General features: G+C 69.1%; 112 protein-coding genes (1 of these 112 running past the window's edge). 57 read left to right on the top strand and 55 right to left on the bottom strand.

Going from position 1 to position 110,744, the window contains the following annotated elements; all coding sequences use genetic code 11:
- From DS843_RS06585 to DS843_RS06610, 6 genes are all read left to right on the top strand, one after another.
- Window positions 1–185 (top strand): transposase (locus DS843_RS06585; RefSeq protein ID WP_149468102.1); only part of this gene is annotated, 185 nt, incomplete at its 5' end.
- Between the two features lie 482 nt (window positions 186–667).
- Window positions 668–1,006, top strand: coding sequence for a hypothetical protein (locus tag DS843_RS06590; RefSeq protein ID WP_149468103.1), 339 nt, complete (start codon window positions 668–670; stop codon window positions 1,004–1,006).
- A gap of 3 nt (window positions 1,007–1,009) precedes the next feature.
- Window positions 1,010–1,384, top strand: a complete 375-nt coding sequence (locus DS843_RS06595; protein WP_149468104.1) for a hypothetical protein — start codon at window positions 1,010–1,012, stop codon at window positions 1,382–1,384.
- Window positions 1,385–1,387: 3 nt separating this feature from the next.
- A complete protein-coding gene (locus DS843_RS06600; protein WP_149468105.1) occupies window positions 1,388–1,894 on the top strand; it encodes a hypothetical protein in 507 nt (168 codons plus the stop codon).
- Window positions 1,891–2,478: a hypothetical protein gene (locus DS843_RS06605; protein ID WP_149468106.1), complete on the top strand. Its 588-nt coding sequence runs from the start codon at window positions 1,891–1,893 to the stop codon at window positions 2,476–2,478. The genes DS843_RS06600 and DS843_RS06605 overlap by 4 nt, the downstream gene beginning before the upstream one ends.
- Before the next feature lie 72 nt (window positions 2,479–2,550).
- Complete coding sequence (locus DS843_RS06610; RefSeq protein WP_149468107.1) at window positions 2,551–2,730, top strand: hypothetical protein; 180 nt, start codon at window positions 2,551–2,553, stop codon at window positions 2,728–2,730.
- A gap of 280 nt (window positions 2,731–3,010) precedes the next feature.
- Here the strand turns inward: DS843_RS06610 and DS843_RS06615 are convergent, their stop codons facing one another.
- The 6 genes from DS843_RS06615 to DS843_RS06640 all read right to left on the bottom strand — a co-directional run bounded on the left by DS843_RS06615 (window position 3,011) and on the right by DS843_RS06640 (window position 7,375).
- Complete coding sequence (locus DS843_RS06615; protein ID WP_149468108.1) at window positions 3,011–3,406, bottom strand: hypothetical protein; 396 nt, start codon at window positions 3,404–3,406, stop codon at window positions 3,011–3,013.
- A gap of 15 nt (window positions 3,407–3,421) precedes the next feature.
- Complete coding sequence (locus DS843_RS06620) at window positions 3,422–3,865, bottom strand: hypothetical protein (protein WP_149468109.1); 444 nt, start codon at window positions 3,863–3,865, stop codon at window positions 3,422–3,424.
- A gap of 163 nt (window positions 3,866–4,028) precedes the next feature.
- Window positions 4,029–5,906, bottom strand: a complete 1,878-nt coding sequence (locus tag DS843_RS06625; protein WP_167525215.1) for a MobA/MobL family protein — start codon at window positions 5,904–5,906, stop codon at window positions 4,029–4,031.
- On the bottom strand, window positions 5,906–6,358 hold the full coding sequence (locus DS843_RS06630; RefSeq protein WP_149468111.1) for a hypothetical protein: 453 nt from the start codon (window positions 6,356–6,358) through the stop codon (window positions 5,906–5,908). The genes DS843_RS06625 and DS843_RS06630 overlap by 1 nt, the downstream gene beginning before the upstream one ends.
- Before the next feature lie 2 nt (window positions 6,359–6,360).
- Window positions 6,361–6,600, bottom strand: a complete 240-nt coding sequence (locus DS843_RS06635; RefSeq protein ID WP_149468112.1) for a hypothetical protein — start codon at window positions 6,598–6,600, stop codon at window positions 6,361–6,363.
- A 538-nt stretch (window positions 6,601–7,138) separates the two neighbouring features.
- Window positions 7,139–7,375, bottom strand: a complete 237-nt coding sequence (locus DS843_RS06640) for a hypothetical protein (protein WP_149468113.1) — start codon at window positions 7,373–7,375, stop codon at window positions 7,139–7,141.
- Window positions 7,376–7,488: 113 nt separating this feature from the next.
- Between DS843_RS06640 and DS843_RS06645 the strand changes: the two genes are divergently transcribed.
- The 8 genes from DS843_RS06645 (at window position 7,489) to DS843_RS06675 (ending at window position 14,782) form a co-directional block, all read left to right on the top strand.
- The gene (locus DS843_RS06645; RefSeq protein ID WP_149468114.1) at window positions 7,489–8,067 is read left to right on the top strand and encodes a hypothetical protein; all 579 of its coding nucleotides are present in this window, start codon (window positions 7,489–7,491) and stop codon (window positions 8,065–8,067) included.
- 11 nt (window positions 8,068–8,078) lie between these two features.
- Complete coding sequence (locus DS843_RS06650; protein ID WP_149468115.1) at window positions 8,079–10,976, top strand: DotA/TraY family protein; 2,898 nt, start codon at window positions 8,079–8,081, stop codon at window positions 10,974–10,976.
- Window positions 10,977–11,311: 335 nt separating this feature from the next.
- A complete protein-coding gene (locus DS843_RS06655; RefSeq protein ID WP_149468116.1) occupies window positions 11,312–11,572 on the top strand; it encodes a hypothetical protein in 261 nt (86 codons plus the stop codon).
- Entirely contained in the window at window positions 11,572–11,739 is a 168-nt protein-coding gene (locus DS843_RS31065) for a hypothetical protein (protein ID WP_167525216.1), read from the top strand. Before DS843_RS06655 ends, DS843_RS31065 begins: the two co-directional genes overlap by 1 nt.
- A gap of 45 nt (window positions 11,740–11,784) precedes the next feature.
- The gene (locus DS843_RS06660) at window positions 11,785–12,726 is read left to right on the top strand and encodes a DNA N-6-adenine-methyltransferase (protein WP_149468117.1); all 942 of its coding nucleotides are present in this window, start codon (window positions 11,785–11,787) and stop codon (window positions 12,724–12,726) included.
- A gap of 32 nt (window positions 12,727–12,758) precedes the next feature.
- Window positions 12,759–13,172, top strand: coding sequence for a hypothetical protein (locus DS843_RS06665; RefSeq protein WP_149468118.1), 414 nt, complete (start codon window positions 12,759–12,761; stop codon window positions 13,170–13,172).
- 174 nt (window positions 13,173–13,346) lie between these two features.
- The gene (locus DS843_RS06670; RefSeq protein WP_149468119.1) at window positions 13,347–13,910 is read left to right on the top strand and encodes a recombinase family protein; all 564 of its coding nucleotides are present in this window, start codon (window positions 13,347–13,349) and stop codon (window positions 13,908–13,910) included.
- The gene (locus DS843_RS06675) at window positions 13,907–14,782 is read left to right on the top strand and encodes a hypothetical protein (protein ID WP_149468120.1); all 876 of its coding nucleotides are present in this window, start codon (window positions 13,907–13,909) and stop codon (window positions 14,780–14,782) included. Before DS843_RS06670 ends, DS843_RS06675 begins: the two co-directional genes overlap by 4 nt.
- Before the next feature lie 128 nt (window positions 14,783–14,910).
- On the opposite strand, the gene DS843_RS06680 is transcribed toward DS843_RS06675, so the two are convergent.
- The 3 genes from DS843_RS06680 to DS843_RS06690 form a co-directional block, all read right to left on the bottom strand.
- Window positions 14,911–16,119, bottom strand: coding sequence for a hypothetical protein (locus tag DS843_RS06680; protein ID WP_149468121.1), 1,209 nt, complete (start codon window positions 16,117–16,119; stop codon window positions 14,911–14,913).
- Between the two features lie 167 nt (window positions 16,120–16,286).
- A complete protein-coding gene (locus DS843_RS06685; protein ID WP_149468122.1) occupies window positions 16,287–16,601 on the bottom strand; it encodes a hypothetical protein in 315 nt (104 codons plus the stop codon).
- Window positions 16,602–16,662: 61 nt separating this feature from the next.
- Window positions 16,663–16,902 (bottom strand): hypothetical protein, encoded by a 240-nt coding sequence (locus DS843_RS06690; protein WP_149468123.1) that lies wholly within the window; start codon window positions 16,900–16,902, stop codon window positions 16,663–16,665.
- Between the two features lie 327 nt (window positions 16,903–17,229).
- On the opposite strand from DS843_RS06690, the gene DS843_RS06695 reads away from it, so the two are divergent.
- Window positions 17,230–17,598 (top strand): c-type cytochrome, encoded by a 369-nt coding sequence (locus tag DS843_RS06695; RefSeq protein WP_286191974.1) that lies wholly within the window; start codon window positions 17,230–17,232, stop codon window positions 17,596–17,598.
- 41 nt (window positions 17,599–17,639) lie between these two features.
- Here the strand turns inward: DS843_RS06695 and DS843_RS06700 are convergent, their stop codons facing one another.
- The 4 genes from DS843_RS06700 to dcd are packed head-to-tail and all read right to left on the bottom strand — an operon-like array spanning window position 17,640 to window position 21,110.
- Window positions 17,640–18,275, bottom strand: a complete 636-nt coding sequence (locus DS843_RS06700; RefSeq protein WP_149468125.1) for a hypothetical protein — start codon at window positions 18,273–18,275, stop codon at window positions 17,640–17,642.
- A 4-nt stretch (window positions 18,276–18,279) separates the two neighbouring features.
- Entirely contained in the window at window positions 18,280–18,981 is a 702-nt protein-coding gene (locus tag DS843_RS06705; protein WP_167525217.1) for an HAD family hydrolase, read from the bottom strand.
- A complete protein-coding gene (locus tag DS843_RS06710) occupies window positions 18,978–20,498 on the bottom strand; it encodes a thymidylate synthase (protein WP_149468127.1) in 1,521 nt (506 codons plus the stop codon). The genes DS843_RS06705 and DS843_RS06710 overlap by 4 nt, the downstream gene beginning before the upstream one ends.
- A 27-nt stretch (window positions 20,499–20,525) precedes the next feature.
- Window positions 20,526–21,110, bottom strand: coding sequence for a dCTP deaminase (gene dcd / locus DS843_RS06715; RefSeq protein ID WP_014197327.1), 585 nt, complete (start codon window positions 21,108–21,110; stop codon window positions 20,526–20,528).
- A gap of 122 nt (window positions 21,111–21,232) precedes the next feature.
- On the opposite strand from dcd, the gene DS843_RS06720 reads away from it, so the two are divergent.
- Entirely contained in the window at window positions 21,233–22,108 is an 876-nt protein-coding gene (locus tag DS843_RS06720; RefSeq protein ID WP_208852191.1) for a hypothetical protein, read from the top strand.
- A gap of 213 nt (window positions 22,109–22,321) precedes the next feature.
- Window positions 22,322–23,071: a sulfite exporter TauE/SafE family protein gene (locus tag DS843_RS06730; protein WP_149468129.1), complete on the top strand. Its 750-nt coding sequence runs from the start codon at window positions 22,322–22,324 to the stop codon at window positions 23,069–23,071.
- Here the strand turns inward: DS843_RS06730 and DS843_RS06735 are convergent.
- A complete protein-coding gene (locus tag DS843_RS06735) occupies window positions 23,052–24,104 on the bottom strand; it encodes an SDR family oxidoreductase (RefSeq protein WP_149468130.1) in 1,053 nt (350 codons plus the stop codon). The genes DS843_RS06730 and DS843_RS06735 overlap by 20 nt on opposite strands.
- Before the next feature lie 188 nt (window positions 24,105–24,292).
- Here DS843_RS06735 and DS843_RS06740 point away from each other — a divergent pair, with 188 nt between their 5' ends.
- From DS843_RS06740 to DS843_RS06750, 3 genes are read left to right on the top strand one after another with little or no spacing between them, the layout of a single operon-like run.
- Window positions 24,293–24,529, top strand: a complete 237-nt coding sequence (locus tag DS843_RS06740) for a sulfurtransferase TusA family protein (protein ID WP_149468131.1) — start codon at window positions 24,293–24,295, stop codon at window positions 24,527–24,529.
- A gap of 50 nt (window positions 24,530–24,579) precedes the next feature.
- A complete protein-coding gene (locus DS843_RS06745; RefSeq protein ID WP_149468132.1) occupies window positions 24,580–25,818 on the top strand; it encodes a DUF2478 domain-containing protein in 1,239 nt (412 codons plus the stop codon).
- A gap of 15 nt (window positions 25,819–25,833) precedes the next feature.
- Complete coding sequence (locus tag DS843_RS06750) at window positions 25,834–26,160, top strand: DUF1244 domain-containing protein (RefSeq protein ID WP_149468133.1); 327 nt, start codon at window positions 25,834–25,836, stop codon at window positions 26,158–26,160.
- A gap of 56 nt (window positions 26,161–26,216) precedes the next feature.
- On the opposite strand, the gene DS843_RS06755 is transcribed toward DS843_RS06750, so the two are convergent.
- Entirely contained in the window at window positions 26,217–27,479 is a 1,263-nt protein-coding gene (locus DS843_RS06755) for a molybdopterin molybdotransferase MoeA (protein ID WP_149468134.1), read from the bottom strand.
- A 395-nt stretch (window positions 27,480–27,874) separates the two neighbouring features.
- On the opposite strand from DS843_RS06755, the gene DS843_RS06760 reads away from it, so the two are divergent.
- The 7 genes from DS843_RS06760 (at window position 27,875) to DS843_RS06790 (ending at window position 33,898) form a co-directional block, all read left to right on the top strand.
- The gene (locus tag DS843_RS06760; protein ID WP_149468135.1) at window positions 27,875–28,549 is read left to right on the top strand and encodes an amino acid ABC transporter permease; all 675 of its coding nucleotides are present in this window, start codon (window positions 27,875–27,877) and stop codon (window positions 28,547–28,549) included.
- A gap of 14 nt (window positions 28,550–28,563) precedes the next feature.
- Window positions 28,564–29,217, top strand: a complete 654-nt coding sequence (locus tag DS843_RS06765) for an amino acid ABC transporter permease (protein WP_149468136.1) — start codon at window positions 28,564–28,566, stop codon at window positions 29,215–29,217.
- A gap of 47 nt (window positions 29,218–29,264) precedes the next feature.
- Entirely contained in the window at window positions 29,265–30,065 is an 801-nt protein-coding gene (locus DS843_RS06770) for a transporter substrate-binding domain-containing protein (RefSeq protein WP_149468137.1), read from the top strand.
- Window positions 30,066–30,295: 230 nt separating this feature from the next.
- Window positions 30,296–31,084, top strand: a complete 789-nt coding sequence (locus DS843_RS06775) for an amino acid ABC transporter ATP-binding protein (RefSeq protein ID WP_286191975.1) — start codon at window positions 30,296–30,298, stop codon at window positions 31,082–31,084.
- Between the two features lie 13 nt (window positions 31,085–31,097).
- Window positions 31,098–32,036, top strand: coding sequence for a 2-hydroxyacid dehydrogenase (locus DS843_RS06780; protein ID WP_149468371.1), 939 nt, complete (start codon window positions 31,098–31,100; stop codon window positions 32,034–32,036).
- 35 nt (window positions 32,037–32,071) lie between these two features.
- Complete coding sequence (locus tag DS843_RS06785; RefSeq protein ID WP_149468138.1) at window positions 32,072–33,124, top strand: LacI family DNA-binding transcriptional regulator; 1,053 nt, start codon at window positions 32,072–32,074, stop codon at window positions 33,122–33,124.
- A 21-nt stretch (window positions 33,125–33,145) separates the two neighbouring features.
- A complete protein-coding gene (locus tag DS843_RS06790; RefSeq protein ID WP_149468139.1) occupies window positions 33,146–33,898 on the top strand; it encodes a 2-keto-4-pentenoate hydratase in 753 nt (250 codons plus the stop codon).
- 152 nt (window positions 33,899–34,050) lie between these two features.
- Here DS843_RS06790 and edd read toward each other — a convergent pair whose 3' ends face one another.
- Together edd and DS843_RS06800 are read right to left on the bottom strand one after the other, a co-directional pair.
- Complete coding sequence (gene edd, locus DS843_RS06795) at window positions 34,051–35,847, bottom strand: phosphogluconate dehydratase (RefSeq protein ID WP_149468140.1); 1,797 nt, start codon at window positions 35,845–35,847, stop codon at window positions 34,051–34,053.
- 45 nt (window positions 35,848–35,892) lie between these two features.
- Window positions 35,893–36,444: a gluconokinase gene (locus DS843_RS06800; protein ID WP_149468141.1), complete on the bottom strand. Its 552-nt coding sequence runs from the start codon at window positions 36,442–36,444 to the stop codon at window positions 35,893–35,895.
- Window positions 36,445–36,560: 116 nt separating this feature from the next.
- Here DS843_RS06800 and gntR point away from each other — a divergent pair, with 116 nt between their 5' ends.
- Together gntR and gndA are read left to right on the top strand one after the other, a co-directional pair.
- Window positions 36,561–37,634 (top strand): HTH-type transcriptional regulator GntR, encoded by a 1,074-nt coding sequence (gene gntR / locus DS843_RS06805; protein WP_286191976.1) that lies wholly within the window; start codon window positions 36,561–36,563, stop codon window positions 37,632–37,634.
- Between the two features lie 64 nt (window positions 37,635–37,698).
- Window positions 37,699–39,117 (top strand): NADP-dependent phosphogluconate dehydrogenase, encoded by a 1,419-nt coding sequence (gndA, locus tag DS843_RS06810; RefSeq protein WP_149468142.1) that lies wholly within the window; start codon window positions 37,699–37,701, stop codon window positions 39,115–39,117.
- Between the two features lie 113 nt (window positions 39,118–39,230).
- On the opposite strand, the gene DS843_RS06815 is transcribed toward gndA, so the two are convergent.
- The 3 genes from DS843_RS06815 to DS843_RS06825 all read right to left on the bottom strand — a co-directional run bounded on the left by DS843_RS06815 (window position 39,231) and on the right by DS843_RS06825 (window position 41,504).
- Window positions 39,231–40,001: an oxepin-CoA hydrolase, alternative type gene (locus DS843_RS06815; protein WP_286191977.1), complete on the bottom strand. Its 771-nt coding sequence runs from the start codon at window positions 39,999–40,001 to the stop codon at window positions 39,231–39,233.
- Window positions 40,002–40,030: 29 nt separating this feature from the next.
- Window positions 40,031–40,462, bottom strand: a complete 432-nt coding sequence (locus tag DS843_RS06820; protein WP_149468144.1) for a PaaI family thioesterase — start codon at window positions 40,460–40,462, stop codon at window positions 40,031–40,033.
- 61 nt (window positions 40,463–40,523) lie between these two features.
- The gene (locus DS843_RS06825; RefSeq protein ID WP_149468145.1) at window positions 40,524–41,504 is read right to left on the bottom strand and encodes a S1C family serine protease; all 981 of its coding nucleotides are present in this window, start codon (window positions 41,502–41,504) and stop codon (window positions 40,524–40,526) included.
- Between the two features lie 176 nt (window positions 41,505–41,680).
- On the opposite strand from DS843_RS06825, the gene lysM reads away from it, so the two are divergent.
- Both lysM and DS843_RS06835 read left to right on the top strand, forming a co-directional pair.
- Window positions 41,681–42,169: a peptidoglycan-binding protein LysM gene (gene lysM, locus DS843_RS06830; protein ID WP_286191978.1), complete on the top strand. Its 489-nt coding sequence runs from the start codon at window positions 41,681–41,683 to the stop codon at window positions 42,167–42,169.
- Between the two features lie 160 nt (window positions 42,170–42,329).
- Complete coding sequence (locus DS843_RS06835; protein WP_149468146.1) at window positions 42,330–43,217, top strand: regulator of G-protein signaling domain-containing protein; 888 nt, start codon at window positions 42,330–42,332, stop codon at window positions 43,215–43,217.
- A 19-nt stretch (window positions 43,218–43,236) separates the two neighbouring features.
- On the opposite strand, the gene DS843_RS06840 is transcribed toward DS843_RS06835, so the two are convergent.
- The 6 genes from DS843_RS06840 to DS843_RS06865 form a co-directional block, all read right to left on the bottom strand.
- Window positions 43,237–43,986, bottom strand: a complete 750-nt coding sequence (locus DS843_RS06840; protein WP_149468147.1) for an ABC transporter permease — start codon at window positions 43,984–43,986, stop codon at window positions 43,237–43,239.
- A 10-nt stretch (window positions 43,987–43,996) separates the two neighbouring features.
- Window positions 43,997–44,935, bottom strand: a complete 939-nt coding sequence (locus DS843_RS06845; protein WP_149468148.1) for an ABC transporter ATP-binding protein — start codon at window positions 44,933–44,935, stop codon at window positions 43,997–43,999.
- Window positions 44,932–46,077 carry an ABC transporter permease gene (locus DS843_RS06850; protein ID WP_149468149.1) on the bottom strand — a complete coding sequence of 382 codons (1,146 nt, stop codon included), beginning with the start codon at window positions 46,075–46,077 and terminating at the stop codon, window positions 44,932–44,934. Before DS843_RS06850 ends, DS843_RS06845 begins: the two co-directional genes overlap by 4 nt.
- 20 nt (window positions 46,078–46,097) lie before the next feature.
- Entirely contained in the window at window positions 46,098–47,018 is a 921-nt protein-coding gene (gene osmF / locus DS843_RS06855; RefSeq protein ID WP_149468150.1) for a glycine betaine ABC transporter substrate-binding protein OsmF, read from the bottom strand.
- A 115-nt stretch (window positions 47,019–47,133) separates the two neighbouring features.
- Window positions 47,134–48,273, bottom strand: a complete 1,140-nt coding sequence (gene hemH / locus DS843_RS06860) for a ferrochelatase (RefSeq protein WP_149468151.1) — start codon at window positions 48,271–48,273, stop codon at window positions 47,134–47,136.
- A gap of 68 nt (window positions 48,274–48,341) precedes the next feature.
- Window positions 48,342–49,070, bottom strand: a complete 729-nt coding sequence (locus tag DS843_RS06865) for a GntR family transcriptional regulator (RefSeq protein WP_286191979.1) — start codon at window positions 49,068–49,070, stop codon at window positions 48,342–48,344.
- A 267-nt stretch (window positions 49,071–49,337) separates the two neighbouring features.
- On the opposite strand from DS843_RS06865, the gene DS843_RS06870 reads away from it, so the two are divergent.
- The 8 genes from DS843_RS06870 (at window position 49,338) to DS843_RS06905 (ending at window position 57,695) form a co-directional block, all read left to right on the top strand.
- Window positions 49,338–50,354, top strand: a complete 1,017-nt coding sequence (locus tag DS843_RS06870; RefSeq protein WP_149468152.1) for an ABC transporter ATP-binding protein — start codon at window positions 49,338–49,340, stop codon at window positions 50,352–50,354.
- 47 nt (window positions 50,355–50,401) lie between these two features.
- A complete protein-coding gene (locus DS843_RS06875; RefSeq protein WP_149468153.1) occupies window positions 50,402–51,718 on the top strand; it encodes an ABC transporter substrate-binding protein in 1,317 nt (438 codons plus the stop codon).
- 170 nt (window positions 51,719–51,888) lie between these two features.
- Window positions 51,889–52,815, top strand: coding sequence for an ABC transporter permease (locus DS843_RS06880; protein ID WP_208852192.1), 927 nt, complete (start codon window positions 51,889–51,891; stop codon window positions 52,813–52,815).
- A gap of 3 nt (window positions 52,816–52,818) precedes the next feature.
- Window positions 52,819–53,652, top strand: a complete 834-nt coding sequence (locus DS843_RS06885; protein WP_149468154.1) for an ABC transporter permease — start codon at window positions 52,819–52,821, stop codon at window positions 53,650–53,652.
- A gap of 17 nt (window positions 53,653–53,669) precedes the next feature.
- A complete protein-coding gene (locus DS843_RS06890; RefSeq protein ID WP_149468155.1) occupies window positions 53,670–54,416 on the top strand; it encodes an aspartate/glutamate racemase family protein in 747 nt (248 codons plus the stop codon).
- A 14-nt stretch (window positions 54,417–54,430) separates the two neighbouring features.
- Window positions 54,431–55,273: a GNAT family N-acetyltransferase gene (locus tag DS843_RS06895; protein ID WP_149468156.1), complete on the top strand. Its 843-nt coding sequence runs from the start codon at window positions 54,431–54,433 to the stop codon at window positions 55,271–55,273.
- Window positions 55,274–55,360: 87 nt separating this feature from the next.
- Window positions 55,361–57,334 carry a tetratricopeptide repeat protein gene (locus DS843_RS06900; RefSeq protein WP_149468157.1) on the top strand — a complete coding sequence of 658 codons (1,974 nt, stop codon included), beginning with the start codon at window positions 55,361–55,363 and terminating at the stop codon, window positions 57,332–57,334.
- 109 nt (window positions 57,335–57,443) lie between these two features.
- Window positions 57,444–57,695: a hypothetical protein gene (locus DS843_RS06905; protein ID WP_149468158.1), complete on the top strand. Its 252-nt coding sequence runs from the start codon at window positions 57,444–57,446 to the stop codon at window positions 57,693–57,695.
- Here DS843_RS06905 and DS843_RS06910 read toward each other — a convergent pair.
- The 11 genes from DS843_RS06910 to DS843_RS06955 all read right to left on the bottom strand — a co-directional run bounded on the left by DS843_RS06910 (window position 57,665) and on the right by DS843_RS06955 (window position 70,527).
- Window positions 57,665–58,675, bottom strand: coding sequence for a response regulator (locus DS843_RS06910; RefSeq protein ID WP_149468159.1), 1,011 nt, complete (start codon window positions 58,673–58,675; stop codon window positions 57,665–57,667). The genes DS843_RS06905 and DS843_RS06910 overlap by 31 nt on opposite strands.
- 231 nt (window positions 58,676–58,906) lie before the next feature.
- Entirely contained in the window at window positions 58,907–59,650 is a 744-nt protein-coding gene (locus DS843_RS06915) for a response regulator transcription factor (protein ID WP_149468160.1), read from the bottom strand.
- Between the two features lie 61 nt (window positions 59,651–59,711).
- A complete protein-coding gene (locus tag DS843_RS06920; protein ID WP_149468161.1) occupies window positions 59,712–62,570 on the bottom strand; it encodes a response regulator in 2,859 nt (952 codons plus the stop codon).
- A gap of 146 nt (window positions 62,571–62,716) precedes the next feature.
- Window positions 62,717–62,872, bottom strand: coding sequence for a hypothetical protein (locus DS843_RS31070; RefSeq protein ID WP_167525218.1), 156 nt, complete (start codon window positions 62,870–62,872; stop codon window positions 62,717–62,719).
- Window positions 62,873–62,951: 79 nt separating this feature from the next.
- Entirely contained in the window at window positions 62,952–63,713 is a 762-nt protein-coding gene (locus DS843_RS06925) for a hypothetical protein (RefSeq protein WP_149468162.1), read from the bottom strand.
- A 147-nt stretch (window positions 63,714–63,860) separates the two neighbouring features.
- Window positions 63,861–64,598: a hypothetical protein gene (locus DS843_RS06930; RefSeq protein ID WP_149468163.1), complete on the bottom strand. Its 738-nt coding sequence runs from the start codon at window positions 64,596–64,598 to the stop codon at window positions 63,861–63,863.
- 21 nt (window positions 64,599–64,619) lie between these two features.
- Complete coding sequence (locus tag DS843_RS06935; RefSeq protein WP_149468164.1) at window positions 64,620–65,873, bottom strand: ATP-grasp domain-containing protein; 1,254 nt, start codon at window positions 65,871–65,873, stop codon at window positions 64,620–64,622.
- Window positions 65,870–66,655, bottom strand: coding sequence for a GNAT family N-acetyltransferase (locus tag DS843_RS06940; protein ID WP_149468165.1), 786 nt, complete (start codon window positions 66,653–66,655; stop codon window positions 65,870–65,872). Before DS843_RS06940 ends, DS843_RS06935 begins: the two co-directional genes overlap by 4 nt.
- 1 nt (window position 66,656) lies before the next feature.
- Window positions 66,657–67,694, bottom strand: a complete 1,038-nt coding sequence (locus DS843_RS06945; protein WP_149468166.1) for an ABC transporter substrate binding protein — start codon at window positions 67,692–67,694, stop codon at window positions 66,657–66,659.
- Window positions 67,691–69,697 (bottom strand): MFS transporter, encoded by a 2,007-nt coding sequence (locus DS843_RS06950; RefSeq protein ID WP_149468167.1) that lies wholly within the window; start codon window positions 69,695–69,697, stop codon window positions 67,691–67,693. Before DS843_RS06950 ends, DS843_RS06945 begins: the two co-directional genes overlap by 4 nt.
- The gene (locus DS843_RS06955; RefSeq protein ID WP_149468168.1) at window positions 69,694–70,527 is read right to left on the bottom strand and encodes a hypothetical protein; all 834 of its coding nucleotides are present in this window, start codon (window positions 70,525–70,527) and stop codon (window positions 69,694–69,696) included. Before DS843_RS06955 ends, DS843_RS06950 begins: the two co-directional genes overlap by 4 nt.
- A gap of 374 nt (window positions 70,528–70,901) precedes the next feature.
- On the opposite strand from DS843_RS06955, the gene DS843_RS06960 reads away from it, so the two are divergent.
- Window positions 70,902–71,873 (top strand): response regulator, encoded by a 972-nt coding sequence (locus DS843_RS06960; protein ID WP_149468169.1) that lies wholly within the window; start codon window positions 70,902–70,904, stop codon window positions 71,871–71,873.
- Window positions 71,874–71,990: 117 nt separating this feature from the next.
- A complete protein-coding gene (locus DS843_RS06965) occupies window positions 71,991–73,049 on the top strand; it encodes a helix-turn-helix domain-containing protein (protein WP_149468170.1) in 1,059 nt (352 codons plus the stop codon).
- A gap of 72 nt (window positions 73,050–73,121) precedes the next feature.
- Here the strand turns inward: DS843_RS06965 and DS843_RS06970 are convergent, their stop codons facing one another.
- Both DS843_RS06970 and DS843_RS06975 read right to left on the bottom strand, forming a co-directional pair.
- On the bottom strand, window positions 73,122–73,577 hold the full coding sequence (locus DS843_RS06970; protein ID WP_149468171.1) for a DUF29 domain-containing protein: 456 nt from the start codon (window positions 73,575–73,577) through the stop codon (window positions 73,122–73,124).
- A 91-nt stretch (window positions 73,578–73,668) separates the two neighbouring features.
- Entirely contained in the window at window positions 73,669–73,914 is a 246-nt protein-coding gene (locus tag DS843_RS06975; RefSeq protein ID WP_149468172.1) for a helix-turn-helix domain-containing protein, read from the bottom strand.
- Between the two features lie 168 nt (window positions 73,915–74,082).
- Between DS843_RS06975 and dprA the strand changes: the two genes are divergently transcribed.
- Window positions 74,083–75,204, top strand: a complete 1,122-nt coding sequence (dprA, locus tag DS843_RS06980) for a DNA-processing protein DprA (RefSeq protein WP_149468173.1) — start codon at window positions 74,083–74,085, stop codon at window positions 75,202–75,204.
- A 53-nt stretch (window positions 75,205–75,257) separates the two neighbouring features.
- On the top strand, window positions 75,258–78,083 hold the full coding sequence (gene topA, locus DS843_RS06985; protein ID WP_149468174.1) for a type I DNA topoisomerase: 2,826 nt from the start codon (window positions 75,258–75,260) through the stop codon (window positions 78,081–78,083).
- Between the two features lie 42 nt (window positions 78,084–78,125).
- Here topA and DS843_RS06990 read toward each other — a convergent pair whose 3' ends face one another.
- Window positions 78,126–78,797: a TIGR02117 family protein gene (locus DS843_RS06990; protein WP_149468175.1), complete on the bottom strand. Its 672-nt coding sequence runs from the start codon at window positions 78,795–78,797 to the stop codon at window positions 78,126–78,128.
- A 125-nt stretch (window positions 78,798–78,922) separates the two neighbouring features.
- On the opposite strand from DS843_RS06990, the gene rnr reads away from it, so the two are divergent.
- From rnr to rpmG, 3 genes are all read left to right on the top strand, one after another.
- Window positions 78,923–81,208, top strand: a complete 2,286-nt coding sequence (gene rnr / locus DS843_RS06995; protein WP_149468176.1) for a ribonuclease R — start codon at window positions 78,923–78,925, stop codon at window positions 81,206–81,208.
- Window positions 81,209–81,435: 227 nt separating this feature from the next.
- Window positions 81,436–82,959 (top strand): S41 family peptidase, encoded by a 1,524-nt coding sequence (locus DS843_RS07000; protein ID WP_149468177.1) that lies wholly within the window; start codon window positions 81,436–81,438, stop codon window positions 82,957–82,959.
- 102 nt (window positions 82,960–83,061) lie between these two features.
- Window positions 83,062–83,229, top strand: coding sequence for a 50S ribosomal protein L33 (gene rpmG / locus DS843_RS07005; RefSeq protein ID WP_012974790.1), 168 nt, complete (start codon window positions 83,062–83,064; stop codon window positions 83,227–83,229).
- Window positions 83,230–83,338: 109 nt separating this feature from the next.
- On the opposite strand, the gene DS843_RS07010 is transcribed toward rpmG, so the two are convergent.
- The 5 genes from DS843_RS07010 to DS843_RS07030 all read right to left on the bottom strand — a co-directional run bounded on the left by DS843_RS07010 (window position 83,339) and on the right by DS843_RS07030 (window position 88,264).
- Window positions 83,339–84,736, bottom strand: a complete 1,398-nt coding sequence (locus DS843_RS07010) for a PleD family two-component system response regulator (RefSeq protein WP_149468178.1) — start codon at window positions 84,734–84,736, stop codon at window positions 83,339–83,341.
- Between the two features lie 30 nt (window positions 84,737–84,766).
- The gene (locus DS843_RS07015; RefSeq protein ID WP_149468179.1) at window positions 84,767–85,144 is read right to left on the bottom strand and encodes a response regulator; all 378 of its coding nucleotides are present in this window, start codon (window positions 85,142–85,144) and stop codon (window positions 84,767–84,769) included.
- A 186-nt stretch (window positions 85,145–85,330) separates the two neighbouring features.
- Window positions 85,331–86,230 carry a sensor histidine kinase gene (locus DS843_RS07020; RefSeq protein WP_286191980.1) on the bottom strand — a complete coding sequence of 300 codons (900 nt, stop codon included), beginning with the start codon at window positions 86,228–86,230 and terminating at the stop codon, window positions 85,331–85,333.
- A 50-nt stretch (window positions 86,231–86,280) separates the two neighbouring features.
- Entirely contained in the window at window positions 86,281–87,072 is a 792-nt protein-coding gene (locus DS843_RS07025) for a GGDEF domain-containing protein (RefSeq protein WP_149468180.1), read from the bottom strand.
- Window positions 87,073–87,277: 205 nt separating this feature from the next.
- Complete coding sequence (locus DS843_RS07030; protein WP_149468181.1) at window positions 87,278–88,264, bottom strand: 2-hydroxyacid dehydrogenase; 987 nt, start codon at window positions 88,262–88,264, stop codon at window positions 87,278–87,280.
- Window positions 88,265–88,369: 105 nt separating this feature from the next.
- On the opposite strand from DS843_RS07030, the gene DS843_RS07035 reads away from it, so the two are divergent.
- Window positions 88,370–89,248 (top strand): cell envelope integrity EipB family protein, encoded by an 879-nt coding sequence (locus DS843_RS07035; RefSeq protein ID WP_286191981.1) that lies wholly within the window; start codon window positions 88,370–88,372, stop codon window positions 89,246–89,248.
- Between the two features lie 147 nt (window positions 89,249–89,395).
- On the top strand, window positions 89,396–89,623 hold the full coding sequence (locus DS843_RS07040; protein ID WP_149468183.1) for a hypothetical protein: 228 nt from the start codon (window positions 89,396–89,398) through the stop codon (window positions 89,621–89,623).
- 110 nt (window positions 89,624–89,733) lie between these two features.
- On the opposite strand, the gene aspS is transcribed toward DS843_RS07040, so the two are convergent.
- Window positions 89,734–91,563 (bottom strand): aspartate--tRNA ligase, encoded by a 1,830-nt coding sequence (gene aspS / locus DS843_RS07045; RefSeq protein ID WP_149468184.1) that lies wholly within the window; start codon window positions 91,561–91,563, stop codon window positions 89,734–89,736.
- 166 nt (window positions 91,564–91,729) lie between these two features.
- Here aspS and rnd point away from each other — a divergent pair, with 166 nt between their 5' ends.
- Entirely contained in the window at window positions 91,730–92,896 is a 1,167-nt protein-coding gene (gene rnd / locus DS843_RS07050) for a ribonuclease D (protein ID WP_149468185.1), read from the top strand.
- Window positions 92,897–93,161: 265 nt separating this feature from the next.
- Window positions 93,162–94,451, top strand: coding sequence for a hypothetical protein (locus DS843_RS07055; RefSeq protein WP_167525219.1), 1,290 nt, complete (start codon window positions 93,162–93,164; stop codon window positions 94,449–94,451).
- A gap of 159 nt (window positions 94,452–94,610) precedes the next feature.
- Here DS843_RS07055 and DS843_RS07060 read toward each other — a convergent pair whose 3' ends face one another.
- Window positions 94,611–96,146, bottom strand: a complete 1,536-nt coding sequence (locus DS843_RS07060) for a Ppx/GppA family phosphatase (RefSeq protein ID WP_149468186.1) — start codon at window positions 96,144–96,146, stop codon at window positions 94,611–94,613.
- Window positions 96,147–96,165: 19 nt separating this feature from the next.
- Entirely contained in the window at window positions 96,166–98,394 is a 2,229-nt protein-coding gene (locus DS843_RS07065) for an RNA degradosome polyphosphate kinase (RefSeq protein ID WP_475849059.1), read from the bottom strand.
- Window positions 98,395–98,532: 138 nt separating this feature from the next.
- Here DS843_RS07065 and DS843_RS07070 point away from each other — a divergent pair, with 138 nt between their 5' ends.
- Window positions 98,533–99,051, top strand: a complete 519-nt coding sequence (locus tag DS843_RS07070; RefSeq protein ID WP_149468188.1) for a SixA phosphatase family protein — start codon at window positions 98,533–98,535, stop codon at window positions 99,049–99,051.
- Between the two features lie 69 nt (window positions 99,052–99,120).
- A complete protein-coding gene (locus DS843_RS07075) occupies window positions 99,121–100,731 on the top strand; it encodes a CYTH and CHAD domain-containing protein (protein ID WP_149468189.1) in 1,611 nt (536 codons plus the stop codon).
- Window positions 100,732–100,811: 80 nt separating this feature from the next.
- Here the strand turns inward: DS843_RS07075 and DS843_RS07080 are convergent, their stop codons facing one another.
- The 5 genes from DS843_RS07080 to DS843_RS07100 all read right to left on the bottom strand — a co-directional run bounded on the left by DS843_RS07080 (window position 100,812) and on the right by DS843_RS07100 (window position 105,432).
- Window positions 100,812–101,591 carry an SDR family oxidoreductase gene (locus tag DS843_RS07080; RefSeq protein ID WP_149468190.1) on the bottom strand — a complete coding sequence of 260 codons (780 nt, stop codon included), beginning with the start codon at window positions 101,589–101,591 and terminating at the stop codon, window positions 100,812–100,814.
- Complete coding sequence (locus tag DS843_RS07085) at window positions 101,530–102,294, bottom strand: HdaA/DnaA family protein (RefSeq protein ID WP_286191982.1); 765 nt, start codon at window positions 102,292–102,294, stop codon at window positions 101,530–101,532. Before DS843_RS07085 ends, DS843_RS07080 begins: the two co-directional genes overlap by 62 nt.
- 10 nt (window positions 102,295–102,304) lie before the next feature.
- The gene (locus DS843_RS07090; protein ID WP_149468191.1) at window positions 102,305–103,369 is read right to left on the bottom strand and encodes an AI-2E family transporter; all 1,065 of its coding nucleotides are present in this window, start codon (window positions 103,367–103,369) and stop codon (window positions 102,305–102,307) included.
- The gene (locus DS843_RS07095; RefSeq protein ID WP_149468192.1) at window positions 103,366–103,926 is read right to left on the bottom strand and encodes a CDP-alcohol phosphatidyltransferase family protein; all 561 of its coding nucleotides are present in this window, start codon (window positions 103,924–103,926) and stop codon (window positions 103,366–103,368) included. The genes DS843_RS07090 and DS843_RS07095 overlap by 4 nt, the downstream gene beginning before the upstream one ends.
- A gap of 72 nt (window positions 103,927–103,998) precedes the next feature.
- On the bottom strand, window positions 103,999–105,432 hold the full coding sequence (locus tag DS843_RS07100; RefSeq protein WP_149468193.1) for a DUF2066 domain-containing protein: 1,434 nt from the start codon (window positions 105,430–105,432) through the stop codon (window positions 103,999–104,001).
- A gap of 108 nt (window positions 105,433–105,540) precedes the next feature.
- Here DS843_RS07100 and purM point away from each other — a divergent pair, with 108 nt between their 5' ends.
- From purM to DS843_RS07115, 3 genes are all read left to right on the top strand, one after another.
- Window positions 105,541–106,623: a phosphoribosylformylglycinamidine cyclo-ligase gene (purM, locus tag DS843_RS07105; protein ID WP_149468194.1), complete on the top strand. Its 1,083-nt coding sequence runs from the start codon at window positions 105,541–105,543 to the stop codon at window positions 106,621–106,623.
- Window positions 106,611–107,291 (top strand): phosphoribosylglycinamide formyltransferase, encoded by a 681-nt coding sequence (gene purN, locus DS843_RS07110; protein WP_149468195.1) that lies wholly within the window; start codon window positions 106,611–106,613, stop codon window positions 107,289–107,291. Before purM ends, purN begins: the two co-directional genes overlap by 13 nt.
- A gap of 83 nt (window positions 107,292–107,374) precedes the next feature.
- Window positions 107,375–107,524, top strand: coding sequence for an aa3-type cytochrome c oxidase subunit IV (locus DS843_RS07115; RefSeq protein ID WP_149468196.1), 150 nt, complete (start codon window positions 107,375–107,377; stop codon window positions 107,522–107,524).
- Window positions 107,525–107,561: 37 nt separating this feature from the next.
- Here the strand turns inward: DS843_RS07115 and DS843_RS07120 are convergent, their stop codons facing one another.
- Together DS843_RS07120 and ndk are read right to left on the bottom strand one after the other, a co-directional pair.
- Window positions 107,562–108,041: a hypothetical protein gene (locus DS843_RS07120; RefSeq protein ID WP_149468197.1), complete on the bottom strand. Its 480-nt coding sequence runs from the start codon at window positions 108,039–108,041 to the stop codon at window positions 107,562–107,564.
- Between the two features lie 172 nt (window positions 108,042–108,213).
- Window positions 108,214–108,636: a nucleoside-diphosphate kinase gene (gene ndk / locus DS843_RS07125; RefSeq protein ID WP_014197473.1), complete on the bottom strand. Its 423-nt coding sequence runs from the start codon at window positions 108,634–108,636 to the stop codon at window positions 108,214–108,216.
- 201 nt (window positions 108,637–108,837) lie between these two features.
- Here ndk and abc-f point away from each other — a divergent pair, with 201 nt between their 5' ends.
- Together abc-f and DS843_RS07135 are read left to right on the top strand one after the other, a co-directional pair.
- The gene (gene abc-f / locus DS843_RS07130; RefSeq protein ID WP_149468198.1) at window positions 108,838–110,733 is read left to right on the top strand and encodes a ribosomal protection-like ABC-F family protein; all 1,896 of its coding nucleotides are present in this window, start codon (window positions 108,838–108,840) and stop codon (window positions 110,731–110,733) included.
- On the top strand, window positions 110,730–110,744 hold the 5' end (the start) of the coding sequence (locus DS843_RS07135; protein WP_149468199.1) for an exopolysaccharide biosynthesis protein. The gene runs 663 nt beyond the window's last position; 15 of the gene's 678 nt are visible here — the first part of the coding sequence; it begins with the start codon at window positions 110,730–110,732; the stop codon falls past the right edge of the window. The genes abc-f and DS843_RS07135 overlap by 4 nt, the downstream gene beginning before the upstream one ends.

The following is a 110,744-nucleotide window of genomic DNA, read 5'->3' on the forward strand; positions in this document are numbered from 1 at the left end:
AGCGCTCCGATCAGGCCAAGGGCTTTGTCGTGCTCCCGAAACGGTGGCTGGTCGAGAGAACCCTGTCATGGCTCACCCGCTGCCGCCGCTTGGTGCGCCATTACGAACTATACCTCCGCACCTCCGTCGCCTTCATCCGCCTCGCCATGATCCGTCTCATGCTCCGCCGCCTCGCTCGGAAATAATCTTTCTGGACAGACTCTTATCACGACGCTGCGCTCCAAATACGATGTTCACCCGCTCACGGTCGCCGCACTTGCCGGGCATGATGATGACTTTCCAGAACTTCAGCGCGTGAAACAAACAGACGACTACACGGATTACGACATCACGGATCTGGCGCGCGCGGTTGCCCGGCTGGACTATCCGGCGCTCGGGCTAGACGTGACACATCTCAAGCCGTGAAGGCGGCGACCGCAACCATGCGTCCTGTTTGTCAACAGAATCTACACCTTGGCGAGAAATTGGGCTTGCGCGGGATTCGGCGGGCGGCTATAAGGTTGGGTAAGGAGTCACTGTGCGGTTCGCCAGTGCATCGTCCCCTGGCCGAATAGACGTGGTCAGGGGGGTCGAGAAACCGATCTGGTGCACCGTCCGAAACACCACGCGAAACAAGGTCTTTGGTGACGGGACCTAGCGCAACAGTTTGCGCTAGGAGACTGTTCACATGGACCGGCGCGATTCCGCACCCGAAATGGGTGCGCCCTCCACCTTGAGCGAGGCCGACCTTGCGTGCCTGCTCAATCTCTCCCTGAAGAGCATCCGTAACCGCCGCGTGCTGGGCGATACCCCCGCGTACATCCGCGTCTCGCGGTCGCGCGTGGTCTACCTGTCTGCCGATGTCGAGGCGTATCTGCTCGCCCGGCGCATTGCTGGCGGCGATTCGCAGGTCGCACCCCGCGCTCCCGCCGCTACGCCCGTTGCTACAACGCTTGCTGCTGCGCCGCGCGGTCGCGGTCATCCCAAGGGGGCCGTCACCCGCAACCACCGTCGCGGGGAGGGCTGAGGCATGGCGATCATCCTGCATTCCGAGCGCCTACCCGACGGCTGCGAGTTGCTGCTGGTCCAGACGGCGGCGCGCGGCGGCGGCGCCTGGGCGCAGCCCGTGCGCTTGGCCGTCGTCCGGACTGACGGCGGCGAGTACACGCACGCCCGTTGCCGCGCCGTCCAGGCCACGTTGGCCGTCATGCGCCCAGACGGGCGCCACCGTGGTCCGCGTAGCGGCTATCACCGCGCCGTCACCTACCTGCGCGGCGTCCTGGACCATGCTGCGCACACCTACAAGCACGGTGACGACACGCCGCCGAATGCGGTGGAGGTGACCGCCGACGACCTGGAAGCCGCCCGCGTGGCTGCGGCCGAAATGAAGAAAAAGAAGGGCTAACCGATGAACAGCATCATCAACGTCCCGACCGACACCGTGGTCGCGGGGCTGCGTCAGCGCCGCGACGAATTGGCCGAGCAACTGGCCCGGCTGGACCGGACTCGGCAAACGGTTGAATCCGATTTGGAGTCGCTCGAACAGGCGATTCAGGTTGTCGGCGGACAGCGCACCCGCACGACGATGCCCCTGCCGGTGGCGGGGGCGGCGACGCCGGTTGCCCCTGCCCCGGCGCGCGGTGACGCCGTCGGCCGCCGTGGCGACCTGCCTGCGGCCGTCCGCCGGGCGCTGCTTGAGTACGGCGGCGCTCTGACGACGGCGGAGATCGCCGAGGAGATCCGCGGCCACATTCCGCCCGAGCTGACGACCGAAAAAAAGGTGTCCCTGTGCCTGGGGACGATGGCGGTGCGGGGCATGGTGAGCGGCACGGCCGTGGTGGGGTCGCGCTGCAAGCAGTGGTCCCTGACGGACAGAGGCCATGAGATCGCCACCAACGAAGGGGGCGCCGCATGACGACCTCCTCCCGATCCTGGCCGAACGCGAACATCCTGCATTCCGAACGCCTGCCCGACGGCCATTGCCTGCTCCTGGTCGAAACCTCGTCCAGCGTACAGTTGGTCGAAGCCGTGTCCAGCAGCGGCCCCTACCTGCGGACGCTGGAGGTTCTGTATGTGGACATGCGTGACCGCGGTCCAGATAGCGGCTACCGCCGTGCCGTCACCCGCCTGCGCGGCGCCCTGGAGCACGCCGTGCGCACCTACAAGCCGGGCGACGACACGCCGCCGGAGCCGCCGCGTCCGAGCCTGCCGCCCCGGCCGGTACCGCTGGTCTGGCAGCGCACCGGCTGGCTGGTCGAGCGGTTGATGCACGTCATCATGACGGCCTGTGCCGCCGGGATGCTGGGCCTCATCGTGCTCCGGCTGGTCGCTGGTCGCTGGCTGGAGTCCGTCGTCGGCGACTCCGCCTGGACGGCGACGATGATCGGCGTCGCGGCCGGGACGGCGGTGGTGCTCGTCGCCACCGTGCTGCGCCCCGAGGGCTGGCGTCGGCTGTGGCTGGCCCTGCGGGCGTGGCTCGGCTCCTGGCCGCGCCGGTAGCCCTCCAACACCCTGTTCAAGCCCGCCGGGGACGTTCCGGCGGGCGCCCCTCATCTTCTCTGCGAGGTAAAAATGAACACCGACAGCAAGCACAAGCACTCGGCGTACAGGGCGCGCATGGCCCGGATCGCCAAGCGACAGCAGGCTGATGCCCGTCGTGCCGCCCATATGATTGCGCAGATCCTCATCGCACGGCGTCTGCGCCATGAAGAGCGGGACGGCGACGTCCCGGCCGATAACGGCGGGGCATAACACTCCCCCTGTTCAAGCCCGCCGGAGACCGTTCCGGCGGGCTTTTTTGCTCGCGGGTGGCATCGCCACCCCCCCCCGCCTCGGGGCGGGGCCGCAGAGCGGCGCGAAGGGGGGTGGGGCCGGTGCTGGCGCTCGTTGTCCCCGTCTTCCACCCGGCCCCCGGCTGGGCGCAGCGTAGCGGAGCATGTCCACAGGCCAGCCATGCGCCCTCCACAGCGCTCACTGGCTGGCCTGTGGACATGTGGTAGACGGGGGCAACGTCGGGTAGCCCGACGCTGGTTCAGTTGGTGCCGACGGTCAGCAGCGGCTTCACCGCCTCCGGCGGGTTGCCGAAATAGCGGGTGTTCTCGCCGTCCTCGGTCAAGGACGCCCAGACGCGGCCGTCGTGGTCAAAGGCCAAGCGGCCGTGCACGGTCGAGCAGTTGCCCGGCTGGCAGCCGAAGCCGAAGACGACGCCGTTTCGCTCCTCCATCGGCGCGCTGACGCCGTTCTTCGCCCACTTCGACCAGACCGCGAAGGCCTCGGCGGGCATGAGCTTGCGGACGGCGTCCAGAACGGTGGGGTCCTTGGCGACCATGTAGACCTCGCGGTCGAGGGCACGGGCAGCATGGTCGGCAGCCTGGACGGACAGCGCGGTGGCGGCGATCAGGGTGACGGCGGCGATGACGCTCCGCATGGCAGCCCCTTGTGGTCAATCGTTCCGGCGTTCGGCCGGGTTCGCCACGCCGAGTTCCCGGCCCGTGGCATCGTGAGCGGCTTCGTAGATCAGGCGAGCCTTGGTCTTGATGTTACCGGAGGATCGGAACCGTTCACCGCTGTCGTGAAGCAACGGGCTGTCCGGATGCTGCTCCATGTAGGCGTCACGCTGAGCGACCAGACCGGCGATGTGCATGGTCTTATCGTCCAGTGCGCGCTGAGTTTCGGCCAACTGTTTCTGAAGCGTCCGGACATCGCTCGTCCACTGCTGGTCCATACTGGCCTTCTCGGCCATCAGCCGACGGATGGAGTCGTTCCGGCTCTCAACCTCGCCCTTCAGCTTCCGCGCGGCATCCTGCCATGCGGCGATCACGTCCTCGGCCTTGTCCAGCGCCTTGCCAGCGCCGTAGGCGATCATGATGGCGTCATCACCGAGCATTGAAGCCTCCCTTTGTTAAGCGAAATGGTGTTCTGAATGACCACTGTAAGGAGGCCATCATTACGCGAAAAGCCCATTTCGGGATTTCCAGCGTTCATTTCGCCTTTTTGGTTTCAGCAGGCCTCCGGCAGGGGGTGTAACACCTGTTACCCCACTGATAACGTTATCTCTTGTTATCTGCTGGCCGACGGCCCGGCGACCGCACCCAAGGCGGCACGTAAGCCGGAGCGGGCGCCGCTGGCACCGGCTCCGGCGCCTGGGGAGACGACGACTTGGTGACCTCACCATGTCGGCGTGCCGTCGTCCCGGCGGTCGGTGATGTCGGCGGCTGTTGGCTTGGTGATGTCGGCGCCCGACGGCCCGACAGCATGGTGATGTCGTCGGGCCGTCGGGCCGTCTTGTCGGCGCCTGGGGAGGCCGAACGGGAGGCTGCGAGGTAGCGCTCGGCCGTTTGGAGGGCGACGCGGGATGGCGGGTGCGGCTCGCCGATCACCGTGACGCCGCGCGCTGCCAGCGCGGCGGCGAGACGGTCGCGGAACACCGGATCGGCACCCGTCAACTCCACCTCCGTCCAGCCGTGGCGCACTGCTTGGTCGGCCATGGCGGCGAGCGCGGCGTCGCTGGGTCGCCCGCGCAGGGTCAGCCGGTCGCCGTGGTCGATGACGGCCGCGCCATCGGCCAGCCGGATCACAATCCCGTCGCGCCGGTCCTGCTCGACGGCGACGACGGGGCCACCGACGGCGGGGAGCCACGCCTCGTTATAGCGCTTGCGACGACGGCGTCGGGGAGCACGATGGCGAGGTGCCAGCCCCGGCGGCATAGTGGCTGCCAGCGCCCGCCGGGCGGCGTCCAGGCGGTCGTCACCGGGACGGCCGGGACCGGCAAGGGCGGAACGCTCGCAGGCACGCTGGGCGGCGTCACGCTGGGCGCGGCCGTCGGCTTGCCGGAGGGCGGCACGGGCTTGCGCGAGGGCGTCTTCGCCAGGGCGGCGGGGGCCGCGGGCGAGAGCTACGCCCGCGGCGAGGCGGCGAGTGCGTCGAGCTTCGCGTGCAGGCTCGCCGTGCTGGTCAACAGGTCGGCGAGCGCCCGAAGAATCTGGTTGATCCGGTCCTCTTCGCCGTCCCCGCCGGTCTCCGCGAGCAATTCGAGGATCGCCGTCGTGTCGCGGTGGACGGCTTCCGTCTTCGCGTGGGTCGCTGTGAGAATTTGGGCGGGGCTGGAGGGCTGCTGTGGCTGCGACATGTGCGTGCTCCTGTTCGAGGATTCGGATTTCTCGCTCTGCCTGCGCCAGTTCGGCGCGGGCTTCCCGTAGCTGGCGGCGCGGGCGGCGGGCGGCGAGCACGTCGCCGTAGACGACAGCCTCGTCCGGCCGCTTCTTCCATGTCTCGAAGGCGCGGCGGCCGACATCGCGCTCGGGCGGCGTCGGATCGCCACGGTCGCGATAGCTGCGGTGGTCCACGCGCACGTCAACGCTGTACTCGCCGAGCCACCGATTCATGCGGTCGGCCACCTGGGCTCTCATGTAGCGGCCCCGGTCCTTGGTCCAGGGCTCGTTCGCCAGCTTCTTCTTGCTGCTGAATCCGTCGGCGCCAAGCGCGCGACGGGACAGAATGACATGGGCGTGCGGCTGGCCGCGTGGATCGCCGTCTGACGCTGGCGGGCAGTGAAGGTCCAACTGCGCCACGGCACCCTCGTCCACCCATGGCTGGACGATGGCGCGCACGAGTTCGAGGCGCTGCTCGGGCGGGACCTCTCGGGGCAGCATGATCTCAACGAGCCGGGCCGGTTGACCGTCTCGCCGTTTCTCAGCCGCCAACGCCGCTGACCACAACGCCGCGCGGTCGCCGACGAGCGTGGGCGGTGCGTCGGGTGGCGCCATAATGCAGCCGCCCGCGTACTCCGGCGCCTTACGTGTGAAATCGAACTCACCGTCGGGACCGGTCAACCTGCATGCCCCGTTATACGCGGCGACCTTGTGCAATGAGTCGCCTCGTGACGGTTGAACAGCGCCGAAATCGACGTGGAACGTGGCCTCGCGCATCAGGGAATCTCGTCGGTGGCCCACCCGGCGTCGCGCAGCGCGGTGCGGCATGACCCGACGTACCGGCGGTATGCTTCGCCTTCCCTCGACGTAGCGGCGCGGCGTCCAGCCTCGCACTCGCCGCGCTGATCGGGCGTGGCGTCGTCGGGCACCGGGTCACCGAAAAATCCCCTCCAGAAAAGGGAGGCAAACGGGGTGGCGGCGTCGTAGTCCTGCGCCCACAAGCTGCCCTCCAGCCCGCGCGGCAGCGACGGCACAGGCGGGTCGTAGACGAAGCCGACGAACCGGCCGGGCGGGCACCGGGGCTCACGCACCCGGCCCCGCTCGTCGCGAGTGCCGCGCGGGCCGACGATGCGCTTGCCGTGCTCATCGATCACGACGTATGCGGCGAGGATCTGCCGTTCCACCCAGCGCGGGTACCGTGCCCACTGTGCCCACGGGTCGTGTGGCATGGTCACAACTTCCGGGGTGACGGCAAGGCCGCGACGAAGTCGGACAGGTCGGGCGCGTGGATCGCGGAGGCGTCGCGCGCTTCACGTTCGCGGTCGGCACGGCGGGTCGGCTCCGTCGCCGCGCGGTCGTACAGCGGGTGCCAACCGCCCGGCGTGGCGACGCGCGCGACCGGCACCGCGTCGGCGCGCGGGCGTCGCCGCTCCTGCCGCCATTGGGTCGAGGACCGCAGATCACCGGGCACATGCGCCCAATCCCCGTACGATGGCCCGGCGAAACCGGGCGCCCGAACGACAGCAGCAGCGCGTCCGGAGGCGGTCGCCGGAGGCGGCACCGGCACCGTCGCAGACTCGGGGTACAGCGGCGCGCCGCACGGGTAGCCGTCCACGTAGGCCACGGCGTGGGCGTCCGGCCGGACGCGGCGCCCGAGGGTGCGCCAGCGGGTCTGGCTGTGCAGGCCGGGCGGTACGTCAGCGGCGCGCCGGTACCGGCGAGCGGTGGTGGCGAGCGTACCAGTGGCAGGCGTGGCAGGCATGGCGGAGCCTCCTGAAGCGGGGGTAAGGGGCGGCAGGCCCCACGAGCATGTTCACAGTTTTGCGAAGCAAAATCTGTGAACATATAGGCGAGACTGTCCAGATTTCTGAACAACTCCGCCGACAACAAGTGTAGAACTGCCGGTAGCCGTGTGCAAGGCAGACGCCTTGTTTTCGGAGACACCTGCCGCATACCTTGGATTAGGTCTGCAACAAGGTGCCACCATGACTTCAAAGATGTTGACAACTTCAGAAATAGAAGTTCGCCTGTCCGCCGCTCGCGAACGTGAACGCCGGGCGCGCGCGACGGCGGCACGGCTTCACCGTCAGCTTGTCGTCACGGACAGGCGGTTGGCCGCTCAGCAGAAAATCACGCTGGGGGCCGCTCTGCTGCGCTGCGTCGAGGCCGAGCCGCGTCACACGGACGCGCTGCGTCGGCTGCTCGCGCCCCACGTCACCCGCGAGTGCGACCGCAAGTGCCTGCATGGCACACCCTTCGCCGTGGACGAGCCGTCTCGCGTGGCGGGAGGCGATGGCGAGGCCGGGGGTGCTGCATGACACCGATGCACGCGGGAGAACCTGGGAGGGGGGCGCCTGAGATGACGGCCCCACCCTTCCCGTACCCGTGGCGGGGCGCGCCGCCGGGGGCGCATGTTGCGGCCATCATACGCTGGCTGCAACACCCCGCCGTGCGCGCGGAGTCCCTGCGGCGCGCGGTCAACTCCGGTCACGCCAACGATTGGCGTGACCTGTCGTCGGACGGGACTCCGTCGCGGTCGTGGCGCGGCGAGTGGGACGACAGCCCACGGCAGGCGCGGCGCTTGCGCGCGTATGTCGGCTGGCGGCTGGACCCGCGTCCGGAGCCCATGCCCCCAGCCGGGTTGGATGAGGTGGACGAGCGGCTGCTCGCAGCGATCAACGCCATGTCCGGGGCAGCAATGGCGGACACGCTCGACGCGCTGTGTCGCGCCGATCTGCGCGGCACGCTGGCCCGGCTGCGCGAGCGCGGCGACGCCGTTCTCGCCGAGCGGCCGGGCCTGGGCGAGCCGGTCGCTGGACGGCCGGTCGCAGTGCGGCTGCGCTGCGATCCACCGGATGAGCCGCCACCCGTCGCCGACGACGTAACGCTCGCCCTCGGTGACGACGAATCGCCGCCCGCCCCACTGCCCGCCGCCTGAAGGCAGACATCATGTCCCTGTTCGCCCGCTCCACCCGCGCCATGGGCGCCACGCTCATCGCCACTGACGCCGTCAGCCGCGCCGTCGGATCGTCCCTCCACCTGCACGGCTGGGCGCTGGGCCGCTTGTGGCGCGCCGCGCGTGGCGAGATGCCGCCGGGGCCGCTGCCGCGCTGGATAGAGCGGCTGGCGACGCTGCCGGTGATCGGGAGGCTGTTCAAGCGCCGTCCGGTGACGCTGGCGTGGTTGTGGCGCGTCTGGGCGGTCTACGTCATCGCGGCGACGTTGGCGGCCTGCACGGCGGTCCTGGCGGTCCCGGCAAACGCCTGGGGCGCTGCGCTCAGCGGGGCGGGCGTCACCGTCGCCGCTGCCGCGTTAGCTGCGCGGACTGGGATCGCGCACTGGCAGATGCGGACGGGGCGGCCGGGGTGCTGGACGGAGTGGTGGCGTGACGGTGCGCTCGTGCCGCCGTCGTCCGGCGGCGAGGAGGGGCGCGGGCTGGCGTCGTTGCTGGTGCTGCTCGCGGCCGGGATGGCGCTGTTGCCGTCGGTCGCCGTGGCGGCCGTGGTGGTCGCGGGCGTGACGCCGGACCCCGCGTTGCGCGCTGTCGAACTGCTGTACCCGACGGTGACTGCGACGCCGCTCACGCGGCTGGTCTCAGTGTTGGCCGGGCTGGCAGTCTCGCTGTCGGGCGCCGTGGCGGCCTACCAGTCGATTGCCGCGGTCAACCACGCGGCGGAGACGGGACAGAGCGCGCTGTCCGGCGCGACTGAGTACTACGGGTCGGGGGCGTTGGTCCGTGCGGTGATCGCGCTGGGCCTGCTGTTCCCTGCTATGCCCTCGGGACTGACGGGCGGACACGTCGCGTATGCGCAGGTCGCACGGTGGTCCAGCGACACGGCATCGTCGCTGTGGTCGGGATTCGTGGCCGACGTGCTGGGCGTCCGCGAGGACGGCGCCGATGCCCGCCCGCCGACGGGCAGCCTGGGGATTCCGTCGCCCGTCGGCGGGCTGGCCCTGGCGGAACAAATCCTCACGAGTGAGACGTGTCACGCCTACCTGCGACTCTCGAATCAAGTGCGCCGCGAACTCGGGCTGCCAGGGCCGGGCCTGCCGACCGTAGCCCTGCCTCCAGCGCGCCCCGAGGTTGGCGGCGGCTCGGGCCAGCGCCCATTTTTTCTGTGGCATTACGGAAAGTGTGGTCACCTGATATTGCCGGGACCCGGAGGCGTCCCGGCGGCGACGGCGACCTTTAGACGGGACCGCGCGGAGGCCGTTTCCGCGCTGGTGGAGGCGATCAGGACAACCGATCTGGCTGACCGGATCGCTGGGGGCAGTATGGCGGGGTCCGGCACGACATGGCCGAAGGGCAAGTTGCTGGATCTGCTGGCAGGACCGGCGGCGGAGTACGATGCCGCTGCGCAAGCGGCGGCCGGACGGTACCTCGGCGCCCGAGACGCCGAGAGCCGCAAGGAAGTGGTTGAGGCGGCGCGTACGCAGGGGTGGACCTCGGCAGGCTCGCTGTGGCGCACTCTCGCGGCGGCGAGCGGCGAAGCCGTGACACTCGCGAGCGAGGCGCCTGTTCGCCGCGACCCGGACCCCGCCTTTTTTGAGGAGCTGACGCGGCACAGCAGCCGGGGTGAGGGCTGGCTGTATATCTCTGACAAACTGCACAAGCAGTGGATCGAGGAGTCCCGCATCCCAACGTTGACGCCCGCCGCGCTGGCGGCGCCGGGCGACGAGTCCGCGTCGGTCCTGGCTCAGCTGTTGAACCCGCTGACACGGCCGTTGCTGGAGAAGCTGACGACGTGGGCGCAGACCAGCGACGCCGACCCGTTGAAAGAGTCGATGAGTCTGGGGCACTGGATGGTCGGCTCCACCGACGCCGCATGGATCACAGGTGGCGTGGTAGCGATTGCTGCGGGCAACGGCGCCAGCAGCCTTGCCGGGCTACATGAAGCGTTCCGCTGGTTCGCCGACAAGGCACAACCATACCTGTGGTGGGCCTACGGTATCGGCGTAATCCACGCCTACGTCCTTCCAATGATACCTTACATTTCTGTAGTATTCGCGGGCGTTAACTGGCTCATTTCGCTTGCCGAGATGCTGCTCGCGCTGCCCCTGCTGGCCCTGCTGGCGGCCCGTCTCGACGGCCGCGAACTCCTGCATGCGGCACTCAAACCCGGCCTAATTCTGGTCGCAAACACAATCGTCCTGCCGATCTACACGGTCGCCGCGCTGGCCTCGACGTACTACCTGCTGCCCATCGGGTTGCAGATGGTCAACGGCACCTTCTCGGCGGCTTTCATTGGCAGCCAGGGCGGGTTTACGATGGGCCTGGGCGGCATTCTGGCCGGGCTGACGCTGATGCTTTGGCTACAGTGGCAGGTTACTGTCCGGTTGCTTGGCATCGTTCCCGAAATCCCGAATAGGTTGCTGAGGTATTGGGGCAGCAGGGATGAGATCGCCGACGGCAAGGCCAGCGGCGCCGTGGTCGGTGCGGCGCTGGGCGCGGGCGGCGGGGGTGGCCGATCCAGCGGTGGCGGTGGTGGCGGTGGCGGTGGTGGCGGTGGTGGCCGAGGCAGACGGTCGCCGTCGAAGGTCCCCGGCGGTGGCGGTGGGCTGGGCATCCGGCCTGCTGGCGGCGGCAGCGTGTCGGGCATCAACACGGGCAACGCAGCGCGAGCGGGCGAGACAGCGGGCGACGACGGCGCTACCGGCTGGCACCGGCAGTCCGGCGGCTATGCCGCGCTGTCGGCTGGCGACAGCGCGGCGGCGGACGACGCATACGCGCGCTGGGCCGAGCGGCGGGCGGAAGAGGGAAAGGACGAGTGGTCGGTGGAAAAATACACCGACTACGTACAGGACAAGGCGGCGCGGCGCCGTGAGCGCGGCGGCGACGCTATCTAGCGCTCTCCCTGCCCGGCCTGCTGACGGACGCGAAAATCGGCGTGCCGCCCCGCGCGTAGCGCGGGGACAGGCACCCGGCGCGCAGGCCCGACGGGCCGAGCAGCGCGGCGGGTGAGCCGCGCCGATACCCCATCAAGCGCCAACAAAATACAAAATCCTTGCTCTCAAGGATTTCGCAAGGAAAACTTCCTGTTAGTTTTCCTTGTCAACATAAATACTGCCGATATTCCAAGGAAACTACAAAGTTTAGCAGAAAATGCGTTGACAGATACTTGCGGTGCTGTTAGCAATTTCGGGGTATTAACAACCGAAATCGAGGTATAAAAATGGGTGTCATGATGACTGTGACGCGGGTGCTTGAGATTGGCCCGGTCGGCATTGTGGACGGGACACACAGCGAGGTCGGCCTCGCGGTGGTGGAGTACGTCGTCGCCGGGCGCGCCTGCGGCCTGTCCGACGACGAGATCGAGGACGATCTCCTCGGTCGCTACGACTGGTACGACGACGCGCAGATCATCGGCGACACCGTCACGCTGTCGGCGTTCGACGACGGCGAGGGCTGGACGGGCTGGGGCGCCCACGGGGAGGCCGCCTGATGGGGATCGTCCTCTTTGCAATCAACCTTGCCGTCATCCCCCTGGCCGCCTGGAAGATGATCGCCAACGGCCCGGACCGGCCGCGCGCAATTGCCTGGGCGGCCGTGCTGCTTGCGTCGCTAATCGTTATGGCGCTGGTCAGCTTCCCGCTGGTCATGGCCCGCTGACCGGGGCTCCACCGGAAAGAAATCTTGCCTGCTGGGCTCTCGCTGATGTCAAAGAATCTTTCCCTTGGTGCCGCCCTTCGCGCGCGGCGTCAGGCGCTCGGGCTGACCCTGGCCGCCGTCGGCGCGCGTGCTGGGGTGTCGCGGCCGACTGTGGCAGGTCTTGAACGCGATCAGGGTCAGCGCCGCAGCCTGGATGCGGTCGCTGCGGCGCTGGGGCTGCGGCTCGTCGTCGGCTCGGGCGGGCTGGCGACGGTACGGCAGCGGCGAGGCTGGTCCGTGCCGACGGTGGCGACGAGGACAGGGCTTAGTGCGCCGACCGTCCGGCTGATCGAGGCGGGGGGTGGCGGGCGTGTCGAGAGCCTACTCGCACTGGCGGCGGCCGTCGGCGCTCGGCTTCGGCTGGTCGAAGCCGAGGCGGCGTTCTACGCCCCCGGCGGCGCGGGCGTGTCGAGTGCGCGGGACGGGACGGGCAAAGACGAGTGGTGGACGCCGCCCGACCTGCTGACGACGATCCAGGCGGCGTTGGGCGTCGGCGAACGCTGGGACCTGGACCCGTGCAGCCCCGGCGCTGCCGTGTCGCACGTCCCGGCGGTGCGGCACGTTATGGCCGCTGAGGACTCGTTGTCGCTGCCGATGTGGGGCACGGCCGGGGACACGGCGTTTGTCAATCCGCCGTTCTCAGCGGTCGGCGCGTTCGCCGCGCGCTGCGCCGACGAAGCTGGGCGCGGGCTGCGGCTCGTCCTGCTTGTCCCCGCCCGGCCGGGGGCGCGGTGGTGGAGAGAGTGCGTGGTCGGCGACGGTGCCACCGACGTGGTGTTCCTGGGAAGGCGGCTGGCGTTCGGCGGGCCGTCCGGCCCGCGCGGTCCGGCGCCGTTCGACGTGGCGCTCGTCTGCTGGGGCTGGTCGGAGGGGGCGGCTGACCGGCTGGCGGCGGCGCTGCCCGGCGCCTGGGCGATGCCCGCGCGGCGGGTGGCGCTGGCGGCATAGCCAATACCGTCAAACATAAGGGGTGCAACAAAATGGGCATTACGAACGACGGGACGCTTGACTGGCTCGACCGGCTCTTGGCCGACCTTCACAGCCCCGGCAACCGCCCCCAGACTGAGGCGGTGACGTGGCGCACGAGCGATACGTCGGTACTGATCTCTGCGAGTCTGTGGGAGGCGGCGGCGTGGGGAGTGGCCGTTGCCGCCGCGTGGCCGATCATCGTCCGGTCTGACCGCCCCACGGTCATCGTGACCAGCGGCGAGACGGAGGCGATGCCCCGCGAAATCGTCGTCAAGGCCACGGCGGCGCCGTGGCTCGGGCGCACACCCACCTTGCACGTCATGACCTGCGCGGAGGCGGGTTCCGACGCGGTGGATGAATGGGCTGCCGAAATGCCGCTCGCGGCGGTATTGGCGATGGCCCGCTACGACGAGCCTGAAGCGTAGTCGAGCGCGTGGCGGTGGACGGGGGAAGACCAGCGGGACGCCGTCCCGCTGGGGCCTGCTCCTGTGGGACAGTCTGGTGCCTTGCAAGATTCCGTCTCAATGATGTTGGCAGCAGGCTTTTGAGACACTCGTCTCTCAGCCTTAATGATGTATGTGAGACAAAGGGGCTGACAGATGCTTGTTGGGTACGGGCGCACCTCCACCCTCGACCAAGAGGCCGGTTTCCTGGCGCAGCTACGCGACCTTGAGGTGGCCGGATGTGAGAGGGTGTTCCGCGAACAGGTATCGTCGGTCGATGTCGCTGCGCGCGCCCAGCTTGCGGCAGCGCTGGACTTCGTTCGGGATGGCGACACGCTCGTGGTGACGAAGCTGGATCGCCTTGCCCGGTCTGTGGCCCATCTGCTGGAGATCGTCGCCGTCCTGGAGCGCAAGGGCGTCGCCCTGCGCATCCTCGGTCTAGGCATCGACACCGGCACGCCAACCGGGAAGTTGATGCTGACGGTCATGGGCGGGATCGCCGAGTTCGAGAGGGCTATCATGCTCGAACGCCAGCGCGAAGGCATTGCCAAGGCGAAGGCGGACGGGAAATATCGCGGTCGGGCGCCAACGGCGCGGGCGAAGGCCGGGGAGATCCACCGACTACACGGTGAGGGCGTTGGCCCGGCCGAAATCGCTCGGCGGCTCGGCATCGCTCGGGCGTCTGTGTACCGTGTACTCACTGCGGAGAAGGTTGCGTGAACGCCGAAAAGAAAGCGGCGCCGACCATGAGGGTCCGCCTGATGTCTCCTCTCGGGCGGTACCCAGCAGTCACCGTCGCATCCGGGACCGCAAAGCTGTTGGTGGACGACGGTCTCATTTTCACGGCGATGCCCGTTCACCCGTGGGAACACCATGGCTTCGAAGCATACTCCGAGGTCGAGTATCTGGCGTTCGAGGAGATCCGCTTCCTTGCCGCGCTGGCCCTGTCAATGCATCCGGATCATGGCATGGTCTATGCCTACCCTATGCGGCCATCCCTGGAGCTGCCTGTGGCCGAAGCGTGGGGCGGCGCACAGATCGCGGGGGCAGCACAAGGATGCTTGGATGCCGTGGTATCGGCGGAACGAACATGGCCTCGTGGCCGGGTAATGCCGCCGAAGGCTGGTGGGCCACCGTACGAGGTCCATGAGCATCCACTGGACCTCGATCTTCTCGATAGGCTCATGGGCTCCATCAGTCTGCGCGACCACCTGCTGCTCAGTGGGCTGAACTCCTTCATCAAAGCCGACATGCTCTGGCAGGGCGATGTCGGTGAAGCTGCCATTCAATCGCTCTTCGTCGCCATGGAGGTCTCGTTCCAACTGGTCCTGCGTGTGCTGAAGGCGCACGGAAACCCGAACCCGACGGCCGACGACGCAGGCGCCTTCATCGACGAGACGTTCAACCCCGGCATCGACACCGGCCGGTACTTCGAGGAGTTCTACCGCACCCGCATTATGTCGATGCACCCTCACAGCCGCTTGGGGACCTTCGCACTCGCTCCTCTTCAGGCAGACGACTACTACTTCCTACGCCATGCGCTGAACGAAGTGTTCGTCTTCCTGATTACCGGGAGCAAGTCAGTGCCTTGACCGCGCTCGCGCCATGGCTTTCATCCGCGCCGTCGCGAAGGCGAGGCCGGGTCACGGTCTTCTCGTTCCCCGCCGTCAAGCGATGTTTTACAGAGATTTTGATGTTGTTCTTGTGACCGTCGGCGAGGTCACCAAGGGATTTCCTCTAGCTCAGGGGCCGTGATCCACGGTCGTCGTGGTGGTGGATCGGGCGGCGGAGGCGGTTGGACGACGGTGGGGGAGCGGGGGATTCCGGGATAGGCCGTACCCTCCGTAGAAGCCTCAGGAGCGTCGCGGTAGACGGTGCGGATCTCGGCGGCGGTCACGCCAGGACGGCCGCGAACGTGCCACGCCTCCCGAAACACACCGTCGCCAAAATCATGGATAACGCGGCGCAGGACCGAGAAGCCGACGTTCGCAAATAGGTGTTCCCGTAGCCGCTGAATGCGGACAGCCGGACGGCGCGGCACAATCTCGGCGACGCCGTACTCAGGGTGCCGCCGGACGGTCATTCCATCGGCGTCCAGCTTGCCGAGCCAGCGGCGGTACTCGCCGACGGCGCGGACCAGCGCCACGCCCCGCGTTTGGCGCCACAACTCGACAAGTTCCTCTGGCGTCCACTCGTCGTCCAGTTCCTCGGCCAGCCCGGCGGCGGCGTACTGCACCAGGGCGGCCGGATGGCGGTTGAGGCGGTCCTCGTCCTCGGCCGTCCACCACAGCCAGCCGGTTTCCGGACGGCCGGTGCCGCCGACCCAATACGACTCCAGCGCGGCCCACTCCTCGGGCGTGCCGCCCCGGCCGACAAGGTGGTAGTGGAGGTAGACGCGGCCGTCGTCACCGTCCCGCTGGATGTGGGCGGCGATCAGGTCAATGGCGATGCTTGGCGCGTACCGTGCGATGCCGTAGCGCAGCCGCTCGTTCACGCGACGGCTCGTGTCGGCGTGGACGCGGCGCAGGGTGTCCAGCGGGACGCTGCACACTGGGGCGGCGACGCGAACCTGCCGCACTGTGTCGATGCCATGTTCGCCCGCGAACACGGTGTAGCGCAAACCATGCCTTGTCTTGGCGGCGAACGCCTGGGACGGGAACATCTGGTGACGCCGAAGCGCGCGACCGAGAGATTCCGTCCACTCGCCGTCGTCGCTGACGTACTGGTCGTCGCTGCCCGGTGGGGCGGCGTGGACGTTGGCGTCGGTGAGGCCGCCCTCGATCAGCAGTGCAGCAAGACGCTGATCGTCGTCGCGCCTCTGGCGTGCATCGCCATGGGTGTCGTGCTCGTTATGGCTGCCAAATTTGTTGACAAGCTGGCCCGTATCAACCCGGCGGCTGCTTTGATGCAGTTGCCGCCGGGCGGGCATTGCGGGCCTATCCCGTCGTTACGGGAAGGCCCTTGAATACGGCGCGTGGGTGCGTCATGATTCCAAGGACTTGATGATGAGAACCGCCCCATCTCTGGCCTTGCCGGGCCTCCGGGGCGGTTTTTCATTTTGCCCTCGACTCGGGGCTCGGCGTCAAGCCCCCGGTGTTACCGGAAGATCCTGTCGTCCAACACCTTCATGCACCCGCGCGCAAGGCTGCCGAAGAACCAAGCGCTGATGAACAGCATCAGCATCACAACGGTGCATGCAACACCGGTGACGCCGAAATCCGCCCAGCTATGGACACGGTTGAAGGCCTCCATATAGGCCGGACCAACGTCACTCAACACGTAGGAATACCAAGCAGCCTCGGCAGAGGACGCAACCATCACAACGAAGAGAACCACCGTTGACCACTGGCTCAAGCTGCTGTAGCGCCTCTGGTTCTTGAACGATGCCCACATCTGTCTAAAGCGGCTCATGCTGTCTTCCCTGGTTGGGATTGAATGCGCGGCGTCAAGAAGAGCATGGTGTCGCCACCGGTCACTCGGCAGTCGTGGCCTCGTCCTCGTGGTTCTTGATCACGTCGGCCATCACCTCCAGCTGCTCGGCCAGTCCGTACTTGTCCGGGAACTTGGCGAGGATCGCCCACGAAAACTCCCGAACGGCCGTCTTCATGACGGCTTCGCGAAAGTAGGGGTCGGCTGCGAGTTCCGACACGGTATCAACGCAAGCCGATACGGCGTCGGCGATCCGATCCTCGAAAGCCCTCTCGTCAGCCATGGAATTCCCCTGGGTTGTTTAACCCGCATAGGGTACAGCGCAGGCCGGTGCTGAACAACGCGCCTTTCAGCCGCACAATGTTGACAAGGTTCCGCGCAGCGTGTACCAGTATTGTGGCATTCAGAGTGGCGGTTCGGCCGTCTCGAAAGCTGATTTCCGTTTGGATTCAAGCTGCTGGCGCGCATTTCAGGCTTATGCTCCTGGCGCCCCAGCCACCCTATTTTACCCCATTCAAATCAATTAGGTTAACCGCGCTGTGTACCGGCAATGTGTACCAGGCGGAGTTCCGTGGCTTTCTCATGCCATGGCGCTGACGGCCGAACAGCTATGTACAACAACTTTGTTGTCAAAGTTGCCCAGGGCAAGGCGGTCTACGCGGAGCGGTGCGCCTCGCGCCACGGCGCGCGGCTGGAGGGACAGCCGGACCGGCAAACCCGCAAGCGGAATGGCCGCCTGCCCGCGCCGCCGCGCGACGCCTCTGGGCACACATGGCACCGCCCCGACACCGACCTCTTTAAAATCACCAAGCAGGGCGTCGCCGCGTTCGCCCCGCCCGGCTACGAGAGCGACATGCCCGCCTTCGGCGGCGTGCTGAGCGATGCCGAGAGCTGGGCGGTCCTGGCCTACATCAAGAGTTCCTGGCCCGGAAAGATCCGTCGCCGCCACGCCGCCTTGAGCGAAAGCGCCAGAAAGTAGGGAGCGGACGCGAGCCTTGGCGTCATGGCTCGCATCGCACGTCAGGCCGTCAGCGACGACGGGTTGGTTTCCTTTCGCTGCTTCTGAACGCCGGGGAAGACCTCGTTGAAATCGCGGAACAGGGCCTTGTAGTTCTCCGGCACCCGGTAAGCCTTCTTTTGGAAGCCATCCGGCAGTTCATCCAGTTCGGTCATGCCGTTCCAGCCCTCCGCCATGGGAAAGGCGTAGTAGGGATAGTCCCGCGGAACGCCCCTGGCGCGGATCACGTTGATCGTGCGCCCGCGCTTGCGGGCGGCGGCGATACGGTGCATGCCGTCGTTGATGATCCACACGGTGCGCCCGTCCGGCTCCACCGACTCCTCGACGATCGGCGGGGTCAGCGGGATCGGCCCCTCCTCCTCGCCGTCGCGCTCGATCCAGAACAGGACCGCGCCGGTCAGCGCGAAGACGTCGATGCCATGAGGACGGAACAACTGTTCGAGCGTCAGCACAGTGTTGAGCTCGTTCTTCAGCAGATAACGCTGGGTCGGCGCCAGCGTTTCCGGGTCCACCGACGGCACCAGTTCCAGCGTGGCGTTTTCGTAGACATAGGGGCGATCAAAGCCCTTCAGCCGCGTCTTCTTGAAACGGGCAAGGGTTTCTTCGGTGGACAGCGTCTCCCAACGCAACAGTCGCATGAGGTCACCGTATGGGCAGAGAGGCAGAAGGGGCAGCCACGTCGTCCACGGACAACGCGGCGATGGAGGGCACGATCAGGTCCGGGCGGGGCAGTTCCCCGCGCTCGACGCCTTGCAGATACGCCCGTTCCTTGTCGGGCCGATGCATCAGCCACACCGTCCGCATGCCGAGCGCGAGCGCCGGGCCGATGTCGTTGTCGTAGGAATCGCCGATCATCGTGCAGGCTTCCGGCGGACAGCCGGCGGCGGCCAGAGCGTGCCGGTAGATCGCCAGATCCGGCTTGGCAACGCCCACACGGTAAGACATCACGGTAAGGTCGCTGGCGGCGAGGGGCCCGAACAGGCGCCTGAAGCTTTCGGCGTACGGGTGCCAGATGTTGGAGACGAATCCGTAGCGCCGCCCGCTCCCGCTGAGCGAGGACAGCAGCGCGGCGGCACCCTCGATCACCGAAGGCCCGGTCACCTGGGTGTCCCAGACGTCCGCCGCCGCCTTCTCCGCCTCGGAGCGTCCGGCCTGATAGTCGCTGACCAGGATGGCGGCGAGATCCGCCGGGGTTTCGATCACCGTGGTGAGCAGACACCGGTCGAGCCGCTTGCGCTGGGCCTCGTCGAGACCCAGGGCGGCGGCGATGAACCGCGCGGGGGCTTTCGGCGGGCCTTCGATGAGGCTGGCGCCGATGTCGAAGAAGGTCACTGGGGCCGTCACGATGCGGAGCCCGCCTTTGTCTTGGCCTTCAGGAGCGCCTCGTGGATCGCGAGTTGGCGACCGACATAGAGGGCGTGCGAGAGTTCCGAAATCGCGCAGTCGCGCGCGATCTGGCTCTCGATGTCCTGCGCCGTCCGTCCGCGGTAGCGGGCCAGGGTTTCCCCGCCCGATTTAAGGTCGGCCACGATCTCCGCAGTCTCGTCGTCGATGGTGAAGGTGAAGTAGCCGTTGGGGTCCTCGCGCAACTCGCGCTTGCCGCTGGCGCGGTCCAGTTCGAGGTCGTCCTTCTTGGCGTCCTTGATCTGCTGCGCCAGATCGAACCGCTCGGTCGAGCCGGGATCGATCGAGATCGAATGGCTGATCACGGTGATGGCGCCCAGGGAAATGTTCCCCGCGAGCTCCGCCACCAGCCGCTGGACCGCCATCAGGCCGTAGAGGTTCTTCAGCCACGCGCTCATGGTGTTGTGGGCGCGGAAGGTGGCGGACAGGGTAAGCCGGTCCTGGAAGACGCGGAAGAACAGGGTGACCAGGCAGGGCGTGCTCTGGGCTTCCGGCGCGACCATGTCGAAGGACGGGTCCCACAGCGTGATGTAGGCTCCCCGGCTGGTCGGGTCGGCGCGCAGCTTTTCCGCCGCGACCGTCAGCGTGTCGATGATGCCGCCGGCCCCATCCCGCCAATAGCCGCGCAGCCGGTTGCCGTAGCTGTAGGCCAGCGTTTCCGGCAACTCCCCGTTCAGCAGGTTCTGCTGATAGGCGGCGAACTCCGCCAGCGAGAAGCCGTAGGGGCGCAGATGCCCGTCGGCGTCGGGAACCGGATCGGTCACCACGACCTTGAGGTTCTGCAACTCCAGCCGCTTCTTCGTGCCCGACGCGACGCTGGGGATGCCGAACCGCATGATGCGGAAGACGATTTCCTCCCAGGCGTCGAGCGGCCCGCGGCGGACCACCACATGGGCGCGCGGCTCGGACGGGAAGTAATTCGGCTTGAAGCTGGGCAGCGGCGCCTCGACGCGGTCGCGCAGCGGCGGCTGCACCGGCGGCAGGCCCGTGAAGAAGGCGGTGATGCCATCCTTGGTCTCGGCCAGCGACGGCTTGCCGAAGCGGGCGACGCTGCACTGGCCGGCCAGCAGGGCGGGGTCGAATTGCGTGTCGAGGTAGCGTTCGGTGCCGACGATGCGATAGCGCTGCTGCCCCATCCGCTCCGCCGGCTCGACTCCCTTGGTCAGCAGGCTTTCGATCTCCGCCGCCGAACCGCTCATGTCCTGGCCGAAGACCAGCAGGTGCCGGATCTGCGGATTCCACAGCAGATTGCGGATCATCTGCGGCAGGCCGTCGCCGTACAGATTCGCCACGACCGCCACGCGGGACGACTCCGGCTCCAGATCGACCCCGAGTCGGCGCAGGAAATCCATGGCCGTGTCGGTGGGCGTCCACAGCGTGGCAATCCCGACATCGCCGAGCGGATTGACGATCTTCAACCGCTCCGGAAAATAAAGCGCCTCGAAGGCGAGGGGCATAGCCTCTTCCCTTATCCTCGTCCCTTGTCAGGGCTGCTCGAGATTGATCCGGCTCGGGAGCGGGTCGAGCTGGTCGCGGTACTTGGCGTCGGGGCGCGCGGCGTAGGGCTTGGAGGTCGGCGACATCAGCGTCTCGAAGCTGAGGGCGCAGATCCGCATGCCCGGGCGCAGCGCCAGCGGCAGCCGTCCGCAATTGAAGAATTCCAACGTGATGCGGCCGTTCCAGCCGGGGTCGATGGTGTGCGCGGTCGCGTGCACCATCAGGCCCAGGCGCGCGAGGCTGCTGCGCCCGTCCAGCCGGCCCGCGATGTCGTTCGGCAGGCCGATGCGCTGAACCGTGATGCCCAGCACCAGCTCGCCCGGATGCAGGAAGAACGGCTCCCCCACGGGAACCTCCACCCGGTCCATCAGCTTGTCGGGAACCTGGCTGGGATGGCCCTCGGGAGGGGCGAGGTCGACGAAGGCCGCCTTCCCCGGCGGGAAGACCTGGAAGGCGTTGCCGAGTTGGAGATCGACCGACATGGCGCCGATCTGGCTCTCCGCCGGCAGCGGGTCGATCTCGATGCGTCCTTCGGCCAGGTAGCGGCGAATATCGACGTCTGACAGCTTCATTCCTTCCGAGCCTCCTGGCGGAGCCGCAAGCCCTGCGGTTCCGGTCACGTATGCGCCCTCTATACTCGACAACGCGAACGCCAGTCCATTAGATGTCGCCGGCTTTGCAGAAGGGGATGGGAATGGCAGGTTCGTCGAACGATTCCGCGCTGGTGGACGATGTCTTCGAAACACGGCGCCTGTCGGTCATCCTGGGCGATGTCCCGGCCATTGGCAACCGGCCCGATGCGGAAACCCTGTTCCGGACCCGCGTGGCCGAGCATGGGGAACGGGTCCGCCGCCTGCGGGAGACGGAATCGCCGCTGTTCGTCGAGAACAACGACCTCACCGCCTACGCCGCCGCCGACGGGCCGTTGCCGGAACTGATCCTGGTCGGCGACAACCCGGGGCGCCGGGAGTTCGAGCATTCCGTGTATCTGTGCGTCAAGGGACGCGCCGGCGCCATGGCGCACAGCTTCTTCGATGGGGTTTTCGGCCCGCAGTCCTTCCGCAACAAGGTGATGGTGCTGAACAAAAGCTCCTTCCACACGCCGCGCACGGTGGGCTTGACGGAGGCGATGCGCGGCGGGGCCGGAGTTGGCGACGCCATCCGGCGCGACCAGGAGGAGAACGCGCGGCTGATCGCCGACTCGGTGGCCCTGCTGGGCGTCCCGGTCGTCACCATCGGCATGGAAAGCGGCGGAACGACGTTCCAGAGCTTCCGCAAGGCGCTCGAAGCCCGGTACCGCGCCTTCGGGAACCCCCCGGCGATGTTTCAGGGGAAGCGACTCGCCGGCCCCTTCCGCAAGGTGCCGCACTTCTCGCTCTCCAAGATCTTCTGCCGCAACGCCGACCCGGCCTGGAACGCCGCCCTGGAAGGATTTCTGGCCCGGCACGCCTCCGTTCCCGGCTTGGCGACCGACAACGGCAACGTGTCGTCGAAGGTGCTGCTGGGGCTGGCGGACAGGCGCCTGCTCGCCGATTATTTGGACACGGTGATCCTTGGGGACGGGGAGTAACGGCCCTATTCCGCGACGGGTGGGGAGCCTTCTTGGTGGGTGGTCGCTTTGGGCCCCCACCCTGACCCTCCCCCACTTCGCGGGGGAGGGGATTGAAGGGCGCGCAGCGGAGTTCCCTCCCTCGCCGAAGGTGGGGGAGGGTTAGGGAGGGGCCCGGTGCGAGGGCTCACTCCCTGTCGGAAACTGCCCGCGAGGCTTTGGGGGAAGGTGCCGGTGTTCAACGAGACGGTCGGCCTGACGGTCCTGATCCTGACCGTCGCCACGCTGTACGCGGCGGTCGGGCAGGCGGGCGCTTCGGGCTATCTCGCCGTCATGGGCATCGTCGGGCTGGACCCGGCGACGATGAAGCCGACGGCGCTCGCCCTCAACCTCCTGGTCGCCGGCATCGGCACCGCCCGCTTCGCGCGCGCGGGGCTGTTCGACTGGAAGGTCTTCTACCCGTTCGGCGTCCTGGGAATGCCCTTTTCGTTCTTGGGCGGCACGATGCACCTGCCGCCCCATCTCTATTACCCGCTGGTCGGGGCCATCCTCCTCCTGGCGTCGCTGGAGCTGGCGCGCTCCACCTGGGCGGCGCGAGGAGTCCCCGAGCGGACGGTCCCGGCCCGCCCCCCTTTCCTTCCGGCGCTCGCCGCCGGGGCCGCGGTCGGCTTCCTGTCCGGGATGACCGGCACGGGCGGCGGAATCTTCCTGGCCCCGCTGATCCTGCTCATGGGGTGGGTCGAGACCCGCCGCGCCGCCGCCGTCTCCGCCGCCTACAACCTGCTGAATTCGGCGGCGGCACTGGCCGGGACCTGGACCACCGCCGCGGTCCTGCCGCCGGCCCTGCCCTGGTGGCTGGCCGCCGCCGGGGCCGGCGGAGCGGTCGGGGCCTGGCTGGGCAGCCGCCACCTGCCGACCGCGGCGCTGCGCTATCTGCTCTCCGCGATCCTCGCTTTGTCCGGCATCAAGATGCTGACCGCCTGACCCCCGGCGCCCCCTGCCACGCCCGCCGCTCCCACACATGGGCGGGAAGACGGCTCATCAGGCCGATGGGCAGAAGGAACAGGGCGAGGTTGGTCCAGCAGAAGGCCCGCCGCTCCCCCGTCCGGCCTTGTGGGGAGCGGGAGGCGGCGCGCTCCATCCAGCCGCCGCTGGCCTCCCGATAGTCCGGCATGGCCTCCAGGACGGCGCCGGAGGTGTCGCGGGCCGGGCGGTTGTCGAACATGTCCCGGTCCATGCGGTGGGCCAGCATGCGGTCCGCGAGGCCGGGGGCCACCGCATGCGGCAGGGCGGCGGAGCGTCCCGCGGCGCCGACGAACAGCTCGGGCCGGGGATTCTCGGCGAGCCGCAGGATGGCCTCGGCCACCTCCTCCGGCGGACGCAGCGGAGTCATCGCCTTGACGGCGCGGCCCGTGTAGTTCGCGCCGTGCTGCCACAGCGGCGTGTCGATGGGGCCGGGCAGGACGGTGCAGACCTGGATGCCGGGGTCCTCCACCAGCTCCTGCCGCAGGGTTTCGGAGAAGCCGCGCACCGCGAACTTGCTGGCGGCGTAGGCGGCGGCGTAGCGCTGCCCGACGATGGAGGCCAGCGAAGCGACGTTGATGACCGTGCCCTCCCCCCGCTCCAGGAAATGGGGAAGCACGGCGCGGCAGCCGTTGGCGGTGCCGAAGAAGTTGGTGCGCATCACCTCCTCGAACACGTCCTGCGGAGTCTCCTCGAAAGCCCCGAAGGCGATCACGCCCGCGTTGTTCACCCAGACGTCGATTCCGCCGAACACCTCGATGGCGCGTTCGGCCAGCCGGTTCATCTGATCCTGGTCGCGCACGTCGGTGGGGACCACCATCGCCCGCCCGCCGGCCTCCACGCAGTCCTCCGCGACCTCGTGCAGGGCGGCGTGGCGCCGGGCCGCCAGGACCACCGCGGCCCCGTGGCGCGCGAATTCCAGGGCGGTCGCCCGGCCGATCCCGCTGGACGCCCCGGTGATGACCACCACCTTGTCGAAATGCCGACCGGCCATAAGCGTTGCTCCCGCATCGTTTGTTCGAGTCCGTTTCCTGGCTAACATCCCAGCCCGGCAAAGGTGCCCCGGCCCTCCGGAACGGCCAGCCATCCGGAACGCCCAGCCATCCGGAACGGTGGAGGCGGAGGCGCGAACCCGCTACAGTCGCGGCGTCCGGTGACGATGCAGAAGAAGAGGTTTAGTCCGTGGCGGCCAAGGAACTCGACGTGAAGGGGCTGCATTGCCCGCTGCCCATCCTGCGGACGCGCGCCCTGCTGGACAAGATGGCCGAGGGGGAGGAGGTGATCGTCTACGCCACCGACCCGGCGTCGGTCATCGATTTCAAGCATTTCTGCAACACGACCGACAACGTGCTGCTGGCGCACGAGACGCGCGGGGAGGTGTTCGTGTACCACATCCGCCGCGGCAGCTCCGCCGCCTGACCGCCCCGCCGCCCGACCTTCATCTCCCATTCCTGAAGGAGCCCGCCCCCATGCCGATCCTGCGCCCCGCGGTTCCGCCTCCGCTGCGCCCCGGCGCGGTGGTCCATGGCCCCGGCTCCGCCGCCGTGGACGCGATGCTCGACCGTTTCGTGACGGAGCTGCAACGGCGCGGCTTCCGCGTCGGCGGCGTGGTCCAGCGCAACACCGGCGCGCCCGGCGACTGCGCCGAAGTCATGGAACTGGTGGACGTCGCCACCGGCAAGGCCTACGACATCTCCCAGCATCTGGGCCGCCAATCGCAATCCTGCCGCGTCGATCCCCAGGGGGTGGCGGAGGCCAGCCAGGCTCTGCGCCGCGCCATCGCGGAGCGCGCCGACCTGCTGGTCGTCAACAAGTTCGCGGGGCTGGAGGCGCACGGCGAAGGGCTGGCGGACGAGCTTCTGGCCGGCATCGCCGAGGGGATTCCGGTGCTGACCAGCGTCGGCAGCCGCTTCCTCAACGAATGGCAGGCCTTCACCGGCGGCTTCACCTCCCTGATCTCTCCGGACGAGGAGGCGCTGTGGCGCTGGTGGGGGGCGCACCGGCTCTACGACGACCTGCTGCACGGGGTTGAGGACGCGCCGGTCCGCGCCGTCACCATCGGTGCCAAATGGATCATGGTGGAGACGGAGGGCGCCGGAGGTCCCGGCATCGGCCTCGCCGCCCGCCCGCAGTCGGCGCCGCCGCCCGATCCGGCGCGCTGGGCCGGGATGGGCCTCGCCGAACTGGCCGCGCAGGCCGCCCGGTCCTGGGACGCGCAGGAGGCCACGGTCGGCATGGCCGCCCTGAACGCCCACTACAACCGCCCGGGCCTGACCGGGTCGGCGGCCAACGGTCTGGACCTGTTCGCCGGGATGGAGGGGCGCGTGGTGGTCTTCGGCGCCTTCCCGCAGATTGCCCGGCGCCTGCCCAACGCCCATGTGGTCGAAATGAACCCCAGCGGCGGCGAATATCCGGAAGCCGCCGGGGAGTGGTTGCTGCCGGGCGCGGAGGGCGCCGCCATCACCTCCTCCACCCTGACCAACCGCACCCTGCCCCGCCTGCTGTCGGCGGCGCAGGGGGTGCGCGTCGCCCTGGTCGGTCCCGGCACGCCCCTGACCCCGCGGCTGTTCCGCTACGGCATCGCCGCGCTGGCCGGCTTCGTGGTGGAGGACCGTGACGCTCTGGCCCAGGCGATCCTGGCCGGCGGCTCCTCCCGGAGCTTCCACCGCCATGGCCGCTTCGTCACGCTGCACAACGAACAAAACTGAAGGAGAGGGATTGGAATGGACGAGAAGACCCGCACAGAGCTGGAAGCCGCCGCCTTCCGCGGGCTGGTCGCGCATCTTCAGAAGCGCACCGACGTGCAGAACATCGACCTGATGAATCTGGCCGGCTTCTGCCGCAACTGCCTGTCCAAATGGTACGCCGCCGCCGCCAAGGAGCGCGGCGTGCCGCTGACCGACGAGGAGGCCCGCATCGCCGTCTACGGCATGCCCTATTCGGAGTGGAAGGCGAAGCACCAGAAGGAGGCCACCCCCGAACAGCAGCAGAAGTTCGAGGACACCAAGCCCCTGCACGCCGAAATCAGCGGCCACATGCCGAAGAAGTAACGGGTCGGAATCCCCTCTCCCGCCCCGGGAGAGGGTATCTCAGGACGCCCTGGCGTTCAGGCGAACAGGCCGGTGAAGGGCAGGAATTCCACCATGTCCCCTTCGCGGATCGTCGTGGCGTCCGCGGGCATGTCGACCAGCCCGTCCGCCTCGACCATGGAGGTCAGCACGCCGGAGCTGTCGCTGGGGAACTTGTGGGCGACCGGACGGCCGTCGGGTCCGGTCGCCAGACGGGCGCGCAGGAATTCGCGCCGTCCCGGCTTCTTCCGGAACTCGAACCCGGCGACGACGAGGCAGCGCGGGGTCGGCGCGCTCTCCGCCCCCGACAGGCGAAGCACCAGCGGGCGGCCCACCAGCATGAAGGTCACCATGGCCGACACCGGGTTGCCCGGCAGGCCGAGGAACGGCGTCGTCCCGATGCGCCCGAGCGCCAGCGGCTTGCCCGGCTTCAACGCCAGCTTCCACAGATCGACGGACCCAAGCTCGCCGACCACCGCCTTCACATGGTCCTCCTCCCCCACCGAGGCGCCGCCGGAGGTGACGACCAGATCGGCGGTCGCGGCGGCGTCGGCCAGCGCGGCGCGGGTGACGTCCGGCTTGTCCGGCAGGATGCCCAGGTCGCGCACCTCCGCCCCCAGCGCGTCGAGCTGGGCGGCCAGCGTGTAGCGGTTGGCGTCGTAGATGGTGCCGTCCGGCTTGTCCGTCCCCGGCTCGCGCAGCTCGTCGCCGGTGGAGAACAGGACGACGCGCAGCCGCTTGCGCACCGACAGGCTGGACCGGCCCACCGCGGCGGCCAGCCCGATCTCCTGGGCGCGCAGCCGCAGGCCGGGGGTGAGAACCACGGACCCCGCCGTCATGTCCTCACCCGCGTCGCGGATGTTGGCGCCGCGCTCCAGGGTCGCGGGCACCAGCACCGTTCCTCCCTTGGACCCGTCCTCGGCCCGGCAATCCTCCTGCATGGCGACGGTGTCCACCCCCACCGGAATCGGCGCGCCGGTGAAGATGCGCACCGCCTCGCCCGGCCCGACCGTTCCGGGGAAGACGGTGCCGGCCGGCACGCGGCCGACCACGCTCAGCCGCAGATGGTCGCCCGCCGGATCGTTCCCCGCCATACGGAAGCCCCAGCCGTCCATCGCCGAGACCGCCACCGGTGGGACGTTCACCGTCGCGGTCACCGGTTCCGCCAGGATGCGTCCCAGAGCGGCGCGCAGCGGCACCTCTTCCGGCTCCGTCACCGCACCGTAGGTTCGCTGCACGCGGGCCAGCGCCTCGTCCAGCGGAAGGGGGGCAGTGGGGGCGGGGCCGGCGAAGCAGTCCATGCGAAGTTCCTTCTCCCTTGCAGGCGTCCGCCCTCGGCGTGCCATATCGCGCCGCATAGTCCGGAGCACGGGCGGTGCGCACCTTGATCATCGTCAAGACGCGGCCCGGCGCAAGCGCCCGTTCGGGAACCCACCATCCCGACGGGTCGCCCTCCGGCCCCGCCCGTCTCTTAACTATGGGCTATACGAATTATTTCTCGCAGCGCTGCGTTTTCGGCCTTGCGCATTTGGATCGATCCAAATAGGCTCACCGTCACGTTCGGCGCCGAGGGCGTTGCCGCAGGCCGCCGGACGACGAGAGGCCGACAACGAGAATCCCGCACAGGGACCGTCCACCGGCAGAGCGCGGCCCCTGATCCGGCTGCGCCCCGGCTTGGCTGCGGAGGGAAAAGCCCGTGAACTACACGTTCGACTTCAACGCCGTCATCGGGTCCTGGGACTATCTGCTCCAGGGCGCGTGGCTGACCGTGCAATTGTCGATCGGCGCCATGATTCTCGGCCTGATCGTCGCGATTCTCTGCGCGCTCGGCAAGACGTCCGGGCCGAAGCCGATCCGCTGGATCATCAACGCCTACATCGAGGTGGTGCGCAACACGCCCTTCCTGGTGCAGATCTTCCTGATCTTCTTCGGGCTGCCGACCATGGGCATCCGCCTGTCGCCGGACCTCGCGGCGCTGATCGCCATGGTCGTCAATGTCGGGGCCTACGCGACGGAGATCATCCGCGCCGGCATCGAATCGATCCAAAAAGGCCAGATCGAAGCCGGGCTGGCGCTGGGGCTGAAGCCGTTGCAGGTCTTCCGCTACGTCGTCATCAAGCCGGCGCTGCGCACCGTCTACCCGGCGCTGACCAGCCAGTTCATCTTGCTGATGCTCAGCTCCAGCGTGGTGTCGGCGATCTCGGCGGACGAGCTGACCTCGGTGGCCAACAACATCCAGTCGCAGACCTTCCGCAGCTTCGAGATCTACATCGTGGTGACCGGCATCTATCTGGCGCTGGCGATGATGTTCTCCGCTCTGTTCGCCGGCATCTACAAGCTGGCCTTCGCCTACGACACCGACCGGCGCTGAGGGAGGGCCGAGCCATGATCCGCGCCTTCAGTTACAACGAGTTCCTGTTCCTCCTCAGCGCCGTGCAATGGACGCTGGCGCTGTCGGCCATCGCCTTCGTCGGCGGAGCGACGGTCGGCCTGTTCATCGCGCTGGCCCGCACCTCGGAGATCAAGGCGGTGCGGCTGGCCGCCACCGGCTACATCCAGCTTTTCCAGGGCACGCCGCTGCTGATGCAGTTGTTCCTGGTCTTCTTCGGCGCCACGGTGCTGGGCTTCGACCTGAACCCCTGGGCCGCCGCGGCGCTGGGCCTGACGCTGAACGCCAGCGCCTTCCTGGGCGAAATCTGGCGCGGCTGCATCCAGTCGGTGCCGCGCGGCCAGTGGGAGGCGGCCTCCGCGCTCGGCCTGCGCTACCCGGGGCTGATGCGCTACGTGATCCTGCCGCAGGCGGTGAAGGTCGCGGTGCCGCCGACCGTCGGTTTCCTCGTGCAGCTCATCAAGAGCACGTCGCTGGCCGCCATCATCGGCTTCACCGAACTGACCCGCGCCGGGCAGATCGTCAACAACGCCACCTTCCAGCCCTTCCTGGTGTTCGGGATCGTGGCAGCGCTCTACTTCGCCATGTGCTGGCCGCTGTCGCTTCTCAGCGCCCGGCTGGAGCGGCGCTACGCCGTCGCCACCCGCTAAGCCCAAAACTGACCTTCGTCTTCATAAGAACCGTGAGGAAACCCCCAATGAGCCTGTCGATCACCCGCCGCCTCGCCGTCGCCGGCGCCATGATGGCCGCTGCCGTCGCCCTGGCCGTTCCCGCCGCCGCCCAGACCGTCGACGAGATCAAGTCGAAGGGCAAGCTGACCATCGGCATGCTGGTGGACTTCCCGCCCTTCGGCATCACCACCGTCGACGGCAAGCCCGACGGCTACGACGCCGACGTCGCCAAGCTGCTGGGCAAGCACATGGGCGTCCCGGTGGAGATCGTTCCGGTCACCGGCCCGAACCGCATCCCCTATCTGCTGACCAACAAGGTGGACCTGCTGGTCGCCTCGCTGGGCATCACCCCGGCCCGCGCCGAGCAGGTGCAGTTCTCCGAGCCCTACGCCGCCATCGAGATCGGTCTGGTCGCCCCCGCCGACACCAAGATCAAGGACGCGGCGGAGCTGTCCGGCAAGCGCGTCGGCGTCGCCCGCGCCAGCACCCAGGACAACGCCCTGACCGCCGTCGCCCCGAAGGACGCGCGCATCATGCGCTTCGACGACGACGCCAGCGCCGTGCAGGCCATGCTGTCCGGTCAGGTCGACGCGCTGGGCCTCAGCAACGTGGTCACCAAGGAGATCAAGAAGCTGGCGCCGCAGGCGAACTACGAGATGAAGTTCGTCCTGAACCGTCAGGTCCAGGGCATCGCCATGCGCAAGGGCCAGGACGCCCTGCTGAAGTGGGTCAACGAGTTCATCGAGACCGCGAAGGCGAATGGCGAGCTGAACGAGGTCCACAAGAAGTGGCTGGGCACCGACCTGCCCCCGCTGACCAAGTCGTAATCGCTCAATCCCCTCTCCCGCCCCGGGAGAGGGTGCCCGCGAAGCGGGCGGGTGAGGGTACCGGCGAGGATCAGCGCACCATTCTCGGCGGCACCCTCACCCTTCCCACGCTCCGCGTGGGTCCCTTCCCTCTCCCGGGGCTCTCAGCGGCTATAGCCGCCTGACGCCGTCAGCGCCCGCATAGCGGGCGCGAGAGGCGGGAGAGGGCCAAATCAGCAGGAGTTTCCCCCATGGCGCTGGCTTACGAATCCACGGACGCCCCCATGCCGCGGCCCGTCAGCGGCGAGGTCGTCATCCGCATGGAAGGCGTCCAGAAATGGTACGACAGCTTCCACGTGCTGAAGGACATCGAGCTGGAGGTCCGCAAGGGGGAACGCATCGTCATCTGCGGCCCCTCCGGCTCCGGCAAATCCACGCTGATCCGCTGCATCAACCAGCTTGAGAAGCACCAGAAGGGCACGATCACCGTCAACGGGATCACCCTCGATTCCCACCACCGCCACCTGGATCAGGTGCGGCGCGAGGTCGGGATGGTCTTCCAGCAGTTCAACCTGTTCCCGCACCTGACCGTGCTTCAGAACTGCATGCTGGCCCCCATGAAGGTGCGCGGCACCTCCAAGGACGAGGCGCGGGCCATCGCCACGAAGTATCTGGAGCGCGTGCGCATCCCGGAGCAGGCGGACAAGTATCCCGGTCAGTTGTCCGGCGGCCAGCAGCAGCGCGTCGCCATCGCCCGTTCGCTGTGCATGAACCCGAAGGTGATGCTGTTCGACGAGCCGACCTCCGCGCTGGACCCCGAGATGGTCAAGGAGGTGCTGGACACCATGATCGGCCTCGCCGAGGACGGCATGACCATGCTCTGCGTGACCCACGAGATGGGCTTCGCCAAGTCGGTCGCCGACCGCGTGATCTTCATGGACCGCGGCGAGATCGTCGAGCAGGCCACCCCCGCCGAGTTCTTCACCAATCCCAAGTCCGAGCGGACCCGCAATTTCCTCGGCCAAATTCTCTCGCATTAAGGACAGCATGTCGATGAAGCCGGAGATCCTCCTCGTCGAACCCATGATGCCGTACATCGAGGCGGCGCTGGACGCGGGTTACACCGTCCACCGCCTCGCCGCCGCGCCCGACCGCGACCGGCTGGTGGCGGAGGTGGGGCCGCGCGTCCGCGCCGTCGTCACCGGCGGCGGCACGGGCGTCGGCAACGCGGTCATGGATGCCTGTCCCAACCTGGGGATCGTCGCGATCAACGGGGTCGGCACCGACGCGGTGGACCTGAAGCACGCGGCAAGCCGCGGCGTGCGCGTCACCAACACACCCGACGTGCTGACCGACGACGTGGCCGATCTCGCCATCGGGCTGATGATCGCCGGGTCGCGCCGGATGATGGTCGGCGACCGCTTCGTGCGCGCCGGGCGCTGGCCGGGCGGCAGCCTGCCGCTGGCCCGCAAGGTGACCGGCAAGCGGCTGGGCATCCTGGGTCTGGGCCGCATCGGGCAGGCCATCGCCCAGCGCGCCGCCGGGTTCGGCATGGACATCGCCTACACCAACCGCAAGCCGCGCGGCGACGTGCCCTACCGCTTCGTCGCGTCTCCGGTCGATCTGGCGCGGGAGAGCGATATCCTGATCGTCGCCGCCTCCGCCGGGGCGGACGCCCGCAACATGGTCAACCGCGCGGTGATCGAGGCGCTGGGTCCGGACGGGCTGCTGGTCAACGTCGCCCGCGGCGCCGTGGTGGACGAGCCGGAACTGGTCGCCGCCCTGGCCGACGGGCGGCTGGGCGGGGCCGCGCTGGACGTCTTCGCCAACGAACCGCACGCGCCCGAGGCCCTGTTCGGCCTGGACAGCGTCGTCCTCCAGCCGCATCAGGCGAGCGCCACGGTGGAGACGCGCAAGGCCATGGGCGATCTGGTCCTGGCGAATCTGTCCGCCTTCTTCGCGGGGCAACCCTTGCCGACCGCGGTGGTGTAGAAGACCGCGGAGTCACCACCCACGCGAAAGCCCCCATGACCATTCTCGACGAGCGCGGCGGCCCGGCCCGAATCACCCTGACGGAGGTCGCGAACCACGCGGGCGTGTCGCGGTCCACCGTTTCGCTCGTCCTGCGCGGCAGTCCGCTGGTCGCCACCGAGACGCGGGAGCGCGTGCAGGCCGCCATCGAGGCGCTCGGCTATGTCTACAACCGAGGCGCGGCGACCCTGCGCGCCACCCGCACCGACACGGTCGGCCTGCTGGTCTGCGAGATCAGCAACTCCTTCTACGGCGAGCTGACCGCCGGGGTGGACGACGTGCTGGGCGAGGAGGGGGTGGTCGCCTTCCTCGCCAACACCGCGGAGTCGCCCGAACGGCAGGACCGCTTCCTCCAGCGCATGCGGGAGCACAATGTGGACGGGGTGATCGTCTGCCCCACCGCCGGCACGCCCCCCGACCTGCTGGAACGGCTGCGCCGGTGGCAGCTTCCCTGCGTGCAGGCGCTGCGCTTCGTCTCCGCGCGGGACGGCGACTATGCCGGGGTGGATTACGAGTTCGGCATGGAGATGGTGACCGAGCATCTGATCCGCCTCGGCCACCGCCGCATCGCCTTCGTCGGCGGCAACCTGTCCCACTCCGCCGCCACGGGGCGCCGCGCCGGCTTCGGCACCGCCATGCGGCGGCACGGCCTGTCACCCGACCTGATCGTCCGCTGTCCCGTCACCCGCCGCGCCGGGCTGGACGCGGTGGGGCCGCTGCTGGACCTGCCCGACCCGCCGACCGCGATGCTTTGTTACAACGACATGGTCGCGTTCGGCGCGATGCTGGGGCTGGAGGCGCGTGGCCTGAAGGCCGGGCGGGACATCGCCGTGACCGGCTTCGACGACGTGACCGAAGCGGCGATGAGCCGTCCGGCCCTGACCACCGTCGCCACCTCCGCCCGCCAGATCGGGCAGGAGGCCGCCCGCCTGCTGCTGCGCCGCATCGCCGATCCGCAGGGCGCGCCGGAGCGCGTGATCCTGCCCGCCCGGCTGGTCATCCGTGAATCCTGCGGCGCCATGAGATCTTCGCCCGCCAGGCACCAATAACCCGAAGAAGGCCCGATCCCGATGAACGATTCCGTATTCGGCGATTCCGTCGACGCTCTGCTCCAGGCGCGCGAAAGCCGCAACTGGCTGTCCGCCCTGCCCAGCCGCCCCACCAGCGAGGCCGAGGCCTACGCCATCCAGGACGAGGTGGCCCGCCGCCTCGGCCCGGTCGTCGCCTGGAAGGTCGGCGCCCGCACCCCGGAGTCGGAGCCGTTCCGCGCCCCCATCCACGCCGACACGCTGTTCTTCGACACCACGGCGCTTCCCGCCGCGATGTTCCAGGTCATCGGCATGGAGGCGGAGATCGCCTACAGATTCGCCAAGGACCTGCCGCCCCGCGCCGAACCCTACACGCGGGAGGAGGTGCTCGACGCCGTGGAGTCCGTCCACCCCGCCTTCGAGATCGTGGACACGCGCTTCGCCGGTTTCGGCTCGCAGGACTGGTTCAGCCACATGGCCGACCAGTTCAACCACGGCGCCCTGGTCGTCGGCCCGGCCATCGCCGATTGGCGCTCGCTGGAACCGCTGAAGGAGCGCGTGACCCTGGTCGTGGACGGCGAACAGAAGATCGAGACCGTCGCCGGCAATTCCGCGGGCGAGCCGGTCCGGCTTCTGGTGTGGATGGCGAACAGCGGCGCGGTCAGCCTGGGCGGCCTGAAGGCCGGCGACGTGGTGACCACGGGTTCCCACATCGGCACCGTCATGGTCCCGGCGGGCAGCACGTCGGTCGCCGTCTACGGGACGATGGGGACGTATGAGCTGACGGTGGGGTGATCGGACTCCCCTCGCCCCCCTGCCCCTGGGGAGAGGGTTTAGGGTGAGGGGGCGCCCGCAGGGCGTCCAAGCTCTGCAATGAGTCAAAGTTGTCGGCCTACGGCCGCCCCCTCATCCTGACCCTCTCCCCGGAGGGGAGAAGGAATGGTTTCTCACCCGAACACCGACGCCCCCGCCTCCGCGCTGCCGACCGCCCGGCGGAACACCCCGAACAGCTCCCGCCCGCAGCCGGCACCCGCATCCACGGGCGCCTCCGCCGAGACACGCGACTCCCAATCCGGGGCGTCCAGCACTTCCAGCACCCCGCGCTCCGTGTCCAGCCGCAGCACGTCGCCATCCCGGACGCGCCCCAGCGGCCCGCCCGCGGCGGCTTCCGGCGTGACGTGGATCGCCGCCGGCACCTTGCCCGACGCCCCCGACATCCGCCCATCCGTCACCAGGGCGACCCGGTATCCCAGATCCTGAAGCACCCCCAGCGGCGGCGTCAGCTTGTGGAGTTCCGGCATGCCGTTGGCCTTAGGCCCCTGGAAGCGGACCACCACGATCACGTCGCGGTGCAGCTCGCCCCGGCGGAACGCCGCCTGCACCGACTCCTGATCGGTGAAGACGCGGGCCGGCGCCTCGATCACGCGGTGATCCGGCTTCACGGCGGAGACCTTCACCACGGCGCGCCCCAGCGGCCCGGTCAGCACGCGCAGCCCGCCCTCCGCCGCCATGGGCGCCGAGACGGGAGCCAGCACCGCCGGGTCGGCGCTCTCGCGGACCGGCGCGCCGCGGACCAGTCCACCACCCTCCAGACGCAGCGGACGGCGGTAGGCGCCGATGCCCTCCCCCTCCCACACGGTGGCGGCGTCGGCATGCAGGAGCCCGGCGTCGGCCAGCTCTCCTATCAGGAAGGCCATGCCGCCCGCCGCCTCGAACTGGTTCACGTCGGCGCTGCCGTTCGGGTAGACGCGGGCGAGCAGCGGCACCACCGCCGACAGATCGGCGAAATCCTCCCAGGTCAGGGCGATCCCCGCCGCCGCCGCGATGGCCGGCAGATGCAGCGTGTGGTTGGTGGAGCCGCCCGTGGCGAGAAGCCCGACCACCGCGTTGACGACGGCGCGCTCGTCCACGATCTCCCCGATGGGCGTGCGAAGGCCCACCACCCGCCGCGCCGCCGCGTCGGTCAGCGCGTCGCGCAGCGGCGTGCCGGGGTTGGCGAAGCTCGCCCCCGGCAGGTGCAGCCCCATCATCTCCACCAGCATCTGGTTCGAATTGGCGGTTCCGTAGAAGGTGCAGGTGCCCGGCGAATGGTAGGACGCGGCCTCCGCCTCCAGAAGCGCGTGCTTGTCGAGCTTGCCTTCCGCGTGAAGCTGGCGGATTCGCCCCTTCTCCTTGTTGGGCAGGCCGGAGGGCATCGGCCCGGCGGGCACGAAGACGGTCGGCTGATGGCCGAAGGACAAGGCGCCGATCAGCAGCCCCGGAACGATCTTGTCGCAGACGCCCAGGCACAGCACCCCGTCGAAGGTGCCGTGCGACAGCGCCACCGCCGTCCCCATGGCGATCACCTCGCGGGAGAAGAGCGACAGCTCCATGCCCGGCTCACCCTGGGTGATGCCGTCGCACATGGCCGGAACGCCGCCCGCCACCTGGGCCACGCCCCCCGCCGCGCGCACCGCCGCCTTGAGGCGCTCCGGGTAGGCGCCGTAGGGCTGATGGGCGGACAGCATGTCGTTGTAGGAGGTGACGATGCCGATGGCCGGCGTGGCGCCGCCGCGCAGCGCCGCCTTGTCCTCCGCGGCGGTGCAGCCGGCGAAGCCGTGCGCCCGGTTGGCGCAGCCCAGCGACAGGCGCCGCGGCCCTTGAGCGGCGGCGGCCCGCAACCGCTCCAGATAGGCGGCGCGGGAGGTGGCGCTGCGCTCCCGGATGCGGCGGGTGACGGCGTCGAGGACGGGGTGGAGGCTCATGGCGCGGTCCTTGCCGAAATGGGAGTATGGCCGGGCATAAAGAAGTCAGGCGGCGGGGGCGACCAGGGCGGCGACGCGGGCGGCGATCTCCGCCGGGGTGGCGTCGATGTCGCAGACGATGCCCAACTCCCCGGACTCCAGCGGTTCCAGCGCCGCGAACTGGCTGTCGAGCAGGTTGGCCGGCATGAAATGACCGGTGCGCAGAGCCATCCGGGCGTGGATCGTCTCCCGGCTGCCGTGCAGATGGACGAACAGGACGCGCGTCCCCCCGGCGCCCAGCCGCTCGCGGTAGCGGCGCTTCAACGCGGAGCAGGACACGACGACCGGCGCCCTCGCCTCCCGCGCCAGCGCGATGTGGGCGGCGATGGTGTCCAGCCAGCCCCAGCGGTCCGAGTCTTCGAGCGGGATGCCGGCGGACATCTTCGCGATGTTCTCCGGCGGGTGGAAGGCGTCACCCTCCAGGAACTGCCAGCCAAGCCGCCGGGCCAACTCCTCCCCCACCGAGGTCTTGCCGCAGCCCGCCACGCCCATCACCAAGACGGCGTCCACCGGACCGGTGGTGTTAGCGGTAACATCTGGAGACGGAAGAGCGTTCATGCCGGTCGGTCCTCGAAACGAAATGAGCGGGGAGATAGGCATATGTTACCGCTAACAGACGAAGCTTGTAAAGCCCGTTCCGGCGCGGGATAATGGCGCACGGAGTTCAGGAGCCCATGACCGCCACCACCCGCAAACCCCGATCCTCGCGCAGCGGACGCGCGACCATGGCCGATGTGGCCGCCGCCGCCGGGGTCAGCGCCATGACCGTGTCCCGCGCCCTGCGCCGGCCCGATTCGGTCAGCGCGGAGGTGCGCGCCCGCGTCGAGGAGGCCAGCCGCCGCCTTGGCTTCGTACCCAGCCGCGTGGCGTCGGCCCTGGCCTCGGCGCGTACCATGACGGTGGCGGTGCTGATCCCATCGCTGACCAACGCCGTCTTCATCGACCTGCTGGCCGGCGTGCAGGAGACGCTGAGCCCGCAAGGCTACCAGCCGATGATCGGCCTCACCGGCTATGGCCCGGAGGAGGAGGAGCGCGTGCTGCGCATGCAGCTTTCCCACGATCCGGACGGGGTGATCCTGACCGGGCTGGACCACACGCCGGGCACCTGGGACCTGCTGCGCGGCCTGACCGTGCCGGTCGTCCACACCATGGACTTGTCCGTGGAGGGGGATTTGGCCGCGGAAGGCCAGGACGGCGGTTGCGGCGTGCAGGCGGTCGGCTTCTCCCAGTTCGACGCCGGCTACGCCATCGGCGCGCATCTGGCGGAGCGGGGGCGGCGGCGCATCGGGCTGATCGCCGGGCAGCTCGACCCGCGCACGCGCCAGCGCTGCGACGGCTGGCGGCAGGCGTTGCGCGACGCCGGGCGGCACGACCCGGCTCTGGAGCTGATGGTTCCGGACGCCACCTCCGTCGCGCTGGGTGCCGAATTGCTGGAGCGCGCGCTGGCCGCGCATCCGGACACCGACGCGCTGTTCCTGTGCAACGACGATCTGGCGCAGGGCGCCCTGTTCCAATGCGCGCGGCTGGGCATCCCGGTGCCGGACCGGCTGGCCGTCGCCGGATTCAACGATCTGGCCGGGTCGGCCTGGACCCTCCCGCCGCTGACCACCGTCGCCACCCCCCGCCGCGCCATCGGCGTGGAGGCCGCCCGCCTGCTGATCGCGGGCATGGAGGACCGGGGACCGGGCCGGGAAAATCCGCGCCGCGTGGATCTGGGCTTTCGCCTGATGATCCGCGAGACCACTTGAGAAACCGCAACAGACCTCCGCGCCGCGGGGCGTCATCGAAAAGAAAGTACGGGAGTTCGTCGTAATGGTGCAGGGCAACTCGACCGGGACCGGAGCCAACATCGCGGTCCTCGGCCTGGGCGTGATGGGGCGCAACCTCGCCGCCAATCTGGCCGACCACGGGGCCGTGGTGGCGGGCTACGACCTGGACGAGGCGCGCCGCGCCGCCTTCGCCGCCCAGGTCGCGGGCGCCATCCCCTGCGCGTCGTTGGAAGACCTGCTGGGCGCGCTGAAGGCGCCGCGGGTGATCCTGATGATGGTGCCCGCCGGCCCTCCGGTGGACGATCTGACGGCGGCCCTTCTGCCCCGCCTGTCGCCGGGCGACGTTCTGATCGACGGCGGCAATTCCCATTTCCGCGACACCAACCGCCGTGCCGCGCTCGCCGCCGCGGCGGGCGTGCGCTTCGTCGGGCTGGGCGTGTCGGGTGGCGAGGAAGGGGCACGCCGCGGCCCGGCCCTGATGGCCGGCGGCGACGCGGAGGCGCTGGCTCCCGTCGCGCCGCTTCTGGCCGCCATCGCCGCCCGCGCGCCGGACGGGGAGTCCTGCTTCGCCCGCGTCGGGCCGGAGGGGGCGGGTCATTTCGTGAAGATGATCCACAACGGCATCGAATACGCCGACATGCAGCTGATCGCCGAGGCGTATCATCTTCTGCGCGAGATCGGCGGCTGCTCCTACGAGCGGCTGGGGGAAATCTTCGCGGAGTGGAACGGCGGGGAGCTGGCCTCCTACCTGATGGAGATCACCACCGACATCCTGCGCACCAGGGACGGCGAGACCGGCGCCCCGATTTTGGAGGTGATCCGCGACGCCGCCGGCCAGAAGGGCACCGGCCACTGGGCGGCCACCACCGCGCTGGAACTGGGCATGCCCGCCCCGACCATCGCGGAGGCCGTGCACGCCCGCTGCCTCTCCGCCCTGAAGGAGGAGCGTGTGCGCGCCGCGGAGGCGCTGGCCATTCCCCACGCCCCGGCGACGGAGGATCTGGTCGCGTCGGTGGGCGACGCCCTGCTCAGCGGGCGGATCGCGGTCTATGCGCAGGGCTTCGCGGTGATCGCGGCGGGCAGCCGGCAGTTCGGCTGGGAAGTCGATCTGGCTGCGGTGGCGCGCATCTGGCGCGGCGGCTGCATCATCCGCGCCCGCCTGCTGGACCGCATCCTGACCGCGCTGAACCGCGCGCCGGAACTGCCGAACCTGATGCTGGACCCCGACATCGCCGCCCTGATGACCCGCGGCGACGCCGGCTTCCGCCGCGTGGTGGCCGCCGCCACGCTGGCCGCGGTGCCGGTTCCGGCCATGGCCTCGGCCCTGTCCTACTGGGACGGCTACCGCAGCGGGCGGCTGTGGGCGAACATGATCCAGGCCCAGCGCGATTACTTCGGCGCCCATGGGTATGAGCGCACGGACCGTCCGGGCATGGTGCATACGGAGTGGAAGGGGGCCTAAGCTCGTCATACTGGGCCCCCTCCCCGACCCTCCCCCACTTCGCGGGGGAGGGCTAAAGTCCCCTCCCTCGCCGAAGGTGGGGGAGGGTTAGGGAGGGGGCCCGGCGCGACCATTCACCCCTTCGGAAACACCGGCGCCCGCTTCTCGAAGAAGGCCGTCACGCCCTCCCCGGCCTCGTCGTGGAACAGCGACTCCACGAAGGCGTCGCGCTCCCGGTCGAGCTGCGCCGACAGCCCGCCATAGGCCGCCTCCAGCAGACCCTTCGCACGGCCCAGCGCGGCGGTCGGACCGTCGGCCAGCCGCTCGGCCCAGGCGGTCGCCTCGGCCAGCGCGCCCCCGGGGGCGGTCACGCGATTGACCATGCCGAGCTGCGCCAGACGCGGCGCCCCGATCCGCCCGCCCTCGAACAATATCTCCGCGGCGAGCTGCGGCGGAAGCGCGCGGGCCAGCGACGCCGTGCCGCCGCCGTCCGACGTCAGCGCGACCTTGATGTAGGCCAGCGTGAAAACCGCGTCCTCCGCCGCGACGATCAGGTCGCAGGCCAGCGCCAGCGGGAAGCCCGCTCCGCCCGCTGGGCCTTCCACCGCGGCGATCACCGGCTTCGGGCAGGCGCGCAGGCTGCGGATCATGGCGTGGAAGCTCTCCACCCCCGCCCGCACGCCCTCGCGGTCGCCGTTGCGGGCCTCCTTCAGCCATTTCAGGTTCCCGCCGGAGCAGAAAGCGCCCTCGGCGCCGGTCAGCACCACGGCCCCGACGCCCGCGTCCTCCGCCGCCGCGTCGAAGGCGGCGCGCGCCGCCTCCATCAGCGCCGGGCCGATGGAGTTGCGGGTGGCCGGGTCGTTGATGGTCAGGCGCAGCACACGGCCGTCTCGCGCGATATCCAAGCCAGTCTTCTTATCGTTCGTGTCGTTGGTCATCGGGGTGTTCCCTCCGGATTTTCACTTCCGGCGAGATATTTGAACATTCCTTCGGCGGACGCCAGCAGTGCTCCGTCCTCCTTGCGCCGCACCTCGCCCCGGCAACCGACGATCTTGCGCCCGCCACCCAGCAGCGTGCCGCGCGCCACCACCGCTCCTTCCGCCACCGCGCCCAGGAAGCTGGAGGTCAGCGACAGCGTGACCACCCGCCGGGAATGGCCGGGCACCGTGCAATGGGTCGCCGCCAATCCCATGGCGGTGTCCAGCAGGGTCATCAGCGCACCGCCGTGCAGAACGCCGCTTCGGTTGCGGTGCTGCGGGCCGATGGTCAACTCGACCTCCGCCGTTCCTTCCTCCCACCGCACCGGCGCGTAGCCAAGCAGGTTCTGGAAGCCGGAAGCCGGCTCGCCCTTCATAAGATCGTCCATGAACGCGCTCTCCAACCCTTCTTCTTGGTTCAAGAGCGCCAGTCTCGCACAAAATCGCGGGTCAGTGCCGCCGCGCCGCCTTCAAAAAGCGCTCGCGGTCGCTGGAGCCGACACGCATGTCGAACACGTCGCCCTCCCGCTCCATGGTGAGGGGCACGTCCACCCCCGCCGGGCCGAGGCTCCACAGCGCACGGTAGAAGTCGGCCAGCGAGCCCACCGGCTGCCCGGCCACGGCGCGCACCACGTCGCCGGCCCGCAGTTCCGCCCGTTGCGCCGGCCCGTCCCCGGCCAGTCCGACCAGCACCACCCGCTCCCGCTCGTCCTGCGTGGCATAGAGGCCGAGCCAGGGCCGCGGCGGGCCGCTGACCCGCCCACGGGTCATCAGGTCGTCCAGGATCGGCTTCAGCAGGTCGATGGGAACGTTCATGTTCAGCGGCAGCACGCGCTCCTCCGGCGCCCGGTACTGGAGCTGGAGCGAGCCGATCCCCAGCAACTCGCCCCCCGCGCCCAGAATCGCCGTGCCGCCCCAGTTCGGATGCGCCGGCAGGGTGAACAGCGCGTCGTCGATCATGTATTCCCAGTAGCCGGCGAACTCCTGCCGGGCGACCACCCGCGCGGTCAGAGACCGTTCGCGCCCGCCGGCCCCGGCCACCACCACGGGATCGCCCAACTGCACATGGCGGGAGGAACCGAGCATCAGCGCCGGCACGCCCAGCGGCGACAGCGCCTGGACCAGCCCGAATCCGCTGGTGTGATCGTAGGCCACCACATGGGCCTGCACCGCCCGCCCGTCGTTGGTGGTCAGCCAGACCTCCTCGGCCTCCGCGATCAGATAGCCGATGGTCAGGACCAGCCCGTCCCCGCGGATGACGGCGCCCTGCCCGGCCCGCTCCGTCCCCAGCACGCCGGCGGTGTAGGCGTCCTCCGGGACGCTGGCGCGAAGCCCCACCACGGCGGACAAGGCGCGGTCCAGGTCATAAGCCAGATCATCCGGGTCGGGTTGGAATTGCGGCGGAATCCGCCAGTCTTCGGACGGTGGCATCGGCGGCTCCTCTGCACGGGGGACGGGCGGTCCCTTCCCCATCGGCTTTATTCTCCATGGCCTTATTTGGGAAGCCGAACGCCGCTGCTAAGCCCGGCGTTCCGTCCCCCCTCCTCCGCGCGCGAAACCCATGGGCCGCGGCGGTGTTGTCCGGGATCGAGTCACCGAGGGAGGATATGATGGGCCTGTTCGATTTCTTCCGCCGCGATCATGGCGAAAAGGTGGGCAACGCCGACACCCCCACCGCCGATGAGCTGAAGGCCCACCTTTCGCAGGTCGGCCTGCCGGCGAACGGTCTGGACATCCAGGTCGCCGACGACACCGTGACCGTCCGCGGCAGCACCGCCTCGCAGGAGGAGAAGGAGAAGATCGCGGTGGCGCTGGGCAACGTGAAGGGCGTGTCGCGCGTGGACGACCAGACCGCGGTCATCGCCAAGGACCAGGGACCGGGCGGGCCGGACCAGCCGACCGTGCCGCCCACGGAGCAGCCGGCCGGCCAAACGCGGTTCCACACGGTGGAGAAGGGCGACACCCTGTCCGCCATCGCCAAGAAGGTCTACGGCGACCCGAACCGCTACGCGGCCATTTTCGAGGCGAACAAGCCGATGTTGAAGGACCCGAACAAGATCTACCCCGGTCAGGTCCTGCGCATCCCGCAGCAGTGACGGGGCGTCTTCCCGCGGCGGGGATGAACGCCCGCCGCGGGTTCGGTCCGCAGAGGTGCAGATCGCACCGGATTCCCCCATAAGTCCGACCGATCTCGAATTGCTCCGCCCAGGCCGGACCGGCAGGCTTGCCTCCACAACCGGCAGGGAGGCGCAGGCCATGAAGATTATGCAGTATCCGACCGAACTGATTCCGCGGTTCGCTTCGAACAATCTGGGCACGCACAAGACGCTGCCGTCCTGCGTCGAACTGCTGGCGGGGCTGGGCGATGCGGAGAAGGCGTTCAACTCGATCACTTGGAACAAGCTGATGCTCCAGGCCCTCGCCAAGCCGGCGCCGTTGGACGACGACACCATCAGCGTCTACGAAAGCGAGGTCGACAACGCCATCGACCGCGTGTTCCGCAAGATGAAGATGGTCAACACGCTGGCCGCCGCGGCCGCCAAGGATCTGGGCACCCTGGCGAAGAAGGACCCCAAGGACGCGGAGGCGAAGAAGGCCCTGGCTTTCGCCAAGTCGGTGCCCGGCATCACCGCGAAATCCGTCAAGGCCCTTGAGGAAGGCATCGCCAAGGACCGCAAGGACATCAAGGCGCGGCTGGAGAAGGACGAGGCGGCCTATGAGAAGCAGCGCAAGGCGGCCGAAAAGGCGCAGGCGCAAACCAACGGCGGCCAGTTCGTGAACCCCTTCGTCAACAAGAAGATGGATGAAGTCCTGAAAAGCAGCAAGCTGACGCTTCTGCTGCACGCCTTCGCCAAGACGGAGCACACCGACGAGAACATCGAGTTCCTGTCGATCACGCGCAAGGGCGTCGACCAGCGGGGCGCGCTGAAGCTCTACAACCTGTACATCGACGTGAATGGGGCGAAAAGCCTGAACATCTCGAACCAGCAGCGCACCGATTTCGCCAACGGGATCGGCAACGGTGCTTATGTTGGCGTTCTGAAGAGCATCCGGTCCCATATCCTGCTCGTCGCCAACGACGAAACCCTGGTGCGGGCACGAAAGCTCGATGAACCCGCCCTGCGCAAGCTCGGCTACAAGTGACGCCGTAGGGCGCCTGCCCTCAGGCGGCGCCCCTCCAGCGGGTGAGCAGCGCCGCCAGCCGGTCGAACCCGGCGTCCAGCACCACCGCCAGGGCCGCGACGATGACCGCGCCCTGCACGACGTAGGCGGGGTTGGACCCGTTCAGCCCGATGATGATCGGCAGGCCCAGAGTCTTCGCCCCGACCGTGGAGGCGATGGCGGCGGTTCCAAGATTGACGACCGCCGCCGTCCGCACCCCGGCCAGGATCACCGGGGCGGCCAACGGCAGTTCCACCCGCAGCAGGATGTCTCCCGCCCCCATGCCCATGCCGCGCGCCGCCTCGCGCACCGGCTCGGGCACCGATTCCAGCCCCGCCACCGTGTTCTCCACGATGGGGAGCAGCCCGTAGAGCGTCAGCGCGATCAGCGCCGGGGCGGGGCCGAAGCCCAGCACGGGGACGGAGACGGCCAGGACGGCCACCGGCGGAAAGGTCTGGCCCATGGCCGCCACGGCGTCCAGGACGCCGCGGAACTCCGCCCCGAAGGGCCGCGTCACCGCGATGCCCGCCGCCCCGCCCAGGACGACGGCGGCCAGGGTCGAGGCGCCGACCAGCGCCAGATGGTCCAGGGTCAGCGCCAGAAAGCTGTCGGCCTCGTACAGGGGCCGGTCGAGCGTTGGAAAGACCACGGCGAACAGCGGCTTCAGCGCCGGCATGCCGAGCACCAGCGCCGCCAGGATCAGCAGGCCCAGGACCAGCCGGTCCGCCATCACGCTCCGGATGCCGTTCATGAGACGACGGTCATGGCCGGTCCGGCGGACGCACGAGGTCCGCGAGGTGGAGGACGCCCGCCGGGCGCCCCTGTCCGTCCGTCACCGGCAGCCGGTCGGTGCCCCGCGCCACCATCTCCGCCAGCGCGTGACGGAGGGGGGCTTCCGCCCGCAGGGGCTCGCCGGGGGCCGTTTCGCCGGTCCGCAGACGCTCCGCCACGGTTTCCACGGCCAGCCGCTTCAGCCCCCAATCCTCGCGCCCCACCAGATCGCGCACCGTGCCGCCGGCGGGGCGGGTCAGGATGTCCAGCGGCGTGCCGGTCTGCACCAGACGCCCGCGGTCGAGCACGGCGATCTGGCTGGCGAGAGTCAGCGCCTCGTCCATGTCGTGGGTGACGAAGACGATGGTGGTGCCGGTCGCCTTGTGGATCGCCGCCATCTCTGCCTGCAGGGCCCCGCGGGTGATCGGGTCGAGCGCGCTGAACGGCTCGTCCATCAGCAGGATGTGCGGCTCCGCCGCCAGCGCGCGGGCCACGCCGACGCGCTGCTGCTGCCCGCCCGAGAGCTGGTGCGGGTAGGCGCCCCGGTAGCGCTCCGGGTCGAGGTTGAGGAGGGTCAGAAGCTCCGTCACCCGGTCGCGCACCCGCGCCTTGGGCCAGCCGAGCAGGTCCGGCACGGTGGCGATGTTGCGCTCCACCGTCCAATGCGGGAACAGCCCGACGTTCTGGATGACGTAGCCCATGCGGCGGCGCAGCGCTTCGGGCTTCAGGCGGGCAATGTCCTCCCCCTCCACCCGGATGGTGCCCTCGTCTGGCGCGATCAGCCGGTTCATCATCTTCAGAACCGTGGACTTGCCGGAGCCGGACGGCCCGATCAGCACGCGGAACTCCCCTGCCGCCACGGTGAAGGACAGGCCATCCACTGCGGTCCAGGCACCGAACCGCTTGGTCACCCCTTCGAACGCGATCACGCCACCGGTCTCCCCACCCTCGACAAGGCCAGGGCGGAGGCCAGCTTCAGCACGGCGTCGGCGGCGACCGCCAGCAGGATCACCGGCACCGCCCCCAGCAGCACGAGGTCCAGCGCGTTGGCGAACAGCCCCTGGAACATGATGGCCCCCAGCCCGCCCGCTCCGATCAGCGCCGCCACCGCCGCCAGCCCGACCGCCTGAACCAGCGTGATCCGCAGCCCGGACAGCAGGACCGGCAGGGCCAGCGGCACCTCCACCCGCCAGAAGACCTGGCGCGGAGTCATGCCCATGCCCCGTGCGGCCTCCCGCACCGGCTCCGGCACGCCGGCCAGCCCCGCCGCGCAGTTGCGCGCGATGGGCAGCAGCGAATAGAGCGTCAGGGCGATCACCGCCGGCACCGGCCCCACCCCGCCGACCCCCAGGGCCGACAACGGCGCCAGAAGCAGCCCGAACAGGGCGATGGACGGGATCGTCTGCACGACGTTCAGCACCGGGAAGACCAGCCGCCCCACGGCGGGCGAGCGCTGCGCCGACACCCCCAGCGGCACACCGATCAGCAGCGTCGGCACCAGGGCCGCCGCGACCAGGGCGGCGTGGCGCAGCACGGCGGCGGCGAAGACGTCCCGCTGGTTGGCGTATTCCTTCATGATCGAAAGCTGGTCGAGATGCCCGGTGGCCAGTTGCCCGCCGATCAGCGCCGCCGCCAGCGCGCCCACGGCGATCCGCCCGACCGGCCCCAGCCCCAGCCGCCGCACCCCGTCGAGCACGGCCAGCAGAGCCGCCGCCTCCATCACCCAGAATCCCGCCCCGAAGGAGGTCCGCGCCGCCGGGGCCGCCGTCGCGGCGAGCAGCGCCGCGTGCTGCCCCGCCAGCCAGACCAGCCCCGCCGCGGACAGAACGCCCGCCCCGGCATAGAGGGCGTTCACCACCCGCCCGACGCGCAGGAACGGCACCGCCAGCAGCGCGGCAAACGGCAGCAGCGCCACCCCGTTCCATCCGCCGCCAGCCACCGCGCTCAGCGGGATGCCCTTCCCCGACAGCAGCCGGTTCGGCGCGAAGCCGAGGAACGGCAGGGCCAGCGCCGCCGCCACGATGACGGCGCCGAGCAGCAGGGCCACGCGGTTGTGAGGACGCCGGGTCATCCCGCCGGTTCAGGACGCCATCAATTCAGGAAGCCCTTCGACTTCAGATAAGCGGTGGCGACCGTCCGCAGGTCCTGCCCTTCCACGGAAATCTTCGCGTTCAGCCCGCGCAGGGTTTCGGTGTCCAGCGACTTGAAGACCGGGTCCAGAAGCTCCTGAATCCGGGGAAGGGCGTCCAGCACGCCGTCGCGGATGGTCGGGGCCGGAGCGTAGACCATCTGCGCGCCCTTGGTGTCCTTCATCACCACGAGGTCCAGGGCCGCGATGGCGCCGTCCGTCCCGTAGACCATGGCGGTGTTGACGCCGGACGTGCCTTCCGCCGCCGCCCGGATGGTCGCCGCCGTGTCGCCGCCGGCCAGCACCAGGATCTGGTCGGGCTTCAGCGTGAATCCGTAGGCCTTCTGGAAGGAGGGCAGCGCCGCCGGGCTTTCCACGAACTCCGCCGAGGCGGCGAGCTTCGCCGTGCCTCCGGCACCGACCCAGCGCGCGAAATCCTCCATGGTGGCGAGGCTGTTGGGCGCCGCCACGTCCCGGCGGAGCGCGATGGCCCAGGTGTTGCTGGCGGGCGCCGGGGCCAGCCAGACGATGTTGTGCTTGTCCCGGTCGAGCTGCTTCACCGTCTCGTAGCCGGCGGCGGCGTTCTTCCAGGCCGGATCATTTTCGAGGTTGAAGAAGAAGGCGCCGTTGCCGGTGTATTCCGGATAGATGTCGATCTCCCCGGCCAGCAGCGCGCTGCGCACGATGCGGGTGGGGCCGAGCTGGATCTTGTTCTCCACCGGGATGCCGTTGGCCTCCAGCACCTGAAGGATCATGGTGCCGAGCAGACCACTCTCGGCGTCCAGCTTCGACCCGACGCGCACCTTGTCCGCCGCCGCAGCGCTCCCCGCCGTCAGCAGCGCGCCCAGCGCAAGGGCGGCCACCGCCCGAATCACACGCCGCATCGCCCGCATCCTCCCGACCGTCGTCCGTTCTGTCCGTCCGCTAGGATGGGGAAGCCGGCCCGCCGCGGCAACCCGCCCTTTCCGCCTGTGCGGTCCTCCATTTTGGAGAATGGGGTCACGCCGTGACGTGGTCCTCCGCGTCACGGGCCGCCCGCGCCCCGGCACCCTCGACCCAGCCGCCCAGTTCGCGCTCCACGATGTCGGCCAGGAAGGCGATGTGGTCCGGATGGTCGTTCAGGCAGGGGATGTAGGTGAAACGCTCGCCACCCGCGGCCATGAAGGCGTCCTTCACCTGGAACTGGATTTCCTCCAGCGTCTCCACGCAGTCGGCGGAGAAGCCCGGAGCGATCACCGCGATCTTCGTCTTCCCGGAACGGGCCAGTTCCTCCACCGTCTTGTCGGTGTAGGGCTTCAGCCACTCCGCCTTGCCGAAGCGCGACTGGAAACTGTATTGCACGCGCCCCGGCTCCCAGCCCAGACGCTCCGCCAGCAGGCGCGCGGTCTTCACGCAGAAGCAGTGGTACGGATCGCCGCGGTCCAGATAGGCCTTCGGCAATCCGTGGAAGCTCGCCAGCAGCACGTCCGGCGTGTGGTCCAGCGCCGCGATGTGCCGCACCACCGAGCGGGCCAGCGCCTCGATGTAGCCCGGCTCGTCATGATAGGCGGGGACGGTGCGGACCGCCGGCTGCCAGCGCATCGCCATCAGCTTGCGGAAGGCCTGATCGTTGGCCGTCGCCGTGGTGGTCGCCGAATATTGCGGATAGAGCGGGAACAGCAGGATGCGGTCGCAGCCCTGGTCCTTCAGCCTCTGGATCGCCGGTCCGACCGCCGGCTGGCCGTAGCGCATGGCCCAATCCACCAGCACGGCGCCGCCGTGGCGCGCCTCCAGGGCCGCCGCCACGCCTTCCGCCTGGGCGCGGGTGACGGTCTTCAGCGGGCTTTCGTTCCGCTCCTCGTTCCAGATGCTTTTGTAGGCATGGCCGCTCTTGCCCGGGCGCACGGTCAGGATGATGCCGTTCAGCACCGGCCACCAGACCGCCTTCGGCACCTCGATCACGCGGGGGTCCGACAGGAACTCCTTCAGATAGCGGCGCATCGACCAGTAGTCGGTCGCCTCCGGCGTTCCGAGATTCATCAGAAGCACACCGACGCGGCGGGCGGGAACCGGCGGATGGTCGGCGGGCTTGGGAATGGGCAGCATGATGTCGGTCACCTCGATGTCGCGGCGGGCAGCATAATAGCGGGCCGAACCCATCGGAAGCAGCCCTTTGTCCCTATGCCGGCGATAGGGCCGGGCTATCCTCCGACCGTTCGAACAGCGTCTTACGTCCGATCCGCGAAAACGGATTTCAGATCGACCGCGCCATCCGGTCGCAGGTCCAGGTCGAGCTGACGTTCCACCGAGTCGAGATGGTCCATCATCAGGCGCACCGCCTCGCCCGGCGGGCCGGCCTCCAGCGCCTCCACGAACCGCCGGTGCTCGGTGGCGGAGCAGGAATGGGACGACCGCCGTTCGAAGGCCGCGATGGCGAGGCCGGAGCGGTCGATCAGGTCGGCCAGGATGCCGGCCAGCGTGGCGTTCCCGGCGAAGTCGGCCAGCAGAAGGTGGAATTGCCCGGACAGGCGGATCAGCGCCATGCGGTCGCCGGCCCGGTCGGCCTCCTCCTCCTGCGCCAGATGGGCGCGCAGCTTTGCCGACGTCTCCTCCGGCAGGGGGCGGGGCGCGCGCTCCAGCGCCTCCACCACGGCGCGTTCGATCACCCGGCGGGCCTCGAACACCTCGCGCGCCTCCCGCGCGGTGGGCTTGGCGACGAAGGCGCCGCGGTTGGGAATCAGGGTCACCACCCGCCGCTGCGACAGCACAAGCAGCACCTTGCGCACCCGTTCCCGGCTGACGCCGAACACCTCCGCCAGGCTCTCCTCGGCCAGTTTGGTGCCGGGCGGCAGACGGCGGTCGGCGATGGCCTCGCCGATGCTGCGGACGATGCGGGCTTCCGCCCCCTCTCCCCGTCCCCGGACGGCGCGGCGGGGCGCGCTCAGGATGGTTTTCATGATGGCACGGGCGCTGTTCAGATCGTCGCCGCGGATTGTGCACAAAACGGACCAGCGGAGAAACGCAGCCGTCGCACCCTGCCCATGCAACGGGCACAGCCCTCCCATGCACAATTTCGCGCCACAGCGCCGAAATCCTGACCATTCGCCGAATCTCCGCGCCGAAAAACGCCCGGATTCCGCCATTCCTACGCTGGCATGGAACTTGCGGATGTCTCCGTCAGCCGCAACCGGCCCCACGGATTGTGCACAAAATCGGAGACGATCATGACTGCCGGATCGATTGCCGCCGGATCGACCGTCGAACTGGTGAAGCTGCGGAAGTCCTACGGCTCCACCGTCGCCGTGGACGGGATCGACCTGCGCATCGCCGCCGGCGCCTATTGCTGCCTGCTCGGCCCCAGCGGCTGCGGCAAGACCTCCACGCTGCGCATGATCGCCGGGCACGAGGACATCTCCGACGGTGACCTGCTGATCGGCGACCGGATCGTGAACGGGGAGCCGCCGGCCCGCCGCGGCACCGCCATGATGTTCCAGAGCTACGCGCTGTTCCCCCACCTGGACTGCACCGACAACGTCGCCTTCAGCCTGAAGATGAAGGGCGTCGCCAAGGAAGAGCGCCGCCGCCGCGCGCGGGAGATGCTGGACCTCGTCCACATGTCCCAGTACGCGGACCGGCTGCCCGCCCAGCTTTCCGGCGGCCAGCAGCAGCGCGTGGCGCTGGCCCGCGCGCTCATCACCCGGCCCGGGGTGCTCCTGTTGGACGAGCCGCTGTCGGCGCTCGACCCCTTCCTGCGCATCCGCATGCGGGAGGAGCTGAAGCGCCTGCACACGGAGCTTGGCATCACCTTCGTCCATGTCACCCACAGCCAGACCGAGGCGATGGCTCTGGCCGACCTCGTGGTGGTGATGAACCAGGGTCGGATCGAGCAGGCCGGCCCCCCGCGGGAGGTGTTCAACCAGCCGCGCACCGCCTTCGTCGCCCGCTTCATCGGCGGCCACAACGTGGTGGACGACGGCGCGGGCCGCCGGGCCGTGCGCGCCGACCGCATCCTGCTGGGCCAGCCGGCCAATTCCGATCACGGCGCCGACCATCAGGTGCAAGGCACGGTCCGCGCGCTGGAGTATCACGGCGCGTCCGTCCACCTGACGCTCGACGTGCCGGGCGCCGACGATTTCGCCGTGGTGCTGGACGAATCCCGCTTCTACGACGCCCCGCTTTCCATCGGCGACCGCGTGACCGCGGGCTGGAAGGCGCGCGACGTCCACCCCCTGGTTTCCTGATCCCTTCCCCCTTCAAGAACCGACCGACCACACTGGAGGCACAGAGCATGACCGAGACGCGCACCGGCTCGCCCCTTTCCGCCGGGACCACTAAGGGCGTCAGCCGCCGCACGCTGCTGAAGGGCACCGCCGCCGCCGCGGGTGTGGCCGTCGGGTCGGGGGCGATCACCGGCTTCCCCACCATCTGGGCGCAGAACATCAAGAACGTCACGCTGCGCCAGTTCGGCACCGGCGTGTCGAACCTGAACGCCGTCGCCGACAAGGTGAAGGAGGATCTGGGCTTCACGCTTCAGATGACCGCGCTCGATTCGGACGCGGTGGCCCAGCGCGCGGTGACCCAGCCGAAGTCCTACGACATCGCCGACATCGAATACTGGATCTGCAAGAAGGTCTTCCCGGCGGGCGTGATGCAGCCGATGGACGTCGCGAAGATCAAGAACTTCGACAAGATCGTCCCGATCTTCGTGAACGGCAAGCTGACCCCGGACAGCGCCGTCGCCCAGGGCACGGCGCCGCACACCGTCGGCTTCGTGGAAGGCAAGGACAGCACGAAGTTCGCCACGTCCGCCACGCAGTGGATGACGCTGATCCCGACCATCTACAACGCCGACACGCTGGGCATCCGCCCCGATCTGGTGGGCCGCCCGATCACGAGCTGGACGGACCTTCTGGACCCGGCCTTCAAGGGCAAGGCGTCGATCCTGAACATCCCCTCCATCGGCATCATGGACGCCGCCATGGTCTGCGAGGCCATGGGCGAGGTGAAGTACGGCGACAAGGGCAACATGACCAAGGAGGAGATCGACAAGACCCTCAAGATCATGACCGACGCCAAGAAGGCCGGCCAGTTCCGCGCCTTCTGGAAGACCTTCGACGAGAGCGTGAACCTGATGTCGTCGGGCGAGGTCATCATCCAGTCCATGTGGTCGCCCGCCGTGGCCGCCGTGCGCGCCAAGGGCATCCCCTGCGTCTACCAGCCGCTGAAGGAAGGCTACCGCGCCTGGGGCGGCGGCCTGGGCATCGCCAAGCATCTGAGCGGGCTGGAGCTGGACGCGGCCTATGAGTACATCAACTGGTACCTGTCGGGCTGGGTCGGCGCCTATCTGAACCGCCAGGGCTATTACTCCGCCGTGCTCGACACCGCGAAGGAGCACATGTCGGCGGACGAGTGGGCCTTCTGGATGGAGGGCCAGCCGGCCAAGACCGACATCCTCAGCCCCGAAGGCAAGGTGATGGAGAAGGCCGGCGCGGTGCGCGACGGCGGCTCGTTCAAGGACCGCATGGGCCGTGTGGCCTGCTGGAACGCGGTGATGGACGAGGACCGCTACATGGTCCGCAAGTGGAACGAGTTCGTCGCGGCGTAACTTCGGCCCGCTTGCCCCCACCCTTCCCATGCTGCGCATGGGCCCCTTCCCTCCCCCGCTGGGCGGGGGAGGGAGCATCGAGTTCCCTCCCCCGCCCAGCGGGGGAGGGTCAGGGTGGGGGCAAGACTCTCACACACCAGCACTCCCCCACGGCAACGGACCCCTGCGCCATGACCGTCACCGCCGCCCCTCCCGAAGCAGCGTCCAGCGCGTCCGCGGCACCGCGGGGCGGCGGGGTGCGCCGTTCCGTGCTGCGCCGGGCCGTTCCCTACCTCCAGGCGGGTCCGCTGGCGCTGACGCTGCTGGTCTTCCTGCTGATCCCCATCCTGACCATCGTCGCGGTCAGCTTCTGGGACTACGACAGCATCCGCATCTACCCGGACTTCGTGCTGACCAATTACGAGGAGCTTCTGACCTCACCGGTCACCTGGAAGACCTATCTGAACACGGTGAAGTTCGCGGCGCTGACCTGGATCATCACGCTGCTGATCGGCTTTACGGTCGCCTATTTCCTGGCCTTCCACGTCCAATCCACGACCTGGCAGATGGTGCTGTTCCTGGTCTGCACGATCCCCTTCTGGACCTCCAACATCATCCGCATGATCTCGTGGATTCCCTTCCTGGGGCGCAACGGGCTGCTGAATTCCGGCCTGATCTCCGCCGGGCTGATCGACCAGCCGCTGGAGTTCCTGCTGTTCTCCGACTTCGCGGTGGTGCTGGCCTTCGTCCACCTCTACGCGCTGTTCATGGTGGTGCCGATCTTCAATTCGATGATGCGCATCGACCGCGCCCTGGTCGAGGCGGCGCGCGACGGCGGCGCCAGCGCGGCGCAGGTGGTGTGGAACGTCATCCTGCCGCTGGCCAAGCCGGGCATCGCCATCGGGTCCATCTTCGTCGTCACGCTGGTGATGGGCGACTTCATCACCGTCCGGCTGATGAGCGGCGGGCAGAGCGCCTCCATCGGGCTGATGATCGCCAACGAAATCTCGCTGCTGCAATACCCCGCCGCCGCCGCGAACGCCGTCGTCCTGCTGGCCGTCGTCCTCATCATGGTCGTGGCGATGCTGCGCATCGTCGACATCCGCAAGGAGCTGTGAGCCATGCGCCAAAGCCGCCGCGGCCTGTCCTTCCACCTGCTCGCCGCCTTCTTCGGGCTGTTCGTCCTGTTCCTCTACGGGCCGATCGCCACCATCACCATCCTGTCCTTCCAGGGGCCGGAGGGCGGGTTGACCTTCCCGATGAACGGCGTCTCCCTCCACTGGTTCAGGAACCTGTTCGAGCAGCAGGCGGTGGGCGATTTCGGCGGCTCCTTCCGCCGCTCCATCGCGCTGGGGCTGACGGTGATGGTGCTGACGGTGCTGTTCTCTCTGCTCGCCGGTTTCGCCTTCCGCCGCCGCTTCCTGGGCAGCGGGGCGCTGTTCTATCTGGCGGTGGCGAGCCTGATCGTGCCGTCGATCCTGGTCAGCCTGGGCATCGGCCTGCTGTTCAACATCCTGGGGATCGAACCGACATGGTACGGCTCGGCGCTGGGGGCGCATCTGACCTGGACGCTGCCCTTCGGCCTGCTGATCGTCTTCGCCATCTTCAACCGCTTCAACCCGGCCTACGAGGAGGCGGCGCGCGACCTGGGCGCCACGCCTTGGCAGACGGTGCGGCATGTGGTGCTTCCCATCCTGCTGCCCAGCCTGATCGGCGTCGGGCTGTTCGGCTTCACCCTGTCCTATGACGAGTTCGCGCGCACGCTGATGACGGCGGGGTCGTTCAACACCCTGCCGCTGGAGATCTACGGCATGACCACCAACGTCACGACGCCGGTGCTCTACGCGCTGGGGACGCTGACGACGCTGTTCTCCTTCACGGTGATCGCCCTGTTCCTGGCCGGGGCGATGATCCTGCGCCGCCGCCGTCTGCGGCGCACCGGCGCCGCCGCTTGAGACGCAAAGGACCATCCATGCGCATCCTGGTCGTCAACCCCAACACCACCGCCTCCATGACCGGGAAAGCCGGTGCCGCCGCCCGCGCCGTCGCGGCGCCGGGGACGGAGATCGTCGCCGCCAACCCCGCCATGGGTCCCGCCAGCATCGAGGGCTATTACGACGAGGCTCTCGCCGTACCCGGCCTGCTGGAGGTGATCGCCGCCCATGAGCGCGCCACACCCGGCATCGACGGCATCGTGATCGCCTGCTTCGACGACGTCGGGCTGGACGCCGCGCGCTGCCTGTCCGCCGTCCCGGTGGTCGGCATCTGCGAGGCGGCAATGAAGACCGCCACCCTGCTCGGCGGGCGGTTCAGCGTGGTCACCACCATGCCGCGCTCCGTCCCGGCGCTGGAGCATCTGGCGGAGCGCTACGGCGTAGCCGGGCGCTGCCGGGTGCGCGCCGCGGGCGTGCCGGTGCTGGCGCTGGAGGACCCGGCGTCGGGCGCCGTGGAGCGGGTGCGCGAGACCATCCGCCGCGCCATCGCGGAGGATGGGGCGGAAAGCATCGTTCTGGGCTGCGCCGGCATGGCCGATCTGGCGCGCGCTCTGACCGCCGAGATGGGCGTGCCGGTGGTGGACGGCGTCACCGCCGCGGTGAAGCTGGTGGAGGGGCTGGCCGTCCTGGGCTTGCGCACCGGCAAGGCGGGCGGTTACGCTTTCCCCCTGCCCAAACCCTACGCCGGGGACATGGCGCGCTTCGCCCCCGCCCCGCAGCCCTGAACCGGAGGGACGCCATGGAAGGCTACCGCGTGCGCGTGATGAGCCGGGCCGAGCTGGATCTGGCCGTGGATTGGGCGCGGGCGGAGGGCTGGAACCCCGGCCTGCACGACGCCGGGGCCTTCCACGCGGTGGACCCGGAAGGCTTCCTGATTGGGGAGTTGGGCGGCGAACCGGCGGCCTGCATCTCCGTCGTGCGCTATCCCCGGAATTTCGGCTTCCTCGGCTTCTACATCGTGCGGCCCGATCTGCGCGGGCGCGGCCTCGGCTGGGACCTGTGGCGGGCCGGGCTGACGCATCTGGAAGGCTGCACCGTCGGGCTGGACGGGGTGGTGGCGCAGCAGGAGAATTACCGGAAGTCCGGCTTCGCGCTGGCGTACCGCAACATCCGCTACGGCGGCGCGCCGCCCGCCGGAACCTCCTCCGCCGCGGCGCTGGCGGACGCGCGGACGGTGCCCTTCGACCGGCTTCTGGAGTGGGACCGCGCCCTATTCCCGGCACCGCGCGCCGGTTTCCTGTCCAACTGGATCGCCCTGCCCGGCGCCACCGCGCTCGCCGCCCTGAACGACGGAGAGTTGCGGGGGTTCGGCGTGATCCGCCCCTGCCACAGCGGCAGCAAGATCGGCCCGCTCTACGCCGCCGACCGCGGCACGGCGCGCGATCTGGCGCTGGCGCTCGCCGCAACGGCGGGCGGCGGCCCGATCTTCCTCGATGCGCCGGAGGTCAACCGGGAGGCCGTCCTGCTGGCGGAGGAGCTGGGCCTGACCCCGCAATTCGAAACCGCCCGCATGTATCTCGGCCCTGCCCCGGTCATCGACACGGCCCGCCTGTACGGCGTGACCACCTTCGAGTTGGGCTGAGCCGCCGCCTTCCGTCATGGACTTGGCTTGTCCGGGCGGTCTACTCTCCCCGCAGTTGCACCGCCCGCTCCCCGCGATGGACGCCCCATGACGGACCGCCGTACCCCCCGGCCCTCGATCACCGAAGCCCTTACCCTTCACACCGATGGCCGCAGCGACGAGGCGGAGAAGGCGTACCGCCTGATCCTGAAGCGGGAGCCGCGGAACTCCGACGCCTGGCATCTGCTGGGCGTGCTGCATTCCGAACGCGGCGACCACGAAACCGGCGTCTCCATGATCCGCAAGGCCCTGTCCATCAGGGAAGCGCCGGAATATCACCTGAACCTCGGCGCGTCCCTGCTGTCCATGGGCCGGATGGAGGAGGCCATGGCCGCCTTCATGGCCGCCCTGCGCCTCAGCCCGGTCAAGGCCGACATCCATTTCCAGATGGGCAACCTGTTCCACGCCCAGCGCCGGCCCAACGAAAGCGTCGCCGCCTACCGCAAGGCCATCGCGTTGCGGCCCGGCTTCGTCGAGGCCCTCAACAACCTCGGCAGTCTGCTCATGGAGGTCGGAGAGACCGAAGCCGCCCTGGCCGCCTTCGCCGAGGCCATCCAGGCCGCTCCGGCCAACGCCGAGTCCCATTGCAATCTCGGCTATGCCCTGGACACGCTGGGCCGGCTGGGCGAGGCGGCGGCGGCCTACAACGTCGCCCTGACCTTCCGTCCGGATTACGCCCTCGCCTGGTCCAACCTCGGCAACACCCTGAAGGGACAGGGGCGACTGGAACAGGCCATCGCCGCCTACCGTTCGGCGCTGACCCACCACCCGGATTTCTCCCTGGCGCAAAGCAACCTCCTCATGGCGCAGCATTACACGCCGGAGTGTACGAACGCCGACTTCCTGGCCACCGCCCGCGAATGCGCCGGCCGGAACGGCGGCGGGGCGCCCGTGGCCGCTCCGGCGGTCCATGACGGGGGCGGCGCCCGTCCCCTGCGGATCGGTTACGTCTCCGCCGATTTCAAAGGCCATCCCGTCGGCTATTTCCTGGAAAACGTCCTGAAGTCGCACGACCGGTCGGCGGTCACCGCCATCGGCTACGCCAACAACGGCCGGATGGACCATGTGACGGAGCGCCTGCGCGCCGCGGCCGACGATTGGCGCCCGATCGTCGGGTTGAGCGACGGGGCGGCGGCCGAGTTGATCCGGCAGGACGAAGTCGACATCCTGGTCGATCTGTCCGGCCACACCGGCAGCAACCGCCTGCCGTTGTTCGCCCGGCGGCCCGCCCCCGTCCAAGTGAGCTGGCTCGGTTATTTCGGGACGACCGGCCTGCCGGCCATGGACTGGATCATCGCCGACCGCCACGTCGTCCCGCCGGGGGAGGAGCGTTTCTTCACCGAGAAGGTCTGGCGCCTCCCCGGAAGCTATCTGTGCTTCACCCCGCCGGTGGAGGAGGTCGCGGTCGGGCCGCTTCCCATGCTCGGCGGCGGTCCGGTCACGCTGGGCGCCTTCCACAACCGGGCGAAGATCACCCCGAACACCGTGGCCCTGTGGTCGCGGCTTCTCACCGCACTGCCGCAGGCCCGTCTGTTGGTGAAGTCCAGGGAGTTCGACGATTTCGGCGTGCGGCAGGCCCTGCGCGACCAGTTCGCCACGCACGGAATCGAGTCCAACCGGCTGCGCATGGAAGGGCGCTCGCCACGGGCGGCCTATTTCGACAGCTACAACCGCATCGACGTCGCGCTTTCTCCCACGCCCTTCGGCGGCGGCACGACGACGGCGGAGAGCCTGTGGATGGGCGTGCCGGTGGTGACCCTCCGCGGCGACCGCTGGGCCGGGCGCATCGGCAACAGCTTCCTGGAGACGCTCGGCCTCGCCGACCGGCTCGTGGCGGACGGTCCCGAGGACTACATCGCCAAGACAGCCGCCCTCATCGGCGATCCGTCCGCCCTGGCCGACCTGCGCGCGGGCCTTCGGGAGGCCATGCTCCGCTCGCCCCTCTGCGACGCCCCGGCCTTCGCCCGGTCGCTGGAGGAGGCCTACCGCTCCATGTGGGACGCCCGGAAGAAGGAGCCGTAAGGGATAGCCCGGGTGCGCCGAAGGAAGTCCTTCCGATACGCCCTGGGACACCGGCGCCCGTCATGCGTTGATGGATCGACGACGCACCGGAAGCGAGGCCGAGACGCCGATGATGAAAGATCCCAAACAGATCGCGCGGGTGGCCCTGCAATCGGCCCGCGTGAATGTCGAGGTCTATGAGGCCTGCGGCCTGATCGACGCGCCGTCGGCCAGCGGCCTGCGCTACAAGATCGCCGTGCAGGCGGGCGACGTGAACGGCGACGACTGCCGCTTTCCCTCCTGCGCCTGTTCCTGGCCGGACTGCTCCCGTCAGGCGGAGGCGGAGGACCGTCAGCCCAGCGGGCCGACATTCTCCACGTAACGCTCCATGGCGGCCACACCCTCTTCGGTCAGCTCGATGAAGACGCGGCGCCCGTCCTTGTCGTCGGCGATGCGGCGCACCAGCCCGCGGTCGTGCAGGTCGGCGATGCGGCGCAGCGCCGTGGTCTGGGCCACGCCCGACGCGATGCACAGCGACGACACGGAAATCCGCCGCCCCTGGAGATGGTTGATCATCAGGTCCAGAAGCATGTCCCAGCAGGGGTCCTCGAACAGGCCCTTGGGAAAGAACTTCTCGCGGGCGGCGCGCTTGCGCCGGATCGCCGTCAGGATGCCCAGGCTGTCCGGCTCGCCGCCCTCCGCCGCCGGTTCGGAAAGGCAGGGAGCCGCCGCGGGAGCTGCCATCGGGGCCGCCGCGGCGCGCGGGGCCGGGACGAAGGGCATCACGCGGCCCGCCGAGGACTCCCCGCGCAGGGCGCGCACCGACTCGATGAGCGCCAAGCCGTGACGGTAGGCCTGTTCCAGCGCGTCGTCCCGGCTGTCGACCGAAACCGGCGGGAGGTCGGCAGCACCGGCACCCCCCCGCCCGCCGCGCAGGTGGGACAGCGCGCGTTCGATCTGGGCCTCGTCCTCCGGATCGGTCACCACGTCGGCGGCCTCCAGCCGCAGGGCGCGCACCACGTCGTCCGCCTCCGGGTTGCGGGCGAACAGGATGCAGGCGAGGCCGCGATGGGTGCGGTGCAGCCGCTCCATCAGCGCCAGCCCGTCGAACCAGGGGGAGTTGCCGTCCACGAACACCGCGCCGATGCTGCGGTCCGCGTCGAGAAGGCCGAGCGCGGAGATCACGTCGCGGGTGTCCTGCACCCGGTGGCCGAGCCGCAAGGCGCAGTCGCGGATGCCCGCGATGGCCCCGCCGTCGTTGCCGATGATCAGAATGGAAGGGACCGCCGCCGAGTAGCCGGCCGCCGTTTGACCGGCCAGCGTGAGACGCTCCGCCGAATGCGGAACCAGGGACCGTTGCATGTCGCTCTCACCCGTATCAGATGGCGCGCCGGTTGACCGGCGGCGGTGTCGGGTCCGCCGCGGAGTCCCGGTGCGGCGGAGCGTTCCGCCTTCCCCGGGCACCCACGGCGAACCGTCAATCATTTGCTGGGCGACTTATAGCATTACCCCATTCGAACGCGTATCAACGGCGGTTGATACTTTTGGAACGGCACCGCATGCCGTTTGTTATTGCGCGTTAAACATTATCGATCAGGACTCGTCCGGCTCCAGCGCATAGCCGACCCCGCGAACCGTGACGATGGGAGAGGACGCGCCGTCGTCCAGCCGCATCTTGCGGCGCAACCGGGTGATCAGCGTGTCCACCGTGTGCTCGCTGATCGAGCGCGGGTCGCGGTTGCTGATGACATCCAGCAGGTATTCGCGGCTGACCGGGTTGGGCCGCATCGCCGCCAGCGCCGCCAGGATGTTGAACTCCCCCGTCGTCAGGGCGAGGTAGGAGCCGTCCGGACGGAACAGCGCGCGCCGCACCAGATCCAGCCGCCAGCCCTTGAAGGTCAGCGGCGCGTCCGGCGCCGCCGCGCCATCCCCGGTTGAGGACGAGGCAGCGGGCGCCCCGGCGCGGCGCAACAGGTTGCGGATGCGGATCAGCAGTTCCAGCAGATCGACCGGCTTGGTCACGTAGTCGCCGCCATGGGACAGGCCGGCGATGCGGTCGGTCGGGCTGTCGCGTCCGGTCACGAAGATCAGCGGAACGGTCTCCCCCAGCCGCAACCGTTCGGCCAGGGCCAGCCCGTCGCAATCCGGCAGGTTGATGTCCAGCAGCACCAGATCGGGCCGGTCCTGCGCGATGCGGGCCGTCAGTTCCGCCCCGTTCGCGGCGCGCAGCACCCGCAGCCCCTGAAGCTCCAGGTAGGTGGCGATCAGATCCTGCGTTTCCGGAGAATCCTCGACCACCAGCACGGTCCGTCCGGCCAGTTCCGATCCGACGCTCATGACCTTCTGCCCGCCGCCGATACTCCCGTATCCGATATCCCCGCCGCACCCTCGGTCGTCGTCATGTCAGCCCCGCCTCCCCCTTTTCGATGGCGTCCAGGGCGGCGTGGAGCCGGTCCCGAAGCGCCGCCGCACCCCCTTGCATGGAGGCGGTGGACCCGCCCCCGTTCTCGATGGCCGAAGCCGCCGTCTCCAGCGCCCGCGCCGCGGCGCTCACCTCCGGAAAGCCATAGGTGGCGCCGCTCCCCTTCATGCGGTGCGCCGCGTCCGCGATGCGCCGCGGCGACGCCTCCGCCTCGTCCAGCACCGCCAGCACCTCGCGGCAGGCCCGGGCGAAGCTCTCAATCAGCCGCGCGCGGTCGGCGCCGGACAGCGCCACCGGAGCCGGAGCCGGCTGCACGGTGAAAGGCTGAACCACGGGCGGCTGGGCCGGCCCGCAGGAGCCGGACGGCGCGTGGCGGGCCAGCGCGTCCTGAAGCGCGTCGGGGTCCACCGGCTTCGCCACCACCTCGTCCACCCCGGCGTCCAGATAGGCCGCCCGGTCCTCCGGAGAGCTGTTGGCGGTCACCGCGATCACCGGCACGAGAGCCTGATCCGCGTCCGGAAGCGCGCGGATGCGCCGCGTCACCTCGACTCCGTCGATGCCCGGCAGCCGCATGTCGAGCAGAACCACGTCCACGCTCCGCGCGGCCAGAACGGCCAGAGCCTCCTCCCCGCTGTCCACATAGACGGCGCGGTGGCCGCCGGGCGCCAGATACTCGCGCAGGACGGCCTGGTTTTCCGGCGCGTCCTCCACCACCAGGATGTCCAGGCTTCCCGGCACAGGCAGGGGAGCGGCCCGGCCCGGCGACGGGCCGGCCACCGGCAGCGGACGCGTCGGAAGAGAGACGGCGAAGACGGAGCCGCCGCCCGCCCGCCCCTCCAGGCGGATCGCGCCGTCCATCAGCCCGACGAGGCCCTTGACGATGGCAAGCCCCAGTCCGGCGCCGTCGCGGCGGCCGCCTTCCAGACGGTGCCCCTCCAGCCGATGGAAGGGTTCGAAGATGATGGACTGCGCCGCACGCGGCACCCCGGGGCCGCTGTCCGCCACGGTCAGGCACAGCGTCACCGCCCCGCTCCCCATGCCCGCCGGGGCCGGCTCCGCCGACAGCGCCACCTCCACCCCGCCGCGCTCGGTGAACTTCACGGCGTTGCTCAGCAGGTTCAGGACGATCTGGCGCAGGCGCAGCGGATCGATCCAAAAGCGCTCCGCCCCCAGCCCGCTGACCGTCAGGGACAGGTCGAGCCCCTTCTCCCCGGCGTCCGGGCGCATCAGCGCCACGGCGTCCTCCACCAGCGCGACCACGTCGGTGGGCTGGGGGTGGAGTTCCATCCGGCCCGCCTCCAGCCGCGACAGGTCGAGGATGGTGTCGAGCATGGAAACGAGATGCCGCCCCGCCCCGTCCGCCACCCGCAACCGCTCGTCCAATTGGTCGGTCGGCCCTTCGCGGCGGATCACCCGCACCATGCCCAGGACGGCGTTCAGCGGGGTCCGCACCTCGTGGCTGAGGTTGGCGAGAAAGCGCTCCAGCGTCGCGGACTTGTCCGACAGGGCGCGGGTACGCTCGGCGATCTGGCGCTCCAGTCCCTCGTTCAGGGCTGCCAGTTCCTGCGACAGCCGGCGTTCGTTGAGGAAGGCTGTCTCCACCCGGCGGCCCAGCTCCAGCGCGTGGCCGAACAGGAACAGCAGCGCGCCGTAGGGGACGAGGTCGATGCTCTCGAAGAAATGCGCGTACATCAGGGCGTCGTGCACCACCGACCCCAGGAAGGCCAGCGCCCCCGCCCCCAGCAGAAGCGCTCCGGCATGGCGGCGCAGGGCGGCCACGGCGAGGCGCCACCCGAAATACAGGGCCGACAGCACCAGCAGCAGGCTCGCCACGTCGCGCAGCCGGGTGAATTGCGCCGGTTCGGTCACCAGCACCAGGAACATGCCGGGCACCGCCACCGCCATCATGGCGCGCCCCACCCCCCGGTGCAGGCAGCCGGGAAACAACTCGCGCAGCAAGTGGAAGTAGATCGGGTAGAACATGTAGATCGGCAGGTATTCCAGCCGATAGGCCCAGACCTCCGACACGCCGGGGAAGAAGACGCGCAGCAGTTCGCTGGTGCAGACCAGCCGCATGGCGCAGGCCGCCAGCAGCATCACGAGGAACAGCGGGGCCGCCGACAGGCGCCGGCGGAGGAAGGCGGCGATGAACAGCGCCATCAGGGTCAGCGACATCAGCGCCCCGGCGTTGGTCATCAACTGCCGCTGCCACAGCCGCGCCAGGCTTCCGTTGGCGTCGAGAAAGATCGTGCGCCCGATCCCGCCTTCGAAATGGAAATGGTTGGACACCTCCACGGCCAGTTCGACCACCCGCTGCCCGCCGTGCAGCGTGACGAAGCGGGAGACGGCCCCGGGCCGTTCCTGCGCGGCGGTCGGCGCCGGGACGCCCGCGGCGGCCACCGGGCGGCCGTCCACCCACACCCGCATGGCCGAGTTGACCGGCGGCATCTTCAGCGTCAGCGGCGGCATGCCGGGCGGCAGCAGAATCTGCAGGCGGAAGGTGGCCGCCCCCATCCCGCCCATGGCCTGCCCGTCCGGACGCACCGCCCCGTTCCAGATCGCCGGCAGGGAGAAGGGCACCCAGAGCCGTCCGTCCGGCTCCGGCAGCGGGTTCAGGCTTTCCTCTCCGGCGAGGCGGTCCCAGGTCACCAGCCATTCGCCGTCCATCGACACCGGCCCGTCGAGGTCGGGATACCAGCCGCGCAGGTCGAGCACGCCGCGCTCCGCCTGCGGCAGGACCGTGGCCAGGGCCGGCGCCGCGCACAGAAGGAAAAGGAACAGAAACACGCCCAGGTTGCGGACAAGACGCAGCGGAGCGGCGCTTACGGACGGCATGACGGCACGCGACAAAAGCACCGGGGCACAATTCCTTCGACAGGCGCATGGCGCGGGCCGCGACCGAACCCACAGATCGAAAGGTGCCGGACCAACCCCATCATAAGGAGTATCGCAAAAGCTCTGGTGTGTGAATACCGATGCATTCAGGCATTTAAAGCCGAAATCCCATGATGCCGGAACGGGCCTATCGGCGAAGTATAGTCGGCTTTATCCGAATCAACGACCCGGAAAATCGCATCAGACGCCGCAAGCCACAAATCCCATGCCAATACGGATTTTAACTTTTCGAACAGGATCATGGCCTGTATTTGCCGATGCCCGCCGGGGACGGTATTCCCGGCGGGCATCCGTGAAAGGAAGCAACCCGTTCCTATGGGATCAGGCCATGGCCTTCATCTGCTTGTCCATGCGGGCGAGCACGGCCATCACCTCCTTGCAGCGGCTCTTCACATCCTCGTCGGTTTCCGGAAGACCGTCCTGGGAGGAGATGTTGCGCCAGTCCTTCAGGAAGGCTTTCAGTTCGGGCATCTTCGGCAACTGGGTGCCGACACCACGGATGTCCTCCGACCACAAATCTTTGTAATCGTTCACCGTCTTAGCCGTCTTCAGCTTCTTCGCCAGGGACAGCATGTACTTTTCGAGGATTTCCCGGCCCTTGGCGCGCACCTTGTCGGCCTTCTCGACGGCGTCCTTCATGCCCTCGTAGTCATCGACGATCTTTTCGCCGAGGGAGGACTGGTTGAAGGCGACGAAGAGCTGGTCGGCGGCCTTGGCGACCTTCTCGGCGTGGGCGGTGGAATCCTTCGGGATCAGCTTGTTCGACTTGAACTTCTTCGCCGTCGCCTCGGCCAGATCGCGGAGCTTCTGGAGCTGGGTGCGCAGCGGCTCGACCGAGCGCTTGTACTCCGCCCGCGCTTCGTCCAGCAACTTGTCCAGATCGTCGAGCGTGGCGTTGCTGGGGGCGTTCAACGACACGCTCAGCTTTTTCCAGTCGATGGCGCCGTGCGCCTTGTCCACCGCTTTCATCGCATCGCCGACGCCGGTCTTGCCGGCGATCTTGGCGATGGCGCCCTTTTTCTTGTCCCAGTCCTTCTGGGTCAGGATGTCCGGAATGTCGATGCGCTTCAGGGGACCACCCATATCTCAGCTCCTCCGCTTAACCAAGTCTTCACCCTATCGTCCGGCATGGTAGGAGGCGGGGGGAGCGCCCGGTATCGGCGATTGCTCCTCTCCCGCCCCTACCGGGGGTGATTGGGTCCAAAACGGCGGCTTCGCCCGGCGCTTCCGTCAGCGCCCCTTCACCAACTGCACCACGCCCTTGCAGACGGTGGCAAACTCCTTGATGAGGTCGGTGATCTGGCGGGCGGTGCAGTCGGGCGGCACGCGCATGGGCGGCCCGTCGCCGGCCTGTCCGGCCCAGGGGGCGAGCTTCCGGCGGTAGAAGTCCGGGTCGGCGCGCAACCCGTCCAGCGCCTTCGCCGCGGCAAGCTGGGCGGAGAGGTCGCGGGCCAGCGCCGGGAACAGGTCGTTGTAGGTGTCCGGCGTGGGTTTGGCGCGCACCTTGGCGACACCGGCGGCGGCGCGGGCGAGCGCGCCATTGATGTTCGCCTCCCAGCGCTTCTGCGCCTTCTCCGCCGACGCGGCGTCCTTCTCCGCTTGCGCGGCCTGGGTCTTGAAGCGGTCGGCGTCCGCTGCCATGGCCGCTTCCAGGGCGGACAGCTCCTTGACGAACGTCTCCCCGGGGCGCCCGCCCTCGTCGCCCAGCGCCTTCACCAGAGCGGCCAGATAGCCTTTCCGGACCTTCGCGAAGTCCTTCGCCGCGGTGGCGAGATCCTTCGCCGCGTCCTCCCCGGCGGCGCAGCGGCGGTGGGCGAGGTCGCCGGCCTTCAACGCCCGCAGCACGGTGGAGTCGCCGTTCAGAGCGGCGGCGACGGGCTTCGCGTCCTTCGGCTTCGCCTTGGCGATCGCGGCCTCGAACCGCTTGCGGGCGGCAGCCCAACGCTGCTCATAGGGGACATGGGCCATGGCCGCCCGACCGCGCCGCCGCTACGCCACGACGGGCTGGAGACGATCCTCCAGGGAGCGGATGGCGGCCCAGTCGCGCTCGAACACCGCGCGGTCCGGGTGCGCCAGATAGACCTTCGCCAACACCTGCGTCAGGTCGAGCGTCGGCACCACATCGTCCCCCACCTTCGGCACCAGGGCGCAGCCGCGCACGCTCTCCATCCCTTCCAGAACGGACAGGTCCGGCAGGGCCTCCACGCGGCCCGACACCAGGACCGGCAGATACAGAACCATCGCGTCGGCCAGGAAGCGGTAATGCCCGTCCAGCAGCGGCCCGACCGCCGCCGCCCCGTCGAAGGCGTCCACCAGCAGGTCCACCTGATCGTGCCCGGTGCCCGCGGCGATGGCGGTCGTGGAGCCGGCGGGACCCATGGCGCGCGCCGCGATCTCCACCAGCGCCGGGCCGCGGGCGGTCATCCGCACCTCGGCATGGCCGGCGCCGTCGGTGATCTCCAGCGCGTCGAGCACCCGGCGGATGTAGGCCATCAACGCCTGCGCCACCGGCTCCTCCGGCGGCAGAAGCCGGTAGTAGTCATAGACGAAGGGCGACCCGTTCAGCGCCCGCTTGGCGGACAGCAGCACGTCGCAGACATAGTGGCGCCCGCCCCGGCTGACCGTGTTGACCACATACTCCAACCCGTCGAGATAGGTCTGCACCAGAACCCGCTCGTTGGCCGAACCGCAGAAGTCGCGGCTTCCGAGAATGGCGTCCACGGCGGCGCGCAGTTCCGCCGGGCGGTCGCAGAAATAGACGTGATCGGTGGAGGCGCTGGCCATCGGCTTCGCCACCACGGGCCAGCCGGCCTGCGCTGCCCACTCCACCGCCTCCGCGGCGCCGGTCGCCATGGTCTGGCGGGCGGTCAGCAGACCGGCGGCGGCCAGCCGCTCGATCATCATGAACTTGTTGCGCCGCGCGGCGGTCAGCTTCGGGCTGTTGCCCGGCGTGCCAAGAGCGTCGGCCAGCGCGTCGGCCAGTTCCACGGCGGACTCGTTGCCCGGCAGCACGAAGGCCGGCGCCAGCGGGCGCAGCCGCTCCGCCAGGGCGGCGAGGTCGCCGTCATGGAGGATGTGGGCCGCGAAGTCGCCCGGCTGGTAGCTGCGCAGCAGCGAGGGGGCGAGGTCCGGGCGGCTCTGCACCGCGACCACCTCATAGCCCCGCGCTCGCAGACGCGGCGCCAGAAGGATGCCCGTGGAATAGGGGTCGACGACCACCGCTGTCTTCGGAAGGGCGCTCACGGCGTGGCCTCCAGCGCGGCAGGCTGCGGCACGGCCCGCGCCGATTCCGCCGGACGGGCGTAGGTGACCAGCGGAACGGCGCCGTCCAGCTCGACCGAGCAGCCGATCCAGCCGGCCTCGATCACCGCCCTCTGCTCCTCCAGCTCCGGCACGGCGAAGACGCGCTCGCTGCCGGGCACCCAGGCGGGCGGCGCGGCGCCCAGGTCGCGGTGCAGCAGGTAGCGCAGCCGCCCGCTGGCGTGCATGACCAGCACCCGGCGCACCAGGAAGCCGCCGGCCAGCAGGTTCGACAGGCTGCGCGGGTTGGACAGGGCGACGCGCGAGAACAGATGCGGGCGCCCGGCCCCCAGCGCGTGGAGCGTCCGCAACGTCACCAGAAGACGTTGCAGCCCGTTGCCGCGGAAATCCGGGTGGACCATGCAGCTCGCCATGTGGGCGGTGGCCTCGATGGCCGGGCGGGGATGCGGAAGATCGTCCACGAAGGCCGGCATGCCGGGCAGGGGCAGGCCCAGGATGGCGCAGCCGATCAGCCGCCCCTCCGCCTCCAGCCCCAGCGTCACGCCGCGCTCGCCCAGATGCAGCCCGGCGAAGTCCGGGTTTTCGGGGAAATAGGCGTCGATATCCGGCAACTGGCCGAAGATATAGGCGCGGAAGGCCTCCAGCGCCGGCAGGTCGTCCGGGCCGAGGAAGCGGACGCGGTAGGGAACGCAGACCGGCTGTCCGCGCCGGACGCGCAGGGTGCCCGTGTGAACCGTCTGTTCGGGGGACAAGAGGACCGTCATGTCAGGCGTCCTGCACGATTTCGGCGATGTTCAGCAGGCGCATCGGCGGGTAGAGGTCCAGCCGCTTGGCCGCCCCGATGCGCAGCAGCAGGGAAAAGCGGTTCAGGGTTTCCACCGGAATGCCGTCGGCGGGTTTGGCCCCGGTCAGGATTTCCACGGCCTTCAGCCCGGCGAAGCGCCCGACATTGACCGCCGGGCTGACCAGACCCATCAGCAGGTTGGCCCGGCGGATCGGAAGCTCGGTGGAGCAGAAGGTGGCCAGCCGATGGGCCAGCGCCTGTTCCGCGACGACCGCGTTGTTGCCGGAGGCGACCAGCGTGTCCGGCCCGATGTAGACCAGCTCCGCCCCGGCGCGCGCGGCGTCGGCGATCAGGTCGGGAATGGCGGCGGCCACCGGCGCGCCGGAGGCGTCGCGCGGCAGGGCCGCGTCATGCACCTCCACCCCCTGCCTGGCGGCCTCCTCCTTCAGATCGCGCACGGCGACGACCATGTTGTCCTCCGCCGGGTTGTAGACCGCCGCGATTTTCTTCCAGCGCCGGTAGGACAGCATGGTCTTCATCTGCACCGCGACCGGCGCGATGTGCCGCGTGCCGGTCACCGGGCGCCCCGTGCGGTCCAGACCGCGCACGACGCGCGAGGCCACCGGATCGGTGACGGAGGTGAAGACCACCGGCACGTCGGTCAGGAAGCGCGAGGGGTCCGGATCGTCGTGGCGCCCGACCGTCGCCAGGGTCAGCGGCGTGAAGACCGTCACCACCAGATCGGGCTTGGACGCCCGGATCTCCGGCAGCAGCGCCGGCATGGCGGAGGCTTGCGGCACCTCCCGCACCTCCACCGCGGCGGGCAGGCCGCTCGACGCGATGAAGTCGCGCAGGCCCAGCACGTCGCCCACATCCTTGCGCGGGGTCAGCACGACGATGCGCGCCGGCTTGGCCGCGGTAAAGGTGTTGGCTGTCTGCGCGAAGGCCGGGAAGCCGCCGGCCGCCAGCGTTCCGGCGGTGAGCGCTCCGGTCAGGACGGTGCGGCGGGACAGGCTCATGCGGGGGTCCTCTGCGGGAAGTCGGCGGGCGGCAGATCGGCGGGCGGCAGATCGGATGGCGGGCGCGGGCGGAAGACGGCGCTCAGCAGCAGTTGCACGGCGACGCAGGCCGCCAGCACCGCGCCGATTCCCTTCAGCGCCCCGGCATAGCCGTAGTGGGTCAGGAACAGGCCGGCCAGGAAGGGGGCGACGACGGAGCCCAGCCGCTCGATCAGGCGGAACATGCCGATCACCGTGGTCTCGCCCAGCGCCGCCCGCTCCTTCACGCAGACGTCGGCGAGCATGGCGAGCTGCGGCGCGCCGAGCATGGCGTGCGCCACCCCCAGCAGGGCCACCCCGGCCAGCGCCGTGCCGAGGGAGCCGGGCATCGACAGCACGTAAGCCGCCCCGGCGGCGATCAGCCCGCCCGCCACCAGGAAGCCGATGCGCTGGCCCGACCGGTCCGACAGTTTCGCCGCCATCGGCGACACCACGATCATCAGCAGCCAGTAGAGCAGCAGCACGCGCCCGATCCAGGACTGGCTGACCCCCTGATCGTCCAACGCCAGCGGCAGCAGGAAGAACAGCAGCGCCGTAAGCCCCAGCTTCGCCGGAACCGCGCTGAAGACGGCCAGCCCGACGAAGCGCGGGTTGCGCAGGCACAGCGCGGCGTCCGACAGGCGCAGGCCCCGGCTGGACTTTCCCTGCCCCGAGCGCACCCGCGGCAGCACCTGCCACGCCATGAAGGCGGCGAGCAGGGCCAGCCCGGCGGAGATCAGGAAGGTCGTGCGGAACCCCACCTGCCCGGCGATCACGCCGCCGATGGCAGGGCCGCAGACGCCCGCGCTGAGGATGCCGCCGGCGTACATGGCGATGGCCTGGGCGCGCTGCTTCGGGTCCGTGGCGTCGATGACGAAGCCCTGGGCGGAGATGAAGACGCTGGCGTAGCCGATGGCGGTCAGGCAGCGCGCGACGATGAGCTGGACCAGATCGGTGGCGAGGCCGGAGCCGACCAACCCGGCGAAGGACAGCAGCGCGCCGCCCAGGAACACCGCCCGCCGCCCGCGCCGTTCCGACACGCTGCCGGCGATGGGCTGGCTGACCGCCCACAGCAGCATGAACAGGGCGATGGGCGCGCCGATGACCATCTCCATGGACAGGCCGGGCACCGGTTCGAACAGTTGCTTGATGTAGACGGACAGGAAGGTCCGGGTCAGCTCCTCCGCCAGGGAGAAGACGAAGATGGCGAAGCGCAGCTCCACCACCCGCTGCATCATGCCGATCTTGGTCATGGCCTGCTCGGAGGCGGTCATGTCGGCCTTGTGCTGCACGCTGTCCAGCGCCCAGTCGACGGCGCGCGACAGTTCCCCCACCTCGTCGCGGTTGCGCAGGGCGACGCGCACGCCGAGATGGCCGTCGGCGGCCTGCTTCATCACCGCCGTCACCCGGCGCAGCGGCGCCGCGACGGAGGTGCCGACGACCAGCAGCAGGATCTCGATGTTCAGCAGGATGGCGACGATCAGCACGGAGCCGAGGTCGAACACCACCTCGTTCATGGCGGAGCGCACGTAGCCGGAATCGACGCCGACATGCAGCCGCGCCTCCGCGTTCCCTTCCAGGGCCAGGGCGGTGTCGAGGAAGCGCCCGTGTTCCCCCTCCGGCGGGGCGTCCGCGGCGGTCAGCCGGGGGCCGGACCGCGCCTCCTCCGTTCCGGCGAAGGCGTGGAGGCGCCCGCCGATCTCCAGCCCCAGATACTTGACGTCGGGGTTTGCGGCCAGCGCGTCGGACAGCAGCTCGTCCACCCCGACCAGCTTGTCCAGCTCGAAGCCGAGCGCCACCGCGCGGTCGATCTGGGCCACCACGTAGGAGCCGACGACCTCCGCCTTCCGGGCCAGCTCCGGTTCGATCAGCGGGCGGAACAGCGCGTTGACGTGGTTGGTCTGGACGGCGAGGCTGACCAGCATCAGGACGGACACGACGCCCGTCAGCATCCAGTTCAGGCGGCGGATGAAGGACAGCTTCATGACGTGGCTCCCGCCGGGCGCGTGGCCTCCACCGCGCGGCTCTCCGTGCGGCTCGCGGGTTGGGGTCGGTCCTCCTCCGCTCCGTGCTGCTGCTGTTCCAGGATGCGGTCGGCGAAGTCCTTCAGGCCGGGGGCGAAGGCCGCCAGCTCCGGCGTCAGGGTCGGCGGCTCCCCCATGCCCAGCATGTTGATGCCGGCGGTCATCTCGCGCAGACGCCGCTGGATCGGGCGCAGCAGCAGCCAGACCGCGACCATCGTGACCAAGAGCCCCGTCACCAGATTGATCCCGCCGGACAGCAGAAGGTCCGGGATGGTGCCGCGGATGCCCGCCTGCACCTCCCCCAGCGAATAGGTCAGGGCGACGCCCCCGGCCACGCCGCCGAAGGCGTTGCGGATGCCCAGCAGCAGCGCCTGGCTGTCGCCGTCGGCGACGGCGGCCACCCGGTCGGACTTGCCGTCGCGGGCGAAGGCCGCCGCCCAGCCGGCGGGGATCGTCCCCACCGGACCACTTTGCCCTGCGCCCCGGCCCGCCGCGGCCAGCACCTCGCCCGTGTCGGTGAACAGGACCAGACCGGTGATCCGGTCGTCCCGCGCCATCGAGCGCTGGATCAGAGCGTCCAGGTTCCGCAGGGCCGTGATGGACACGCCGAGGCTGACGGCGCCCTCCACCTCCCCCGCAAGCCCGCGCAGGGCGACGGTGAAGCGGGACGCCACGGTGTCCTCCACCATGCGTTCCATCTTCAGGTAGGACAGGGCCGCGGTGGAGATCAGCGCGAAGCAGAGCGCCACTTGCAGCAGCAGAATGATCTTGGTCGTCAGGGTCAGGCGCATGGCGTCCGGGGCCGGCAGGGGTTGCGGCCAACCTTACGCGCATCACCCGCACCGCCGTTTCCGAGACGGGTCCAGTCTGGAGAAGACCCTGGAGACATGGCTCCGCTCCGGCCCGACCACCCCGGGAAGGCACAATTCTCCAAAAGCCATCAACCCTGGGGCGCAATCAGCAGGTAATTCCGTATCAAGCAAAGAACATGCGAAACCAAATCCGTAACGATCTATGCCATTCCGCCTAATCCTTCCAAATTTTGCGGGATTTTAATTGGATTTTGGATCGCTCTATTTTGGACCATGATTGCATCCATGATGGTTTGCTTTGCGTGGTAATCCTAAAGCACAGCAATCCATGCACCCAACGGGGAAGGGCTTCGATGCGGATCGAGTTGGAGCGACCCTTGGCGTGGCCGGTGCGTCCGGTCCCGACCAGCACCGGCCTTCACGTCTCGGCGACATCCATTCTGATCGCCTGCGCGGACCGGGCGCTGGGCATCGGCATGCACGACGCCTTCGAACGGAACGGCCATCGCATCCATGTGACCCACGATCCCATCGCGGCGCTCGACACGCTGGAGGCGGACGGCAGCATCGGCATCGTGGCGGTGGAGTTGGCCCTGCCCCATTTCGACGGGCTGGCGCTGGTGGAGCGGATGCGCAGGAGCGTGCGGCGGCATCTTCAGGTCATCGTCGTCGCCTCCGGCGCCACGGCGGCGGACGTGGTCCGTGCCATGCATCTGCGGGCGGCCGACTTCGTCAGCGACCCGCAGGACGGCAGCCAACTCCACGGCGCGCTGGCCCGCGCCCTCTCCGCGCATCAGGCCGCCGCGCTTCAGGCGGCGCCCGTCCCGCCCGCCCCTTCGGGCAACGGCGAGCTGCACGGCGCGCTGGAAGACGCCTACCGCCACGGCCTCGCCTTGATCGAAGCGGTGAAGGCGCTGCGGGAGACCCAGCCGCCGGTCGCCGCTCCCGCACCCGCCGCCCCTGCGCCCGCGTCCGCCGCGGCGGGAGAGAACCGGCGGCTGGCGGTGCTGAAGGCGCTTCAGCAGTCCCGCGTGGCCCGCGACAAGTTCTTCCCCAAGGGGCTGTTCGAGGACCCCTGCTGGGACATGCTGCTGGACCTGATGGCGAACCATCTGCGCGGGCGGCGGATTTCCGTGTCGTCGCTGTGCATGGCCTCGGGCGTGGCGCAGACCACCGCGCTGCGCCGCATCTCCGAGTTGCATGACCGCGGGTTGGTGCGGCGGATCGCGGACGAGAAGGACGGGCGCCGCGTCTTCATCGAGTTGACCGAACAGGGGATCGCCGCGCTGTACGGCTATGTCGAGCACATCCAGGACCTGACCTGACCGGCGCGGTTGCGCCGCAGACTGCTTCAACCGGGACCTGTCGGCAATCGACAACGCCCCTGAACGCGGCGACCATGGCCGGAAGGAACGCCCTGCGCGCAGGACGGCGGAGACCCGATGGCCGACCAGAAATTAAAGGATGTGATCGTCGTCGCGACCCCCACGGAGGGGAGCGGCCCCGCATCCTCCATGCCCACGCGCCCGGCGATGCCCAGCGAGGAGCCGGACCGCCAACGCATGGCCGAACGGCTGCGCGCCCAGGGCTGGAGCTACCGCCGCATCGCGGAAGAGCTTCAGGTGTCCTACATCCTGGTGTCACGCTGGCTGGGCGGCGACGGGGCCACGCTTTCCACCCCGCGCCAGCCCCCCGCCGCCACTCCCGCACCGCCCGCGTCCGCCGGCACCCGGACGGGCAAGGCAGCGAAAGCCGCGAAGGCCGCCGCCGCCATGACCGCCGCTGCGGAGGACGACGTCCTCGCGCTTCAGTTCCGGGCCTTCGAGCAGTATGTCCGCGAGGTGATCGACGCGATGGAGGTGCGGCACGAATCGCTGCTCCAGCGTCAGGAGGACCTGATCAAAGCGCTCGACACGGAGCGCGCCGCCGCCCGCGCCCGGGAAGAGGAGTTGCTCGCCACCCTGGACCAGGAACGGCAGCGCTGGACCGAGGCCGAAGACCGTTTCCGCGAAGAACTGGAACGCTTCAAGGGCGAGATGCGCCGCGGCCAGACCGCAGCCGCCGCCGTTGCCGTCGCCGCCACGGCCCTGGATGCCGATGACGAGGCTGAGGAAGAGGAGTCCACGGATTTCTCCGCCTTCAGCTTCGACGACGATGATGATGACGAGGAGAGTGAGCCCAAGGACGGCGACGACGCGGACGACGCCGATCCCTTCAGCTTCGACAGCGACGACAGCGATCCCTTCAGCTTCGGCGACGACGACACGGAGGAAAAGACCGAAGAGACCACGGAAGCCCCGGAGACCGAACCGGACGAGGACCCGTTTTCCTTCGATATGGATGAAGACGACGACGAACCGAAGGCCGAAACCGAAGTCGCCGAATCTGCCAAAGCCGACGCTGACGACGATCCCTTCTCCTTCGATGACGAGCCGGAGCCGGATCCCGAACCGGAGGCGCCGCCTCAGAAGAAGGGGCTCTTCAGCTTCTGGCGCAAATAGAAAGGCGGGAGCGCAGGACCGGCGCACGATGCCTCACGAGGTTCACGCGCGCGGCGAAACGCATGTCTGCGTTCAGCACTTGGCTTCCGGCCAGAAACACTCGTCCATCATGTGCTCGAAACTCCAAGGACACTTCTCCGGGAAGGTGTCCTCCGCCAGCCCGGTTTCCCGTTCGGCTTCAACCACTGCCAACCGGTATGCCCCGGCAAGCGCTTCTGGAATTTTCGATTTCAGGCTCGGGTTGTCCTCCAGGTGACTGGCCAGACGGATGCGCTGCTCCCTGACGCTGAGGCGCCAACTGTTGCTGCGCAGACCCGGCTGAAACCGCCACTTCAGCAGATGCAGGAGAAGCACGGCCAAACGGTTGATCAGCTCGCGCTTCTCGCTGCGGCCCATGCTCTCGATCTCCTCGGCGATGTGCTCGATATCGGCAGCGTCCAGTCGTCCGGCGCGCAGCAGAGCGGCCTGCTCGTTGGCCCACGCATAGAAGTCCCGGTCGTAGAGGCCGGCTCCTGCATCGCTCTTCATCCCGTCACCTCCGCTCACAGACGATGATTCTAGATGATGACGATGGCGAACGCAGCAAGTGAGCCATGCGCCCGAACCGATCCTTCCAACGTCACCCCGGAACCTTTGTCAGCAACCGGCCCACGATGTGGCGCGGATCGACGCCGAGAACCTCGCACAGGTCGATGAACTCGATCACGTCCAGACGGCGCTCACCCGATTCGTATTTGCTGATCGTTGACTGCGGCAGCCCAAGTGCCTCGGCAACCTGAACTTGCTTCAGGCCCTTCTCCTGACGGGCCTCGCGCAGGAGTTCGCGCAAGCGCCGTTGGCGTTCGTTGTAGATCGAGGGCCGCATAACGATGCGTATGCCCCCGTTTGCAAAATATCCCATTTTAGGATATTCGGTTTCAGGATACCCATCGCAGCACCATCCTGAATACCGGAGTATATAGTTCTGCGAAAACTCCTCTACATACGCTTGCGTGTTGAAAACGGCGCGGTTTCGGTTGTAAAACCGGGTCGCATGATTCAACCGCGCCGCCCCTTGTCCGCCGCCGAACGGTTCGACTGGCTCCGCCTGATCCGGACGGAGAATGTCGGGCCGATCACCTTTCACCGCCTGCTGGAGCAGTTCGGCAGCGCCCGTTCCGCGCTGGAGGCGTTGCCCGATCTCGCCAAGCGCGGCGGACGGACCAAACCGTTGCGCATCGCCGCGAAGGCCGATATCGAGCGCGAACTGATCGCCAACGAGCGCCTCGGTGCCCGCCTGCTCTGCTCCTGCGAGCCGGACTATCCGGAACCGATGGCCGCGCTGGACGACGCGCCGCCTGTGGTGTCGGTGCTCGGCCACCCGCATCTGCTGAAACGCCGTGCGGTCGCGCTGGTCGGGGCGCGCAACGCCTCGATGAACGGCAAGAAGTTCGCCGAACGGCTGGCGCGGGAGTTGGGAGAGGCCGGGCTGCTGGTCGTCTCCGGGCTGGCGCGGGGAATCGACACGGCGGCCCACGCCGGGGCGCTCGGCACCGGCACGGCGGCGGTGGTGGCGGGCGGCGCCGACGTCGTCTACCCGCCGGAGAACGAGAGGCTCTACCGCGACATAGTGCAGCAAGGCGTGGTCGTGGCGGAAAGCGCCGTCGGCACCACGCCCCAGGCCCGGCATTTCCCGCGCCGCAACCGGCTGATCTCCGGCCTGTCGCTGGGGGTTCTGGTGGTGGAGGCGGCGCTGCGCTCCGGCTCGCTCATCACCGCCCGCATGGCTTTGGAACAGGGTCGGGAGGTCATGGCCGTTCCCGGTTCTCCGCTCGATCCGCGCTGCCAGGGCACCAACAACCTTCTGCGCCAGGGAGCGGCCCTGGTGGAAGGGGTGGACGACGTTTTGCGGGCTCTGGAAAGCCTGTCCCCACCCGCCGTGCGGGAGCGCCAGGGCGACCTGTTCGCGCCGGCACGCCCCGCCCCGCCGTCCGAGTCGGACCTGGAGGCGGCGCGTACCGTCATCCTGGAAAACCTGGGCCATACGCCGGTTGCCATTGACGAACTCGTCCGCGGGTGCCAATTGTCCGCTCCGGTGGTGTTGACCGTCGTGCTGGAACTTGAGCTTGCGGGCCGGGTCCAGCGCCAGCCTGGGAATCAGGTGAACCTGATCTGATCCCGATCCGCACCGCCGGTGTTTGGGATAGGCACATTCAGGGGCGCGGACTCTTGCCGGGCAGCAACGTCGTCATCGTCGAATCGCCGGCCAAGGCGAAGACCATCAACAAGTACCTTGGCTCGGACTACACCGTGGTGGCCAGCTTCGGCCATGTGCGCGACCTTCCGGCGCGCGACGGATCGGTGCGTCCGGACGAGGACTTCGCCATGGACTGGGAGCTGGGCGACCGCTCCAAGCGCCACATCGACGAGATCGCCAAGGCGGTCAAAGGGGCCGAGCGCGTCTATCTCGCAACCGACCCGGATCGCGAAGGGGAAGCCATCGCCTGGCACCTGTCGGAGCTGCTGCGCGAAAAGCGGCTGATCGACGATTCCAAGGTCCAGCGCATCACCTTCAACGAAATCACCAAGACCGCCGTCCAGGCCGCGCTGGAAGCCCCGCGCGACGTGTCGCGGGAGCTGGTGGACGCCTATCTGGCGCGCCGCGCGCTGGATTATCTGGTGGGCTTCACCCTGTCGCCGGTGCTGTGGCGCAAGCTGCCGGGCTCCCGCTCCGCGGGCCGCGTGCAGTCGGTGGCTCTGCGCCTGATCTGCGAGCGCGAGTCGGAGATCGAGGTCTTCAAGCCGCAGGAATACTGGACCATCGAGGTGGGCTTCGCCACGCCCGGCGGCGCCTCCTTCACGGCCCAGCTCACCCAGCTCGACGGCAAGCGGCTCGACAAGTTCGCCCTGCCCGCCCGCGAGGCGGCGGAGGCCGCGGTGGCGCGCATCAGCCCGCAAGCCTTCTCGGTCGCGACGGTGGAGCGCAAGCAGAGCCGCCGCAACCCCTCCCCGCCCTTCACCACCTCGACGTTGCAGCAGGAGGCCTCGCGCAAGCTGGGCTTCGGCGCCACCCGCACCATGCGGACCGCGCAGCGGCTGTACGAGGGCGTGGACATCGGCGGCGAGACGGTCGGCCTCATCACCTACATGCGAACGGACGGCGTCAGCCTGTCGCAGGAGGCCATCGAGGGCGCCCGCAACCTGATCGGCTCCCATTGGGGCGAGCGCTACGTCCCGGCCCAGCCGCGCGTCTACAAGACCGCCGCGAAGAACGCCCAGGAAGCGCACGAGGCCATCCGCCCGACCGACCTGTTCCGCCGCCCGGAGGAGGTCGCCTCCTACCTGGAAAACGACGAACTGCGGCTGTACGAGCTGATCTGGAAGCGCACGCTGGCCAGCCAGATGGAAAGCGCCGTGCTGGATCAGGTGGCCGTGGACATCGCCTCGCCGTCGAAAGACGTGGTGCTGCGGGCCACCGGCTCGGTCGTCGTCTTCGACGGCTTCCTGAAGGTCTATCAGGAGGACCGCGACGACGGCGCCGCGGACGACGACCAGGAGCGCCGCCTGCCCCCCATGGAGCAGGGCGACGCCCTCGCCCGCGGCGACATCTCCCCGGAACAGCATTTCACCCAGCCGCCGCCCCGCTACACCGAAGCGAGCCTGGTGAAGAAGCTGGAGGAGCTGGGCATCGGGCGCCCGTCCACCTACGCCTCCATCCTCCAGGTGCTTCAGGACCGCAATTACGTGCGGCTGGACAAGCGGCGCTTCATTCCGGAAGACCGCGGGCGTCTGGTCACCGCCTTCCTGAAGAACTTCTTCAACCGCTATGTCGAGTACAACTTCACCGCCGACCTGGAGAACAAGCTCGACGAGATTTCCGACGGGCGGATCGACTGGAAGACCGTTCTGCGCGACTTCTGGCGCGCCTTCCACGTCGCGGTCGACGGCACCAAGGACCTGACCATCACCCAGGTTCTGACCACCCTGGACGAGGAACTTGGGCCGCACTTCTTCCCGACCAACGCCAACGGCGACACGCCGGGCCACGACCCGCGCGTCTGCCCGGTGTGCAGCCAGGGCCGGCTGGGGCTTAAGCTCGGCAAGATGGGCGCCTTCATCGGCTGCTCGCGCTACCCGGACTGCCGCTACACCCGCCCGCTCGCCGTCGCCAACGACGAGAACGGGGAGGCTCAGGAAGGCCCGCGCGAGCTGGGCAACGATCCGGAAACCAGCTTGCCGGTGACCGTGCGGCGCGGCCCCTACGGCGCCTACATCCAGCTCGGCCCGCCCCCGGTGGCCGCCGCCCCGGCCGAGGTCGTGGCCGAGGAGGCTCCCGCCGAGGGCAAGAAGACCAAGGGCAAGAAGAAGGTCAAGGTCGAGGAGCCGAAGCCCAAGCGCGTCTCCCTGCCCAAGGGCATGGCCGCGGCGGATGTGGATCTCGACACGGCGCTGAAGCTGCTGGCCCTGCCGCGCAGCATCGGCAACCACCCGGAGACGGGCGAGGACATCAGCGCCGGCATCGGGCGCTTCGGCCCCTATCTGAAGCACGGCAGCGTCTACAAGTCGCTGACGCCGGATGACGACGTGCTGACCATCGGCATCAACCGCGCGGTGGACCTGCTGGCCGGCGCCGCCAAGAAGGCGTCCGCTCCCGCCAAGACGTTGGGCGACCACCCGAAGACCGGCAAGCCGGTCACCACCGGCTCGGGCCGCTTCGGTCCCTACGTCAAGCACGGCTCCGTCTACGCCTCCATCCCCAAGGGCACGGAAGCGGACAGTGTGACGCTGGAGCAGGCGCTGGAGCTTCTGGAGGCCAAGGCCGCCAAGGATGCCGCCAAGAAGGGCAAGGCCCCGAAGGACGCCGAACCCGCCGCGGCGGACGGCGCAGAGGCCCCCGCCAAGGCCGAGAAGGCGACCAAGGCCAAGGCGACGGCCACGAAGAAGGAGCCGGCGAAGAAGGAAGCGGTGAAGAAGGCCGCTCCGAAGAAGGCTGCCGCCAAGAAGGCCGAAGCGGGGGACGAGGAAAAGCCCGCCGCCGCACGCAAGCGGGCGTGATTTTCCCCTCTCCCGGGGCGGGAGAGGGGACATCTCCAGCCTCTACCGGACCCAGCGCATGACGTTGCCTTCGAACGGCGTCCAGGCGCCGACGGTCACTCCGGCGGCGCGCAGGGCCTTGCCGGTCCATTCGTTGCAGGTCTCAATTGGGCTGTAATGGCCGACCGCCTCGTAGAAGAGGTCGGTCGTGCCATAGCCGCTGCCCGGCAGGGGAATCACGCTCCCCTGCCCGTCCCGGCGGAAGCTGCCGCGCACGAAGGCCGCCAGAGCGCGGTACTGCCCCTCCCCCAGCACCAGCGCGCCGCAATCCGGGCTGCCCGCCGGGCGGTGCATCGCGTAGACGTGCATCACCGATGGGCCGCCGCCGAACAGGGCGGACAGGGCCGTGGACAGGCGCAGGTCCGACCACCGGCGGGTTTCCAGATAGAAGGCCCGGTCGCCCCAGCCGAAGGAGAAATGGCTCGCCCAGGGATCGGCGCCCGGAAAATCGCTTCGCCGCAGATCCGCGGTCCAGTCCGCAAATCCATTGACGGCGGGAAGCACCAGATCGGTGTGGACACCGTTGGTGCAGACGAAGACTTCCACGCCATCCCGCGCCGCGGGCCGCCCTTCCACCGGAAGACGCGCCAGCGCCGCAGCGGCGAGCAGATAGGCCCCCGCCCCAACCACCGGACCGGCCAACGCCAGCAACACCCCGCCCCGGACGATCCCCATGGATGCGCTCCCGCCACGCTTGGCACGGTTCTGGCGTGTCTTTGTGGCGGAGCCGTGGCGTCGAGGTTGGATTCGCCGCGCCCAGGGCTTACTTAAGCGATCCACCTTCCACGGCACGGATTCCCTTGACCGACACGCCCCGCCGCCCCGGCAGTTTTCCCGATAAGGACACGGTCCTCTCCTTCATCCGCTCCAGCACCACGCCGGTCGGCAAGCGCGAGATTGCGCGCGCCTTCAAGCTGTCCGGCAGCGACGACCGCGAACGCCTGAAGGATCTGCTGAAGGAACTGGAGGCCGACGGCGCCGTGGAGCGCGGGCGGAACAAGCGCGTCGCCCCGCCGCAATCGCTCCCGGAAGTCGCCGTGTTGGAGGTGACCGGCGTCGATCCGGACGGCGAGGTCTCCGCCCGCCCGGTCACCTGGACCGGCGAGGGCAACCCGCCGCGCATCTTCCTGATGCCGGAGAGGAGGGGCCATCCCACGCTGGGGGCGGGCGACCGGGTGCTGGCGAAGCTCGCCCGCATCAACGACCGCCTCTACGAGGCCCGCACCATCCGCCGCCTGGACGGCACGGTCGGGCGCGTGCTCGGCGTCTATTACCCGGCGGCGGACGGCGGGCGCATCGTCCCCACGGACAAACGCAACAAGACCGAACTGCTGGTCCTGCCGGCCAACCGCAACGACGCCGAGCCGGGCGAACTGGTGCTGGCCGACCTGCTGCCCGCGGCCCGGCTGGGGATGCCGCAGGCCCGCGTGGCGGAGCGGCTGGGCCACACCGCGGAGCCGCGCGCGGTCAGCCTGATCGCCATCCACACCCACGGCCTTCCCACCGACTTCCCGCCCGCCGCCATCCGCGAGGCGACGCACGCCGCGGTGCCGTCCCTGACCGGGCGGACCGACCTGCGCGACCTGCCGCTGGTGACCATCGACGGGGCCGACGCCCGCGATTTCGACGACGCGGTGTGGGCGGAACCGGACCCCGACCCGGCGAACCAGGGCGGATGGCACCTGCTGGTCGCCATCGCAGACGTGGCCTATTACGTGCGCCCGAACTCCGCGCTGGATCGCGCCGCCTATGAGCGCGGCAACTCCGTCTATTTCCCCGACCGCGTCGTCCCGATGCTGCCGGAGGCGCTGTCCAACGACCTCTGCTCGCTCCGCCCTCACGAGGACCGCGCCTGCTTCGCGGTGCATCTGTGGATCGACCGTCACGGTGTGTTGCAGCGGCACCGCTTCGTGCGCGGCCTGATGCGCTCCGCCGCGCGGTTGACCTACGAGCAGGTGCAGGCCGCCCGCGACGGCGCGCCGGACGAGGCGACCGCGCCGCTCCTGGAAACGGTCATCGCCCCGCTCTACGGCGCCTATGCGTGCCTGTGGGCGGCCCGACAGAGGCGCGGCACGCTGGAACTGGACCTGCCGGAACGGCGCGTGCGGCTGGACGAGCGCGGGCGGGTGGCGGAGATCGCCGCGCGCGAGCGGTTCGACAGCCACCGGCTGATCGAGGAGTTCATGATCTGCGCCAACGTCGCGGCGGCGGACAGTCTGGAGCGGGCGAACATGCCCGGCCTGTTCCGCGTGCACGACCAGCCGTCGCTCGACAAGCAGGAGACGCTGCGGGAGTTCCTGACCGGCATCGGCTACGCGCTTCCGCGGGTGCCCCGGCTGACCCCGGCCCATTTCACCGCGGTCCTCGACCGCGCCGCCGGCACGCGGGAATCGCAACTGGTCAGCGAAGTCATCCTGCGCAGCCAGTCGCAGGCCGAATACAGCCCGGAGAACATCGGTCATTTCGGCCTGTCGCTGGACCGCTACGCGCATTTCACCTCGCCGATCCGCCGCTACGCCGACCTGATCGTGCACCGCGCGCTGATCCGCGCGCACGGGCTGGGGCCGGGGGGGCTGGACGACGCGGCCATGGCCGGGCTGACCGACATCGGCGAGCACATCTCGATGACGGAGCGGCGCGCCGCCACGGCGGAACGCGATGCCATCGACCGCTTCACCGCCGCCTTCCTGGCGGACCGGGTGGGCGCCCTCTTCGCCGGACGGATTTCCGGGGTCACCCGCTTCGGCCTGTTCATCCGGCTGGACGAAAGCGGGGCGGACGGGCTGATTCCCGCCAGCACCCTGCCCGACGACCAGTACGAGCATGACGAGCGCGCCCACGCGCTGGTCGGCCAACGCACGGGGCGCATCTACCGGCTGGGCGCCACCGTCAAGGTGGTGCTGACGGAGGCCGATCCGCTGACCGGAAGCACCCTGTTCGCGCTGCCCCGCAGCGAAGCGGATTTGGCCGGGCGCTTGGTTGGCGACGCCAATCATCCGTTGCAATCCGGCCACGCCCGCAGCGCCCCGCAGGGCACGCGCTCACCGGGGCGCACAACCCAAAAGCAACGGAAGCGTGGCCGCTGAGTCACAGTGGTGGACATTCCGCAACAAAGAGTCACGCCCCCGTCTTTTGTCCCGCCAGCCCTCTTTTCTGAAGTGCTATTCCTTATCCGTTCGAATCCGGCGGGTGACCGTCCGGGTCCGCCTGTGGGAAAGGAGGCCGCGTACGGCGCGCCATGGGCATACGGAAACGAGGATTTTCGCCGGGATTTTTGCCGGGAGGGCGCCTGTCGATCCCGCTTGCGGCCGCCGTGCTCGCCGTTGGCCTTGGAAGCCTCGGCGGGACGCTGCCCCGTCCGGCCGCCGCCGCAGTCCAGCCCGCCTTCATAAGCGAGCAGGTCTTCGCCGTCGCGTACGGCAAGATCGCCGAAGTGTATCTGCAACAGGTTGATTTCGGCCGCCTCGGGCTGGACGGGCTGAAGGGCCTCGCCATCATCGACCCGACCGCGCGCGCCGAACGGCAGGGCAACACCGTACGCCTGTACGTCTCCGGCGGCCTGATCGGGGAATACGCCGCCCCCTCCCCCTCCGACTCCGCCGGATGGGCCGCCCTGACCACGAAGGCGGTGGAACGCGCGCGCCTCTATTCCCCCATCCTCTACCAAGCCGCGCCGGAGCGGGTTTATCAGGTGATCCTGGACTCCGTGATGACGGATCTGGACGGCTACTCCCGTTACACCGGCACCCAGCGCGCCACCAGTGAACGGGCCCAGCGCGAGGGCTATGGAGGGATCGGCCTGTCGCTGGAAACGGTGAACGGGCGCACCCTGATCCGCGACGTGCTGCCGCGCAGCCCGGCGGACCGCGCCGGCATCCGCAACGGCGACCAGCTTCTGGCCATCGACGGCGATCTGACCGCCCGCCTCAACGAGTCGGATATGCGCGACCGGCTGCGCGGACCGACCGGCACCATGGTGCTGCTGACCGTGGCGCGCGACAGCAACCCGCCGCGCCGCGCGCCCATCCGGCGGGAACGGGTGGTCCCCAACACCGTGAACAGCAGCGTGTCGGATCAGACCGGCGTGCTGAAGGTGGACCGCTTCAACGCCGCCACCGCATCGAACCTGCGGGACGCCGTTCTGTCCACGCGCCAGAGCGTGGGCAAGGGCCTGCGCGGCTTCGTGCTGGACCTGCGCGGCAACCCGGGCGGCCTTCTCGACCAGGCGGTCGCCGTGGCCGACCTGTTCATCGCCCAGGGCAAGATCATCACGACCGAAGGCCGCCACCCCGACAGCCGCCAGCGCTTCGAGGCCGGTCCCGACGACATCGCCGACGGGCTGCCGCTGGTGGTGCTGGTGGACGGGCGCTCCGCCTCTTCCGCCGAGGTGGTGGCCGCCGCGCTCCAGGACTCGGGCCGCGCCGTGGTGGTGGGCGCCTCCTCCTACGGGAAGGGCAGCGTCCAGACGGTCACCCGCCTTCCCAACGACGGCGAGCTGTTCCTGACCTGGAGCCGGATCTACACGCCCGCCGGCTACACCCTGCACCGCCAGGGCGTGCAGCCGACGGTCTGCACCAGCCGCACAGGGCAGGACGACCCCGTCGCCCTTCTGTCAGACCTGCGTGATGGCCGGGCGCGCCCGATGACCCAGTTCGCCGGCTGGCGCGCCCGCGCCGCCGACGATGAGGACGCCCTGGCCCGCCTGCGCGAGGCCTGCCCCTGGAAGGAACACGAGCCGGAATTGGATCTGAAGGTGGCGTTGCGCCTTCTTTCGGAGCCGATGCTGTACCAGCGCGCCGTCGCCCTGTCCTCCACCAACACGGTGGCGGAGCGCTGATTTACTACCCCTTGACATCGCGGCAGTAGTGGGTATCTTCCCCCGCTACGACGCCGCCCCGCCGGGCTGGCGGGTCACGGATTTTTAGTCGGGATTGAGATCATGGCGAAGCAGAACACCGTCCTCATCAAGCTGGTGAGCACGGCTGACACCGGCTTCTTCTACGTGAAGAAGAAGAACCCGAAGAAGACCACCGAGAAGCTGTCGTTCCGCAAGTACGACCCGGTGGCGCGCAAGCACGTCGAGTTCAAGGAAGCCAAGATCAAGTAAGGTTTCCCCGGACCGCCGGAATCAAAAAGGCCGCCTCTTGGCGGCCTTTTGCGTGTCTGGGTACGTTTTGCGTGTCTGGCTTTACGTCCGGGTTCGGCGCGCCGCCCGATCAGGGCGCCAGCAGGGCGTTGGCGCGGGGATCGGCGACGGTGCAGTTGCGCCCGGCCCGCTTGGCCTCGTACAGCGCCTCGTCGGCGCGGCGGATCAGCCCTTCGGCGGTGTCGCCCAGCCGGCCGCCCACCGCCACGCCGATGGACACCGTGACCGGAATCTCGCCCACGTCGGCGGTCACCTTGAACAGCGTGTCGGCGATGCGGGTGCGCAGCCGCTCCGCGACCGTCAGGGCCGCCTCGGCGTCGGTGTCGGGCAGGATCACCACGAACTCCTCGCCGCCCAGCCGCGCCACCAGATCGAAGGTGCGCAGGTTGCGGCTGGCGCGGTGGGACACCTCCTTCAGAACCTCGTCGCCCACGGTGTGGCCGTAGCTGTCGTTCACGACCTTGAAATGGTCGATGTCGAACAGCAGGACCGCCACCGGCTTGTGGCCATCGATCGCCCGCTCCAGCAGGCGCGGCAGATGGGCGTTGATGTAACGGCGGTTGAAGACCCCCGTCAGACTGTCGGTCAGGGCCATGGACAGGCTGTGTTCGTAGTTCGCGCGCAGCCGTTCCTGATAGCGCTTGCGCCGGATCTGGGTGCGGGCACGGGCCAGCAGTTCGTTCCGGTCGATGGGCTTGATGACGTAGTCGTTGGCGCCCAGCTCCAGTCCCTTGGCGACGCGGTTCAGGTCGCCCTCCTCCACCACAAGCAGGATCGGCACCTGCCGGGTGCGCTCGTGCGAGCGGAGCTGGGAACAGAGCCGCAGGCCGTCCTCGTTCATCAGCGTCAGGCTGATGACCACGAGGTCCAGATCGTCGCCCAGCGCGCGCTCCAGCGCCGTGGCGCAGGTGCCGGCGGACATCACATGACCATGGTCGCGCTGCAGCGTCTCCGCGATCTTCTCAAGGTCGAGAAGCGAATCCTCCAGCACCAGCACGCGGGCGCTCTCGAAGGATTCGCTGCGCAGCGTGCCGGTCGGCTCGATCACCCCGAACTGGCCGGACGTGGTTTCGCGCAATCGCCATTCGTCCATCATCATCTTCAGGCGGACGAGCGAGCGCACCCGCGCGAACAGAGCGACGTCGTTGACCGGCTTGGTCAGGAAATCGTCGGCCCCGGCCTCCAGCCCGCGCACGCGGTCGGCCCCGTCCGACAGGGCGGTGACCATCACCACGGGGATGTGCATGGTGGCGGGGTCGGAGCGGATCTTCTCGCACACCTCGAACCCGTCCATGCCCGGCATCATGACGTCGAGCAGAACGATGTCCGGCGACTCCCGCCGAACCATCTCCAGCGCCTCGGGGCCGTTGCTGGCGGTGATGACGTCGAAATATTCGCGCGTCAGCTTCGCCGCGAGCAGCTTCACGTTGGGAAGGACGTCATCGACGACAAGGACGCGAGCGGACATGGAACGTGCGACCGATCCCGTGGTGGTTGGTTAGCGAAGGAACTTCTGAACGGCTTCCAGGAACTTCGTCACCGAAATCGGTTTGGCGATGTAGTCCTCGCAGCCGCCCTCCCGGATCTTCTCCTCGTCGCCCTTCATCGCGAAGGCGGTCACCGCGATGACCGGAATCGACTTCAGCTCCGGGTCCTCCTTGATCCAGCGCGTGACCTCCAGCCCCGACACCTCCGGCAACTGGATGTCCATCAGAATCAGGTCGGGCCGATGATCCCGCGCCAGGGCCAGGGCGTCCATCCCGTTGCGGGTCTGAAGCGTCTCGTAGCCGTGCGCTTCCAGCAGATCGTGGAAGAGCTTCATGTTCAGCTCGTTGTCCTCGACGATCAGCACACGCTTCACGGTTCGGTCTTCCATCGGCGCCTTCGTAAGGCTGTTCGGTTCCGCGAGCATCGCGCCGCCTGCGCTCCTGCCGGTAGCGACCACGCTCGGAGTGACCGGTATATCGTGTTCACTGTCCCGCCGCGACGGTTAAATTGTCGTTAGCAATGCGGTCCGAAGCCGGTGCCGCCGCGCGAAGCCGCGAGGATTCCACAGGTTCCGTCATGCGGTCACCCGTTCCGGCGGGAAGTGCAGGTCGATCCGCGTGCCCTGCCCAGGCGCGCCGGACAAGGCCAGCCGCCCGCCATGCGCCTCCACCAGCGACCGCACGATGGGCAGGCCCAGGCCGGTCCCGGCGCCGCTGCGGATGCGGTCCCCCGGCACCTGACGGAAGGGTTCCAGAACGGTGTGGCGGTGCTCCTCCGGAATGCCGATGCCGGTGTCGATCACCGCGATGCACAGCCCGCTCCCGGCCGCCGTCTCCGTGCGCGAGACCTCGACCGTGACGCGCCCGCCCGCCGGGGTGAATTTGACGGCGTTGGACAGCAGGTTCAGCAGGATCTGCCGAAGCGACCGCCGGTCGGCGCGCAGGCGCGGCAGCGGGCGGGGAAAGACCGCGTCGAAGGCCAGCCCGGCGGATGCCAGGGCCAATTCCTGAAGGGCGTAGACCTCGCCCACCACGACGGCGACATCCACATCCTCGTCGCTCAGGTCGATGTGCCCGGCCTCGATCTTCGACAGGTCCAGCACGTCGTTGACGAGTTCCAGGAGATGCGCGCCCGCGGTGCGGATGTTGCCGATGCAGTCGCGCTGCCGGTCGGTCAGCGGGCCGGTGCCCGGATGCAGCAGGAAATCCGAATAGCCGATGATGGCGTTCAGCGGGGTGCGAAGCTCGTGGCTCATCCGGGTCAGGAAGTCGGACTTGGCCCGGTTCACCTCCGCCTGGCGCGCGGCCCAGGCGGCGCGGTGCTCCCGTTCCGCCGGGGATTCGGCGGCGTCCGGCAGCGGGCTGAGCGCGGATGTGGGGCGTGGATGATCTGAAAACGTGTTCAGGGCAGGCACCATTGCGACGGAAAGGCGCAGATGCTGCTGCGGAGACCGCCGTTCGGTCAAGCCCGGCATGGGGGGTGCGACAGGCTGCCCGATCCGTGTTTTCCGCAAGTCGGCCGGGGTCAGGCGATGGCCCGGCGGTTCGCCGCGGGGCGGCTGGCCGGACGCTCGACCTTGCGCACGGCCTTGCGCCCGGCCTTGTTGCTGTACATGAGGGAATCGGCGAGGCGGATCACCTCCTCCTCCCGGTCGTCCGCCCCATAGGGCTGAACCCCGTAGGAGAAGCGGACCGGCAGCTCTGCGTTGTTCCACTGGACGCTGTGCCGCCCCGCCGCCTCGGCGATCTGGCGGGCGCGGACAGCGCCGCAGGCCGCGTCCATGCCGGTCAGAAGCAGAGCGAACTCGTCCCCGCCCAGACGGGCCACCACGTCCTGCTCGCGCACCGTGCCGGCGAGCAGCCGCGCGACCTGCCGCAGATAGGCGTCGCCGGCCATGTGCCCGTGGGTGTCGTTGATGCGTTTGAAGCCGTCCAGATCGATGATGACCAGCACGCCGCCGCTGTGGCCGCCGCCGCTGTGGCCGCTGTGGCCGTCGCCGCCGTGCCGTCGCGCGGCGGCCAGTTCCCGCCGGAAATGGCCGTAGAAGCCGCGGCGGTTCAGCAGGCCGGTCAGTTCGTCCGTCGTGGTCAGGCTTTCCAGATAGGCGATGCGCTCCCGCTGCTCCGCGATGGTGGCGCGGGCCTCGGCCAGTTGGCTTTCCAAAACCGGAGCCTCCGCCGCAGAATGGACCACGCGAGCGCCGCGCAGCGGGGTGACCCGCGCCAGCCGGTCGTGGCTTCCCCAGTCGAAAGGCAATCCGTCGTGGCGGTCGGCGGCGATGGCTTCCAGGTCCTGGGCGGTCACGATGGCGTTCATGGGTTCTCTCCGCATGATCGGCACTAGCTCGCCCATCGAATTTGCATTCTTTGTGCCAACTATGGATTCTCGGCAACACCCGCCTTTCCATCCGGCAGTTTCTGCCGCGCCGGGCCGCCGCCTGGGCAAAAACTTCCCAAGCGCGACTCAATGCGGAAAATTTTATCTACTTTTATTTTAAATGCGTTTTTGATTGGTTTTCACGTCACGCCACGCGGTCCGGCGGCTCCGCTCCGGCGAAGAAGGCGTCCAGATTGTCCAGCGCCTTGAAGCCCATGGCGTTGCGCGTCTCCACCGTGGCGCTTCCCAGATGCGGCAGCAGGAATGCGTTCTCCAGGCTGCGGTAGCCGGCGTGCAGGTTCGGTTCGTTCTCGAACACGTCCAGCCCCGCGGCGGCAAGCCGTCCGGAGGCCAGCGCGGCGATCAGCGCCTCGTCGTCCACCACGGAGCCGCGGGCGGTGTTCACCACGATGGCGCCCGGCGGCAGGCGCTCGATCCGCTCCGCGTTCAGCCAATGGGTGGTGTCCGGAGTCGCCGGGAAATGCAGCGACAGCACGTCGCAAACCGCCAGCATCGCTTCGGGATCGGCGTGGTAGATGGCCCCGGCCTCCTGGTCCGGCGGCAGGCGGCGCCGGTTGGAATAGTGGATGGCCATGCCGAAGGCCCGCGCCCGCCGGGCCACCGCCTGCCCGATTCGGCCCATCCCGACGATGCCCAGCCGTTTTCCGCCCAGATGGGTGCCGAGAAGCTGGGTCGGCGTCCATCCGGTCCAGGCCCCCGCCCGGATCATCCGCTCGCCCTCCGACGCGCGCCGCGCCGCGCCCAGCATCAGCAGCAGGGCGATGTCGGCGGTCGCGTCGGTCAGCACGTCCGGGGTGTTGGTGACGATCAGCCCGCGCGCCTTGGCCGCGTTCAGGTCGATGTGGTCGGTGCCGACGGAGAAGGTGGCGACGATCCGCACGCCCTCGGGCAGGGCCGCGACGGCCTCCGCGTCCAGCCGGTCTCCGGCGGTGCAGAGGATGCCCTCGGCGCCGCTCTCCCGCGCCAGGGCGGCGATGTCGGCGCCGGACGGCGCGCGGTCCTGCGGGTTCAGCCGGGCGTCGAAATCCCGCGCGGCGCGGGCCTCCACCGCGTCGGGCAGGCGCCGGGTCACCAGGAGGACGGGCCGTGATGCAGGGGAGTCGCTGCGCATGAATCTGTCCTCAGCCTTCCGTTTATTCCGGGGGTCGGGCCTTCCGCTCCGACACCGAAACACCCATAATCCATCCGACGCTGCCAATCACCTGTGGATGTCGCTTTGCAGAACCGCCGCTCCGCCGCCCGCCTCGCCCTTTGCGCGACCTTCGGCGCGTTCCTGGTGTCCCTGACCGCCCTTCCCGCCGCCGGCCCGGTCCAGGCGGCGCCCGCCAACGCGGCCGGCGCGGCAGTTGGAGCGGCCGCCGGTGCCGCGGCGAACATCCTGCCCCACCGCGCCGTCTACAAGATGTCGCTGCTGTCCGCGCGCAACAGCTCCAAGGTCAGCGACGTGCGGGGCCGCATGCTGTTCGAATGGGCCGACGCCTGCGACGGCTGGACGACGGAGCAGCGCTTCCAGCTCCGCTTCGTCTATGCCGAAGGCGACGAGATGGCGATGACCACCAACTACACGACGTGGGAGGCCAAGGACGGGCGGCGCTACCGCTTCAACGTCCGCAAGCTGATCAACGGGGAAGAGGACGAGGAGGTGCGCGGCGACGCCCGGCTGGCCAAGGATGGGACCGGGACCGCCGCCTTCACCAAGCCGGAACCCCAGGACATGGAATTGCCCCCCAACACCATGTTCCCCACGGCGCACACGCTGGCGGTGCTCGACCATGCCAGCGCCGGCGACACCTTCTTCAACCGGATCGTCTTCGACGGCGCCGATGCCGAGGGTGCGACGGAAGTCTCCACGGTGATCGGCGCGGCGATCCAGACGAAGGAAGACAGCACCGAACCGCTGCTGAAGGGTAAGACGGCGTGGCCGGTGCGCATGGCCTTCTTCCCGCTGAAGAGCGATTCCGCCCAGCCGGAGTACGAGATGAGCCTGCGCCTGCTGCAGAACGGCGTCGCCGAGTCCATGCAGATCGACTATGGCGATTTCACCGTGAACGCCATCCTGGAGAAGGTGGAGCCGCTTCCCAAGTCGGGTTGCTGACCGTTGACGGCTCAAGCCGCGTCCCATGGCGCGGTTCGTTACAATTCGATTTACCATATTTTGAGGAAGCTGGCCTAAGCTGTGCATGGTGCGCCCGCGCCCCGTCGGATTCGTGGCGCGCACCGGCATCAGGATGAGGGTTTCTCTATGGCCAAGAAGCAGGTTTTGGTGGGACAGGTGTTCCAGACCGTCGGCGCGACCAACGGGCGGTCCTGGCGCGTGCGGGAGACCGTGACCCTGTTCGGCATCCCGCATGCCCGCGTGGTCAGCACGGAGGACGAAGGCGACGCGAAGACGCTGAGCTGCCTCGTTCTGGTCGACTCCAACTACTACCGCATGATCGAAGCGGCCCCGGCGGGCAGCGTCGCGGCCTGATACCGTACGGTCTCAAAAGGAAAGCCCCCCGGCCTCACGGACGGGGGGCTTTCCTTTTGGCCGCCCGCCCCTCCCCGCCGGAGCGGGAAGGGAGGGAAAAACCTTGACCGTCAGGTGGCGGCCTTCGGCGTCTCGGCGGCGACCTTCGGCTTCGGCAGGTCCAGCTTCAGGTGCAGCTCGCGCAGGCGCGTCTGGTCCACCGGGGCCGGGGCCTGCATCAGCAGGTCTTCGGCGCGCTGGTTCAGCGGGAAGGCGATGACCTCGCGGATGTTCGGCTCGTCGGCCAGCAGCATCACGATGCGGTCGATGCCCGGGGCCGAACCGCCGTGCGGCGGGGCGCCAAGCTTGAACGCGCTGAGCATGCCGCCGAAGCGGGCTTCCAGCTCCTCCGGCGGGTAGCCGGCGATCTCGAACGCCCTGTACATCACCTCCGGCAGATGGTTCCGGATGGCGCCCGAGGACAGCTCCACGCCGTTGCAGACGATGTCGTACTGGTACGCCTTGATGTCCAGCGGGTTCATCGTGTTCAGCGCCTCCAGGCCGCCCTGCGGCATGGAGAAGGGATTGTGGCTGAAGATGACCTTGTTGGTCTCCTCGTCCAGCTCGTACATCGGGAAGTCGACGATCCAGCAGAAGCGGAAGGCGTTCTTCTCGATCAGGTCCAGCTCCTCGCCGATCTTCGTGCGGGCGAAGCCGGCCAGCTTGGCCGCCGGGCCGGGCTGGTCGCAGACGAAGAAGACCGCGTCGCCGTCCTCCACACCCGCCGCCGTGCGCAGCTCCGCCTGGGCGGCCTCCGGCACGAACTTGGCGATCGGGCCCTTTCCGCCCGCCGCCTCGAAGATGATGTAGCCGAGGCCCGGAGCGCCGAGGCCACGCGCCCAGTCGTTCAGCTTGTCGAAGAAGCTGCGCGGCTTGTCGGACACCTTCGGGGCGCGGATGGCGCGGACCACGCCGCCCTTCTCCAGCGTCTGCTTGAAGGCGCGGAATTCCACGTCGTCGCGCTTGAAGACGGCGGTGACGTCGGTGATCTCCAGCGGGTTGCGCAGGTCCGGCTTGTCGTTGCCGTACTTCAGCATCGACTCCGCGAAGGAGATGCGGCGGAAGGGCGGCTTGTCGATGGCCGGCGGCGTCTCGCGGCGGAAACCGCCGAACTCGTCGAAGAGGCCGTGCAGCACCGGCTCGATGGCCTCGAACACGTCGTCCTGGGTGACGAAGGACATCTCGAAATCGAGCTGGTAGAACTCGCCCGGGCTGCGGTCGGCGCGGGCGTCCTCGTCGCGGAAGCAGGGGGCGATCTGGAAGTAGCGGTCGAAACCGGCGACCATCAGAAGCTGCTTGAACTGCTGCGGCGCCTGGGGCAGCGCGTAGAACTTGCCCGGATGGTTGCGGCTGGGCACCAGATAGTCGCGGGCCCCCTCCGGCGAGGAGGCGGTCAGGATCGGCGTCTGGAACTCGGTGAAGCCCTGATCGATCATGCGGCGGCGCGCCGACGCGATGACGCGCGAGCGCAGCAGGATGTTCTCGTGGATGCGCTCGCGGCGCAGGTCCAGGAAGCGGTAGCGCAGGCGCACGTCCTCGCCCGCGTCGGTGTCCTGGTTGACCTGCAGCGGGATCTGCTCCGCCTCGCCCTGCACCGTCAGCTCGGCGATCTGCACCTCGACGCGGCCGGTCGGCAGGCGGTCGTTGATGGTCTCCGCCGTGCGCTTCACCACCTTGCCGGTCACGGTGATGACCGATTCCAGCTTCAGCCGCTCCGCGGCCTGGAAGGCCGGGTTGGAGGTGTCGACCACGCACTGCGTCAGGCCGTAATGGTCGCGCAGGTCGATGAACAGAAGCTGTCCATGGTCGCGCTTGCGGTTGATCCAGCCCGACAGGCGGACAATCTGACCGGCGTTCTCTTCGCGAAGCTGGCCGCAGGTGTGCGTGCGGTAGGGGTGCATGGGTCGAAACACCTTGGAAAAGGTCGGAATCCTGCGCGGAAAGGCGGCCCGACACACCACACCGACAGCGCCGGAAAGTCAAGTCGCCATCCGCGTCCGATGCACGCCGGGAGACTTGCCGAAGGGCGAGCTTTCGCGCGGACGCGCGCTCGTGTATGAAGCCCGCATGACACTCATCACCACCACCGAAGACCTCGACGCCTTCTGCCGCTCGCTGGCCGGGGCGGACTACATCACCGTCGATACCGAATTCCTGCGCGAGAAGACCTACTGGCCGCAGCTCTGCCTGGTGCAGATCGGCGGGCCGAACGGCGCCGTCGCCATCGACCCGCTGGCCGAGGGCATCGATCTGGCGCCGCTGTTCCGCGTGATGGTGGACCCGGCGATCCTGAAGGTGTTCCACGCCGCCCGGCAGGACGTGGAGATCTTCTGGCATCTGTCCGGCCAGATCCCCCACCCGCTGTTCGACACCCAGGTCGCGGCGATGGTCTGCGGTTTCGGCGACAGCGTGGGGTACGAGACGCTGGTCACCAAGCTGGCCGGGGCGCGCATCGACAAGTCCAGCCGCTTCACCGACTGGTCGCACCGCCCGCTGACCGAGCGGCAGTTGACCTACGCCCTGTCCGACGTGATCCATCTGCGCCCGGCCTACGAGAAGCTGAAGCGCCGCCTCGTCCGCTCCGGCCGCGCCCATTGGCTGGAGGAGGAGATGGCCGTCCTGACCGATCCGGCCACCTATCAGGTGGACCCGGACAGCTCCTGGCTGCGGTTGAAGGTGCGGACCAACAAGCCGCGCTTCATGGCGGTCCTTCGGGAACTGGCGGCGTGGCGGGAGCGCGAGGCGCAGCGCCGCGACCTGCCCCGCTCCCGCGTGCTGCGGGACGAGGCGCTGCTGGAGATCGCCGCCCACGCCCCGACCAGCGTGGACGACCTCGCCCGCACGCGCGGCATGGGCCGCGGCTTCGCGGAGGGGCGGCAGGGCGCCGACGTTCTGGCCTGTGTCCAGAAGGGCCTGGACCTGCCGGAGTCCGAACTGCCGCGCGTCGAACCGCGCGAGGAACCTCCGCCCGGCCTTCAACCGATCGTTGAGCTTCTCCGCGTTCTCCTGAAGATGAAGTGCGAAGAGAACAACGTCGCGTCCAAGCTGGTCGCCTCCGCCGCCGATCTGGAGGCCATCGCCGCCGACGACGAGGCCCAGGTGCCGGCCATGCACGGCTGGCGCCGGGAGTTGTTCGGGGAGGACGCGCTGGCCCTGAAGCACGGGCGCATCGGTCTGGCGGTGCTCGACCGCCGCGTCCGCATCGTGCCGGCTGGAAATGGAGAGGGGCCGTAAAAGGCCCCGTCCAGAATCATTCCAGAATGCGGCAAGAATCGGTCCGGCACCATGACAGCTTCGGTCGGTTTCGTGACGTTTAGCCAAAATTACGAGACAATTCATCGCAATTAACAGCGCTTTAAGGCATTGTTAAAAAAGGTCGGTGCTAATAAGTCACGGGCTCCGTACCCATGCCGTGTATCGGTGCGGCATGGTTCGCGGATGGAATTCTCGCCTATAAGGTGCGCACACGCCCAATGCGCACACCCGGGGGATTTCTTGTATGAGCAGGTTCGGCGGCAAACCACCCATGGGACGCGACCGTGTCCGCCTCTCCACGACGGAGAAGCAGGCCGCCGTTGCCGCCGCGAAGGACCAGAAGCCGGAATTCGACAACGACAAGCTGCTGAATCTCCTCCGCTCCGCGAAGTCCGAATTGCAGGGCATGCGGCTGATCCACATGCATCTGTCGCTGTTGCGGGACAAGGACCCGTCCAGCCAGATGATCGTCCGCACGATCATCCAGGAACTGGCGAACAAGGCCTCCTATCTTCAGTCCTTCAACATCTCCAACGGCGACGTGATCATCCTCTACAAGGGGCTGAAGCTGACCGGCGTCACCGACGTCTGCCAGAAGGTGGAGCAGATCTTCCTGGCGAAGACCACGCTGACCGGGCCGAACCCGTACAAGGAATATTCGCTCTATTCGATCATGGAACTGGCGTTGAACTTCATCAACGTCATCCGCTTCATCGAGGAATTGCAGGCCAACGAGACCGGCGACCATTCCACCGAGACGAAGCCGCCGATCACGCTGGAGGAGATGGCGAAGCTCGAACGCTCCATGCAGATGTTCGACCTGTCGCCCTTCCTGTTCAACCAAGCCATCGCCAACATCGGCCGCAACGCCGAAGAGGACATGGCCTATTTCGAACTCTACATCTCCATCAAGCTTCTTCAGGAACGGCTCTGCCCGGATTACGACATCACGGCCAACAAATGGCTGTTCAACTATTTCACGGCGAATCTCGACCAGTCCGTCCTGCGCGCGCTGAACCACGGGCTCAGCTTCATGCGGGGCCGGCGCATCGGCATCAACATCAACCTGTCCACGGTCATCTCCACCGGTTTCGTGAAGTTCGACGAGCGGCTTCCCGTCGATTTCCGCGGGCAGGTGGTGCTTGAGATCTCCAAGGGCGACCTGATCGAGAACCTGTCGCTGTTCAACGAGGTGGTGGAGTTCGCCCAGGACCGCCGTTACCAGATCGCGGTGGACGGGCTGAACCCCTTCTGGGTGACGAATTTCGATCTGGAGTATCTGAACGCCGACTACGCGAAGATCTTCTGGTCCAACGACATGCTGGAGATGGACCCGACCTTCGAGAAGTATTTCATGGAGCGCATCCGCGAACAGGACCGCTGCAAGTTCATCCTGGCGCGCTGCGACAGCGTGTCGAGTCTCGTCTACGCCCACAAGGTCGGCATCACGATGGTGCAGGGCCGCGCCGTGGACAACATCCTGCGCAAGGGCGTGAGCGTCCGCGAAGCCATTGCCCACGCCAAGGTGGCGTAATGTCGACACCCTCTCCCGCCCCGGGAGAGGGTGCCTGCGAAGCAGGCGGGTGAGGGTCGTGCGAGGATCAAGACACTTATCCTTGGGGGCACCCTCACCCTCCCACCGCTTTGCGGCGGGTCCCTCCCTCTCCCGGGGCGGGAGAGGGTTAAAAAAACCTCACTCCGCCGCCTGGGGCCGGGCCGGGGGCACGATCTCGCCCTTGCGGTTCAGCGCCTTCGCCAGCGCGTCCAGGCGCCGCTGCACCGTTTCCCCGGCGGGGACGCTGAAATCGTCCGGCAGAGTCAGCACCAGCCGCTCCCCCGACACCTTGAGCGCCGTGCGCTGAAGCAGGGCGGTGGCCCCGCCGGTCAGCGTGTGGGCCAACCGCAGGGCCAGCCCCAGAACCAGCGCCTTGCGCGCCTGGGCGTCGCTCAGCAACGCCCGCGGCCCCGAGGTCACCGCGTTGGGGGTGGACGGGCCGTCGATGGAGCCGGCGTAGCGCGCGTAGACGGCCAGCGCCAGAAAGGCCCGCTCGTCATGGTCGATGCCGGGGAAGGGGTAGCGCAGGATGCGCAGGCAGGCGTGCTCCGCCCGGTAATCGGGATGCTCCGCCCAGCCCACGTCGCTCAGCAGGCAGGACGCCTGCCGCAGCCGAAGCGCCGCGTCGTCCTCCCCCGCGAAGAGGTTGCCGGTCCAGGACACCAGAAGGGCCGGGTCGCCGATGCGGACGAAGCGTTGCGCCCAATCCTCCGCCGCAGCGATCAGCGGGTCCTGCCGCTGCGTCTCCGGGTCGAGAAGCGCGTGGAGATGCCCTTCCCTCAGGCCGAACGCGGAAAACACCACGTCGGAGGGCTGGACCATCCGCAGCAGCCGTTCGAAGACCAGCGCCGCGTAGGGCAGCGTGTCGACCCGGCGCCGCGATCCGGACATCTTCTCCAGCGAGGAACGGCTCTGCTTGGCGATCAGCGCCGCGAAATCCCGCGCCTCGGCGAAGGGAACCGTGTAGTGGTGAATGATGTGCAGCGGGTGCTTCACATGCTCCATGTGCAGCTTGGCCAAGGCCCGCCAGCCGCCGCCCACGGGGTAGAAGGGCTTGCCGCGGAGTTGCGCCAGCCAGTCCAGCTTCTCCAGATGCTGGTCGATGGCGCGGACCAGCCCGTTCGGCTTGGCGGGATTCAGCTCCATCAGGCGCAGCGGCCCCAGCGGCATCGTCAGATGCTCGCCAATCACGCCGCGCTCCAGCCGCACCAGTTCCAGGCTGCCGCCGCCCAGGTCGCCGACCAGCCCGTCGGCGGCGGGGGTGCCGGACAGCACGCCCATGGCCGACAGCCGCGCTTCCTCCTCGCCGCTGATGACGCCGACCTCCAGGCCGGTGCGGTCCTTCACCCGCTGGACGAAGGCCGCGCCGTCGGCCGCGTCGCGCACCGCCGCCGTGGCGATCACATCCAGCCGCCCGACGCGCATGCCCGCGGCGAGAAGGGCGAACCGCTCCAGCGCCTCCAGGCCCTGGATCACCCCGTCCGGATTCAGGCGGCCGGTCTTCTCCACCCCGCGGCCCAGCCCGCAGAGGACCTTTTCATTGAAGACCGGCAAGGGCGACCGCTTCAGCGCGTCATAGACCACGAGCCGTATCGAGTTGGACCCGATGTCGATGACGGCGATCCGCTCGCCCTTATCGACCGTGGCGGCCCTGTGTTCCTGCGCCGACGTCATGAGCAACCGATATCCTCAATCAAATGACCGTACGGAGCTTCAACCGCGGAGGCGTCTTTTTGCTGCTCAGCGCGCTGCCGCGTCCCGACAGGCTGGGGTTCGTCATGAAATAGTTATGGGCGCTGAACGCGTCCGGCCCAGCCTCGATTCGATGATAAACACCGTCCGGGCCGAGTTTCCAGGTGTTCGCCTCGTCCTTCAGGTTCGCGACCATGATCTGGTCCAGCACCTGCTCGTGCACCGTCGGGTTCTCGATGGGCACCAGCGTCTCGATGCGGCGGTCCAGGTTGCGTGTCATCCAATCGGCGGAAGAGATGTAGACTTTGGCCTGCGGGCTGGGAAGCGCATGGCCGTTGGCGAAGCAGATGACGCGCCCGTGCTCCAGGAAGCGACCGACGATGCTGCGCACCCGGATGTTCTCCGACAGCCCCTTCACGCCGGGACGCAGGCAGCAGATGCCGCGGATCACCATGTCGATCTGCACGCCCTTCTGGGACGCCTTGTAGAGCTGGTCGATGATCTCCGAATCGACCAGCGAGTTCAGCTTCACCCAGATATGCGCCGGCTTGCCGGCGGCGGCGTTGGCGATCTCCGCGTTGATCAACTCGCCCAGCCGCTGGCGCAGCGTGATCGGGGCGATGGCGATCTTCTCCAGCATCTTCGGCGTGGCGTAGCCGGTCATGTAGTTGAACATCACCGCAGCGTCGTGGCAGAGCGCCGGATCGCAGGTGAAGAAGGACAGGTCGGTGTAGACCTTCGCCGTGATCGGGTGGTAGTTGCCCGTCCCGAAATGGACGTAGCTGCGCAGCGCCTTGTTCTCGCGCCGCACCACCAGCGACACCTTGGCGTGCGTCTTCAGGTCGACGAAGCCGTAGACCACCTGCGCGCCGGCGCGTTCCAGATCGCGCGCCCAGCGGATGTTGGCCTCCTCGTCGAAGCGGGCCTTCAGCTCGACCAGCGCGGTCACCGACTTGCCGGCCTCCGCCGCCTCGATCAGCGCGGCGACGATCGGGCTGTCCTTGCTGGTGCGGTAGAGCGTCTGCTTGATGGCGACCACCTGCGGGTCGCGCGCCGCCTGCCGGATGAACTGCACCACCACGTCGAAGCTCTCGTAGGGGTGGTGGACGACGATGTCCTTGTCGCGGATGGCCGCGAAGCAGTCGCCGCCGAAATCGCGGATGCGTTCGGGGAAGCGGGCGTTGAAGGGGCGGAAGACCAGATCGGGCCGCTCGTCCACGATGAGCTGGCGGGTGTCCGACAGGCCGATCAGTCCGTCCAGGACGAACACGTCGTCGTTCGACACGCGCAGCTCGTGGCGCAGGAATTCCCGCAGGTCGGCGGCCATGCCGGCGTCGGTGGCCAGCCGGATGACGCTGCCGCGGCGGCGGCGCTTCAGCGCGCTTTCGAAGGTGCGGACCAGATCCTCCGCCTCCTCCTCGATCTCCATCTCGCTGTCGCGCAACACGCGGAAGACACCATGAGCCTTCACCTGGAACGGCGGGAACAGCCGGTCGATGAACAGCATCACCAGCTTCTCCAACTGGATGAAGCGGATCTCCGACCCCGGCAGGCGGATGAAGCGGTCGAGCTGCGCCGGCAGCGGGACCAGCGCGTCGAGATGCCGCCCCTTCACCGGCTCGTGCAGTTGCAGCGCCAGCGAGAAGCCCAGGTTGGGCAGGAAGGGGAAGGGATGCGCCGGGTCCACCGCGATGGGCGTCAGGATGGGGAAGATGTCGTCGAGGAACTTGGCCTCCAGCCAATCCTTCTCCCCATCGGTCAGATCCTCCGCGCCGACCACCATGATGCCGGCCTCGCGCAGATCCTGCTTCAGGCTGCGCCACATGGTCTGCTGCGCGTTCATCAACTCGACGATGCGCTGGTTGACGGCGGCGAGCTGCTGGGCCGGGGTCAGGTTCTCGGCGCTGGGGGTCTTCACCCCCGCGGCCACCTGCCCCTTCAGGCCGGCGACGCGGACCATGTAGAATTCGTCGAGGTTGCTGGACGAAATCGACAGGAACCTCAGCCGCTCCAGAAGCGGGTGATTCGGGTTGGACGCCTCATCCAGGACGCGCTGGTTGAAGGCCAGCCACGACAGTTCGCGGTTGATGAAGCGCTCCGGTGCGTCCGCTTCGATGCAGGTCGCTTCCAGGTCCTGAAGTTGGGTCACAGCAGCCTCGGGCTTTTGCGTGATGGGTGGCGCCGCTACAGTCCGGTTGGGCCGGACCGCCCGCCGCGGTCGGCGGGCCAGGCAACCTACCCCAACTGCGTTACGGTTTTGGGTCAGTCAGCATAATACCGCCGCCACGATAATACCGCTGCGAAAACAGTCGCACCCCCCAGCGGATCACGCAGGGACCGCGATCCCGCCAGGAAGGAACATGCAACGATGAAAACCCTGTATCTCATGCGCCACGGCAAGTCCGCGTGGGACGATCCTTCCCTGGACGATCACGACCGCCCGCTGGTGCCGCGGGGAAAAAAGGCGGCCCGGCTGGTCGGCCACCATCTGAAGGAGCGCGGGGCGCGCATCGGGCTGGTCCTGTGCTCCACCGCGGTGCGCGCGGCGGACACCGCCGACCGCCTGCTGGAGGTGATGGACGCGCCGGACATCCCGGTGGAGCGCGAGCGCGGTCTCTACCTGTGCGGGGCGCGCGTTCTTCTGGAGCGGCTGCGCGACGCGCCCGACTCCGTCTCCTCCCTGATGCTGGTCGCCCACAACCCGGACCTTCACGACCTCGCCCGCGAGCTGACCGGCAGCGGCGAGGCGCGGCACCGGCAAGCGCTGGCGGAGAAGTTCCCGACCGGCGCCTGCGCCGTTCTTCTGTTCGAATGCACCCGCTGGGCCGATCTGGACAGCGGGGCGGGACGGCTGGCCGATTTCATCCTGCCGCGCAATCTCTCTTAACGCCCTTATCCGCATGGGGTATTTCAACCCCGAACCGGGCAGGCCCGGAACAGAGCAGGAGCCGCCCCCGTGTCTTCCGCCCCCCAGAATGCAGCCTCCCCGGGCGCCTCCGCCGCGGTGTCCGCCGTGCGCGAGGTGGAGATGAAGCTCCTTCTCGACCCGCGCGACCTTGCCCGCGTCCCGGACCTGCCGGCCCTGAAGGCGGCGGCGGAGGGCGCTCCGGCGGTCCGCCGCCTGCGCACCGTCTATTACGACACGCCCGACCGGCGGCTGTTCGCCGGGGGTGTGGCCCTGCGGGTGCGGCAGGACGGCGACCGTTTCGTGCAGACCCTGAAGACCATCAACGCCGCGTCCCCCGGCGATTCGGCGGCGGTCGTCATCCGCAAGGAGTGGGATTGGGCCATCCCCACGGCCTCCCCGGACATGGCCCCGCTCGACTCGGAGGGCGTGGCCGCCCTGGTGCCGGAGGAAGCCCGCAAGGCCCTGGTGCCGCTCTTCACGACGGAGTTCCGGCGCACCACCCTGCTCGTCCGCCCGGATGCCCTGACCTCCATCGAGGTGGCGGTGGACGAGGGGCGGATCATCGCCGGCACCGCCTGCGCCCTCATCAGCGAGGTGGAGCTGGAGTTGAAGTCGGGCCGCGTCGGGCGCCTGTTCGACCTTGCCCTGACGCTTCAGCGCAGCGTGCCGGTGCGGATCGGGACGGAGAGCAAGGCGGAGGTGGGCTACCGCCTCGTCACCGGGCGCCTGCCCGCGCCTGCCCTGCCGGAACCCCTGGGCCTGTCGCCCGTCACCACGGTGGCCGAGGCGTACCGCCACATCGTCCGCCACGGGCTGCGCCTGCTGCTCGCCAACGAAGCCTGCGCGCTGGCCGGGGGCGACGTGGAGGGGCTGCACCAGATGCGGGTCGCGCTGCGCCGGCTGCGCACCGCCATCCGCCTGTTCCGCCCCCTGACCGGGCAGCCGGACGCCTGCCGCGCCGGCAACGGCATCCGCTGGTTCTCCCGCCAGCTCGGCCCGGCGCGGGATTGGGACGTGCTGCTGTGGCACGGGATCGAGCCCTTCGCGGCGACGGCCAAGGCCCCCGCCGACACGCTGGCGGCGCTGGCCGCCGCGGTGCGGGAGGCCCGGCGGGCGCCCGCCGAAGCCGCGGTGGAGGCGATCCAGTCGCCGCGCTGCGCCGGGCTGATCCTTGCGCTCGGCTCCTGGCTGGAGGAAGGGGCGTGGCAGTCGGGTGCGGCGGCGGAGATCCGCGCCCAGCTCGACCGCCCGATGGCCGAGCTGTCCGGCCCTTGGCTCGCCGCCCAGCACGCCAAGGCGTTGAAGGCGGGGGCTCTGAAGGCGGGCCGCGGCCTGGACGGCGCCGACGCCGCGACACGCGACCGGCTGCGCCGTCGGCTGCGCAAGCTGCGCCACACGGTGGAGTTCTTCCGCGGACTCTACGCTGAAACCGCAACGGTGCCCTTCATCGCCGCCCTCGACGCCCTGCTGGGCGCGCTCGACGCCGAACACGACGCCGCGGTGGCCCGTGACCTTCTGCGCGGCCTTTCGGCGGACCAGCCGGAACACCGGCCCGCCGCCGACGCCACCGCCCGCTGGCTCGCCAAGCAGGCCGACAAGCGCCGCAAGGCGCTGCCGGGATTGTGGAAGACGTTCCGGGAGGGGGCGGTGTTCTGGTGAGGGCCTTGCCCCCTCCCTAACCCTCCCCCGCTGCGCAGGGGAGGGCCGGGGAGGGGGCAAGGAACCTCTACGAACCCGCCCTACAGCGTCCCCGCGTAGGCACCGCCGTCCAGCAGGACGTTCTGCCCGGTCATGAAACCCGCATGGGCGGAGCAGAGGAAGGCGCAGGCCGCGCCGAATTCCGCCGGGTCGCCGAATCGGCCCGAGGGGTTGTCGGCGCGGCGGGCGGCCATTTCCTCGTCCAGGCTGCGGTTGTTGGCCTTGGCCCCGCCTTCCATCGTGGCGCGCAGGCGGTCGGTCTCGAAGGGGCCGGGCAGCAGGTTGTTGATCGTCACGTTGTGGCGCACGGTCTGGCGCGACAGGCCGGCGACGAAGCCGGTCAGCCCCGCCCGCGCCCCGTTGGACAGGCCGAGGATGGGAATCGGCGCCTTCACCGCCGCCGAGGTGATGTTGACGACGCGCCCGAAACGGCGCCCGATCATGCCGTCCACCGTCGCCTTGATGAGGAAGATCGGGGCCAGCATGTTGGCCTCCACGGCGCGGAGCCAGTCGTCGCGCTCCCAGTCGCGGAAGTCGCCCGGCGGCGGACCGCCCGCGTTGTTGACCAGGATGTCCGGCTCCGGGCAGGCCTTCAGCACCGCGGCGCGCCCCTCCTCCGTCGCGATGTCGCCGACGGCGGTGATCACGGTGGCGCCGGTCTCCTTGCGGATCTCCTCCGCGGTGGCTTCCAGCCGGTCGCGGCCCCGCGCGGTGATGACGACCTCCACCCCCTCGCGCGCCAGCGCCAGGGCGCAGGCCTTACCCAGCCCCTTGCTGGCTGCGCACACGATGGCGCGGCGTCCGGCGATTCCCAGATCCATCCTCGTCTCCTCCCTTTCCGGCCTCCAGTCCGGCCAGCACCTCGCGGGCCAGCGGCACGGTCAGGGGACGGTGCGCGGCGAGCGACGCGCGGTCAAGGGCCGCGACCACCCGCCCCGCCGCCTCCAGCGACCGTTCCATCCGGGTCAGCAGGTAGGTGATGAGGTCCATGCCGGGCCGCAACTGGCGGTCGGCGAACAGCTTGACGAGGACCGCCGCGAGCAGCGCGTCGTCCGGCGCCTCCACCCCCACCGCGGGTGCCGCCTTGATGCGGGAGCGCAGGTCGGCCAGCTTCATCCGCCAGCGCGACGGCGGGCGGCGGGACAGCAGCAGAAGATGCCCACCCGAGTCGCGCGCGAGGTTGTAGAGGTGGAACAGCGCCTCCTCCCGCGCCGGACGGCCGGCCACTCGATCCGCGTCCTCCACCACCACGGCGTTGGCGCGGGCCAGCAGGGCGGGCAGATCGGCCTCGTCCAGCGCCTCCCCCATGGCGATCGGGGCATGGCTGCGCGCCCGCCAGACATGGCCCAGATGGGTCTTGCCGCAGCCGTCCGGCCCGTACAGCGTCAGGGCCGGCGCGGGCCAGGACGGCCAGCGGTCGAGCCACGCCACCGCCTCCGCGTTGCTGGGCGCGACGAGGAAATCCTCGCAGCCCATGGCGGCGCGGTGTCCGAGGTCGAGCGGTATCTGGGCCGCAAGGGTCATGAGGCGGGCGTCATGAGGAGGGGGTACCGCGATAGTAGGGGCTCTCAAGATAGCGCCCCAACGCGAAGCGTGTCAGCACCCCGATCACCGCCGCCACCGGAACGGCCAGCAGAACCCCGACGAAGCCGAACAGCGACCCGCCCGCCAGCAGGGCGAAGATCACCCAGACGGCGTGCAGCCCGACCTTCTCGCCGACCAGCTTCGGCGTCAGGACATTGCCCTCCACCGCCTGCCCGAACAGGAAGATCGCGACGACGATGGCAACCCGCCACGGATCGCCGAACTGCAGCAGGGCCAGCCCCGTGCTCGACACGAATCCGAACAGCGAGCCGACATAGGGGATGAAGGACAGCAGCCCCGCCATCAGCCCGATCACCAGACCGAAGTCCAGCCCGGCCGCTGACAGCGCCACCGCGTAGAACACCCCCAGCACGACGCAGACGAGCGCCTGCCCGCGGACGAATCCGGCCAGCGTCTCGTCCACCTCCCGCGCCTGCTCCCGGATGGTCGCGGCGTGGTGCAGCGGCAGCCAGCCGTTCACCTTGGCGACCAGGATGTCCCAGTCGCGCATCAGGTAGAAGGCCACGATGGGCGTGATGAACATCACCGAAAGCACGTCGAACAGCGCCAGCCCGCCGGACAGAATGTGCCTCAGCACCTGCCCGACCCAGCCGACCACATCCCCGGCGTAGTTGCCGGCGGCGCTGCGCAGCCGCTCCACATCCTCCGGCGACAGGCGGTGCACCAGCCGGTCCAGCATCGGCAGCACGCGCTCCCGCGCCGCGGTGGCGTAGTTGGGAAGCACCTCGATCAAATGGGCCACCTGCGCCTGGACCAGCGGCAGCAGCAGCAGGACCAGAAGGACCAGCACTAGCACGAAGGACAGCAGCACCAGGGTCGTCGCCAGCCAGCGCGGCAGGCGCCAGCGCTCCAGCCGGTCCACCACCGGGTCCAGCAGATAGGCGACCGCCAGCCCCACCACGAAGGGCAGAAGCATGCCGGACAGCAGCCACAGGATCAGGACGAACAGGCCCAGGCCGATCAGCCAGAACCGGACCTGCTTGGCCGCCGTCACGGGACCCCTCCATGCCGGTTGAACAGCAGCCCGCCGCGGTAGACGTAGGCCAGCCCCGACAGCACCGTCGTCGCGGCGCAGACCCAGATGAGCAGCGGCACCAGTTCCATTCCGAACAGGTGGAAGTCCGGCAGCCCCAGCCCCGCCGGGGCCAGCACCGCCGCAGCGAGGGCGAGCTGCACCGCGGTGTTGATCTTGCTGATGTAGAGCGGCTGCATCGCCAGCGACTCCTTCAGCGTGTAGAGCAGCATCACCCCGCCGACGATCATCAGGTCGCGGAACACCACCAGGATGACCAGCCACAGCGGCAGCGCGCCGATGTGGCCCAGCGAGACGTAGACGCTGACCAGCAGCGCCTTGTCGGCGATCGGGTCCAGATAGGCGCCCAGCACGGTGCGGGCGCGGAACATGCGGGCCACGGCGCCGTCCACCGCGTCCGACACGCCCGCCCCGACGAACAGCCAGAAGGCGACCCCCAGCTCCCCGGCCAGGATGAAATAGACGGCCACCGGCACAACCAGGATGCGGCCGAAGGTGATGATGTTCGGAATGCTCACCGATGCCCCTTTATCCTTGGCTCCCGCGCCCTAACGAACCCGATGGACCGCCCTTCGTCACGGGCGGCCCCTTCACGGACGAGCGGCACCGTTGGCCGGAAGCGTCCCCAAAATGCGCGGAGGAGCGCCCGGCGCCGCCTGCGGCGTGCCCGACGGAACCGGCGTCACGCCAGGATAGGTGGAGGGGGGATAAACGGCAGGAGGAACGGAAACCGGGGACAGGACCGCCGGGGAGGCCGCGGCAGGCTGCGCCTGCGCCGCACCGGCCCCGCGCGGCAGCACCTGAAGCTGCCATTCCGGAGCGGGCGTGACCGGCGGCACCGGCTGGCCCGGAATGGCCGGCGGAACCGGCGCGTTGACCGCTCCGGTGCGGGCGAGGCCCAGGTCGCGGCGGGCCAGCGCCTGGCGCAGCCGCTCCACGTCGCCGCGGTGGGTCAGCGCGACCAGCGCCTCGTAACGGCTGATCGACAGCACGTCGGTGCGGGTGACGGCGTTGACCATGCCCAGCCGCTTGCGCGTCTCCACCCAGTCGTTGAGGCTGCCCAGCGGCACGCGCACCAGCGTCGCCTGCTCCGGCCCGCTCGCCACCATGTTGTCGCGGCGGTAGGATTCGTCGATGGCGGCGGACACGAAGGTCGTCGCGCGGGTCAGGAAGTCGCCGGCGCGGTCGGCCATGTCGGCCTTCACGTTGACCGTCTGCTGGTCCCGCGCGCCGTCGGGGGTGTAGTGGGTCACCTCGACCGCCAGGGGACGGCCCAGATCCAGCCCGCCCGCCGGCATATCGGTCTTGGCGACCACCACGCCCCCCGCGTTGTAGCGCTGGGCGATGCGGGCGAGCGCCTCCGCATCGCCGGCCAGCGCCTCGTTCACGCCGATGGCGGAGATGTCGGCCAGTTCGCCGTCCGGCACGACCAGCGGCACCAGGGAGGCCCCGGTTTGCCGGCCCTCCCAGGCCTCGCGCCAGTCGGTGCGGTCCTCCCACAGGACCGGGCGCCCGTCCACGACGGTGACCGGCAGGATCACGTAGGGCCGGGCGGGCGGCTCCACATACTGATGACCGCCGCCGGCCAGCGCCTCGCGCACGGCGGCCGGGCGGAAGCGCACGGTGATGCTGCCCAGATAGCGGGTGGCCGACACCTTCTCGTCGTCGATCTCGAAGCCCTGGACCAGCCGGGCGAGTTCGATCTCCGACACCCGCGGCGCGGTGGTGGCGGAGGGGACGAGGCGCTTGTGAAGCTCCGCCCACGCCTTCACCTGCGCGTCGCGGATCGCCTGATCGCGGGCGGCGTTGGCGTTGGCGGCGCTGACGTCCACCTTCACGCCCGACACGGTGAAGGGGTCCGCCGCCGGAACCGCCGCCGGAACCGTTCCCGGACCCGCCGGGGCCGCCGCCGCGGGTGGGGCGGCGCCGGGCACCTGCGCTTTCACGGGGCCGGCCTGGACGGCCAGGGCCACGGTGATGGCGGCGAAGCCCGCAAACAGCGGCGCATGGCGGCGGTGGAGCATTGCAAAGCCTTCCGATTCGAGTATGTTCGGCCCGTTCCCTCATGACCCGGCCCAAAATGACCCGGTTCAGGTGGCCCAGGTATATAGCTCAGCCCAAGCGAGGATACCATCAGCACCCAGTCTAATAACACGTCCGACGCCTACAAGCAGGCCGGCGTGGACATTGATGCGGGCAACGCGCTCGTTGACGCGATCAAGCCGCTCGCCCGTTCCACCGCGCGCCCGGGCTCCGACGCCGGGCTGGGCGGATTCGGCGCCCTGTTCGACCTGCGCGCGGCCGGGTATCACGACCCGCTGCTGGTCGCCACCACGGACGGCGTCGGCACCAAGCTGAAGGTCGCCATCCTGGCGAACCGTCACGACACGGTGGGCATCGACCTCGTGGCGATGTGCGTGAACGACCTCGTCGTTCAGGGCGCGGAGCCGCTGCTGTTCCTCGACTACTATGCCACGGGCAAGCTGGACGTCGCCGCGGGCCGCGCCATCGTCGCCGGGATCGCGGAAGGCTGCCGTCAGGCCGGCTGCGCGCTGGTCGGCGGCGAGACGGCGGAGATGCCCGGCATGTACGCCGAGGGCGACTACGACCTCGCCGGCTTCTCGGTCGGCGCGGTGGAGCGCAAGGACGCGCTGACCGGCGCCACCGTGCGGGACGGCGACGTGGTGCTCGGCCTCGCCTCCTCCGGCGTGCATTCCAACGGCTACTCGCTGGTGCGCAAGCTGGTGGAGAAGTCCGGCCTCGGCTACGACTCGCCCTGCCCCTGGGACGCCTCGAAGACGCTGGGCGAGGCGCTGCTGACGCCGACCCGCATCTATGTGAAGAGCACGCTGGCCGCGGTGCGCGCCGGAACGGTGCGGGCGATGGCCCACATCACCGGCGGCGGCCTGATCGAGAACATCCCGCGCGTCCTGCCGGACGGGCTGGGCGTCACTCTGGATGCGTCCAAGTGGCCGCTGCCCCCGGTCTTCAACTGGCTGATGAAGACGGGCGGTCTGACGCCGCTGGACATGGCGCGCACCTTCAACACCGGACTTGGCATGGTCGTCGTGGTCCCGGCGGACAAGGCGCAGCAGGCCATCGACATCCTGGCCCAGGGCGGCGAGACGGTCTTCACGGTCGGCACCGTCCACACGGTCAAGGACGGCGACGCCCGCGTCACCGTCACCGGCATGGACGCGGCATGGTCGGCCTGAAGGCATCCGGTCTGAAGGCCAGTCTGAAGATCGGAGTCCTGATCTCCGGGCGCGGCAGCAATCTGCAGGCGTTGATCGACGCCTGCGCCGCCCCGGACTTTCCGGCGGAGATCGCGCTTGTGCTCTCCAACAAGGCCGACGCCTATGGGTTGGAGCGCGCCGCCGCAGCCGGAGTTTCCGGCACGGTGGTCAGCCACCGCGACTTCCCCGGCGACAAGCGCGCGTTCGAGGAAGCCATGGACGCGCGCCTGCGCGACGCGGGCGTGGAGCTGGTCTGTCTGGCCGGCTTCATGCGGCTGCTGTCGCCCTGGTTCGTGGAGCGCTGGCACGACCGCCTGATCAACATCCACCCGTCGCTCCTGCCCTCCTTCAAGGGGCTGGACACGCACCAGCGGGCGCTGGACGCCGGGGTGCGGTTCCACGGCTGCACGGTCCATTACGTGCGCCCGGAAATGGACGAGGGGCCGATCATCGCCCAGGCCGCCGTTCCGGTGCTGCCCGGCGATGACGCCGACCGTCTGTCCGCCCGCGTGTTGGAGGCCGAGCACCGGCTCTACCCCCAGGCGCTGCGCCTGATCGCCGAAGGCCGCGCCCGCGTCGAGCAGGACCGCGTGCTGTTGTCCGGCCCGGTCCCGGATCTGCCGACGCTCGTCAATCCGCCCATTTGAAACGGTGCAAGCGGCACCCTTGCCGCAACCGTCCGCACTCCCCACATTCTGCGCCGGAACCATAACAGGGGAGGCAAACGGCGATGGCGGTTACCGATCACGGCCACAATCCGGTCAGCGAAGAGGTCGTCCGCCGGCACGAGGCGGGCTGGCACGCCTTTACGCGCTTCCTGACCTTGAGCAGCGTCGCAGTGGCGGTTCTGCTGCTTCTGATGCTGATCTTCCTGGCCTAGGCGCAACGGCCCAGCCGCAATGGCCGTGGCGGGGCGCTTACGCCCCGTCCGGCAGGCGCCCCAGAAGCAGGTCGCGCATTTCGCCGACCAGCGCGTCCACCTGCTCCTCCCACGCCTCGGTCCCGCCTTGGATGGCGTGCATGACGTGGGTGGCGAGGTGGATCAGGGCGGCGCGCACGCAATCCTCCGCCGGGAAATCCAGCCCCACCGTGTCCTGAAGGAACTGGCCGAGCTGGTCGGCGGAATTCCAGGGGTGGACGATCACCGTGTCGAATCCGCTGGTTCCCAGGAACACCGCGTTCAGCGCCGCCGCCTGCGCGTTGATCGCCTCGATGGCCGCGTCCTGTTCGACGTTGCCGCGCAGCACCTCCTGGAAGGCCGACAGGCACTGGTCGACATAGCCGCGCACCAGCAATTCCACCACGCCCGGATCGCTCAGGTCGTTCTTCCCCTTCACCAGGGGCGGCAGCGGTTCCAGCAGGGCCGTGACGATCGGCTTGACGTCCGGATTTTCCATGGCGGGGGTACTCCTAGCGGTAGAATCCCCGAATACTCGACTTCGCCACGCCTGTCCACGGTGCCGTGACGCCGTCCGGGCGACAAGTTCGGGACCGAAGCCACTGAAATGCAAAAGGGCCGCCCGGTGGGGGCGGCCCTTCGCGAAGGACTGCGCTGCGGAAGAACCGCGATCAGCCCACCAGCTCGATGCCGGCGAAGAAGAAGGCGATCTCCTGGGCGGCGGTCTCCGGAGCGTCGGAGCCGTGCACCGAGTTGGCCTCGATCGACTCGGCGAACTCCTTGCGGATGGTGCCCTCGGCGGCGTTGGCCGGGTTGGTGGCGCCCATGATCTCGCGGTTGCGGGCGATGGCGTTCTCGCCTTCCAGGACCTGGAGCACGACCGGGCCGGAGATCATGAAGGAGACGAGGTCGTTGAAGAACGGACGCTCGCGATGCACGCCGTAGAACTGCTCGGCCTGGGCCTTGGAGAGCTGGACGCGCTTCTGCGCGACGATGCGCAGGCCGCCGTCCTCGAACTTGGCGTTGATCTTGCCGGTCAGGTTGCGGCGGGTGGCATCGGGCTTGATGATCGAGAGGGTGCGTTCGACGGCCATGGCGGTGGGCTCCTGCGGAAAAAAGCGTTATGGGCGCCGCGCGTTGGCCGGGGCGCCGGTTGCGCGGGGTTATATAGGCGCAATTCCGTCACGGCAACCGCTTCGTGAGGCCGTACGCGCGCCTCCGCGCGGCTGCCATGAGGAGTTGCCCCGCGGGTCCCGCTTCAAATCGGGGTGTCCCCGTGGTAAACCGGCGCCGATATGCTGCACATCAACGACCTGACGTTCCGCTACGGCGGACGGGTGCTGTTCGACCGCGCCACCGCGGTCGTGTCGAAGGGCCACCGCGTGGCGCTGGTCGGCCGCAACGGCACCGGAAAATCCACCCTCCTGAAGCTCATCGCCGGCCAGCTCCAGACGGACGCCGGAGCCATCGGCGTGCCCACCGGCACCAAGATCGGCATGGTGGCGCAGGAGGCCCCCAGCGGCGCCACCACCCTGATCGACGCCGTCCTGGCCGCCGACACGGAGCGCACCGCCCTGCTGGCGGAGGCCGAAACGGCCACCGACCCCATGCGCATCGGGGAGATTCACGCCCGGCTGGCCGACATCGAGGCGCATTCGGCGCCGTCGCGCGCCGCCCAGGTGCTCTCCGGCCTGGGCTTCGACGCCGACGCGCAGGCCCGGCCCTGCTCCGACTTTTCGGGCGGCTGGCGGATGCGCGTGGCGCTGGCCGGCGTGCTGTTCGCCCGGCCCGACCTGCTGCTGCTCGACGAGCCCACCAACCACCTCGACCTGGAGGCCACCATCTGGCTGGAGGGGTATCTCAAGAATTACCCCCACACGATCCTCTTGGTCAGCCACGACCGCGATCTCTTGAACTCGGTGCCCACCACGACCATCCATGTGGACCAGGGCAAGCTGGTGACCTACGCCGGCAACTACGACCAGTTCCTCAAGCAGCGCCGCGCCAACATGGAGCGGTTGCAGGCCATGGCGACCAAGCAGGAGGCCAAGCGCAAGCACATGATGGCCTTCGTCGAACGCTTCCGCTACAAGGCGACCAAGGCCCGTCAGGCGCAGAGCCGCCTGAAGGCGCTGGAGAAGCTGGAGACCATCACGCTGATGGAGGACGACGCCGAGGTCGTCTTCAACTTCCCCCAGCCGGACGAGATGGCCCCGCCGCTGATCGCCCTGGACGGGGTGACCATCGGCTACGGCGATCGCGCCATCCTGCGCCGCGTCAACCTGCGCATCGACATGGACGACCGCATCGCCCTGCTGGGCGCCAACGGCAACGGCAAGTCCACGCTGGTGAAGCTGCTGGCCGGACGGCTGGAGGCGATGGCCGGCGAGGTGAAGCGCCCGACCAAGCTGCGCGTCGGCTATTTCGCCCAGCACCAGCAGGACGAGCTGGACCTGTCGCTGACCCCCATCCAGCAGACCCAGCGCATCATGCCGCTGGCGCCGGAGGAGAAGGTGCGCGCCCATCTGGGCCGCTTCGGCTTCCAGCAGAGCAAGGCGGAAACCCGCATCTCCGACCTGTCCGGCGGCGAGAAGGCACGCCTGCTTCTGGCGCTGATGAGCCGCGAGACGCCGCACATCCTGATGCTGGACGAACCGACCAACCATCTGGACGTGGACAGCCGCGAGGCGCTGATCGAGGCGATCAACGGCTTCGAGGGCGCCGTCATCCTCATCAGCCACGATCCCCACCTGATCGAGCTGACCGCCGACCGGCTGCTGCTGGTCGCCGACGGCACGGTGCAGCCCTATGACGGCGACCTGGACGACTACCGCCGCTTCCTGCTGGACCGCGCGCGCGCCGAGCGCGCCGCCGCGAAGGGCGGGGAGACGGCGGACGCCGGGGCCAGCCGCAAGGACCAGCGCCGCGCCGCGGCGGAGGCCCGCGCCGCCCTGGCACCCCTGAAGAAGAAGGCCACCGACGCGGAATCGCAGGTCAACAAGCTGACCGAGGAGAAGCGCAAGATCGAGACGAAGCTGGCCGATCCGGCCCTCTACAGCGGTCCCAGCGACAAGCTGCAAAAGCTGCAGATCGACCTGGGCGTCGTGGACAAGAAGCTGTCCGCCGCCGAGGAGGCGTGGCTGGAGCATCTGGAAGCCTACGAGACGGCGGCGGCGGAGGCCGGCGTATGAGCATGCCGCGC

It is taken from the genome of Roseomonas genomospecies 6 (genome assembly GCF_008365375.1).
Lineage (GTDB): Bacteria > Pseudomonadota > Alphaproteobacteria > Azospirillales > Azospirillaceae > Azospirillum.

Excerpts from the sequence above, each read along its gene's own strand:
- DS843_RS06590 (WP_149468103.1), top strand. The coding sequence starts at position 668 with ATGGACCGGCGCGATTCCGCACCCGAAATGGGTGCGCCCTCCACCTTG.
- DS843_RS06595 (WP_149468104.1), top strand. The coding sequence starts at position 1,010 with ATGGCGATCATCCTGCATTCCGAGCGCCTACCCGACGGCTGCGAGTTG.
- DS843_RS06600 (WP_149468105.1), top strand. The coding sequence starts at position 1,388 with ATGAACAGCATCATCAACGTCCCGACCGACACCGTGGTCGCGGGGCTG.
- DS843_RS06605 (WP_149468106.1), top strand. The coding sequence starts at position 1,891 with ATGACGACCTCCTCCCGATCCTGGCCGAACGCGAACATCCTGCATTCC.
- DS843_RS06610 (WP_149468107.1), top strand. The coding sequence starts at position 2,551 with ATGAACACCGACAGCAAGCACAAGCACTCGGCGTACAGGGCGCGCATG.
- DS843_RS06615 (WP_149468108.1), bottom strand. The coding sequence starts at position 3,406 with ATGCGGAGCGTCATCGCCGCCGTCACCCTGATCGCCGCCACCGCGCTG.
- DS843_RS06620 (WP_149468109.1), bottom strand. The coding sequence starts at position 3,865 with ATGCTCGGTGATGACGCCATCATGATCGCCTACGGCGCTGGCAAGGCG.
- DS843_RS06625 (WP_167525215.1), bottom strand. The coding sequence starts at position 5,906 with ATGCGCGAGGCCACGTTCCACGTCGATTTCGGCGCTGTTCAACCGTCA.
- DS843_RS06630 (WP_149468111.1), bottom strand. The coding sequence starts at position 6,358 with ATGCCACACGACCCGTGGGCACAGTGGGCACGGTACCCGCGCTGGGTG.
- DS843_RS06640 (WP_149468113.1), bottom strand. The coding sequence starts at position 7,375 with ATGCAGGCACTTGCGGTCGCACTCGCGGGTGACGTGGGGCGCGAGCAG.
- DS843_RS06645 (WP_149468114.1), top strand. The coding sequence starts at position 7,489 with ATGACGGCCCCACCCTTCCCGTACCCGTGGCGGGGCGCGCCGCCGGGG.
- DS843_RS06650 (WP_149468115.1), top strand. The coding sequence starts at position 8,079 with ATGTCCCTGTTCGCCCGCTCCACCCGCGCCATGGGCGCCACGCTCATC.
- DS843_RS06655 (WP_149468116.1), top strand. The coding sequence starts at position 11,312 with ATGATGACTGTGACGCGGGTGCTTGAGATTGGCCCGGTCGGCATTGTG.
- DS843_RS31065 (WP_167525216.1), top strand. The coding sequence starts at position 11,572 with ATGGGGATCGTCCTCTTTGCAATCAACCTTGCCGTCATCCCCCTGGCC.
- DS843_RS06660 (WP_149468117.1), top strand. The coding sequence starts at position 11,785 with ATGTCAAAGAATCTTTCCCTTGGTGCCGCCCTTCGCGCGCGGCGTCAG.
- DS843_RS06665 (WP_149468118.1), top strand. The coding sequence starts at position 12,759 with ATGGGCATTACGAACGACGGGACGCTTGACTGGCTCGACCGGCTCTTG.
- DS843_RS06670 (WP_149468119.1), top strand. The coding sequence starts at position 13,347 with ATGCTTGTTGGGTACGGGCGCACCTCCACCCTCGACCAAGAGGCCGGT.
- DS843_RS06680 (WP_149468121.1), bottom strand. The coding sequence starts at position 16,119 with ATGCCCGCCCGGCGGCAACTGCATCAAAGCAGCCGCCGGGTTGATACG.
- DS843_RS06685 (WP_149468122.1), bottom strand. The coding sequence starts at position 16,601 with ATGAGCCGCTTTAGACAGATGTGGGCATCGTTCAAGAACCAGAGGCGC.
- DS843_RS06690 (WP_149468123.1), bottom strand. The coding sequence starts at position 16,902 with ATGGCTGACGAGAGGGCTTTCGAGGATCGGATCGCCGACGCCGTATCG.
- DS843_RS06695 (WP_286191974.1), top strand. The coding sequence starts at position 17,230 with ATGTACAACAACTTTGTTGTCAAAGTTGCCCAGGGCAAGGCGGTCTAC.
- DS843_RS06700 (WP_149468125.1), bottom strand. The coding sequence starts at position 18,275 with ATGCGACTGTTGCGTTGGGAGACGCTGTCCACCGAAGAAACCCTTGCC.
- DS843_RS06710 (WP_149468127.1), bottom strand. The coding sequence starts at position 20,498 with ATGCCCCTCGCCTTCGAGGCGCTTTATTTTCCGGAGCGGTTGAAGATC.
- dcd (WP_014197327.1), bottom strand. The coding sequence starts at position 21,110 with ATGAAGCTGTCAGACGTCGATATTCGCCGCTACCTGGCCGAAGGACGC.
- DS843_RS06720 (WP_208852191.1), top strand. The coding sequence starts at position 21,233 with ATGGCAGGTTCGTCGAACGATTCCGCGCTGGTGGACGATGTCTTCGAA.
- DS843_RS06735 (WP_149468130.1), bottom strand. The coding sequence starts at position 24,104 with ATGGCCGGTCGGCATTTCGACAAGGTGGTGGTCATCACCGGGGCGTCC.
- DS843_RS06745 (WP_149468132.1), top strand. The coding sequence starts at position 24,580 with ATGCCGATCCTGCGCCCCGCGGTTCCGCCTCCGCTGCGCCCCGGCGCG.
- DS843_RS06750 (WP_149468133.1), top strand. The coding sequence starts at position 25,834 with ATGGACGAGAAGACCCGCACAGAGCTGGAAGCCGCCGCCTTCCGCGGG.
- DS843_RS06755 (WP_149468134.1), bottom strand. The coding sequence starts at position 27,479 with ATGGACTGCTTCGCCGGCCCCGCCCCCACTGCCCCCCTTCCGCTGGAC.
- DS843_RS06765 (WP_149468136.1), top strand. The coding sequence starts at position 28,564 with ATGATCCGCGCCTTCAGTTACAACGAGTTCCTGTTCCTCCTCAGCGCC.
- DS843_RS06770 (WP_149468137.1), top strand. The coding sequence starts at position 29,265 with ATGAGCCTGTCGATCACCCGCCGCCTCGCCGTCGCCGGCGCCATGATG.
- DS843_RS06775 (WP_286191975.1), top strand. The coding sequence starts at position 30,296 with ATGGCGCTGGCTTACGAATCCACGGACGCCCCCATGCCGCGGCCCGTC.
- DS843_RS06780 (WP_149468371.1), top strand. The coding sequence starts at position 31,098 with ATGAAGCCGGAGATCCTCCTCGTCGAACCCATGATGCCGTACATCGAG.
- DS843_RS06785 (WP_149468138.1), top strand. The coding sequence starts at position 32,072 with ATGACCATTCTCGACGAGCGCGGCGGCCCGGCCCGAATCACCCTGACG.
- DS843_RS06790 (WP_149468139.1), top strand. The coding sequence starts at position 33,146 with ATGAACGATTCCGTATTCGGCGATTCCGTCGACGCTCTGCTCCAGGCG.
- edd (WP_149468140.1), bottom strand. The coding sequence starts at position 35,847 with ATGAGCCTCCACCCCGTCCTCGACGCCGTCACCCGCCGCATCCGGGAG.
- DS843_RS06800 (WP_149468141.1), bottom strand. The coding sequence starts at position 36,444 with ATGAACGCTCTTCCGTCTCCAGATGTTACCGCTAACACCACCGGTCCG.
- gntR (WP_286191976.1), top strand. The coding sequence starts at position 36,561 with ATGACCGCCACCACCCGCAAACCCCGATCCTCGCGCAGCGGACGCGCG.
- gndA (WP_149468142.1), top strand. The coding sequence starts at position 37,699 with ATGGTGCAGGGCAACTCGACCGGGACCGGAGCCAACATCGCGGTCCTC.
- DS843_RS06820 (WP_149468144.1), bottom strand. The coding sequence starts at position 40,462 with ATGGACGATCTTATGAAGGGCGAGCCGGCTTCCGGCTTCCAGAACCTG.
- DS843_RS06825 (WP_149468145.1), bottom strand. The coding sequence starts at position 41,504 with ATGCCACCGTCCGAAGACTGGCGGATTCCGCCGCAATTCCAACCCGAC.
- lysM (WP_286191978.1), top strand. The coding sequence starts at position 41,681 with ATGATGGGCCTGTTCGATTTCTTCCGCCGCGATCATGGCGAAAAGGTG.
- DS843_RS06835 (WP_149468146.1), top strand. The coding sequence starts at position 42,330 with ATGAAGATTATGCAGTATCCGACCGAACTGATTCCGCGGTTCGCTTCG.
- DS843_RS06840 (WP_149468147.1), bottom strand. The coding sequence starts at position 43,986 with ATGAACGGCATCCGGAGCGTGATGGCGGACCGGCTGGTCCTGGGCCTG.
- DS843_RS06850 (WP_149468149.1), bottom strand. The coding sequence starts at position 46,077 with ATGACCCGGCGTCCTCACAACCGCGTGGCCCTGCTGCTCGGCGCCGTC.
- osmF (WP_149468150.1), bottom strand. The coding sequence starts at position 47,018 with ATGCGGCGTGTGATTCGGGCGGTGGCCGCCCTTGCGCTGGGCGCGCTG.
- hemH (WP_149468151.1), bottom strand. The coding sequence starts at position 48,273 with ATGGGTTCGGCCCGCTATTATGCTGCCCGCCGCGACATCGAGGTGACC.
- DS843_RS06865 (WP_286191979.1), bottom strand. The coding sequence starts at position 49,070 with ATGAAAACCATCCTGAGCGCGCCCCGCCGCGCCGTCCGGGGACGGGGA.
- DS843_RS06870 (WP_149468152.1), top strand. The coding sequence starts at position 49,338 with ATGACTGCCGGATCGATTGCCGCCGGATCGACCGTCGAACTGGTGAAG.
- DS843_RS06875 (WP_149468153.1), top strand. The coding sequence starts at position 50,402 with ATGACCGAGACGCGCACCGGCTCGCCCCTTTCCGCCGGGACCACTAAG.
- DS843_RS06880 (WP_208852192.1), top strand. The coding sequence starts at position 51,889 with ATGACCGTCACCGCCGCCCCTCCCGAAGCAGCGTCCAGCGCGTCCGCG.
- DS843_RS06885 (WP_149468154.1), top strand. The coding sequence starts at position 52,819 with ATGCGCCAAAGCCGCCGCGGCCTGTCCTTCCACCTGCTCGCCGCCTTC.
- DS843_RS06890 (WP_149468155.1), top strand. The coding sequence starts at position 53,670 with ATGCGCATCCTGGTCGTCAACCCCAACACCACCGCCTCCATGACCGGG.
- DS843_RS06895 (WP_149468156.1), top strand. The coding sequence starts at position 54,431 with ATGGAAGGCTACCGCGTGCGCGTGATGAGCCGGGCCGAGCTGGATCTG.
- DS843_RS06900 (WP_149468157.1), top strand. The coding sequence starts at position 55,361 with ATGACGGACCGCCGTACCCCCCGGCCCTCGATCACCGAAGCCCTTACC.
- DS843_RS06905 (WP_149468158.1), top strand. The coding sequence starts at position 57,444 with ATGATGAAAGATCCCAAACAGATCGCGCGGGTGGCCCTGCAATCGGCC.
- DS843_RS06910 (WP_149468159.1), bottom strand. The coding sequence starts at position 58,675 with ATGCAACGGTCCCTGGTTCCGCATTCGGCGGAGCGTCTCACGCTGGCC.
- DS843_RS06915 (WP_149468160.1), bottom strand. The coding sequence starts at position 59,650 with ATGAGCGTCGGATCGGAACTGGCCGGACGGACCGTGCTGGTGGTCGAG.
- DS843_RS06920 (WP_149468161.1), bottom strand. The coding sequence starts at position 62,570 with ATGCCGTCCGTAAGCGCCGCTCCGCTGCGTCTTGTCCGCAACCTGGGC.
- DS843_RS31070 (WP_167525218.1), bottom strand. The coding sequence starts at position 62,872 with ATGATCCTGTTCGAAAAGTTAAAATCCGTATTGGCATGGGATTTGTGG.
- DS843_RS06925 (WP_149468162.1), bottom strand. The coding sequence starts at position 63,713 with ATGGGTGGTCCCCTGAAGCGCATCGACATTCCGGACATCCTGACCCAG.
- DS843_RS06930 (WP_149468163.1), bottom strand. The coding sequence starts at position 64,598 with ATGGCCCATGTCCCCTATGAGCAGCGTTGGGCTGCCGCCCGCAAGCGG.
- DS843_RS06940 (WP_149468165.1), bottom strand. The coding sequence starts at position 66,655 with ATGACGGTCCTCTTGTCCCCCGAACAGACGGTTCACACGGGCACCCTG.
- DS843_RS06945 (WP_149468166.1), bottom strand. The coding sequence starts at position 67,694 with ATGAGCCTGTCCCGCCGCACCGTCCTGACCGGAGCGCTCACCGCCGGA.
- DS843_RS06950 (WP_149468167.1), bottom strand. The coding sequence starts at position 69,697 with ATGAAGCTGTCCTTCATCCGCCGCCTGAACTGGATGCTGACGGGCGTC.
- DS843_RS06955 (WP_149468168.1), bottom strand. The coding sequence starts at position 70,527 with ATGCGCCTGACCCTGACGACCAAGATCATTCTGCTGCTGCAAGTGGCG.
- DS843_RS06960 (WP_149468169.1), top strand. The coding sequence starts at position 70,902 with ATGCGGATCGAGTTGGAGCGACCCTTGGCGTGGCCGGTGCGTCCGGTC.
- DS843_RS06965 (WP_149468170.1), top strand. The coding sequence starts at position 71,991 with ATGGCCGACCAGAAATTAAAGGATGTGATCGTCGTCGCGACCCCCACG.
- DS843_RS06970 (WP_149468171.1), bottom strand. The coding sequence starts at position 73,577 with ATGAAGAGCGATGCAGGAGCCGGCCTCTACGACCGGGACTTCTATGCG.
- DS843_RS06975 (WP_149468172.1), bottom strand. The coding sequence starts at position 73,914 with ATGCGGCCCTCGATCTACAACGAACGCCAACGGCGCTTGCGCGAACTC.
- dprA (WP_149468173.1), top strand. The coding sequence starts at position 74,083 with ATGATTCAACCGCGCCGCCCCTTGTCCGCCGCCGAACGGTTCGACTGG.
- DS843_RS06990 (WP_149468175.1), bottom strand. The coding sequence starts at position 78,797 with ATGGGGATCGTCCGGGGCGGGGTGTTGCTGGCGTTGGCCGGTCCGGTG.
- rpmG (WP_012974790.1), top strand. The coding sequence starts at position 83,062 with ATGGCGAAGCAGAACACCGTCCTCATCAAGCTGGTGAGCACGGCTGAC.
- DS843_RS07010 (WP_149468178.1), bottom strand. The coding sequence starts at position 84,736 with ATGTCCGCTCGCGTCCTTGTCGTCGATGACGTCCTTCCCAACGTGAAG.
- DS843_RS07015 (WP_149468179.1), bottom strand. The coding sequence starts at position 85,144 with ATGGAAGACCGAACCGTGAAGCGTGTGCTGATCGTCGAGGACAACGAG.
- DS843_RS07020 (WP_286191980.1), bottom strand. The coding sequence starts at position 86,230 with ATGCCGGGCTTGACCGAACGGCGGTCTCCGCAGCAGCATCTGCGCCTT.
- DS843_RS07025 (WP_149468180.1), bottom strand. The coding sequence starts at position 87,072 with ATGAACGCCATCGTGACCGCCCAGGACCTGGAAGCCATCGCCGCCGAC.
- DS843_RS07030 (WP_149468181.1), bottom strand. The coding sequence starts at position 88,264 with ATGCGCAGCGACTCCCCTGCATCACGGCCCGTCCTCCTGGTGACCCGG.
- DS843_RS07040 (WP_149468183.1), top strand. The coding sequence starts at position 89,396 with ATGGCCAAGAAGCAGGTTTTGGTGGGACAGGTGTTCCAGACCGTCGGC.
- aspS (WP_149468184.1), bottom strand. The coding sequence starts at position 91,563 with ATGCACCCCTACCGCACGCACACCTGCGGCCAGCTTCGCGAAGAGAAC.
- rnd (WP_149468185.1), top strand. The coding sequence starts at position 91,730 with ATGACACTCATCACCACCACCGAAGACCTCGACGCCTTCTGCCGCTCG.
- DS843_RS07055 (WP_167525219.1), top strand. The coding sequence starts at position 93,162 with ATGAGCAGGTTCGGCGGCAAACCACCCATGGGACGCGACCGTGTCCGC.
- DS843_RS07060 (WP_149468186.1), bottom strand. The coding sequence starts at position 96,146 with ATGACGTCGGCGCAGGAACACAGGGCCGCCACGGTCGATAAGGGCGAG.
- DS843_RS07070 (WP_149468188.1), top strand. The coding sequence starts at position 98,533 with ATGAAAACCCTGTATCTCATGCGCCACGGCAAGTCCGCGTGGGACGAT.
- DS843_RS07080 (WP_149468190.1), bottom strand. The coding sequence starts at position 101,591 with ATGGATCTGGGAATCGCCGGACGCCGCGCCATCGTGTGCGCAGCCAGC.
- DS843_RS07085 (WP_286191982.1), bottom strand. The coding sequence starts at position 102,294 with ATGACCCTTGCGGCCCAGATACCGCTCGACCTCGGACACCGCGCCGCC.
- DS843_RS07100 (WP_149468193.1), bottom strand. The coding sequence starts at position 105,432 with ATGCTCCACCGCCGCCATGCGCCGCTGTTTGCGGGCTTCGCCGCCATC.
- purN (WP_149468195.1), top strand. The coding sequence starts at position 106,611 with ATGGTCGGCCTGAAGGCATCCGGTCTGAAGGCCAGTCTGAAGATCGGA.
- DS843_RS07115 (WP_149468196.1), top strand. The coding sequence starts at position 107,375 with ATGGCGGTTACCGATCACGGCCACAATCCGGTCAGCGAAGAGGTCGTC.
- DS843_RS07120 (WP_149468197.1), bottom strand. The coding sequence starts at position 108,041 with ATGGAAAATCCGGACGTCAAGCCGATCGTCACGGCCCTGCTGGAACCG.
- ndk (WP_014197473.1), bottom strand. The coding sequence starts at position 108,636 with ATGGCCGTCGAACGCACCCTCTCGATCATCAAGCCCGATGCCACCCGC.
- abc-f (WP_149468198.1), top strand. The coding sequence starts at position 108,838 with ATGCTGCACATCAACGACCTGACGTTCCGCTACGGCGGACGGGTGCTG.